Origin of the sequence: Pseudomonas sp. MG-9 (assembly GCF_018729515.1) — a bacterium.
In the GTDB taxonomy this organism is placed as follows: Bacteria; Pseudomonadota; Gammaproteobacteria; order Pseudomonadales; family Pseudomonadaceae; genus Aquipseudomonas; species Aquipseudomonas serboccidentalis.
On record NZ_JAHHZH010000005.1, the window covers coordinates 402,935 to 518,277 of the forward strand.

Genomic DNA, 115,343 nt, shown 5'->3' on the forward strand with positions numbered 1-115,343 from the left:
TGATGTGAATGGTGGCGAGCTCACCGTTTACGAAAAAAACCTCAGTGACGGCAGCGCGCCAGATTCCACCGCGTTGACCCAGAACGGTACGTTCACCATCACTGCACTGGACGGCGTCACTACCCTGACCGTTGGCGGCATTGCGGTTGTCACCAACGGCGTCGCCGCCGGTTTTCCGCAATCGGTCACCACACCGCTGGGCAGCACCCTGACCATCACCGGTTTCAATGCCACCACCGGTGTCGTCAGTTATAGCTACACCCTGGTCGACAACGAAGCCCACCCCACTGCCAACGGTGCGAACAACCTGCCTGAGCAGTTCGCCGTCACCGTGGTGGATGACAACGGCACCACCGCGAACGCAACGCTTGATGTGAACGTGATCGACGACCTGCCCAAAGCGCTCGATGACAGCAACACCGGCACAGCCTCGGAAACCACGCTCACGTTGACCGGCAACGTCCTGACCAACGACGTACAAGGCGCTGACCGCGTACCCACCGGCCCCGTGACCGCCGGCACTTTCACCGGCACCTACGGCACCCTCGAACTGCACACCGACGGCACCTACACCTACACGCTGAACACCACCGACGCCGACTTCAAAAATCTGCACGGCGGCGGCAATGGCACCGAAACTTTCGCCTATACGATTACCGATTCGGACGGCGATACCAGCACCGCGAACCTGGTGCTGCAGATCCATAACAACGACGATCAGGTCTACCTCAACGGCCTCGACGTCAACGGTGGCGAGCTGACGGTCTACGAGAAAAATCTCAGTGACGGCACCAGCCCCGATGCGCCCGCATTGACCCAGAGCGGCACCTTCACCGTCACCGCTCTCGACGGCCTGCAAACCCTCTCTGTCGGTGGCATCGCGGTGGTGACCGGTGGTGTTGCCGCCGGCTTCCCGCAATCGATCGTCACGCCGCTGGGCAGCACGCTGACCATCACCGGCTACAACCCGGCGACCGGCGTGGTCAGTTACAGCTATACCCTGGTCGATAACGAAACCCATCCGAACGCCAACGGCGCCAACAGCATCACCGAAAACTTCAACGTGGTGGCGACCGACACCGATGGCAGCACCGCCAGCGGCCAGATCAACGTCAACATCGTCGATGACCTGCCGAGTGCGCACCCCGATTCCGCCTCGGTGGCGGAGGGCGGAACCGTCAGCGGCAACGTGCTCGACAACGACATCGGTGGCGCCGACGGCCCGGCCGTGACTGGCGCGGTGGTCGGTGTGCGGGCCGGTTCCGACACCTCGACCTCGGCCATCGGTGGCCTCAACAGCAACATCAATGGCACCTACGGTTACCTGACGCTGGATGCCAACGGCAACGCGGTCTACCACAGCAATCCCAATGCCGTGAGCGGCCCCGGCGCGGTGGATGTTTTCACCTACACCGTGCGAGATTCCGATGGCGACGAAAGTACCACTACGGTCACCATCGACGTCGCCAACAGTTGCCTCAAAGCGGTCAGCGACACCGACGTCACCGTCTACGAAAAAGCCCTGGACCTGACCAGGGATGGCGCCGACCTGGCTGCCGGTACAGTCACCGGCAGCGATCCGACCAACACCGGCGAAACCGCGTCCGGCACCCTCGTCGGCTCGGTCACCGGCGCAGTCGGCGCGATCAGCTATGCGCTGGTCGGCAGTGCCACCGGCAACTATGGGCAGATCGTGCTCAACCCCAACGGCACTTACACCTACACGCTGACCGCGCCGGCGACCACCACGCCGCATGCCGACGACGGCGCCAACACCCTGAGCGAAACCTTCACCTATCAGGCCACCGATTCGCTGGGCAACATCGTCACCAGCACCATCGTCGTCAGCATTGTCGATGACGTGCCCAAAGCGATGAACGACAGCAACGCCAACACTGCGTCGGAAACCCAACTGACCCTGACCGGCAACGTGCTGACCAACGATGTGCAAGGCGCCGATGTGGTCGCGACCGGCCCGAATGCCGGGCCGATCACGCCCGCCACTATCGTCGGGACTTACGGCACCCTGGTGCTCAACGCCAACGGCACTTACACCTACACGCTGGACGCCAATGACGCCGACTTCAAAAATCTGCACGGCGGCGGCAACGGCACCGAAACCTTCGCCTATACGATTACCGATTCGGACGGCGACACCAGCACCGCCAATCTGGTGCTGAACATCCACAACAACGACGATCCGGTGGTGCTCAACGGCCTCGACGTCAATGGTGGCGAACTCACCGTTTACGAGAAAAACCTCAGCGACGGCACCAGCCCTGACACCCCGGCGCTGACCCAGAGCGGCACCTTCACGGTTACTGCCCTCGATGGTCTGCAAACCCTCACCGTCGGCGGCATCGCCGTGGTGACCAACGGCGTTGCCGCAGGCTTCCCGCAATCCGTCGTGTCGCCGCTGGGCAGCACGTTCACCATCACCGGCTACAACCCGGCGACCGGTGTGGTCAGCTACAGTTACACCCTGGTCGATAACGAAGCGCATCCGACCGCCAACGGTGCCAACAGCCTCACCGAGAACTTCAACGTGGTGGCCACCGATACCGACGGCAGCACCGCCAGTGGTCAGATCAACGTCAACATCATCGATGACCTGCCGACCGCCAAGGCCGACACCGGCTCGGTGGCGGAGGGCGGTACGGTCAATGTCAGCGTGCTGGGCAATGACGTCAGCGGTGCGGACGGCGCAGCGGCGGGCGGAGCGGTGGTCGGCGTGCGCGCCGGCGGCGACACCTCAAGCTCGGCGATCGGCGGCCTCAACAGCAACATCAACGGCACCTACGGCTACCTGACCCTGGACGCGGCGGGCAACGCCATTTACCACAGCAACCCGAACTCGGTGAGCCCACCGGGCGCCACCGACACCTTCACCTACACCATCCGCGACGGTGACGGCGACGAAAGCACCACCACCCTCACCATCAACGTTGCCGACAGCAAACTGGTCGCGTCGGTGGATCAGGACGTGACGGTCTATGAAAAAGCCCTCGACCTGACCCAGGACGGTCAGGACCTGGCCCCCGGGACGGTCACCGGCAGCGACCCGGGCAACACCGGCGAAACCGCCACCGGCACGCTGGTCGGCGCGGTTACCGGCGGCAGCGGGGCGATCACCTACACCCTGGTCGGCAGCGCCACCGGCACCTATGGTCAGATCCAGCTCAACGCTGACGGCACCTACACTTACACCTTGACGTCGGCGCCGAAAACCACGCCGAACGCCAACGACGGCGCCAACACCCTGAGTGAAAGCTTCACCTACAAAGCCACCGATGCGCTGGGCAACAGCACCACCAGTACCCTCGTGGTCAACATCGTCGACGACGTGCCAAAAGCCGTGGCGTCGGATCGCTCGGTGGCAGCGGTGGAGATCGATTCCAACCTGCTGATTGTCCTCGACATCTCCGGCAGCATGGTCGATCCGTCCGGCGTGCCGGGGCTGTCGCGCCTGGATCTGGCGAAGCAGGCCATCAGTGCCTTGCTCGACAAATACGACGACCTCGGCGACGTGAAGGTGCAGCTCGTCACCTTCAGCAGCAACGCCACTGACCGGACCTCGGTATGGGTAGATGTGGCGACGGCCAAGTCCATACTCGCCGGCCTCACCGCTGGCGGCGGTACCAACTACGACGCTGCCGTGGCGGTGATGCAGACCGCGTTCAATACCTCGGGCAAACTCACCGGGGCGCAGAACGTCGGCTACTTCTTCTCCGACGGCAAGCCCAACGAAGGCGACATCAACGCCGCGGATGAAGCAGCGCTGAAAAACTTCCTCGATGCCAACAACATCAAGAACTACGCGATTGGCCTCGGCAGTGGCGTGAGCAATGCCTACCTCGATCCGCTGGCGTACGACGGCATCAGCCACACCGACACCAACGCGGTGGTGGTCACCGATCTCAATCAACTCAACTCGGTGCTGTCGGGCACCGTGGAAGGAGCGCCGGTCACTGGCTCGTTACTGGGTGAGGGCGGTACGTTCGGCGCCGATGGCGGTTTCATCAAGTCCATCGTGATCGACGGCACCACCTACACCTACGATCCGAAAGCCCTCAGTGGCCAGGGCTCGTTGACCGCGTCCGGCGGTACCAACCACGGCACGTTCAACACGGTGAACAACACGCTGAGCATCGCCACCAACAACAGCGGCACGCTGGTGATCAACCTCGACACCGGCGACTACAGCTACACCTCGCAGAAAACCACCACCACGGTGATCACCGAGAACATCGGGTTCACCCTCAGCGACAATGACGGCGACCTCGCCAGCTCGACGCTGACGGTGAAAGTGATCCCCAACTCGCCACCGGTGGCGATGGACGATCACGTCATCACCAACGTGCTGTCGAGCAACGTCACGGTGCCGGGCGAGCTGTTGCTGGCCAACGACACCGACCCCAATGGCGACACGCTCAACGCCTCGCCAACCAGCTTCAACACCGGGTGGATAGCCAAGGGCGCGGACTTCACCGGCACAGGCGCGATCACGTTCAACGGCACCAGCAACACTGCCGCCAACCAGGCCTTGGCCGACGTGCGCAATGCGTTCGCGGCCAACACCGCGGCGATGACGGCGGTGCTGGTGGTCAGCGGTTACCTGGGGGCGGTGACCAACGCCAACGCCAATGATGAAGACCTGATCACCGTCAAACTGAAACAGGGTGAAACCCTGAACCTGGACCACAACCTGGCGGCCGGACACGTCACCCTGGAATATTCGGTCGACGGTGGCGCGTTCACCAGCATTGCCGACGGCGGCACCATCACCGCCGGCGCCGATGGCACGTACCAGATCCACGTGACCAACATCAGCAATAGCAGCGGCGGCAACCCGAATGCTGCGGAAAACTATCAATTGACCATGACGGTCAACTACGCCGGCGGCCACGACGTGACCCCGGACTTCAACGGCACCTACACCGCCAACGACAACCACGGTGGCAGCGACACGGCCAACGTCAGCATCACCTATCAGGACGGCCACACCCTCACCGGTACTGCCGGCGACGACATCCTGGTGGCCGGCACCGGCAACAACCTCCTTAACGGCGGCGACGGCAACGACGTGCTGACCGCCGGTTCCGGCAACAACGAGATGCACGGCGGCGCGGGCAACGACTTGCTCTACAGCGGCCCGGGCAACGACATTCTCGACGGCGGCACCGGCATCGACACGGTCAGCTATGCCCACGCCACGGCCGGGGTCACGGTCAACCTCGGTCTGCTCGGTGCGCAAAACACCCTCGGCGCCGGCACCGATACCCTCAGCAACATCGATAACCTCGTCGGTTCTAACTTCAACGACAGCCTGACCGGCGACAACAATAACAACGTGATCAACGGTGGTCTGGGCAACGACATCCTCAACGGGGGCGGCGGTGATGACCTGCTGATCGGCGGTATGGGCAACAACACCCTGACCGGCGGGCCGGGCGCAGACACCTTCCAGTACCTGAAGGGCAACAGCGGCCATGACGTGATCACCGACTTCACCCCCGGTACCGACAAGCTCGACCTGTCGCAACTGCTGCAAGGTGAAAACGGCACCACAGCATCACTTGATGACTATCTGCACTTCACCGTCACCGGCAGCGGCGCCTCGCTGCTCACCAGCATCGACGTCAGCGCCATGGCCGGCGCCACGCCGAACCAGACCATCGACCTTGCCGGCGTCAACCTCGCCAGCCACTACGGCGTGACCCCGGGGGCGGGCGGTGTGGTGGCCGGTGGGCACGACACGGCAACGATCATCAGCGGGATGTTGAATGATCATTCGTTGAAGGTGGATACCGTCTGACGGAGCACTGAAACGACAAAAACCGCCGTCCCGGCTGAATGGGGCGGCGGTTTTTTTCTGTCTGAAGGGATGTCTTGCCCGGGTGTCAGCCTTCGCGAGCAGTCGACCAATCCCTGGCAGGTTGACTCAATCCTTGTGGGAGCTGGCTTGCCAGCGATGGCGGCCTACCAGCCAACCGGCCTCTAACTGAGTGCACTCAATCCAACTGTGGAGCCAGCCTGCTGGCGATGGCGGCCTGGCAGACAACATCAACAGAGCGGGAGAAATATTCGGCCACTGTCTGCACATAAACGTAACCCGCGCGAACCCGTTTAAAGTACACGAACCGTTACGCCATAACGGCTACAACGCCTTGCGCCGTTACCTACGCGTGCGCCAGAATCCGCCGGCTTACAAGACCATAGCGCGGGCTATATCGTTTCCCTGCCACTGCCCATCAGTGGCCGGGTTTAGTAGCCCGCATGGTATTAGTAAGTGCATGAGTCCCATTAAGTCAGGCGTATGCCTGCACTTCGATGGTGGTTGTGCGCAGGGCGCTCTTGAGCGCGCCGGCCTTGCTAATTCCTCCGGTCTACTAACCTGCGCACAGCCGCCACCCTTCTTTTAGTAGAGAACGGTCGCGGCCCTTGATCAGGAATTAGATATTTATGTTCAAAGCCACACCTAACCCCCCAGACGCCGACCCGATCCCGTACGACCCGGCCCTCGACCCGCTGAAGATAAAAGAGGCGACCGACCGCGCCATCAAGTTTTACCTCAACCCCGGCGCCTTGAAGATTTCGATCCCTTCAATACCGTCTCGCAAGTCGAGCAGAATCTTCCTCATCGATCCCGCCGTGGACGAAGAAACATTGCTCGTCGAAGCCTGCGAATCATTAGCAGCCGCCAGCGACATGGCGCGTGATATCGGCAGCGCGCTCGACGACTCACAGCGCCGCGCCATGCTGATGCTGCATCAGGTGATCATGCTCAGTGAACTCATGGTCAACCGAGTCCTGGACGGCCGCCGCATGCCGAACTGATCACCCGGCCCCCGTGTAGGAGCTGCCGCAGGCTGCGATCTTTTGATCTTGTTTTTTAAAAGCAACATCAAAAGATCGCAGCCTGCGGCAGCTCCTACAGGTCATCATTCTTTCAAAGTGCCTCGATCGGAGTTCCATCTGATGTCCGAAACCACACCCAATCCGCCGAACACAGACGCGGTATCACCCTACGAATCACTCAATTCCAGAAAACTCCACGAAGCCGCCGAACGCGCCCTCGACCACTACCTTGCGCCCGCACACATCATGGCGACGCCGTACACCCCCAGCAGCATGTTCATGGTCAACCCGCAAACCGACACCGAATCGCTGCTGGTCAATGCCTGCGAATCCTTGGCCTCGGTCACGGTCATGCTCGGTGATTTCGCCGGAACGCTGTAGGGGACGAGTCGCAATACGGCGCTGGGCATTGCTCAGGTTGTGATGCTGGGCGAGTTGGCGGTCAATCAGGCGCTGGATAACGTCGTGCCCAAGGAATAGGCGCCAGCAGTTGTGGCCTCATCGCGAGCAGGCTTTGAACACGGCCGATTATGCGGAGAATACAAAGGGGGCGGATCATTTAATCCGCCCCCGCACGTTGTTGCGAAACAGCTTATCCAGCGTCGCTGCGAACTCGCTGAGCATCTCACTGGCCGACGCCATGGACTCGCAGGCATTGACCAGCAGCGATTCGGTATTGGCGCCCCGGCGCGACCATGAACAGGTGGCTCGGCTGGCGTGGCAAATGTGGGGCGGGTGGGGTGAGGTAATGGTCGAGCGCGCGTTCGGCGGCTTCGTGGAGTTTTTTTGAGTCGAGGGATTCGTAGGGGGAGGTGGGGTCGGATTCGGGTGGGTTGGGTGTTGGTTTGATCATGGGTAGAGCCTCTAGAGTAGTGGAGCTGCCACCGTTCGCTGCTAACGAAGGAGGTGGCGGCTGTACGGGGGGTTAGCAGACCAGGACTCTAGAACCCGGCGCACCGAAGTGCCCCACGCAAAGCCGCCATAACGGCAACGGACTTTGTGCGTCTAGAGAAAACCCGGGCTGCTAAATCCGATCACTGAACAGTCAGCGACCGACCCACAATAGAACCCGCCCCAAGGCGCACAAGCCGGCGGATTCTGGCGTAGGCGAAGGCGTAGGCAATGGCGCAAGAATGTGTAGCCTGTAAGGCGTGTCTGGAGATGTCTTTTAAACGTGTATTTTAGAAACAAAGATCGCAGCCTTCGGCAGCTCCTACAGAGATCATATTGATTCTGTATGGATTGCCGAAGTTTGTGAACTCAGATGGTCGGCGTAAAAGTTGAAATGTGTGAATCTTCAGTGCTGTGGTTTTTAGAAACTTACTCCTCTTCAATTAATATGTCATCTATGTCTATAGAAAAACGGCCGATCGGGATTCCCGTTGTAATTACTCCAGTAAAAATATTTAATTCCAGGTTCGCAGGTCTTGGGGTGGGAAAGGTTTTGTTGAATGTGTTCCATGCGCCATCCAAATTGAGAAATGCATCGTAAGCTGTTTCTGCGCCGGTAAAATAGCTTTTAACGGCTATTTGATGAATATATACATCGTCCGGATTCAGTACTCGGTATTTAAAGGAAACTTTAAGGGTGGCGGAGGTTGGTGTGTTTTGAAGGCTTTTTTTAATTGATAAAAAGACTTGTTGAGAGTTTAAGTCAAGTGCGCTGGCGCTTAAGTAAGTATTAGAGCCTTCGGTTCTCAATTGGTGAAAATAGTTGATGGCTATCGCCCAGCCATTCCAGTTATTGTCTGTGAAAGGCGTAAAGTCTCTGAATAAAGCCTTCACCGTGAATCTCCGCGCCGCCGAAGTGGCGCCAGTGCCGTACAACGCTTTGGCAGTAATGCTATGCGCCGCGACGGCCAGTCTATTGACAACAAACTCCCAAATTCCGGTGGAAATATTGGCGGTCGGTGTGCCTTTGGAGTCCGAGCCGTCGAAAATTTCGACCTTTTGACCTTTACTCGCCGTACCCGTGAGGATGACCGTTGTATCGGTCGTGGTAGCGTCATTGGCAAGCACAATGTTGCTAGGGGACGCTTTCACTTCGGTAATAGTCGGTGCCACCATCGCAGTAACGGTAAATGTCCGCGCCGCCGAAGTGGCGCCAGTGCCGTACAACGCTTTGGCGGTGAGGCTGTGCGCCGCGACGGCAAGGCCGCTGACCGGCAAGTCCCAGGTCCCGGTGGAAATATCGGCGGTCGGTGTGCCTTTGGAGTCCGAGCCGTCGAAAATTTCGACCTTTTGACCTTTACTCGCCGTACCCGTGAGGATGACCGTTGTATCGGTCGTGGTAGCGTCATTGGCAAGCACAATGTTGCTGGGGGACGCTTTCACTTCGGTAATAGTCGGTGCCACCATCGCAGTAACGGTAAATGTCCGCGCCGCCGAAGTGGCGCCAGTGCCGTACAACGCTTTGGCGGTGAGGCTGTGCGCCGCGACGGCAAGGCCGCTGACCGGCAAGTCCCAGGTCCCGGTGGAAATATCGGCGGTCGGTGTGCCTTTGGAGTCCGTGCCGTCGAAAATTTCGACCTTTTGACCTTTGCTCGCCGTACCCGTGAGGATGACCGTTGTATCTGTCGTGGTAGCGCCATTGATGAGCACAACGTTGCTGGGCAAAGCCCTCACTTCGGTAATGATCGGCGTCACCTCCTCAAACGCCTTGATCGTATAACGCTGATCAGGAAACACCACTGCATCGGCTTCTACATCTCTTTGATCCAGAGCAACCTTGAAGCTGACGCTCAATTGGCTATCGTTGGTTAGTTCCGTGAAGTAGCTTTTGGGGACAGCTCTTATCCAGTACTTCTGCGCAAACCAGGTGGTGTTGACGTAAGACTCGCCCCTGGCCCAAACCTCACAGTTATGGTCTTTCCCGTCCGCTTTCTTGCCCCGCAGCGTCATCCACACTTTTTGGTAGATCGCCATCAGCGGCCAGTCCCTGGCACAGATCGGGACGCTGCTGCCCAGCCCCGCCACATCCAGTACACCGTCTACGGCATCGGTAATGATCGGTGAATTCAGCGACGAGACCGGCAACACCCCGATACTCAGCATCAATGGCAACGACTCGGTGGTTTTCTCGCCGTGCGTAATCAGGTACGTCAGGGTGACGATTTTGCCTAAACAAAACGCCAGCACGCTGACCGGCAATTCGACGTTCAGTGTGGTGTCACTGATGGGGCTGGCCGGGGTGGTGTGGGAGCCGCCAGCGGGGGTGCCGGCGGGGGCCACCCATTTCACGCTCAGCAGATAGTCGGGCTGCAAGCCTTGCGCATCAATGACGGCCGTCAGTGCATCCACGGCGTTGATCGGCTGCAGGGTGTTGCCATCGGGGTCGGCCTGAAGGATTTTCGGCGGGATCAGGGCGAGGGCTTCACCAACATGGAATACCAACGGATTCGAATAACTGGGCTTGCCTGTTTCATAGCGCAGGATGCTGTAGCTGACGGCCAGTTGCTCGTCTCGATGGGCTTCAAAGTACTGCTGCACAAATGCCATATCGAGGGGGAAGTTGACATCTTTGCCGGCGGTCAGAGCATTGAGTGTCTTGCTGTCTTCGAAAAGCAGAGCGCCGTCGGTATCGCGCAGTTGCCAGGTGACCGCGTCATTGGGGAGCGTCGGATTGGCGACGGGGGTGGGGCAAGTGACCTTGCTGATGCCATTGAGCAAATCCCTGGGCTCCAGTACGCCATCCTTTTCTCCGAGGACGATGGGCGGCACCAATTCGAGTTTCGCTTCACCGACATTCAGCAGTGCCGCGTGCTGTGAACCGCGTTCGATGATCTGGCCGTTGTTATCTTCAAGCAGGTTGTAGGACAGATCCAGCGTCCCGCCGTCGAGAGTCTTGGCATGCTTGCCTTCCACCGTGATGACGAAACCTGCTGGATCGTTGGCCTCGGCAGCGCTCGGCAGATACCAGTCCAGAACTGGCTCGTAGGTCGTCAGGTCGGCACGGGTACCGAACCATTTGAGTTCGATGCCCATGCCTTCCTTGATGCGTTCGTCATGCAGGATGCGGATGCGCACAATGGGCAGGTCAGGATCGAGCGCGCCGTTCTGTGCGTCTTCACAGATAGGGGCCAGCAGAGGTACGGGATCGCCGACGATGTTGATGAAGCGGCCTTTGGAGCGCTGGATGATCGTGTCGTCGCGCTCCAGTTCGAAGAAAAAGAGCGCCTGGGTCTTTGCCAGGGCACGGCCGGCGCTGTTGGGCAGGAAGACCTCGACGACCATCGGCGGGTTCTTTTCAATGGATTCGCGGACCGTAACGTCGATGGCTTCACCGTCCAGGGTGGTGCCTTTGATGTGCATGATGATGATGTCGCCCTGCATATAAGCAGCCGTAGAGGCCCAGACCATCAGTTGCAGGGCGGCGCCGTTGAGCGTGTCGAGATGAAGGTTATTGCCTTCGGCTTGCTGGGCGATAGGCGCCTCCAGCCGTGAATTGCCGGTGTCGACGACAAGGCGGGTTGCCGTACACCAATCCTCAGCCTCGTTGTTCACCAGATCGTGGATGATGAAGGTCACTGCAAGTCCTTCGGGGCCGGAATCCCCTGCCTGGAGAATCGCCGCTTCCGGGACATGGACAACAATGGGATTGGCATCCGGATCGTCGATCTGCGCCTGCGTGACTGGTGCAGACGGTAAGAGCACGCCGCCCCAACTGACTATGACCATATCGCCCGGGGCAATGTTCGGGTAGGGCCGGCGGGACTCGTTGCCCGGTTTGGCTTCGATGATCACATCCACACCGGCCGCCGAGGAGTCTTTGTCGATACCGTCGGCAACCAGCGCCGGGTCGATGTATTGGTACAGCTCTGAATGTTCCCCGGGATCGGGATCCAGATCCTGACCGCCCGGCAGATCGAGCTTGATGTAGATCCGTTCGGCCGGGGTGTAGGGTTCGGGCGTCTGGAAGAGGCGTGTGACGGAATAGCCCAGCGTATGGGAACCGTTGGTGATCCGACCCGGCTCCAGCCAGAGCGTCACACGTTCGCCGATTTCGATGTCAAGCGCGATGGCGTGGTAGTCGACCCGGCCGCCATCGTAATGCAATTCGACCTCGTCCCCTTTGCTCATGTTGCTCCAGGGCGGGATGAAGACTTTCAGACCTTTGCCAGGAAAGTTGTCCTTTGCAGCGGCACGGTTGATGCCCCATTCGCCGGAGGGCAGTTGCGGCTCGGTACGACCGGGAATTTCCGGAGCGCGCAAGGCCAGAGGAGGGATGCCTCTGAGGGGTTGTTTCAACATGGTAGGGACTCCGGTCGAAAGGGGGGACGGAGTCATTTAAGGCTTGGAGGGGCAGGCTGGCTACTGTCAGAAATTACAGGTAGGAGCGTATTTGCGACGAATGGCAGAGGGGCGAGTGGAGTGAAATCCCCTCGCGTACGAACACCAATTCCGACAAGCGGTAGTAACACCTGTAATTTCTGACAGTAGGCAAGACCCTTTCAACGTCGTTAAATCAATCGCAGCGGGACCCGTAGACAGTTGGTCCTTTGCGCATGTGCTGCTTGGTTTGATGCGAGGGAGTTCGTTCAATGACACGCTCTGAACACAGGGATGAAGACCTGATCGAAGTGCCACGCGTACCTGCCATCCTCAAGGACGAAGACGGGAAGGAGGCGCCTGACGGGCTGCTACCACGTACCGCTCTGGCTGAAGATCTGACGGTCATCATCCCTGATTGGAGCGCTCCCTTTGAGGACCCCATTCCTTTCATCATCAGGGTCAGTTGGGTGGATCTGGGTGGCGCGTTCTCGGAGGTCTACCGTGAGTCGTTTGACGATACGGGAGAGAAGACCCTGATCGTCCCACGGGAAAAGTTGAAGTTGGATCATGGCACTTATTCCTTGTCTTACGAAGTCAGCTATGGCGGCAATCCTCTGCACTCCCATCCCAAACTAGTCACTGTCGACAGATCGCCGCCGAACGACAATCAGGACCCCGACCGTCTGATCATGCTGGATGTAACAGGGGATATCACTGACGACTATCTTTCCCAGTATGGCGAAGTCCGGTTTCAGGTACCGCTGTATGTCGACGTCAAGACCAAGGATCGTTCGATCTATTTCTGGACGAAAAACCCGGATCCTCCGGATTCGGAGATCGAAATTCGTGAGCAAGAATTCAGTCAGCAAGACATTGATCAGAAACGTCTGATCATTACGATGTATGAGGCAGATATTCGTCATAGCGGTGCCGGGCAGCGCTACATTTACTACCGGCTCCGTGACTGGGCCGGAAATCGCGGGCCGCGCTCCACGCTGTTACCGGTTTTTGTCAATTTGAGTCCGGCCCCTGGCACCCTCAAACCGCCGAAAGTGCCATTGTCGGCGCGTGGCTTGATTGACCGTCAACATGCTCGTGAAGGCGCGGTGAGCCAGCGGGCAGTCACCGTCGAAATCGAAACGTATGAGAACCCGGACCCTTCCGACAAGGTCCTGATCCAGTGGAACGGGCATGATCTGGCTCCGCTCGACGTCGATCCCGGCAAGCAGACGCAAGTCGCTACCGTGCCTTGGTCGACCTTGACGGCAGATGGGCTTGGGCCACAGGACGTTTGGGTGAGCTACCGCATTCAGCGCGGCGGCACACCGACCTTGCCATCTGCCGAAACGTGGGTGCTGGTGAATCTGACAGTCGCCGGCCAGGATCATGCCAACGCCCCGGCATTGTTGAATTCCACATTGACCAGGCTGGAAGTTTACGGTGCCAGATCGAAACAACGGAACAAGCTGTTAACCGTCGATTTCGGTGAGCCTGCCGAGGCACATCTGCCTCTGTATGACACTCCGGTGCCAGGTGAAAAGCTCTTCCTCTATTGGGGCGCAATCGGCACACCAGTCGCCGAGTACGAGGTTGAACTCGGTGACGTCGCCGGTAAGCCGATCAAGTTCGTTATCCCTTGGGAGGCCATCGACCAGGACAAAGTGAATCCGTCGTTGCTGACCTGGTATACCACCAGTAATGGCGTGAACCTGCAGCAGGCGGATGTGACGGCGGTTGATGTGGCGATCATCGTGATCGAGAACTTGCCGGAACCGACGTTTCCTCATGCCGACTGGAATGGAGCACTTCACTGCTGCGCCAAACCCAGGTTGTGGGAAGGTGTCTGGGTACATATCAACGGCAATGCGGCCTTTGATGAAGACGATATCGTCGAATTGTCCTGGCAGGGGTGTTTGGGGCGCAATGGAACCGATCCGATTGACGGAGCCTCCGACACATTCGAAACAAAACTCACTGCCGAACAGGCTCGTGAAGGTTTTGATGTGCATGTCAGCGACTACGAGCGCTTGATTGCGCCAATGGTAAACAATGGCTCGGCGCTGTGTAGTTATCACCTGAAGAAAGTTAACGGCGGTATCGGTAATTCAAAATCGGAGTTTGTCATTATCAATCGCACAATGCCGAGTAGTGCTGTTTGCGGGCCGGATAACGATCTTTGTGAAGAGTAAGTTGCAGGCGTACTGATACAGTATTAATCGAAGCTGGCTTCAAGTTTTATTTAAATTCTGGTTACCCATGCAGTCATTGTGCAAGAACTCTGGCAAGGAGGCTGTTTGCCCTGTGCCAGTCAATCAAGTTGCTGAGAGGATGATAAAAGATGACAAGTTTCCACTCGTTGACACCGGCGCAGAACCGCGAACGTTTCTTTGGCGTCCGTTTTCGCAGTCCGAAAGCTGCAGCTTTACCACCGACACTTCATCCGGATAATCCGTTACTGCTTGATGAACCGGATGATGCTCCGAATCAGCTGCATTCAAGCTTTCAAGGGTTTGCGCTGAAAGTGCAGATCGCGCGATTTGCCGACGCGGATCATCCAGACATTATTAATGGATATCTTGAGCTTAAATGGGACGGCACTCCCATACGTGCTACTCGAGTACTTTTCGAGACACCCATTGATCCAGCTATCACCGTGTTTGATCTTGTTTTACCACAAGGCTACACGTCGACCCCAGGACCTCATGAATTGAGTTACGTATTGAATTTTGGAGGCAACGGATCAGAGGTAACGCCACTGGTAATTAATATTGATACAACAGCACCGGTAGCTTTCGGCAAGGCGACTGTTCCTGCCGAGGTGGAAAGAGATGGCATTACCAAAAAATACTTCGATGAGAATGGTTTTGTATTGATCACCGTTCCAAACTATGGGAGTAGAAAGCTCGGCGATGAAATTGAGTGCTGGTTCGGCGTGAGTTTGACAAACCCGACGCTGGTTGGCGTGTTTACCATAACTGATCTCACCGCTCCGATCGAGTTTCGATTGACCCCTGCGCATGTGGGTACCGAGGAAGGTTTAAAATCTCTTTTTTATTACCTCAGCGACCGTAAGGGCAACCGAAATACACCACAATATTTCACAGAGCTTAATGTCACTCTGACCGATCCACCTGAAGGGCTTCTAGAGCCCAGTATTCCACTGTTTGATGACGACACCGCGCCAAAACTGGTGGATCTGGCCGACGCTCAGGCCCCACTGGGGGTCGGTATTCTGGCTGAGTACATAAACTTCCTGCCCGATATCGACGAACTGGAGGTGGAATATGACGGTATCTTGCAGCCTCCGCAGAAGATCAATACGTTCCCGTTCTACGTGAGCATTCCATACCGGGATGTATTTAACGGCAACGTGGATGTAAAAAAGGTAGACGTCAGTTATCGGATCAAACGTCATAACCTGCGTTACCCATTAGGAACTCCAGTGCCTTCAAAAGTTGTGGATGTCGATCTGCGTCGGCCGGGAGATGGTGACGGCGGGGAAAACCCGGATCCTAATCTGGCTCTGGTTACTGTGCAAGGTACAGGTGGTAATGGCCCGAATATTCTGACGGATGCCGACGCGTCTGATAATGTCGCTGTAACTGTAGCTGTTTTTGCTGGTGTCAAAGATGGAGACATCATGACGCTGATATGGAAAGGCGTCGAGGTTACAGAGGCACAAGGTGGCGTTATAGAACTGGACGGTACGGAAACCGGGATTTTGACGTTCAGTATTATTTGGGAGGTTGTGGAGGCGGGCAACAACGGTAATCCACTGCCGGTTACCTATAAAATTACTAACCCTGCTATCAATGATAATGAAGTCCACTCACGGCCCCGGGATGTTGATGTTTTGATTCGGCCCGGTGTTGTTCCTGAGGTTAAGTTTCAGCACCTTGATCCGGATTTTACTGATTGGTTCAACTGTGGCTCCCTGCAATCAGATCCGGTACTTGTCAAGTGTGCCGAAGTGCTGGTTTCTCCCGGTGAACCGCAGTTGGCCGATCAAACGTTGGAGTTTATCTATCAGGGTTATACCGATGCGGCAGGTACTTTAAAAAAACCTGGTACTGAAGAGAAAGTCACCTATATACCAACGTTACAGGAAACGATTGACGGGTTTATCGTGAAATTCCCCTATCAGAAAATTTTGGCAACAGAGAGTGCGTGGGGCGATGTAAATTACACTGCAATGATTGACGGACGCCCAGTGCAAGCTCAGCGACACCTTGTCAAGGTGCACATGAAGAAGGGTGATGGATCACTGTGTGATATCTGATCGTCGATGTCAGGGGAGGCATTAAAGGCCTCCCTTTTTCTTATAAGGATTACCGAGCGGCAGGACTTTTCTATGTGCATTGCGGACTATTCCTACATTTTTAGGGGGGAAGTAACGTTATTGTCCCCCCCCTCCCGCCAACGCTATTGAACTGCTCTGGCCTGTAATCATTTCGAGGTGAATCAATCATGAAAATGTTGGATGTATCACACGTCCGCGTAATCCCGGCAGGCAGATCTGGAATAATGCTTTGCCTGCCTGCCGTTTTTTTTTTCGCGGGTTTTGCACATTCGGCAACTATCGTCGATAACACCACGCTGGCTATCGATTCATCGGTTGAGCCTACAGACTATCTGGTGCGCAACAATGGCGTATTGAATGCTTCCGGAGCCAATACCCGATCGATCACGGCGAGGTCCGGGTCGTTGCTGAACATCAACGGTGCCACCATCGTCGGTAACGACGGTGGTGATGGCGTAACAGTGACCAGCAGTCAGGCAACCATCGATCGAACGACCGTGACCAGCGATGAAATCGGGCTGGCGGTCAACCGCTCCAGTGTTGCGGCGGGTGGATCTACTGTGACGGTGTCCAACAGTCAGATCAGTGGACAACTGATCGGGTCGCAGGTCACGGGGCTGAGCTCCCTGTCATTGATCAATACGCAAATCATGGGTGCGGGCAGCAATGGCATCGGTGTGAATATCCTTGGTGGCGAGGTGAGTACTTCCGCGCTGACGACCATCACCGGTCAGGCGACAGGTGTGCGGATGGTCAATGACGCCCTCAATGTGGGAGACCGTACTTTGTCGCTGGATAACTCAACGGTACAAGGTACCAGTGGTTCTGCGATTCTGGTGGATCGCGGGACTCAGGCCACGATAGGCGTCTCCAACGGTGCCAGCCTTCTTGCTGGCAACGGCAGATTACTGGATGTTCAAGGCTCATCGACCGCCAGCATGACCGTTGCCAACAGCACCCTGAATGGCAACATCAGCGTGGCGGATAACAGCCGGGCCAATCTCGTTTTCGACTTGGGGACCATCACGGGGGACGTGCTGGTCGATGGTAGCTCTACCGCCACCGTCACGCTGGAAAACCACTCGCAATTGACGGGGCGCCTCGACGCTGTCGACAGCGTGAACGTCAACAGCAGCTCAAACTGGACACTCACCGGCACCGATTCGATCGGTGCGCTGGGCATGAACGGTGGCACCGTCACTTTCGGCGCCTCCGACGCCCCGGGTACGTATTACCAGTTGAATGTGGGCTCGCTTTCCGGCAACGGGACATTTGTGATGAAGGGCGATTTCGCCAGCGGTGAGCGTGATTTTCTCAATGTCACCGGTGCTTCGGCGGGGGACTTCGCGCTGGCGGTTACGGCCTCTGGCCTGGACGCGACTTCGACGAAGGCGTTGACGCTGGTGCGTACCGCCACCACCGACAGTGCGAATTTTACCTTGGCCGGCAATCAGCGGGCTGATGTCGGCACCTGGTCCTACAGTCTGGCCAGTCGGGAGATTGAAGGGGGGGCGAAGGAGTGGTTTCTCGACCCGACCACCGAAGTCATCAGCCCGGGCGCACGATCGGTGCTGGCCCTGTTCAGCGCGCCGACCACGGTCATGCTGGCGGAGGGGGCGACGCTGCGCAGCCGGATGGGCGAGTTGCGCTTCAACGGCAGCCAGCCCGGCCTCTGGATGCGCACGTACGGTAATAAATACAACATCGCCGCAGGCTCGGGGGTGGCGTATCAGCAAACCCAGCGCGGCTTGTCTCTGGGCGCTGATGTGCGTCTGGGCGACAGTCAATGGCTGGCGGGCGTGATGGGCGGCTACAGCGACACCGACCTGAGCGTTGAGCAAGGCACGTCCGGTACGATCAAGAGCTACTACTTCGGGCCTTACGTGACCTGGCTGGATGCCGAGAGCGGGTACTATTTCGACGCACTGCTCAAGTTCAACCGGTTCAACAATGACGCCAAGGTCACTTTGAGTGACGGTAGTCGGGCGAAAGGCGATTATCACAACTCCGGCGTCGGCGTTTCGGCAGAGTTCGGGCGCAACATCAAACTGGACGACGGGTATTTCGTCGAGCCCTACACCCGACTGACGATGGACACCATCGAGGGCAGCCAGTACGCGCTGGACAACGGCATGCAGGCCGATGGTGACCGTGCGCGTTCGGTGCTGGGTGAAGCCGGTGCCACGCTCGGGCGCAGCTTCAACATGGGCAACGGCATGGTCGCTCAGCCTTATGTGCGGGCAGCGCTGCAGCACGAGTTCATCAACAACAACCGCGTGACGGTCAACGACAACAACCAGTTCAACAATGATCTGTCCGGCAGCCGTGGTCAGCTTGGCGCCGGTGTGGCGCTGGCGTTGTCGAAGGACCTGCAGGTGCATGCTGATTTCGACTACAGCAAGGGCAAGAACATCGAGCAGCCGTATGGGGTGAATGTCGGGTTGCGTTGGGAGTGGTAAATGCTTTGACTTGGTAGCCACGCAGTAAAAAAATGCCTCGCATCGTGCGAGGTGTTTTTTTACGTGAATGCTGTGTCTATCTCAGGCCTACTCCGTTTGCGTGTGATCCACCAGTCGTCCGTGTTGAGCTGAGGGCGCCGGATGTAATCGTGAGTGCATATTTGGCGGAGAACGGCCAGTATGCGTTGCTGTTGTCGGTTGACCAAAAATGGTGGGATCCCATCGGCCATCTTCCTCCATAGGCGGCATGTAGTTCGCGCAACTCAGCCAGGCTGGGGATTCTTGCTCCGGCCGCGCTGGCCAGCTGGTTGACTCCAGTCCAGGTATTGGTACCGGTTCCCAGGTAGACACAATGGATGACTCCCGTCACCGTCACTGAATAACTCGCCATTTGGTTGGCTGTATCTCGTACGGTAATGGCCGCGGTACCCCGCCCTCGTACAGTGACCAGCCCTGCACCATCCACTACCGCTACCCCGGCATTGCTGGACGAATAGGTGTACCCGGGCTGTCCACCGGAGGCTACGTGTTGCACGGACGTTCCCGGACCAAAGGCCGGAAGCACGTGGGGACTGGCTGGAACCAGATAAATCTTCCCGCTCAACGTCACTGGACTGGTATTGAAATACAGCGGCGGGATCGGCGCGACGACGCTGAAGCTTCGGGCAGCGGACACCTGCCCGGTCGTCACCGCTTTTGCCGTGATCGAGTGCCCGCCCACGGGCACGGCCAGGGTTGTACTCCAGCTCGTCCCGCTCGCGGTGACGGTATGTTTGGCATCGTTGTTGTCGATTATCTGAACCTGATGCCCCGAGGTGACATCGCCCGACAGGCTGACGGTGGTACTGGTGGTGCTCCCGCTATTGGGGATCTCGACGTTGGCGCCCTTGACCGAGGTGATGGTAGGGGCGATGTGGCTGGCAACTGTGAAAGTACGCTGCGAGCTCGATATCGGCGTAACGTCATACAGCGCATGGGCGGTCATTCTGTAGATGCCCAGCACCAGTCCTGTGAGGTTTAGCCTCCATTGGTTATCGCCACCGACTGTGACAGGCGAGCCAATGGTGGTCGAGCCGTTGTAGACCTGCACTTGCTCGCGTTGCGAAGCTGTGCCAATCAGGGTTACGGCGTTGCCGTAGCTGGTGCCGCCGTCGGGAATCGTGCCTGAGGAGTTGGTGGCTGCAGTGATGGTCGGAGTCACGTGCGCAGCGACAGTAAACGTTCGAGGCGGAGCGGAAATCGGTTGTGCGCCGTACAAGGCCTTCGCGGTCAGGCTGTAGGTTTTCAGTGTCAGATTTTCCAGAACGTGGGACCAGTTTTCATCGGCACCGACATTGATCGCCGCGACCAGCGTACTGCTGCCATCGCGCAGCTCGATCCGTTCACTTTTACTGGCTCTGCCGCCGACCGTGACCCGGCGGCCATAGGTCGTCCCGCCGTTGTCCAGGTTCCCTTTTGCGTCGGTTACATAGGAAATGCTGGGCGTGACGGCTTGAATCACATTGAACGGGTAGGGCGGGCTGTCGGCAGGCTGAACGTCATAGAGCGCCCTGGCGATCATGTTGTAACTTTTTACGCCGAGGTTGTCATGGCGATGACGCCACTCGCCCCGGTCATTTGTGTTCACCGTGGCGACGGATGAGGTGCTATCCATCAGCCGCACCTGTTCGTTGGGAGTGGCTTCGCCCTCGATCAAGACGCTGTTATCGAAAGTGTTTGCACCTGGATTGACCAGCCCTCTGGAGTCGGTCACCGAACGAATCTGCGGTGTGATCGAAAACTTGACCGTAAAGGTACGCGGTTGGCTGGACACCGGATCGGCGTCGTACAGGGCCTTGGCCGTGATGCTGTATTTTTTCTCCGTCAGAATTCCGATCTCCAGGCTCCACGTGCTGTCGTCACGGACTGTAGTGGTGCCCATGGATTGAGACAGTGCGTTGAACAGTTCGATGGTTTCGCCCCGGGTCGCGCTGCCGCTGATCGTGACTTTGGTGTCACGGGTCACGCCGTCCTCAATGACTTCGCCGCGACTGTCCTGTATCCGGATGATGTCGGGAGTCACATAGTCGTATCGGGTACGGACGGTCAACCGCAGCAACGGAAACTCGATAGCTCTGCTTTCCTGCGAATCACCGTCGAACGTGACGCAGCACACCACCGTCGCTGGCGTGCTGTGGCCCAGTTTCATCAGCTCGCTTCTGGGCAGGAGTTCGTCAAGCCCGTTGGCCTGGTGTGCGGGGCTGATTTCCATTGCGTTGAGCAGTTCGATGCGGTAAATGGCGCCGGTAGCGGTCGTGCCTTCCATGCGCAGCCAGGCGCGCTGCTTCAGGGCGATGAAAGGCCAGGTGGCCACGCGAACCCTGGCATCCCCGGTGATCATCATCAGGTCCAGGACACCGCCACTGGCTTGTGGAACCTGCGGCCGTGGCAGCTGGGTTTCCGGGTTCTGAAAGCGCAGCACGTTGATATCGCGGGTCTCGGAGTTGGTGGTGGTGTGGTAGCGCGAGACCTCGCAACTGACGGTGACCATCCGGCCAATATTGGGGCCGACGAATGGCGGCGGCAGATGAAACTGCACCCGGCCAGTGTCGCTGCCCGGCAGCTCGAGGTCAGTGGATGTGCCTGCCCCGGCAGAGCCCAGCCACTGCAGCCCGATGCGATCCAGCGCCGACTTCATGTTTTTGAAGCCGAACCCGATGTCCACCCCCGACAGCGCATTCATCGGGTCGAGGTTGTTGTCCGGCGCCTGGATCACGTCCGGAGGCGGCAGGTGACCGACCAACTCACCGACCAGCAGGTTGAGTGTGGCGGAATGGCTGTATCGGCCGGTGGCCGCGTGCTTGAGACTGTAGCGCACCTTCACGTATTGGCCGGCATTGAGTGTGACGAATCTGGCTGGCACGCGAAATCGTACGGGCTTGCCGACACTCAGTTCGGTGATCGGCACCCAGTCGCTGGTACTGGCCGCTGAGTTGAACCCTGTCCAGTAGAAGGTCAGGATGTCGCCCTTGAGCGTGCCCAGGTATTCGATCAACACGGTTGCGGTGTCGAATATCTTCGAGGGGTCCAGCACATCGGGCGGATCGGCCTCCACCACCTTGGGTATCGGCAAGGTGGCCTGCACCGTCCCGACCGCGACCCGCAAGTGCTCGGATTCGCTCACACCGTAGAGTTGCGGATTGTCGTTGGCCACCCGGTAAAACAGGTCGAGCGTGCCGTTTTCCAGTGGCAGTACATGCTCACCCGGTACATACACGGTGATGACGCCTCGTTGCGCATCGCCCTCGCTGACGATGTATTCGTCCTCATACACATACGGGTTGCCGTTGGCTCGGGTACCTATCCAGGCCACTTGCACGACATCACCGTTGGCCATGCCCGGATATTCAATATCCACGGTGGCGAACGGGATGTCCGGCTCCAGGGTATCGCCCAGCAATTCCCGGATGTCCGGGGCCGGTATCAACGCTACCTGGCCTACCACCGAGGCGAATGTGCGTTTGGAGGATGAGGGAGGGAGACCGTTTTTTTTGTACAGCACATAGGCCACATCAGCCTTTCCCATGGCAATCGCCCGGAACAGCGCGTACTTGATCTTGAATTCGACGACGCTGGGAAAGTTGGTTATGTCTTTCGATTGGGTATCGATCCATGGCTTGCCAGTCAACGGTGTGCCGGTGCAAGTCATGGTCAGCGTATCACCCAAGGCGAAGTCGGCGGAGGCGACCAGGATCTGCACGGTCACATCCTCATTGTTCAGATCTGCAAGGGTGATGATGCCGTTGACCGAATCCTTGAAGATGGGTGCGTCCAGACGCTCGCCGCCGGCTTCGACCTTGACGTTGGTGCTCTGGGACCAATCCACCGAGTAGTTCCAGACCTCATCGTGGATCTCGTAGTGCACCGGCACCGCATTGCCGTCGCCGCCAGCGAGAATGTCCTCCTGGACGGCCGTGATCACGATCGGCGTCGTGCCGGCCGCTTCATCGGCGGTGACCACATGGGGCGTCAGGTAGGCACGTCCCCATTTCACCTGGATAACGTCGCGCACCGCGATATTCAGGTATCGGGGGATCGTCATGGGCACCCCTCTCGCGGCCCACGCGGCGTCCACCCCGTTGTCTATGACGTCCTGCGGCAATTGCACGATATGCAGCTCGGAGTGCCCCGGTCGATGGGGGCACTTGTCGTGTCCGCCGGGCAGATCCAGCTTCACCAATAATCTGAGCGGCACAGAGATGTCATCCGGGTCGGTGTTGCCGTTACGGGTCAGCGTGTAGTGCAGGTCCTCGACCAAGCCTTCTTCGAGGAGGTTAGAGAGCAGGCGAAAAAACACCGGAAGATTGCTGTCTTCTTCTTCGGATTGCAGAACCCGGGTTGTAAGAATCTCGGTTCCCAGGCGAATTTCCAGCTTGTCACCTGCCAGCATGGGTGGGGCGTACGCACTGATGTAGCACAACAAGCCGCTGGGCGACTGGTTGTAAGTCTTGAGGTTGATACCGCCATCGGCATTGACCACCGGTTGTGTCATGCCTGAAATCCCGATTGGACGCAGCGCCAGAGGCGCAACGGGAAAAGGGCAGACGGGAAACAGAAATGAGCGGAAGTGGGTCATGACAAAAACCTCATCGAAAAGAATGCGACTCGGACTGGGATGTGTCGTTTGATTGAGCACGATGTGGCGGACACTGCCTACTGTCAGATCTGACAGGTAGGCGAGTGTTTTCGATAAATGGTCGTCGGGGCGATGGGTTATCAGGGCTGTCGACCCGAGAAACCGCCGGTCAACCAATGCCCTCACCGGTGATCGGGATGAGGGCTGTGAGCGCGACAGAGTTACAGGTCCGGTATGACCAACACACGGGCGGGCGCCCCAGGTGAGTTCTGTTCGACTGGGTTGTATGTGAAGACCTGGTTTGCCGGCGCTTCAAGATCAATCAGGACGATGGGCAAGAAGCGTCCCGTGGTCTGGAAGTAGTCACGCTGGGCGAACTGAGCCTGTGACAGCCCATCACTCGCGTAATGCGCCTTGAGGCTGTAGTAGAAAGCTTCAAGCGGGATTCGTAAGGGAATGTCTTGAGGCCATGTTTCGACCATGACCTCATTCCAGCCATCGCCATCGGGGACGCTGGGACGCACGTCGATGCTCAGCTGGAATTGTGCAGGGTCAATATTGAACGCACAGCTGCTGCGTGGCGCGTTGCCATAGCGACTCACCCAGGCTTCCACGTTGTTGACGCCCAGCTCATGACACATATCGCCGCGTACACGACAGGTGTCTGCGGGGAGGCCGGTGGCTCCGTCGAAGGGATAGGCGCACATTACGGTCAAGGGATTCGCCGCTGGTGCAAAACTCTCGCGGACGAGAAAACCCTGAGCGAAAACCGGTTTTGTCAGCCCTGCGTCTTTGCGTAGGTAGGTGAAGGAAACGCCACCGTTGGCAACTGAGCCCGGGCTTGGATTCCACATGTGAAAGGCTGTAGAGGCTTGGGTGCCTCTTAGCAATACGCCGTTGCAAAAGTAGGCAGTGTGACCTGCCAGGCAGGTGGACGCCGTTTTCTCATACCGCGCATTCAACCGCGAAGCCACTTCATACCCGGTGTACAACTGATCCTGCTGGTCAAACCCGAACACGCCGCGTGGTGCCTGGCTCAGGTCCATTCGCAGGACCGGCAGCCAGTCACCGGTGGCGTTGAAGTAGTCGCGCTGATCCTTCTGCGCCCCGAGTAATGCACCGGCTTGCGTCGTGTCATAGAACAGGGCTTGTATCGGGATTGGTTTGGGCGCAGTGGCATCCCAGTTTCTGATCTGAACCAGATTTGGCCTGGCCGCCCAGGCAGCATCGAGGCTCTGATGGGCAAGCAGGCTGGCCTTGAACGGCGCCGCCTCACGACTGCTGAACGAACATTGGTGCTCGGGTTGAAGACCTTGCTGCTGGAAGTGCGCGAGCCAGTCCTGAGCATCGGTAACGCCAAAGGCCGCGCAGGAGGAGGGATCCGGCTCGGTGCGGGCGCCTGTCATTGCGCCGCAGCCGAAGTCGGAACGCGTGCCTGCAAGGACCAGCTCAAATGGATAAGCACACAACACTTCCAGCGATTTGCCTTGCCCGATTGCGGTGAATGAATCACTGAAAACCATGCCGTTTTTTTGTGCCAGCACCCGAGTACCGAGGTCGGCGCGCAGGTAGGCGAAACTCTCGGCGCCAAGCTGTGTGGATGCCGTGCCGTGTTTCCAGAATTCGTCCGCACCGTCAGTGCCACGCACCAGCACACCGCTGCAAAAGTACGCGGGGTGATCACCGACGCATTCGGCGCTGGTGTCTTGGTAGCGGGTGTTGAGCAACTTCGCCACTTCCGGGCCGGTGGCCGCGTGGCACAGGCTACTGATCAGCCACAGGGCGATCAGCAGGGCTTTGGCGGCGAGTATGGGACTTTTCATGATGATCAGGTCACCGTGTTTGATAGGCAGGTGTTGTTCAGCCGTGCTTGATGCCGACGACCTGATGAAACGTCTCGATATCATCACCGCTGGCGTTGTCATTGACGTCGGTACCGTTCAAGTCATAAGACCACGCGGTTCCCGCCCCCAAGGCGTCCCCTGTCCACACGGGGTAGTTCAACCAGCCAAGGTAATCGGCCACCGAGCCACTGTTGGGGTAGTACAGCGACCACAGGCGTTTGATCTGAGGCAACGTGACCGACTGCAATTTGGCCTGCATGCAAAGAACAATCATGCCTTCCCAGTTGGCACCGGCAGTCAGAAAATGCAGTTCGTGAATGCCGGTGATCGTCAGCGTGTAACGCTGCGTCTGGCTCTGGCTGTCTGTGGCGATGATCGAACACGTGCCATTGCGCACGGCAGTCACTTCGCCAGAAGCGTTGTCGACGATGGCGATGCTCTCGTCGCTGCTGCTGTATTCGTACGGCCCCGCCCCCCAATTGGCCTCTCGGGTCATGCGTGCAAAAACGGGCGTTTGTCTGGGTGGTTTGTCGACGCAGGCAACATAGTTTTCAGCGCTCAAGTCCAGACGGGCTTCGCTTTGGAAGTCGGCCTTGAGCTTTAACTCCAGAATCAGCGATGGCTCCCTCGCGCCCTGATAGTGTTGCACCTCGTAGCGAATGATCACGGTGTTGTCGCTGTTGGGGACGAACTGTTTTTGATCAATGAGGAACAACACATCCTTGCCTACGGCGCTCGCGCTGACGGGGATATCGTCGGTGTAATGTTCGCCGACAAAGAGGTAGAGCCAGTCGCGATAGGTCATGTCACCGTAGGGTGTGATGCGTAGCGTGGCTCCCGTTGCAGGAATCATTTCAGGGTCCAATTCGCCGTCTGGCGCTTCATCGACCGAAGGCTCTTTGAGTGTGGAGGCGTTAACAGACATGGTTTCACTCTCTGATCCGCCGTCGGCGCTCTTCCAGGAACGCCGGGCGATATAAATGGGACGGTTTCCGGGCGGCTTTACCGGAAGGCTCTGAGCCTTGCCATGTGACTGGCTGTCAGTGCGACCCCCCGGGAAACCGGATTGGAGAGGTACGAGACCTTGCCCCTCAGGCGATCTTGGGCTGCGCTGCTGTCGCCGCCGCCCACGGCGTGCCCCCAGGTAACGACACGTGCGTCTGACGTCAGGGCTGTGAACCCGTGAGAGTTGCTGTAAAGCGCTTGAACATTGGTCAATTGATCGACGACAGGCGCGGTATCGCCCCCTAATTCAGCATTGCCCCAGGCAACCACCGTTCCGTTCTTGCGCAAGGCGGCGAAGGCCTGGGAAGAGCCACACACTTGCACGATGTCATTCAACATGGCGATGTGTTCAGGTACGGATCCGCCCTCCAGCGATCGGCCCCATGCCACGACGTGTCCGTTGTGTCGCCGGGCAGCGAAGGCACGCCAGGTTGAGCAGATTTCGACGATGTCTGTCAGTCCTTCGATCAACGGGTCAATGGTTCCGCCATACTCCGGCGTCCCCCAGGCCACCAGTTGCCCTGAGGCGCGGCGTGCAACAAACGCCTGCGCGTTGGCACTGCTGAGCTCAATGATGTCCGTCAGCAAGGCAATAGCCTCGGGGACTTCACCGCCGTAACCGGGGTTGCCCCAGCCGATAATCCTGCCGTTGCCCCGATGGGCGGCGAAGGCTCCGAAACTGCCGATCAAGGTCTTGATATCGGTGAACCCGGCAATGTCGTCGGGGATGCTTCCGCCGTTTTCCGCCAAGCCCCAGGCCACCAGGTGGCCTGTTATTCGCTGCGCTGCAAAGGCTTGTCCGGCCGCGATCACCTGCGTGATGTCGGTGAGGTTGCTGATAGGCGCTGGTACGGTGCCGCCATGATCTGCGGCGCCCCATGCCACGAGTTGCCCCGCCAGCTTCAAGCCAGCAAAGGCGACAGAGTTGCCTACCACTTGTTTGAAGTTCAGAGGTGAAACGCCGGTCATGTTCCCCCCCTCTGTCGCGTTGCCCCAGACCACAACCGCATTGTTGGCACGGCGGGCGGCGAATGCACTGCGCGTGCTGCTCACCTCGACAATGTCATCCATGGTGATGATGGTGGAGGGGATCCTGGCTCCATACTCGCTATTGCCCCAGCCAGCCATATCACCGAGATCGCGATGTGCGACGAACGCCGCTTCGCCGTTGACGGCCAGGTCGTTACCGTTGCCGAGGATGTTCGCCCTGTTCAGGGTCAGGGCATCATCAGCCGTACGCACCTGCAGCAGTTGTTCGGGGTGGGTGTCATACCAGGTATTGCCCGTCGTCCACTGGCTGTCTTCGGAATATTTCCATTCCGCCGGCAAGGGTTGGCCGGTCGTCGCATTGAACGCGCTGATGACATGCGAACCACCGGAGGATCGATAGGTGCCGCGGGTGTAGCGAGCTCCCATGACTTTCAACAAGCCGGTTCCGATCACCCTGCGAACGTCATAGACGGTCGACGCAGACGGGCCATCGGTACCTCCGGCGTTGCGGGTAATCGTATAGGCCAGGGAGATGCGCTCATCGACATGGTTGGCGATGAATGTATGTTCAATCTTGATCACTGCCAGTTCGCTGTCCTGCTCGTCTGCAAGAACCGAGTGTGAAGTTCTGTACGTGGTTTTGCCCACGACTTCGACGTGGACTAGATCATCGGTTTTAAGCCCGGCACTGGCTTCGATGACCACGGTGGCGCCGGTGGGGAAGACGTCATCGGGGTTGAGCTGGTCTTTCTGCGGGCCGCTGGCTTCCTTGAAGGTCGCCACAGGCAGTCTGATGCCGGGGCCACCTTCCACGCGCAATGTGTAATTTTCGCCCTGGGCAGTGCCGCCCTCGAACAACTCGACGTAGTACTCGATGATGACCTCGTGGTTCTCGCTTGCCAGTACAACTGACCGCGGAACGGGAAACTCCACCTCCTTGCCCTTGTTGTTGCCGGAGATGGTTTTGTCATACTCCTCGGCAACGCTGCCGTCTGCGGTGCGCCATTTCATGAAGAAGTGATCGCCAGCATTCTCCGAGCGGTTAGCTTCCATCCATACGGTGGCACCGCTGGGTGCATTGGCCGGGTCGAGTACGTCATCTACGGCTTCGCGTACTTTCGCCGGGTTCAGCAGTTGTTCCGGGGCCTCGCCCACGTAGAACACCCGCGGATTCGAATAGCTGGTCTTGCCCGATTCAAAGCGCAAGATACGATAGCTGGCAGTGACTTTATTGCGGTGGTTCGGAACGATGTGTGTGGCGACGAAGGCGGCATTCAGGTTGAAATTCACGTCTCTGTTGGCAGAAAGTGCATTGAGGGTGACCGAGTCTTCCACCTTGCCGGTGATTTCGCCAAACCAAGTGAAGATCACAACGTCCTTATTCTCGCTCGGCGTCCCGGTTGGCCGGGGGGCGGTCAGTCTGCTGGTGCCGTTGGACAAGTCTTCGGGCTTAAGCACGCCGTCCTGTTCGCCCAGGATATCCGGCTTGATCAGCTCGAATTGCGGTTCGCCCACCTGGAATGCGTTGGTGTGCCGTGATTCACGAGAGACGGTGTCGTCACCTTCGACCGTCAGCAGGTAGTAGGCGATAGTCAGCGTTCCGCCCTCCAGGGTTTTGAGATGATTGTCCTCAATGGTGGCTACGGTGATGACGAACCCTTCGGGGTCACTGGCTTCCTGATTGTCTGGGAAATACCAGTCCAGTTCGGGATTGTGAGTGCTGCCATCGGGCCTCCTGCCGAACCAGATGATATCGAGCGCCGAACCTTGCACGATGAGTGGGTTATGCGGAATGTGCAGGCGTACGTAGTGCAGATCAGGATTGATAGCACCTTGGTGTTCATCGATGACACGCGGAGCGGCCAGGCGTTGTGCCTCGCCAATGACCTGGACAAACTGGCCTTTGGAACGTAAAGGTTCCGGGGTGTCGGCACGTACCACCGTATACAGGAAAGTGACCTGGGTATTGGTCAGTTTGCGCACATCGACGTTGTCGAAATAAAACTCATAGGTATGCGGCAGGTTGTCGACGGTCTGCGGCTCAGCAGCTACCTCGATGGTTTCGCCGCTCTCGGTCGTCCCGCGCATCTTCAGGTGAATAACATCGTTTTTCTGCAGCGTAGAATCTGTAGCCCAGACCTGAGCCGTCAGTTGGTCATCGCCCAACTCATCAAGGTCAATGACATTGTTGATGGCCTCCTTGACGATAGGGGCGAGCAGCAGGCTGATGCCGATGTTGACCACAATGCGTATGGCGTCGCTCCAGTCCGTAGACTCATTGCCAACAATGTCGCGCAGCTTGTAGGTGACGGCCAGCCCGGAGCTGTCACTGTCTCCGGAGCGCTCAATGACTTCTTTGGTGACATGGATGATGAGAGGATGGTTGACCGGGTCGCTGATCTGTAAATCGGTGACCGGATCGGAAAACATAAAGATGCCGCCCCAGCTCAGAATGACGCAATCGCCTTCCGCGATATTCGGATAGGGCAAACCGGTCCCGCTGGCGGAGCGGATGGTAATGGGCACACCTGCTTCAGCCACCTCTTTGTCCACGCCACCGCTGATGATTTCAGGGGGGATGTGCATGAAAAGATTCGAGTGGCCTGGCTCAGGGTTGGTGTCCTGGCCTCCGGGAAGTTCGAGTTTGACGTATAGCCTGAGAGGCGGGGTCTGGGTTTCCGGGGTCTGGTTGAGCCGCGTGACGCGATAGGACAATGAGTACGAGCCGCTCGGAATGTGCCGCTCTGCCACCCACAATGTCGTGCGTTGCGTTAGTTCGGCAGGGTCTTCAATGTACTTTTGGTCGACGACTTTCTCATGGAGTAGCAATTCGACAAGGTCTCCCAGGCCTTTGTGAAGCCAGACGGGGATCTGCACCAATAAACCATCTTCCGGAAAGTTGAGCTTCGCGGCGGCCAGGTTTATACCCCATTCACCGGAGTCCATTATGGGCCGGGTACGCCCGGGAATATCGGGTTCGAGAAGCGCCAAAGGGGTAAGACTTTGCTTGCGCTGATTGAGCATGATCGGAACTCCAGTCCAGCTTCTGGTAAAGACTGACGATGGAGTTATTTAGGTGTGAATATGCCTCGGATGGCTACTGTCAGAAATAACAGGTGCGCAGCTTTTTCGGATGAAAGGTCATTTCAGAATGTGCTTGTTCAACGTTTGCCAAGGGTCTTCTGCCGCAAAATATAAACCGTCACCAGCACCGCACTGGTCAGCATGAACCCTCGCGCCCACGGCAGTGGCACCAGGAAGCAGGAGAACAGAATGCTCGCCCACATCAGCCCGATCGCGTAGACCTTGCCCTTGAGCGGAATGCCGTTGCCATCGAGGTAGTTGCGGATCCATGGCCCGAGCTTTGGGTGCCCGACCAGCCAGTGATAGAAACGCGGAGAGCTGCGCGCGAAGCAGGCCGCTGCGAGCAGAAGGAAGGGGGTGGTGGGCAGAACAGGCAGGAAAATCCCGATCACCCCCAATGCCACGCTGAGCCAGCCGATGGCCAGCAGGATGTAGCGCAACATCAGGGGGCGGTTGCCTATGGGGTTGTCCATAGGCAGGGTCTTAGTGGTGACGTGGCTTGAGGATCGCCGGTTTTTCGTCTGGCGCCTGGCACAGCAGGTACAGTGCGGTCAGGGCTTCCGGGATCTGCACGATCATGTCGTCCATCAGGTTGGCGTCCTTGGCGATGTCTTCGAACTCTGGCTGTTCGTCGAACAGGCCGGAACCGACCATGATCGGCAGGAGCATTTCGCTGACTTCCTCTTCGGCGGTCTCGAACCAGGCGGCTTCACGCAGGAACACGCCTTCCATGAAACCGATGCACCAGCCGCGCAGTTCGGAATCGTCCGGGTCGTCGCCCAGGTCGAGATCGCACGGCAGCTCGAACTCTTCGTCGGACGCCAGTTGGCGGGCGATGTGGGCCTTGAGGCCGATCAGGGTGGCTTCGATCTCTGCGCGCTGCGCGTCGCTGCTGTAATGCGGCTCTTCGGCGAACAGGGCGTCGATCCACTCACGATCCGGCACGATGTCCGAGCAGATCGACAGCGCGGTCAGGTAACCGTGGGCGGCCACGTAATCCAGCGCCTCTTCGTGCAGCTCGTCGGCGTCGAGAAAGACTTGCAGGCGGGTTAGTTGCTCAGCGAAGGACATTACGGGGCTACCTTGGGGGAATAAACAATGCGGGAATTCTAGGCCTTCTTGAGCGCTCAAGCCAGCCGCACGGCAGATTTGCCCTGCCACAGCCTGCATATCCACCGCTCATCCCTGTAGGAGCTGCCGAAGGCTGCGATCTTTTGATTTTGTTTTTCAAGATCAACATCAAAAGATCGTCCGAACGCGGCCCGAGCCTTCGGCAGTTCCTACAGGGGAAAGCGAGACCGTGTGACGGATTGAGTCTTCTCAGCGGCACCCCCTGCCGGGAAGGGCTCGGGTATACTGCCGCGTTTTGCGCTCCCTGCTCGTATTGCGGTGGTCTGGCAATGCGCTCTTACGTTTTGTTTAAGCAGCTGTGGCTGTCCTGAACCAGCCTGTGCAGGGATGTTTCGGTAGATTTTTGGAGTTTTTATGCTCGAACAGGCTCAACGCGTCCTCAAGGACATCTTCGGCTACGACAGTTTCCGTGGCCGTCAGGGTGCAATCATTGAGCGCGTGGCCAGCGGCGGTGATGCGCTGGTGCTGATGCCTACCGGTGGCGGCAAATCCTTGTGCTTCCAGGTGCCGGCGCTTTTGCGCGAGGGCCTGGCGGTGGTGGTGTCGCCGTTGATCGCCTTGATGGACGATCAGGTCGCCACCCTCGAAGAGCTGGGCGTGGCCGCCGCTGCGCTGAACTCCACCTTGAGTGCCGAACAACAGCGCGACCTCGCCGCGCGAATCAAACGTGGCGAAGTGAAGATGCTCTATCTGGCGCCCGAGCGTCTGGTGCAGCCGCGCATGCTGTCGTTCCTGCAGGGGCTGAACATCGCCCTGTTCGCCATCGACGAGGCGCATTGCGTGTCGCAATGGGGCCACGATTTCCGTCCGGAATACCTGCAACTGGGTCAGTTGGCGGAAATGTTCCCCGACGTGCCGCGCATCGCTCTGACCGCCACCGCCGACAAGCGCACCCGCGAAGAAATCGTCACCCGTCTGCACCTGCAGAACGCCGAGCGCTTCCTGTCGAGCTTCGACCGGCCGAACATCTTCTACCGCATCGTGCCCAAGGAACAGCCGCGCAAGCAGTTGCTGGCGTTCCTCGCCGAGCGGCGCAGCGATGCCGGCATCGTCTATTGCCTGTCGCGCAAGAAGGTTGAAGAAGTCGCCGCATTCCTCAGCGAGCAAGGCTTCCCGGCGCTGCCGTATCACGCCGGTCTGCCTAACGACCTGCGCGCCTATCACCAGAAGCGCTTTCTCAACGAGGAAGGCCTGATCATGGTGGCCACCGTGGCGTTCGGCATGGGCATCGACAAGCCCAACGTGCGGTTCGTCGCGCACCTCGATCTGCCGAAATCCCTTGAGGCCTATTACCAGGAAACCGGTCGTGGCGGCCGTGACGGCCTGCCGGCGGATGCGTGGATGGCCTACGGTCTGCAAGACGTGGTGATGCTCAAGCAGATGCTGCAGAACTCCGAAGGTGACGAGCGCCACAAGCGTCTGGAACAGCACAAGCTCGACGCCATGCTCTCGCTCTGTGAAGAGACCCGCTGCCGCCGTCAGACCCTGCTCGCGTACTTCGACGAAGACATGCCCGAGCCGTGCGGCCACTGCGACAACTGCGTTGACGGCGTACAGACCTGGGATGCCACCGAGCCTGCGCGTCAGGCGCTGTCGGCGATCTATCGCACCGGCCAGCGTTATGGTGTCGGTCATCTGGTCGACGTGCTGCTGGGCAAGGACAACGAAAAGGTCCGCAGCTTCGGCCATCAGCACCTGTCGGTGTACGGCGTCGGCAAGGCGCTGAGCGAGAGCGAATGGCGCTCGCTGTTCCGCCAGTTGGTGGCTCGCGGCCTGGCTGATGTCGACCACGAAGGCTATGGCGGTCTGCGTCTCAGCGATACCTGCCGGCCATTGCTCAAGGGCGAAGTGACCCTGGAATTGCGCCGCGACCTCAAGCCACAAGTCACCGCCAAAACCGCCAGCAAGAGCCCGGCCAGCCAACTGGTGCGCGGCGAGGAGCGCGAACAGTGGGAAGCCCTGCGCGCCCTGCGGCGCAAACTGGCCGAAGAGCATGGCGTGCCGCCGTACGTCATCTTCCCCGACTCGACGCTGCTGGAAATGCTCCGCAGCCAGCCGACCTCGCTGGCCGACATGGCCCGGGTCAGCGGGGTCGGTGCGCGCAAGCTGGAGCGCTACGGCGAGGCCTTCCTCGAGGTGCTCGGCGGCGAGGCCGAGGCGCCGAAAGTGGTGGCCGACGTGCGTCACGAGCTGATTACCCTGGCCCGCGCCGGCATGACCCCGATGCAGATCGCCGGGCAGTTGCAGTGCTCGGAAAAGAATGTCTACAGCATGCTCGCCGAGGCTATCGGCAAGCAGCAGTTGTCGCTGGAACAGGCGCTGGATTTGCCGGAAGAGCTGATGGGTGAAGTGCAGGACGCGTTCCTCGACGGCGAGGGCGAGTTGCCGTCGGTCGCCGAAGTGGCCGAGCTGTTCGCCGGTCGCGTTCCGGAAGGCGTGCTTTATTGCGTAAGGGCTGCGCTGCAATCTGAATTCGAAATGTAAGACGGCGTTTGCGCCAACCGTCAGGCAGTTGTAACGATTCAGTACCGGTCGGCTCTTGCCTATAGCCAAATGTCATGCTTAGCTGACTAATAATTAGTTTTTCTCTATTTGTCAGTCTACTCATGAGTGTTTTATGCCGTTAACCGATCAACACCGCTTTGGCATGCAACTGGCCCAGATGTCCCGTGGCTGGCGTGCCGAACTGGATCGCCGGCTGGCTGGCCTGGGTCTGTCCCAGGCACGCTGGCTGGTGCTGCTGCATCTGGCGCGTTTCGAAGACGCGCCGACTCAACGCGAGCTGGCGCAAAGCGTCGGCGTCGAAGGCCCGACCCTCGCGCGTCTGCTCGATAGCCTGGAAAGCCAGGGCCTGGTGCAACGCCAGTCCGTGATGGAAGACCGCCGGGCGAAAAAAATCGTTCTCTGCGCCCCGGCGCTGCCGCTGATCGAACAAATCGAAACCATTGCCACGCAACTGCGCAGCGAGTTGTTCGTCGGTATCGACGAGGCGGATATGAAGGTGTGCATGCGCGTTCACGGGCACATTCTGGCCAACCTGGAAAAATCTTGAGGCATAACCGTGCAGCGGTTTTTTGAGGGATCGCGCTGAGCAGACTATAAGAACTACTGGGCAATATCGTGTTCGTACCGGATGTGCGAACGCATAGAAACCGGTTTTGCTTATTTAAGGGATGCTCATGCTCGCAAGTCGGCACGTAGTACTGCGCGGTGGCGCCAAATGGCTGCTGGTCGCTGGTGTATTCAGCTATTCGACCTGGTCGATGGCCCTGGGCCTGGGGGACATTACTGTTCACTCGGGCCTCAATCAGCCGCTCAAGGCCGACATCGCATTGGTCGATGCCGCAGGCCTCAGCGCCAGTGACCTCTCGGTGAGCCTGGCCACGGCGGATGAGTTCGGCCGGGCCGGGGTCGAGCGGGTGTTCTTCCTCAACGACCTGCGGTTCACCCCGATCCTGCAGGGCAATCGCCAGATGATCCGGGTGACCTCGCGTAAACCGGTCAAAGAACCGTTTCTGAATTTTCTGCTGCAGCTCAACCAGCCCAATGGCCGCTTGCTGCGCGAGTACACGGTGCTGATCGATCCGCCCGGTTCGCCGAACATCGTGCCGGCCACGGATGAGCCCGAGCCGCGCGGGCAATCCTCTGAATTCCCCTCCGTCGAACCCGCCAAGACGGCGCCTGCGGCTGCCCAGGGCAAACGTGACGCCGCACCTTCAGCGCCAGTGCCACCCGCGCCTGCAGCGGCCAACGCGGCACTGACCGAGCAATTGGCGGCCAGCGTGCTGCAGAACCAGCAACTGCAAAAGACCGTCGATGAGCTGAACGCGAAACTGCAGGCGCAGGATGTCCAGATGGCTGACGGCAAAAAGCAGGTCAGCGATCTGCAAACGCGTTTGACCGAGCTGCAAAAGCCAGCGGCGCCTGTCATCACGCCGGCGGCACCGGCGCCTGCATCAACCGCAGCGCCGCCAGCCGAAGACGATGGCCTCAATTGGCCGCTGCTGGGTGGCTTGCTGCTGTTGTTGGGACTGTTGGGCGGCGGGCTGTTCCTGCGCCGTCGACGGCAACTGGCCCGGGATGCTGCGCCAGTGGGTTTTGTCCCGACAGGCCCTCAACCGGACTTTGATGACACCCCCACCGCACCCTCGACCAGCATCAGCGCTGCCTCCGAGCAGCGTGAAGAACCATCGGCGGGCGATGTGCTGGAGGCGGTGGGGATCTACCTGGCCTACGGACGCCTGAACGAGGCCGTCGGGCTGTTACGCAATGCGCTGGACAAGGAGCCGGAACGCAACGATCTGGGCCTGCAGTTACTTGAAGTGCTGGGTCGCCAGGGCGACAGCGCGGCGTATGAGCAACAGGAAAGCCAGTTGCGCGGGGCAGGGGTTGATCCGCAACAACTGGAGGCGATCCGTGCGCGTCATCCAAAGCTCAACAGTGTTGCACCGCTGACGCCGGTGTTGCCTGTCATCGCTGCGGCACCGGTCGCTGCTGCGCAACCCACGTCTGAAGATGATTTCGAATTGAACCTGGGCGAGTTGTCGATGGACTCCAGTTGGGATCTGGAGGATAGCCGTGCGGCAACGGACAAGTCGTCAGCAGACGCCGCCGCGTCGGGTTCGGGCCTTGAGGTGATGCCGGCAGACTTCGAGTTGCCCGAAACCGCAGAGAACGACGAGGCGGAACTGGAATGGGTCCCTGAGCCGGACGCACAGCCGCTGGACGATGACTTTCTCAATCAATTCGGCGGTCCGCCGCCATCACTGGCGCTGGAGCCGCTGGTATTGCAAGAGCCGGAGCTTGTAACCGGGTCGGGGAAACTCGAACAGGCGCAGACCTGCATCGATGACGGCGACATCGACAGCGCGATTGCGTTGCTCAATGAGTTGCTCAGGGAAGGGGATGAACCCCTTAAACAAACCGCCAGAACCTTGCTGGCGGGTATTCGTTGATCTGAGTGTCATTGGCTGATGCGGTGCCTGTTCTGACGCCTTCGCGAGCAAGCTCGCGAAGGCGGATTGTCAGGCGACATCAAATCAGGACAGTGCCTAGAACGTCTGCCCCAGATTCAGATAAACCGCCTGCTCATTCGCATCATTCAAGCCATACGTGAAATTCAACGGCCCCAATGGCGTATCGAAACCGATGAACACGCTGGCGGCATTGATGTAGCCACTGTCGAATTCATTATCGTTGTTCCACGCCCGGCCACGTTCCAGTGAGGCGCCGGCGTATAGCGGGAAGTCCAGCGGCAGGTACGACCGTGGTGTCAACCGGCGGTAATACACCGCGCGCATCAGGCTGACGTTCTGCCCGGAGATCGAATCCTCGCGGAACCCCGACAACTGCCGCGCACCGCCCAGCAGGAAGCTCGATGTCACCACATTGGCGTCGTCCAGGGTACGGCCGTAGCGCCCGCCGAGAATCAGCGTGTCGGGGCCATGGCTCATGGCTTTGTCGAGTTTGAACTCCCACTGTCGGTAGCGCGTGTCCGAGCCCAGGCCCGGTTCGAATTGCATCAGGGTCAGGCTGACGTCCTTGCCTTCGTGGGGGAAGTAGACGTTGTCCAGCGAGTCGAACGAGTACTTCAACGAATAGAACCCTTCGGTGAAGTTTTCGCTCGGCAGGTCCTGATCGCCGATCCGCACATCCGCCTTGCCCCAGGCCTCGCCGACCCCGAAGCGGATTTCGCCGTTATTGCCGATCTGCCGGCCAACGTTGAGGCCGAATCCATAGCGTTCGACGCGGTATTGAGCGATCGGGTCGTTGTCGAGCACGGCGTCGACGTTCTGCGCCTCAAAGGCGGCATACGGGGCGACGAAGTAGCGTGAGCCGACGTCCAGCGGCTGATAGAACTCGGTGTAGAGCTCCTGTTTGTCGCCGATTTGCGCCCGGGTCAGCCATTCGGCGCCGAGGCGATTGATGCCATTGATGCGATAGCTGGCGCCAAGGTTGAAAGCGCTGTCGCCGCGCATGTCGTCCGACAGGTTCAGGCCGACGCGCAGGTAATCGGTGCCGCTGCGTTTGCCCCGGGCGCTGATCACCAACGTGTGATCCTGGCCCTTATGCACCACGCGGTACTGCACCTGTTCGAAGTAGTCCAGACCGTACAGCGTACCCATGTCCGAGTGCAGCCGGCCGAGGTCCAGCGGTTCACCGATGGGCTGGCGGATGTAATAGCGGATCACCTCGTCACCGACTTTCGAGTCGTTCTCGACCTTGATCGCAGTGATGATCGGGGTGCGCTGCCCCGGGGCGCGGGCGGCATTGAGTTCGGCGTCCTGGGATTGCCGGGGCTTGAGCTGTGCGAGTCGGGCGTCGAGAATCCGTGTGGCGCGGTAACCGGCGTCGATCATCTCCTGGGCCTTGCCGAAATCGGTGACGCCGAACGCCGCCAGCGCCGGCTGGATCAGCACATCGGAGGACTTGAGGGCGGCCAGTTGCTCTTCGGAGTTGCGCCGGGTCATCAGGGTGATCGACTGGTTCAGCACGTCGACCACGGTGGTCAGTTGCTTGCGGTTGCGCAGCGGGGTGCCGATGTCGACGACGATCGCCACATCGACGCCCATTTCCCGCGCGACGTCGAGGGGGATGTTGTCGGTCATGCCGCCGTCCACCAGCAGTCGTCCGTCCAGCTCGACCGGGGCGAACACCGCCGGGATCGACATGCTGGCGCGGATCACCTGGGGCAGGTGGCCTTTGCGGAACACCACTTTTTCGCCATTGGCGATGTCGGTGGCGACGGCGCGGAACGGGATCGGCAGTTTGTCGAAGTCCCGGGTATCACTGGTGTGCGCCAGCAGGCTTTCCAGCATCAGCGCCAGGTTCTGGCCCTGAATCACCCCCAGCGGCAGGCCGAGGCTGCCGTCATCGCGAAAACTCAGTTGCTGTTTCACCAGAAAATCGCGGTCGTCCTGCTTGCGTCGAAACGGCACGTCTTCCCGTGGCGGGGAATCGGACAGCGCCTGCTGCCAGTCGATATTCAGCGCAAGCTTTTCCAGTTCATCGATCTTGTAGCCCGAGGCATACAGGCCACCGACCACCGCGCCCATGCTGGTGCCGGCGATCGCATCGATCTTGATGCCTTGTTCCTCGAGTGCCTTGAGCACGCCGATGTGCGCCAGGCCACGGGCGGCACCGCCGGACAGCACCAGACCGACTTTTGGGCGTGGCGCTTCGGCAGCATGAACGCTGACATCAACAAAAAACGGCAGGAAGCCAAGCAGCAGGCAGAACAGCAAACGGCGCATGGTGAGTCTCGGGGCAAGCGATAAAGCCGGCTATTATAGCGGCGCCCTCTGTCTCAGGAGTTTCAGTGAACATGACCGTCGCCAAAGCGGAAATCGTCATCACCTATTGCACCCAATGCCAGTGGCTGTTGCGCGCCGCGTGGCTGGCGCAGGAGCTGCTCAGCACCTTCGGCGATGACCTCGGCAAGGTCTCGCTGGTGCCCGGCACCGGCGGGGTGTTCCACATCAGCTGCGACGACGTGCAGATCTGGGAGCGCAAGGCGGACGGTGGTTTTCCCGAGGCCAAGGTGCTCAAGCAGCGGGTGCGCGATCAGATCGACCCTGACCGCGACCTCGGCCACAACGACCGTACTCAGTGAGACGCGGCTTCGGCAGCGACGGTTTTCTTGTCGGCACTGCCTGACATCCGCGCCGAGACCACGATGGCGACGATGATCAGTGCGCCGCCGATCAGCATGCGCACGGTCGGGTTTTCGTCGAACAGCAGCCAGGCGATGGTGATGCCGTAGACCGGTTCCATGGCGAACACCACGGCGGCGGTACGTGCCTTGATCACCGCCAGGCTGGCGACGAACAGGCTGTGCGCGACGCCGGTGCAGAACACCCCGAGCAGACCGATCCACAACCAGTCCAGGGCCCGTACTTCGCTCAGTTGCGGGGCGGCGACCGGCAGCAGACACAGCGTCACTACCACGTTCTGACACAGCGCCGCCTGCACCGCCGGGATGCGCCCGGAGCTGGCGCGGTTGGTCAGCGAGAGCAGGGCGAACAGCAGGCCCGACAGCACCGCCCAGAGCAGCCCGGTGGTGGCGCCGCTGGCGAGGTCGAACGCCGGGGTGACCAGCACCAGGCCGACGCTGACCAGCACCACCAGCACGATTTCATTGGTGCGGATGCGTTCGCGGAAGATCAACCCTTCGAGAATCACCGTGAAGGCCGGGAAACTGGTAAAGCCCAGCGTCGCGATCGCCACCCCGGCCACCTTCACCGCGATGAAAAAACTCACCCAGTGCCCGGCCAGCAATACGCCGCTGAGCGCCAGGCGCCGCCAATCGACCGCCTGCAGTTTCTGCCAGCCGTTCTGGCTGGCGAAGCGGGCGAAAAAGGCCAGGGCGAGCACGGCGAACGCGGCGCGGCCGAAGACGATGACCGCCGGCGAGGCGGCAGCGAGTTTGCCGAACACACCGGTCAGGCCGAACATCAGAGCGCCGATATGCAGGGCGCCGAGGGCGGTACGCGGAGTCATTGCAATCCTTCTTGAGTCTGTCGATACACAACACCATCACTGTAGGAGCTGCCGCAGGCTGCGATCTTTTGATCTTGAAAAGTCAAAATCAAAAGATCGCAGCCTGCGGCAGCTCCTACAGGGGAACATGGGAGACATTGAAGCGTGTTGCGGCGCAGAAGTCTGTCGGCGAACTAGCGTTTTTTGTCGCAGGAATCGCGGCGCAACCGGCCGGGCGAGGCACCGAACTCACGCAGCACTGCTGCGCAGAAAGCACTTTGCGAGCTGTAACCGACCCGGCTGGCGACCTCGCCGATCGGCAACGCGGTCTCGCGCAACAGGCCGATCGCCTTGTGCAGGCGCCGGCTGCGAATGTAGTCCATCGGCGTCTGCCCGCATTCGGCCATGAAGCGTGCATGCAGACGTGCGCTGGACAGCCCGGCGATCTGCGCCAGGTCGGCCACTTGCAGCGGATAGGCGGCGTATTGCTCGATGTGCGCATCGAGGGCCGCGTAGGGCAGACGGCGGGCGCTGAGTTCAGCGGGGCGGGTGTGATTCAGGCTGGCCAGCAACAGCACCGCGCCCTGGCGGGCGATCAACGGATCGCTGACCGGGCTGTTCGCCAGCCAACTGACCAGCTGACTTTGTCCGGCGTCCAGCGCCAACCGGGCCGGGCGGTCGAGCAACTGGCGACTGGCCTCGGCATGCTCGCCCAGCGAATCCGTCAGCCATTGCTCGTCGGGGATGTCCAGCACCAGGCAACGGCTGCCTTGCGGGCTGCCGCAGGCGTGATGGGCGCCGGACGGGACGACCACGAAACTCTGCTGGCGCACCTGACTGCCACGGCCCTCGACTTCGAAATCCAGCGCGCCGGACAAGCCGAACACCAGTTGCGCGTGGTCGTGGCTGTGGACGATCAGGTCGTGGGTGTATTGGCGCAGGGTCAGGATCGGGCGCATGGCAGAAGTCTCCGAAGTGAGCGCCAGTCTACACCGGGGCCACCGGCCTGCGCGCTGTCACACGATTGACGCATGCCTGTCATGGTCGATTAACCCGGCGGGCGCACTCTTGCGAAAACATCGCAGAGGGTTGCCCATGACCAGCGCCGAGCTCGCCAGACCCAGCCGTAAACAACGGGTGCGTACCCTGTGGATTTCCGACGTGCACCTGGGCACGCGGGATTGCCAGGCCGAGCACTTGTCGCAATTTCTCAAGGGCTACCACGCCGACAAGATCTACCTGGTGGGTGACATCATCGACGGCTGGAAGCTGCGCGGCGGCATGTACTGGCCGCAGGCGCACACCAACGTGATCCGCCGCCTGCTGACCATGAGCAAGCGCGGCACCGAGGTGATCTACGTCACTGGCAACCATGACGAATTTTTGCGCCGTTATTCGAAGCTGATCCTCGGCAACATCCAGTTGGTCGACGAAGCAGTACACGTCACGGCCGATGGCCGGCACCTGCTGGTGATTCACGGCGATCAGTTCGATGTGATCACCCGTTATCACCGCTGGCTGGCCTTTCTCGGCGACTCGGCCTACGAATTCACCCTGACCCTCAATCGCTGGCTCAACCACTGGCGGGCCCGCTATGGTTACGGTTACTGGTCGTTGTCGGCGTACCTCAAGCACAAGGTCAAGACCGCGGTGAGCTTCATCAGCGACTTCGAAGAAGCCATCGCCCACGAGTGCGTCAAACGCGAGTTGCACGGCGTGGTCTGCGGGCACATTCACCATGCCGAGATTCGCAAGGTCGGCGAGGTGGACTACCTCAATTGCGGCGACTGGGTGGAGTCGTGCACGGCGTTGATCGAGCACTGGGACGGCACGATCGAGTTGTATCGACTGGCGGATGCGCAGGCGCGGGAGGCGCAGCTCAAGGCGGCCAAGGTCGCTGAACTTGCCTGAGTCTTCGGTTGTCAGGGAGGGCCTCATCGCGAGCAGGCTCACTCCTACATCTATGGAATGCGGTCAACTGTAGGAGTGAGCCTGCTCGCGATGAACCGCGTAGCGGTTCGCCTTACGCCGGGCTGTGTTCTTCCATCGCTGCTTTGTAGATCGAGTGCTTCGGCTGGGCAAACAGCCGCTCCATCATCGGTTCGAAAAAGCTCAGCGGCAGGCTGTCATACGCCGGATCGAACGCCGCCGCATCGTACTTCGCACAGAATTCGGCGGTTGCCTGAAACTGCGGATGCTCCTTGAATTGCTCGCGCAGATGCCGGTCCATGCCCAAGTGATGGAAGAAGTAGTAGCCCTGAAAGATGCCGTGCTTTTCGACCATCCACAGGTTCTCGGCGCTGACGAACGGCTTGAGAATCGCCGCCGCGATGTCCGGGTGATTGTAGGACCCGAGGGTGTCGCCGATATCGTGCAGCAGCGCACAGACCACGTATTCCTCGTCACGCCCGTCGCGAAAGGCGCGGGTCGCGGTTTGCAGCGAGTGGGTCAGGCGATCCACCGGGAAGCCGCCGAAATCGCCCTCTAACAACTTCAGGTGCGCGACGATTCGTGACGGCAGTTGCCGGGCATAGGCGCTGAAGTCTGCGGCGATGATCGCCCAGTCTTCCTGTGTGCCGTCCTTCATGTGGGTGAAACGGGCATTGGCGTTCATCGGCAAGCCTCCTTGGTGTGTCGGGGTTCAGAACGCCACGCGGCCGAGGATCATGTCGCGGTACATGACGAAGTCGCCGAGCAGGCTGTACAGCGGATGCTGGAAGGTCGCCGGGCGGTTCTTTTCAAAGAAGAAATGCCCGACCCAGGCAAAGCTGTAACCGGCCAGCGGCAAGGCGAGCAACAGCAGCCAGGCGCCCTTGGCGATGGTCATGGCCAGAATGAAAATCACCAGCGTGGTACCGACGAAATGCAACCGGCGGCAGGTACTGTTGCTGTGTTCGCTGAGGTAGTACGGATAGAACTCAGCGAACGTATTGAATTGTTTGATGTTTTCCACGACTGCGATCTCTGTGGTTATTGTTCTGACGGCAAGTTGTTCGGCGGGTAGCTTATTTGAGTCTAGAGTGAACAGTGGCATCAGCCAGTGACAATGGGCGCCACTTTAGTATCCTTCGCAAATCGGGTCGTAGCATGCGATCCATCATGTAAAAGAATAACGCCATGAGCGAACGAACGACTTCTGCAAGCTGGGCGATGGGGATTGTCAAAGCATTGGAGATGGACGGCCTGGATTGCCGGGCACTGTTCAAGCAACTGGGGCTCGATTACGCCGCCCTGGATGATCCGGATGCACGCTTCCCGCAAGATTCCATGACCCGACTCTGGCAACGGGCGGTCGAGCTGTCCGGCAACCCGGCGATCGGTCTGAACATGGGCAAGGTGGTGCGACCGGCCTCGTTCCATGTCGCCGGCTACGCCTTGATGTCGAGCAATACCCTGGCCGAAGGCTTTCAACGGCTGGTGCGTTATCAGCGGATCATCGCCGAAAGCGCCGACCTGAGTTTTCGTCTGCTCGAAGAGGGTTATGCACTGATTCTGACGGTACATGGCGATCACCTGCCACCGACCCGACAGAGCGCCGAAGCCTCGCTGGCCTGCGCACTGAGCCTGTGCGGCTGGCTGACCGGGCGCGCGCTGCACCCGGTCAAAGTGTTGTTTCAGGGCGACGAGCCCCAAGACCTGCAACCCTACAGACACGCCTTCCATGCGCCGCTGATGTTCAACGCGCCGTACGATGCGTTGATTTTCGAACGGGCCGACATGGAGGCACCACTGCCCACCGCCAACGAAGCCATGGCGCTGTTGCACGACCGGTTTGCCGGGGAATACCTGGCGCGTTTTTCCGAAAGCCGCGTGACCCACAAGGCGCGGCAGGTGCTCTGTCGTTTGCTGCCCCAGGGCGAGCCCAAGCGCGATACGGTGGCGCAGACCCTGCATCTGTCGCAGCGCACCTTGCAACGGCGCTTGCAGGAGGAGGGCACGAGTTTCCAGCAGTTGCTCGATGACACCCGGCGTGAACTGGCCGAGCAATACCTGGCGCAGCCAACCATGACCCTGCTGGAGATTGCCTATCTGTTGGGGTTTGCCGATCCGAGCAACTTCTTCCGCGCGTTCCGTCGCTGGTTCGACACCACGCCCGGCGATTACCGGGCGCGGCTGCTGCAGGCGCCGATCAGTGACGCCAAAAGGCCGGAATACACAGCACAAACACCGTAATGATCTCCAGTCGGCCGAGCAGCATGCCGAACGACAGGATCCACTTGGCTGCATCCGGCAGGGTGGCGAAGTTGCCCGCCGGACCGATGGTCTCGCCCAGGCCCGGGCCGACGCCGGACACGGTGCTGGCAGCGCCGGTCAGTGCGGTCATCCAGTCGACGCCGAGCAGCGACAGCAGCAGGGCGATCACGCAGATGGTGATGGCGAAGAAGAACGAAAAGGTCAGAATCGAACGCACGATCTCTTCGTCGAGACGGTGGCCGTTGTACTTCTGCTTGATCACCGCGCGCGGGTGAATCAACTGGTTAAGGTTGGCCTTGAGCAGGATGTAGGCGACCTGGAAACGGAAGATCTTGATCCCGCCCGCCGTCGAGCCCGAGCATCCACCCACAAAGCCCAGATAGAAGAACAGCATCAGCGAGAAGTTGCCCCACAGGCTGTAGTCGCCGAGGGCGAAACCGGTGGTGGTGACCACCGAGGTCACGTTCAGCGCCACATGCCGCAGCGCTTCCAGCCAATGCAGCTTGGTGGTCCACCAGTACCAGGTGCCGAGCACCAGCCAGGTCACCAGCAACATGCCGAGCAACCCCTGTACTTGCTGATCCTTGATCAGCGCGCGCCGGTTACCGCGCATGGTCGCGACGTACAGGGTGAACGGCAGGCTGCCGAGGATCATGATCACCACCGCGACCCAGTGCACCGCCGGTTGCGTCCACTTCGCCAGCGATTGGTCGGAGGTCGAGAAACCGCCGGTGGAAATCGCCGACATTGCGTGGTTGACCGCATCGAACGGGCTCATCCCGGCCCACCAGAACGCCAGGCTGCCGAGGATGGTGATGCCGACGTACGCCGCCACGATCAGCCGCGCCACCATGTGCGAGCGCGGCATGACCTTTTCCGAACGGTCGGACGATTCGGTCTGGAACAGGCGCATGCCGCCGATGCGCAGCAGCGGCAGAATCGCCACCGCCATGCCGATGAAGCCGATGCCGCCGAGCCAGTGCAGCAGCGAGCGCCACATCAGGATCCCCGGCGACATGGTGTCCAGCCCGCTGAGCACGGTCGAGCCGGTGGCCGTGATGCCAGACATGCTTTCGAAAAACGAGTCGGTGTAGCTGATGTGCTGGGTCAGCAGGAACGGCAGCGCGGCGAAAATGCACACCACCAGCCAGCTGCTGACGGTCAGCAGGTACATGTCACGCGGGCGCAGGTGGATGTGTTCGGGGCGCCCGGGGATCACCAGCGCGAGGCCGGCGACGAAGGTGATCATGCTCGCCCAGAGGAACGACGGCAGGTCGCTGGTGCGTTCGAAAATCACCAGGGTGGCCATGGGCACGACCATGGCGACGGCCAGGGTGATCAGGAAGATGCCGATGATGAAACCAATGATCCGTAAGGTCGGCAACGCCATGAAGTCCGCTCGGGCTGAAGTGGGAAGGGCGCCATTCTACCCATGAGGCAGGCCATGTAAACCGGCATCCCGTTGGCAGATGAAGCTAGAATAGCCGCACATTTTTCTCAGGAGGTGGCCGATGCAGGCTCTCGACGCTTTGCTCAACCGTGTTTCCGTTCCCCGACTGGTCGAACCGGCCCCCACCGCGCAGCAGCGCGAAGCCCTGTTCGGTGCAGCCTTGCGCGCACCGGATCACGGCCACTTGCAGCCGTATCGTTTCCTGACCGTCGAAGGCGCGGCACGCGAGCAAATGGGCGAGCTGCTGGCCGAAGCGGCGCAGATGCAGGACGGTGAAGTCACCGAAGCGATGATCGACAAGGCCCGCAACGGCCCGCTGCGGGCGCCGCTGGTGGTCGTGGTGATCGCGAAACTGCAGGAGCACGCCAAGTATCCGAAGGCCGAGCAATTGCTGGCGGCTGGCTGTGCAGCCCACGGGATTCTGCTGGCGGCGTACGCGCAGGGGATCGGCGCGGTGTGGCGCACCGGTGATCTGGCGTATTCGGCGCACGTGGCCAAGGGGCTGGGCCTGAACGAAGGTGAGCAGGTGATTGCGTTCCTGTACCTCGGCACGCCGCAGAAAGAGCCGCGTGTGGCCGAGAAGGCTGATCTGGCCGAATTCGTCAGCGCCTGGCCGGGTGAAGCCTGACGCCACCGATCCAATGTAGGAGTGAGCCTGCTCGCGATTGCGGTGGGTCAGGCACCTTTTGTTCCGACTGATACGCCGCAATCGCGAGCAGGCTCACTCCTACAGGTTTTGCTCAGGGTTGGACAACGGCACCCGGCACTAACGGTAACTCCAGGCTGGCCACAAACCCGCCGTCAGGATGATTGGCCAGGGTCAGGCTCCCGCCATGCCGCTCCGCCGCGCGCCTGGCAATCGCCAATCCCAGGCCATGTCCTGCCGCCGTCTGCCCCGGCGCCCGATAAAACGGCTCGCCCAACTGGCTCAGATGCTCGGCCTGCACACCCGGCCCGTGGTCGCGCACGCTCACCACGATCCGTTCGCCCTGGCGCGAAGCCTGCATTTCAATCGGCTGATCCACCGGGTTGAAGCGCTGGGCGTTGCGCAGCAGGTTATCGACGGCGCGTTCGATCATGGTCGGCCAGCCGGTCATGCTCAATTGCGGTTCCGCATCCAGCCGCACGGTCTGCTCCGGCGAGCCAAGCTGCGCGTCCTTCAGCAGTGTGCCGAGCAGCGCATTCAGATCCACTTCTTCAGCACTGGCGTTATCGGCATCGACCCGCGCCAGCACGAGGATTTCACTGATCAACGCTTCCAGCCGATCGCACTCGCGGGTCAGGCGCGGCCAGAGTTTCTCGCGTTCTTCGGGGCTGGCGCGCTCGGCCAGTGCCAGCGCAATGCGCAGCCGCGCCAGCGGTGAGCGCAGTTCGTGGGACACATCGCGCAGCAACTGACGCTGACTGCCGATCAGACTTTGCAGACGCGCGCCCATGCGGTTGAAGTCGGTCGCGAGCACGCCGAACTCATCACGGCGGTTGGCCAGTTTGGCCAGGCTGTTCTGTTGATAGGTGGTTTGCCCCAGATCGTGCACCGCACTGCGCAAACGACTGAGCGGGCGGGTGATGGAGAAGGTCACCAGCAGACTGAACAGGGTCAGCACCACCAACGCGATGCCCAGCGCACTCAACGGCCACAGCAGGCTTTCGCGGTGCCAGGCGTCGAGTTCCGGGTGCGGGATGCGGAAGATGAACAGGTAGGTGTCGCCGGTTTTGTCACTGGTGAATTCGTCGGTCAGACGGCGCCATGGCAGACGCCGGTCATCGTTGTTCTGCCGGGCTTCGAACGCGGCGGCACGACGCGGGAAGGTGCCGCGAACCACCGGGTCGCCGCTTTCGTTCAGCACCTGGACGTCGATGTGGTATTGGCGCTTGCGCTGTTGAAGGATTTCCTGCGCGGCGTCTTCGCCCTGGGCTTCGTAGGTTTGCGTCCATTCGGCGGCCAGGGTGTTGAGTCCCGGATGGCGGCTGAGGATCCACGCGTCCTGGTTGAGCATGTGCCCGAGCAGAATGGACAGCCCGGCCACCAGGGCAATGGCCAGCCAGAAGCTCGCGAGAATACGCCAGAACAATGAACGCACAGAAAATCCTCAATCAAACGCGTAACCCCTGTAGGAGCTGCGGCACGCTGCGATCTTTTGATCTTATTTTTCAGAAGCAAAATCAAAAGATCGCAGCGTGCCGCAGCTCCTACAGAGGGCGGATGTGAACAGGCCCGACGGTGTCAGCCGTCGGGCCTGTGGTTAAAACATTATTGCGCTTTTTGCGGCTGTTGCGCCTTCCACGCCTTGAACTCGGCCCATTCGGCGCGGCGTTCAGCCTGTTTTTTCTGGATCTCGTCGAATTTCTTCTGTTGATCCGGTTTCAGCAGGTTGCGCACGTCAGCTTCGGCTTTCTTGTGGTTGGCCGCCATCTCGTCCTTCATGGCTTTCTGGTCAGCCGGCGAGAGTTTTTCCAGGTACTTCTCGACCACCTGGCGACGTTCGTGCATCTGCTCGCCCATGATCTTGCGGATCTGATCGCGCTGTTCGCGGGTCAGGTCGAGTTGGCTGTACGGGCCTTTGCCGTGCATGCCGTGCATCTGACCGCCGTGGCGTGCACCGTCCATCGGGCCATCCATCGGACCGCCATCCTGTGGCATGGCCATGGCGACGGTTGGCAGAGCGGCAGCGAACATCAGAGCGATAAGAGTCTTGCGCATGGTGTATCTCCTTGTCTCGTTCCCGGTACGTTCCGGATGAGTACAGATTACGGAGATCAAGGTCAGCGGCGGTCAGCGCTGCGTAAAGCTTGGGTAAAGACGTTTTGCGCCCGACCTGACAAATACTGACGCGATCGACCCGCTATCCAATGCAGGAGCTGCCGAAGGCTGCGATCTTTTGATCTTTAACAGCAAAGATCGCAGCCTTCGGCAGCTCCTACAGAGGGGCGGCGATTTTATCGTCATGCCCGTGTGGGAGGCCGTGCAGATTTACAGGCTGTAGTAGTAGCCGCGGCTGCGCAGGGCGACGATCCGTGGGCGGCCATCGGGGTGCGGGCCGATTTTTTTGCGCAGGTTGCTCACGTGCATGTCGAGGCTGCGGTCGTACAGGGTCAGCTTGCGGCCGAGGGCCAGTTGCGCCAGTTCCTGTTTGTCCAGCGGCTCGCCGGGCTGCTTGAGCAGGGCTTCGAGCAAACGGCTTTCGGAAACGGTGAGGGTCAGTTCTTTCTCGTCGATGCTGACCACGCCGCGCACCGGGCTGAAGCTCAGGTCGCCCAGTTCGAGCTGGGTCGACACGGCAGCCGGATGACTGCGACGCAGCACGGCGCGCAGGCGGGCGGTGAGCTCACGCGGATCACAGGGCTTGGCCAGGTAATCGTCAGCGCCCAGCTCCAGACCGAGGATGCGATCCAGCGGTTCGCCACGGGCCGAGAGCATCAGCACCGGCAGATCGGCGTGTTCGCTGCGCAGTTGCTTGAGCAGTTCCAGACCGCTGCCGTCGGGCAGCATCACGTCCAGCACCACCGCTGCCGGGGCCGATTCGGCCAAGGCCTTGCGGGCGCTCTGGCCATCGTGGCAGGCACGTACCTGAAAGCCTTCCTGGCTCAGCCAACTGCTCAGGAGTTCGCACAACTCCTGGTCATCATCAATCAGTAACAGCTCGCTCATGACTCACTCAATTTAGCCATTGCCGACGTTTTCGGCTTGCTCCACTGGCAAAGATACCGCAGAGCAGCGCCAATAGCGCTACCCCGGCGCCCGTGACGAACCATTGCTGCTGTTCAGTCAACAGACGCGGCAACGGGCTGGCCTGGGCTTCCTTGAGTTGCAGCTTCAGGCGCTGGTTCTCCTGGCGCAACCGGGCGAGCTGGGCGCTTTCGCGTGCGTTGTCGGCATTTTGCAGTTGTTTGTTCAGTTCTTCCCGCTGCTGCTCGCTGACCTTCAGGCGCTGCTGCAACTCGGTAATCTGGCTGCCGGCACTCAAAGACAATGGCGTGGAGCTGCCGCTTTCGGTGGTTTCCTCACCATGGGCGGGTGCCATGATCGACAACGTGACCCACATCAGACACAACGGACCTTTGCGCATTGCGACTCCTGCTAGCAAATGGATATTGGGCAGGTTGTCGGCAGGCAAACGAGAATAATGAGCGATTGAGAATGCGATGAACCGGGAAGGTTCAGCGTGAGAAAAAGACGTGTATGGGGCAGAGGTGCTTTTGTGGCGAGGGGGGCTTGCCCCCGTTCGGCTGCGCAGCAGTCGCAGATGATGGCGCGCGGTGCGTAAGGCACACCGCGTTGAATGGTTCTGGGGTTGCTTCGCAGCCCAACGGGGGCAAGCCCCCTCGCCACAAGGGAGCGATAGCCTTATGGCAGAACTTGCTTGAACGGCTTGACGATCACGTTGGCGTACACACCGGCGGCGACGTACGGATCGGCGTCGGCCCAGGCCTGGGCGGCGCTCAGGGAGTCGAACTCGGCGACGATCAGGCTGCCGGTGAAACCCGCAGCGCCCGGATCATTGCTGTCGACCGCCGGGTGCGGGCCGGCCAGCACGATGCGGCCCTCACCCTTGAGCACTTGCAGGCGTTCCAGGTGGGCCGGGCGCGCGGCGAGGCGGGCTTCGAGCGAGTTGGCGACGTCGGTGGCAATGATTGCGTAGAGCATGTCAGTCCTCGGTTTTTGGCGTTGTGGTATCGGCGTCGTGCAGGTGACGGGACAGGTAGATGCCCTGACCGACCAGGAACAGCACGGTCATGCCCAGGCTGCCGAATACCTTGAAATCGACCCAGATGCTCTGGAAGGTGAACGCCACGAACAGGTTGGCGGCCCCGCAGAACAGGAAGAAGGCGATCCAGGCGATGTTCAGGCGGGTCCAGACCGGATCCGGCAGGGTCAGCGCGTGGCCCATGATGCGTTTGATCAGCAGGCGGTCACCGATGAAGTGGCTGCCGATGAAGGCCAGGGCGAACAGCCAGTTGACCACCGGGGCTTTCCATTTCAGGAAGGTCTCGCTGTGGAAGGCCAGGGTCAGGCTGCCGAACACCAGGCAGGCGATCAGGGTCAGCCATTGGCTCTTTTCCAGCTTGCGTTGCTTGATGAACAGTGCGCCGTAGACCACCAGGGAGCTGATGATCAGCATCGCGGTGGCGCTGTAAATACCGCCTACAGTCAACTCATGGCCGGCAATGTCGACGACCCGTGGATCAAGTTTGTAAACGATGAAAAACAGCAGAAGCGGGATGAAATCGATGAATTGTTTCACAGTGAGAGCCAGAAGCTGGATGTGGCGGCATAATAACAAACATATGGGCGCGCGATAGCGCCAGCTGATTTGAGGTTACAACTCCCCGTGAATGTTGATTTGCACTGCCACAGCACGGCCTCCGATGGCGCCCTGGCGCCGGCGGTTCTGGTTGCGCGTGCGTTCGAAAACGGCGTGCAAGTCCTGGCGTTGACCGACCATGACACCCTCGAAGGCCTCGCCGAAGCGCGCACCGCCGCCGAAGAACTGGGCATGCAACTGGTCAATGGCGTCGAACTGTCCTGCACCTGGGGCGGCGCGACCATCCACGTGCTGGGCTACGGTTTCGATGTCAACGCCGCGCCACTGGTCGAGGCGATCGCCCGATTGCACGATGGTCGCTGGCTGCGGTCCGAAGAAATAAGCCGCAAACTCGGCCTCAAAGGTATGCCCGGTGCCCTCGACGGCGCCCGGCAGATCCAGCAGGAACTGGGTGACAGCGGCAACGCCCCGGCCCGTCCGCATTTTGCCGACTGGATGGTGCGTGAAGGTTTTGTAAAGGATCGCGCCGAGGCATTCCGCAAATGGCTCGGCGCCGGCAAGCTCGGTGACGTCAAACAGCACTGGCCGACCCTGGAAGACACCGTCGGCACCCTGCGCTCCGCCGGGGCGTGGGTCAGCCTGGCGCATCCGTGGCACTACGATTTCACCCGCAGCAAGCGCCGAAAGCTGATTGCCGACTATATTCAAGCGGGCGGGCATGCGATTGAAGTGGTCAATGGCTTTCAGCCCGCAGAACAGGTGGGCAGCCTGGCAATCCTTGCCCGTGAGTTCGGTCTGCTGGTCAGCGCTGGCAGTGATTTCCATGGCCCTGGAGGCTGGTCCGAGATCGGCCAGTACCGGCCGGTTCCCGAGGACCTTCCACCCCTGTGGTGTCGGTTCAAACATGACACAGTTATTGCCGCCGTCTGAACAGGTAGAAAACGTGAGTCAATTTTTCCAGATACATCCGGAAAACCCGCAAGCGCGCCTGATCAAACAGGCAGTCGAGATCATCCGCAAGGGCGGGGTGGTGATTTATCCCACGGACTCGTCCTACGCCATCGGTTGCCAGATTGGCGACAAGACCGCCATCGAGCGGGTGCGACGCCTGCGTCAGCTGGATGAAAAGCACAACTTTGCGCTGATCTGCAGCGACCTGTCGCAACTGGGCAACTACGCCAAGATCGACACCGGCACCTTCCGCATTCTCAAGGCGCATTTGCCCGGGCCATACACCTTTATTCTCAACGCCACCCGCGAAGTGCCGCGCCTGCTGCTGCATCCGAAGAAACGCACCATCGGTCTGCGGGTGCCGAGCCATCCGATTGCCCTGGCCTTGCTGGCCGAACTCGGCGAGCCGCTGATGAGCGTGACCCTGATCATGCCCGGCGACGAAGACCCGTTGAGCGATCCGTACGAAATGCGTCAATTGCTTGAACACCAGGTGGACCTGATCATCGACGGCGGTTTCGGCGGGATCAAGGCGTCCACCGTGATCGACCTGACCGGCGACGACCCGGAAGTGATCCGCGTCGGTTGCGGCGACCCCGCGCCGTTCATGGTCGAGGCCTGAATGTCCGCAGTGGAAACCGTTGTCGATCCCCAGGCCGGCGCCCAGCAGGAACTGCCGTTTGCCATGGTCTATGGCCAGGCGGTCACGGAAATGCCGCTGGACCTGTACATCCCGCCGGATGCGCTGGAAGTCTTTCTCGAAGCTTTTGAAGGCCCGCTCGACCTGCTGCTGTACCTGATCCGCAAACAGAACATCAACATCCTCGACATCCCGGTAGCGGAAATCACCCGTCAGTACATGGGCTATGTCGAGTTGATGCAGTCGGTGCGTCTGGAACTGGCCGCCGAGTACCTGGTGATGGCCGCGATGCTCGCCGAGATCAAGTCGCGCATGCTCCTGCCTCGGGCCGAAACCGTCGAAGACGAAGAAGACGACCCGCGCGCCGAGCTGATCCGCCGCTTGCAGGAATACGAGCGCTTCAAGGCCGCTGCCGAAGGCATCGACGGCCTGAGCCGGGTCGGCCGCGATGTGGTCGTGCCCAAGCTCGACGCCCCCGAAGCTCGGGCGCGCAAGCTATTGCCGGATGTCGCGCTGGAAGAGATTTTGATGTCCATGGCCGAGGTGCTGCGCCGTGGCGACATGTTCGAGAGCCACCAGGTCAGCCGCGAGGCACTGTCGACCCGCGAGCGCATGAGTGATGTGCTGGAACGATTGAAGGGCGGCGGCTTTGTGCCGTTCGTCGAGCTGTTCACCGCCGAGGAAGGCCGCCTCGGCGTGGTGGTGACCTTTATGGCGATCCTTGAACTGGTCAAGGAATCCTTGGTCGAGCTGGTGCAGAATGAGCCGTTCGCCGCGATCCACGTGCGAGCCCGAGCCGAATAACGAGTCGAAACATGAACCTGACTGAACCCCGCGAGCTGGCGCCCCTGCTTGAAGCCTTTCTGTTGGCCTCGGGAAAGCCGCAATCGCTTGAACGCCTTTTCGAACTGTTCGAGGAGGGCGAACGGCCCGAACCGCCGGTCTTCAAGAAAGCCCTGAGCCTGCTGGCCAAGTCCTGCGAGGGGCGGGCGTTCGAACTCAAGGAAGTCGCCTCGGGCTACCGCTTGCAGATCCGCGAGAAGTTTTCGCCATGGGTCGGGCGTTTGTGGGAAGAACGCCCGCAACGCTATTCCCGTGCGCTGCTGGAAACCATGGCGCTGATTGCCTATCGCCAGCCGATCACCCGCGGCGAGATCGAAGACGTGCGGGGTGTGGCGGTCAACACCAACATCGTCAAGACGCTGATCGAGCGTGAGTGGATCCGCATCGTCGGCTACCGCGACGTACCGGGCAAACCGGCGATGTTCGCCACCACCAAGGCGTTTCTCGATCACTTCAACCTGAAGAATCTCGAAGACCTGCCACCGCTGGCCGAACTGCGCGAGATGGAAACCGAGCCGGTGCTCGATTTCGACGACGCACCGGTGCCCGCCGGCCTGCAAGAGTTGGCCGACGCCAGCGCCGAACCGGAAGAGCCGAAAGAGGAAACCAGCTTCCACACCTTGCTGCTGGAGCTGGACAGCATGGAGGAGGGGATCAAGACCGACTTCGATGATTTGCTGCGTGATGCGGCCGATGGTGAGGCACCGACGACTGAGCCTGAAACCGAGATCGCCGAGCTGGCGACTGAAGTTGAAGTTGAACTTGAGCCTGAGCCTGAGCCTGAGCCTGAAGCCGAACCAGAAGACGACGTGCTTGGCGTCGCCGAGGCCCGGGAAAAACTCCTGGCCGCCGTCGCTGCCCTCGAACAACCGGCCCCAGAGCCCGAACTGAGCGAAGAAGAAGCCGAAGCCCGCGCGCTGGCCGAAGCGATCGAAGCCGAACGTCGCGAGTTCGACGACTGAGCCCGATCGCCTGAACACTGCCGCCCCCCTGTAGGAGTGAGCCTGCTCGCGATGGCGGTGTATCTGGCAAGAAAGTGTTGACTGACACACCGCTATCGCGAGCAGGCTCACTCCTACAAAGGATTGTGTACTTCTGGAGTAGGTATGAGTTCCACCAAAGACCCCTGCATCAGCCTCTGCAAATTCACCGACGACATCTGCCTGGGCTGTGGCCGCAGCAAGCGCGAGATTCGCGCCTGGAAGAAGCTCGACAAGGACGACAAGCGCACGGTACTGGCCGAAGCCGCGCTGCGCCTGATCAAACTCGGTGGCGCCGGTCGGCGGAAAAAGAAATAACTGTCGATCGATCAGCTAGTCTCTGATGCGCGACGGCGCACATCCGCGTATGATTCGCGACCCTTCGGCGATCCCTTCGCCCGAATACCCGTTTTCAAAGCTTCAGGCGCCGCCTGAACAGACCACACCGGGAGGTGCCCAGATGAGTGACATCAATCAGAAAGACGACCAGGAAATCGGCCCAGCAGGCGAAAAGCTGCAGAAAGTCCTCGCCCGTATCGGCGTCGGCTCGCGCCGTGACGTCGAAGCCTGGATCAGCCAGGGCCGGATCAAGGTCAATGGCAAAGACGCCACCCTCGGCCTGCGTGTCGACATGCACGACGCCATCACCATCGATGGCAAGGTGATCAAGCGCGAAGAGGCTGCCGAGTCGGTTCGCCGCGTGATCATGTACAACAAGCCTGATGGCGAAATCTGCACCCGTGACGACCCGGAAGGCCGTCCGACCGTGTTCGACAAACTGCCGCGTCCGAAAGAAGGTCGCTGGATCAACATCGGTCGCCTCGACATCAACACCACCGGTCTGCTGATGTTCACCACCGACGGTGAACTGGCCAATCGCCTGATGCACCCGTCCTACGAGATGGACCGTGAGTACGCCGTGCGTGTACGCGGTGAAGTCGACGATGAAATGATCGAGCGCCTGAAGGCGGGCGTGGTGCTGGAAGACGGCCCTGCGCGTTTCACCGACATTCAACAGGCACCGGGCGGCGAAGGCTTCAACCACTGGTACCACTGCGTGGTGATGGAAGGCCGTAACCGTGAGGTTCGTCGTCTGTGGGAATCCCAGGGGCTGGTGGTCAGCCGTCTGAAGCGCGTGCGTTTCGGTCCGGTATTCCTCAACTCCGACCTGCCGATGGGCCGCTGGCGCGAAATGAGCCAGTACGAAGTCGACGTGCTGAGCGCCGAAGTCGGCCTGACGCCGGTGGCGATGCCGCAACTGAACGCCAAGAGCAAAGACAAGCTGGAGCGTATGCAGCGCAAATCGTCGCGGCCGATGGCCAAGACCGAGCGCGTACGCACGCTGCGTCCTGCTGCTGGCGCGCCGACCGGCCCGCGTCAGAGCCGTGAGCCGCAGATCGAAGGTGAGCGTCCAGGGCGCAAGCCAGTGGCCCGTGACGGCGAGCGCGCACCGCGTCCGGCCAACGGTCGCACTGAGCGTGGCGAGCGTGGCGCTCCTGCCGGTCGCGGTACGCCAGTGGCGGATCGTCCGGCGGACACCACCAACAAGCGTCCGGCCAAACCGGCGCCGAAGCGTCCAGGGATCAAACTGGTCGACGGTGACAAGCCATCGGGCAAGCGCCGTGGTGCGCCCGCCGGCTCCGGTCAGCGTCCGGGTTTCGGTCGCAAGAAGCCGGAGTGAAGCAGCCGTGAGCTTTGAGCGGCAAGCTTCAAGCTAAAGCAGAAACGCCAACCGCAGGGTTGGCGTTTTTTTCGTCTGGATTATTGGTTGGGTTGCGCGCTATTCATGTCCGAGCTGCGGCACGCTGCGATCTTTTGATCTTGCTCTTGATCTTCAAAAGCAAGATCAAAAGATCGCAGCCTCGTTTCACTCGACAGCTCCTACAGGGAGCAGTGGCCTCAACACAAAACTTCAGTTCAGAACACAAACCGCCCATCAAACACCGGCTTGTCATCCAGCGCCAACACCCCACCGGAGAAAATCAGGTCCAGGTGATGGCTGCCCTTGGCCCCACCGCCGAGGCCCAGATGCAAGCCGCAGTGCCGTTCTTCGAAACCGGCATTGCGCGCATACAGATCCTTCACCCCTTCGTTGGTGCCAATCCCCAGTTCCTCGATGCGCCGGTTCGACGGGTTGGCGTCCAGGTACTTGTTGAAGTCGTGCTCCAGGCCCGGCACGTTGGTGGCGATGCGGCTGATGGTCGAGTTCTCGATCCACAATTCCAGCGGCGATTCGAGCACACCGTACTTGCGCGCAAACGGGATGGTGCTGAGGAAGGTGCCCTTGAATTTCACATGACCATTGATGGCTTCGCTGTGGGTGGCGATTTCGCCAGGGGCCAGGTCGAAGTTGCCGACGCCGTTGATGTCGGTCCACTTCTTGATGCTGCTCAGCGGCGTTTCGAACCAGGAACCGTGGTCGTCCTTGAAGCTCAGCGTCGTGGCCTGGGACATGCGCTGGATCAAGTGGCTGTTGAGCCCCGCAATGCGCTGCGGGGTGACGCTGAAGGTGTCGTAGAAATAGTCGCCGTAATCCTTGAACAGCAGCGACTTCTTCCAGTTTTCCGCCATCACGCCTTGCAGCGCACGGACAAATTCCGGGCCGTCGGGGCGCGGGTTGGGCAGGGTGGAAGAGTCGTAGAAGAAAATGTACAGATCGCTGTCGGCAATCGCCGCGGTCAGCGCTGCGGTGCTTTCCAGATCCAGCCGTCGGGCGCTGAAGGTGAAACGCGGATGAGCGCCGGCCTGTTCGGCAATGGCGCCGGTCAGGGCTTCGTAATCGGCGGTGTGGCCGAGCAATACCTTCGCCGAGTCGAGGCCGGCAAGGGCAGGGTGATGTTCGAGGTAGTAAAGGAAATGCGAGATCGCGCGGGGCTTATCCATGTGTCCTCCCTGACTGACCGTGAAGAAGCGGCAGGCACGACCGGCCGGATCGTGCCTGCCCGGGATGTCTTACAGAGGCCACATCGCCGTGCCGAACGGAACCACCGCGTCGGCTTGCATCATTTCCACGGCGGCCTCATGGGTCGGTGCTTCAAACCATTCGTCCAGCTGCAGTTCGGTATCCAAGTCTTTTTCCAGTGCTTGCATGGTCGATCTCCTAGATGACTTTCACGGTTGTGACTGGCCGGTCGAGGTGGCCGGCAAGACGTGAAGAACCTAGTTCAGGGTGTTTTGTAATGCAAAAAATTATTTATTTAAAATTTAAATAAACTTTTTATTCTGTTTTTTGCCGAGGATTTTCTTATTTGAAAACAAAAAACTAAGCCGTCACTTTCATTAGCTAGCTTGCTACCGTCAATTTGCAGACGTCCTACGGATTTTTCTGAAATGGAAAATCTGCGTTACGCATCGTAAAGAAATGTTTACGAAAAGCGCGAGAAAACCCAGTGGAATGACCTGCCTCCCCAGGCTGTAAGGAAAATCTGCCGAAGCCCGGCCGCGCCTGCGCCGTGCAAGGCTCTGGCGCGCTTGTTTCAGCAACGTTTGAAGGGTGAGATGCGCCTCATGCCTGTCGTGCAGGTGCATAACAAGAAGGAGGCGCAATGAACGCCGTGATCGATCTTCACTTCTCTTTGTGGGACGGTTTTTCGCTCGTCCTCGTCGATGGTCTGCAAAGGCCTGACTCAATTTTTGCAGCCGCCCGGGCATTTCGAGGCGGACTCACGCAATCCCGGCAAGCGCCACGCTGATCCAGCGGGGTCTGGCAGCAGGGGGTTAGCGGTGTACAATGCGCCGCGTTTTACTGTGACTCCCTGCGTAATCGCGCAAACCTCGAGGCTATCCGCCTTGTTCACTCCGCCGCGTCACAAGCGTGTCGGGTTCGATTTCGTCACAGACAAAAACAAACAGGTGACGCATGACCGTTGTAAAAACGCTGAACTCCTGGTGCCTGCGCTGGGGTTTGATCGGGGCTGCCTGAAATCGCAACCTTGCAGCAACGTCTACTGAACATCATCAAACCTTGCGTGAGACCTTTTTCATGAGTGGACAAAACTCGCAATCAGGCGAGCTGAAACGCGGCCTGAAAAATCGCCATATTCAACTGATCGCCCTCGGTGGCGCGATCGGTACCGGATTGTTCCTGGGATCCGCCGGGGTGCTGAAATCCGCCGGCCCGTCGATGATCCTCGGCTACGCCATCTGCGGCTTCATCGCCTTCATGATCATGCGCCAGCTCGGCGAGATGATCGTCGAAGAGCCGGTGGCCGGTTCCTTCAGCCATTTCGCGCACAAGTACTGGGGCGGCTTCGCTGGCTTCCTGTCGGGCTGGAACTGCTGGATTCTGTACATTCTGGTGGGCATGTCGGAGCTGACCGCAGTCGGCAAGTACATCCACTACTGGGCGCCGGACATCCCGACCTGGGTCACCGCCGCCGCATTCTTCGTGCTGATCAACGCGATCAACCTGGCCAACGTCAAAGTCTTCGGTGAAGCCGAATTCTGGTTCGCGATCATCAAGGTCGTGGCGATCGTCGGCATGATCGCGCTGGGCAGCTACCTGCTGGTCAGCGGTCATGGCGGCCCGCAAGCCTCGGTCAGCAACCTGTGGTCGCACGGTGGGTTCTTCCCCAATGGCGTCAGCGGTCTGGTGATGGCGATGGCGATCATCATGTTCTCCTTCGGCGGTCTGGAAATGCTCGGTTTCACCGCCGCTGAAGCCGACAAACCGAAGACCGTGATCCCGAAAGCGATCAACCAGGTGATCTACCGGATCCTGATTTTCTACATCGGCGCCCTGGTGATCCTGCTGTCGCTGACCCCATGGGACAGCCTGCTGGAAACCATCAACGCCTCTGGCGACTCGTACAGCGGCAGCCCGTTTGTGCAGGTGTTCTCGATGCTTGGCAGCAACACGGCTGCGCACATCCTCAACTTCGTGGTGCTGACCGCAGCACTGTCGGTGTACAACAGCGGCACCTACTGCAACAGCCGCATGCTGCTGGGCATGGCCGAGCAGGGCGATGCGCCGAAAGGTCTGGCGAAAATCGACAAGCGCGGCGTGCCGGTGCGTTCGATCCTGGCGTCGGCGGCGGTGACATTGGTGGCTGTATTGCTCAACTACCTGATCCCGCAGCACGCGCTGGAACTGCTGATGTCGTTGGTGGTGGCGACCCTGGTGATCAACTGGGCGATGATCAGCTTCTCGCACTTCAAGTTTCGTCAGCACATGAACAAGACCCAACAGACGCCGCTGTTCAAGGCCCTGTGGTACCCGTACGGCAACTACGTCTGCCTGGCGTTCGTGGCGTTCATCCTGGGCGTGATGCTGCTGATCCCGGGCATCCAGATCTCGGTGTACGCGATTCCGGTCTGGGTCGTGTTCATGTGGGTCTGCTACGTGATCAAGAACAAGCGCGGCGCACAGCAGGCGCTGCACGCGGCAAGTGCTTCGAAGTAGGCGCTGACGCAAAAACAACAAACCCGGCCAATGTGCCGGGTTTTTTATTGCCCCTGTAAGAGCTGCCGAAGGCTCGGGGCGGGTTCGGACAAAAGATCAAAAGATCGCAGCCTTCGGCAGCTCCTACAGGATTGATGGCGTATCCTGCACACTCTGATTACGGACGCTTTTCCATGCTGGTGATTTCCAACAATGTGCATCTGCCGGATGCCGAGATCGAATTGACGGCCATCCGCGCGCAAGGCGCCGGTGGGCAGAACGTCAACAAAGTCTCCAGCGCCGTGCACCTGCGCTTCGACATTCCGGCCTCGTCCTTGCCCGAGTTCTACAAGGAGCGGCTGCTTGCGCTGCGTGACAGCCGCATCACCAGCGATGGCGTGTTGATCATCAAGGCCCAGCAATACCGCACGCAGGAAGCCAACCGTGCCGATGCGCTGGAGCGTCTGGTCGAGCTGATCCTCAGCGCCACCAAGGTCGAAAAGAAGCGCCGTCCGACCAAGCCGACTCTCGGCTCGAAGAAGCGCCGGCTCGAATCCAAGACCAAGCGCGGCAGTATCAAGGCCGGGCGCGGCAAAGTGGACTTCTAGTCTTCGCGGTACTTGGCCGTGTGCTTGTACAGATAAGCGCTCAAGGCCAACCCGCTCAATGCAGCGAGAGCGGCGAACAGGAAGATCGAAGCAAAGCCAAAGCCTGCCGCAATCGCCCCAGCCAATGGCCCGGTGATCCCCAGCGACAAGTCGATGAACAGCGAATAGGCGCCGACTGCCGCGCCACGGCTGGAGGCCGGCACCAGATTCACCGCCTCCACACCCAGCGCCGGGAACACCAGGGAGAAGCCGAAACCGCTCAACGCCGCACCGGCCAGCGCCCAATGCGCGTCCGGTGCCAGCCACAACAGCAACAGGCCGAGGGTTTCCACCGACAGGCAGGCGATCGCCACGCGGAAGCCGCCGAGACGGTTGATCAGGTTGCCGAACAACAGCCGCGCGCCGATGAAGCTGGCACCGAACAGGCTCAGGCACAGCACCGCGTTGTCCCAATGCTGCGTGGCGTAATACAGGGTGATGAAAGTGGCGATAGTGCCGAAACCGATCGAGCCCAACGCCAGGCCGCAACCGTGTGGGAACACGCGGCCGAGCACATGCATGAACGGCAAGCGCTCGCCGGCGACAATCGGCGCGGCGGTTTTCGGCCACGCCAGCAGCAAGCCCAGCGCCGCCAGCAGGATGATGCTGACGCCCATGCTCCACAGCCCCAACTGGCCGACCAGCCACACCCCGAACGGCGCGCCGACCGCCAGTGCGCCGTAACTGGCGATGCCGTTCCACGAGATCACCTTGGCGGTGTTCGCCGCGCCGACCCGGCCGATGCCCCAGCCGATCGAACCGGAACCGACCAGGCTTTCCGCGCTGCCCAGCACCAGGCGACCGATCAACAGGCTGATCAGGCTGAGCATCGGCAGATTCGGTGTCCACGCCGAAATCAGCATGAACACACCGCTCAAGCCACAACCGGCCAGACCGATCATCACCGCGCGTTTGCTGCCCTGGTTGTCGATGATCTTGCCGGCGTACGGACGGCTGAGCAGGGTGGCGAGGTATTGCACGCTGATCACCAGCCCCGCGATCACCGCACCGAAGCCCAGGTCGCTGTGGACATAGCCCGGCAGCACCGCGAGGGGAATGCCGATGTTCAGATAGCCGATGAAGGTGAAGAGAACGATGGAGACGACTTGCAGCGTGACCGCCAGGGGACGCTGCGGTTCTGACATAGAGGACGACATGGGAAACGATCCACGGCAAAGCAGGATTAGATAGGCTGCTTATGATACCGGCGCGAACGAGTCAGAGGCGGGGAAAAGTAAAACTATTTGCCAGGTGGTGAAATCAGGGTTGGGCCGGGGCGACCAGTTGCGTGGTGACGAGGGCGGCGAGGGCGTTTTCTTCGCTGCCGAAACGGGCGAGCAGGGCGGCCTGTTTTTCCGGGGAGAGGCGGTTCCAGATCTCGATCATTTTCTCGGTCGCGCCGATCAGGACGGCGGCTTGGCTTTCAGAAAATTCGTCGGTCATGGCGGGCTCGGTTTCAGGCAGTGTGGAAAGCGCATCTTAGCGCTTTCCACACGGTCTGTACGGCGGGGTTTTACTCTTCGCTGTCGGCCTTGCGGCTCTCAACGGCTTCTTTCGGCTCGGGCTGCTGTGCGCCGGCTTGTTGCGTGGTCGTCTGCTCAGGTACGTGCAGGCTTGGGAAGGGGAGATTAGGAATCTCGTGCATGGTTGCGCTCCTCGCTAAGTCTGTTGATAGATCTGGTAGATCCGCGCTTCTTGAAAGCCTGCGCAGGATACAGCAGGAAAAATGACAATCAGACTTTTAATTCAAATTAATGCGACAGAAGGCCGCAGGGGAGGAGGATCACCGCGAAACAAATGTAGGAGCTGCCGCAGGCTGCGATCTTTTGACTTTGATTTTAAGAACAAAGATCAAAAGATCGCAGCCTGCGGCAGCTCCTACAGGGTATTGCGGTGTAGATCGTTCATTCGCGTGGGCGCGATCAATTGTGGTGGCGGTGTTACTTGCAGACGTCGGCGATGGCGTCGGCCAGTAGCGCCAGGCGCGTGGCATCGATCCCGGCGACGTTCGCCCGGCCCGAGTTGACCATGTACACGCTGTGATGCTCTCGCAGTTGTTTGACCTGCTCCGGCGACAGGCCGGTGTAGGAGAACATCCCGCGTTGCACGCCAATGTGCGCAAAGCGCTCGCGCAAGCCGTGCGGCTCCAGCGCTTCGACCAGACCACTGCGTAACTGCGCGATACGCAAACGCATGGCTTCCACTTCGTCGGCCCAGCGGCTTTTCAGCTCCGGGTCGGCGAGGATGGTCGCGACCACCGCCGCGCCGTGATCCGGTGGCGTGGACCACAGGTTGCGGGCGATGTTGGCCAGTTGGCTGCGGATGTCGATCAGCTTGTCAGCGGTTTTCGCGCAGACGATCAGTGCACCGGTGCGGTCGCGATACAGGCCGAAGTTTTTCGAGCAGGAACTGGTGATCAGCAACTCAGGCACTTCAGCGGCAAACAGGCGGGTCGACCACGCGTCCTGCTCCAGTCCGTCGCCGAAGCCTTGGTAGGCAAAGTCGATCAGCGGCAGCAGGTCACGGCGGCGTACCACGTCGAGTACACGCTGCCAGTCATCGTGATTGAGGTCGAAGCCGGTCGGGTTGTGGCAGCACGCATGCAGCAACACCACATCGCCTTTCGGCACTTCGTTGAGCACCGCGAGCATGGCGTCGACGTCGAGGCGGTTGTCGCTGCCCACGTACGGGTAGTGACTGACCTTGACCCCGGCCGCAGCGAAAATCGTTTCGTGGATCGGCCAGGTCGGGTTGCTCAGCCACACGCCTTTGCCCGGCAGGCATTGGGCGATGAAATCAGCGGCCAGGCGCAGGGCACCGGTACCCCCCGGGGTCTGGGTGGCGCCGGCACGCTGCTCGGCGATCAGCTTCGAGTCGGCGCCAAGCACCAGCTCATTGATGACCTTGCCGAACAGCGGGTTGCCGTGACCACCGATGTAGGTCTTGGTGTCCTGGCTCTCGACCAGTCGCGCCTCGGCGATTTTCACCGCCTCGGGGATCGGTGTCAGGCCCTGGGCATCCTTGTAGACGCCAACGCCGAGGTCGAACTTGCGCGGGTTACTGTCCTGCGCATAGGCCTCCATCAAACCGAGGATCGGGTCGCCGGGTACCCGGCCGATGGCGTCGAAGTGCATTACTTGCGTCCTTCTGCAGTCTTGGCCACTTCGTCAGTGCGCGCGGCCATGATGAAGTCGTTGCGGTGCAGGCCCTTGATCGAGTGGCTCCACCAGGTCACGGTGACTTTGCCCCACTCGGTCAGCAGGCCCGGGTGGTGACCTTCGGCCTCGGAGATTTCACCGACGGCGTTGGTGAACGCCAGCGCATGCTTGAAGTTCTTGAACAGGAAGACTTTCTCCAGCTGCATGATGCTGTCGCGCACTTCGATGTTCCAGTCGGGGATCTGCTTGATCAGGATCGGCAGTTCTTCGTCGCTGACTTGTGGCGCATCGGCACGGCAGGCTTCGCAGTGGGCTTGGTTCAAAGTGGGCATGGTGTGATTCCTGAAATCGAGGGTGTTTTTTTTATTAAAGCGTTTGGGCCGTCAATGCCGTCACGCTAAACCAAAGTGACGGCGACTGACAGACTCAATTGTCAGCAAAAGTCGCGGATCACGCGGCTTTCGGTTTTGGCGGAAACTTCGGAGCGTGCAACCCCAGCTGCATGCCTTGCTTGACCATGCCCATGATGTCTTCGTGAGCGAGATCGAACAGGCGCTTGAGGTTTGGCAGGACAAAGTACAACGGCTGCAGGATGTCGATGCGATACGGCGTGCGCATGGCTTCCAGCGGATCGAAGGCCTGATGCTCGGGCTCTTCCGACAGCGAATAAACGGTTTCCTTCGGCGAGGACAGGATGCCGCCACCGTAGATGCGTTGGCCTTGCGGGGTATCGACCAGGCCAAACTCGATGGTCATCCAGTACAGGCGCGCCAGGTACACGCGCTCTTCTTTGGTGGCCTGCAGGCCGAGCTTGCCGTAGGTGTGGGTGAATTCGGCGAACCATGGGTTGGTCAGCAGCGGGCAGTGACCGAAGATCTCGTGGAAAATGTCCGGCTCTTGCAGGTAGTCCAGTTCTTCGCGGGTACGAATGAACGTGGCCACCGGAAACTGTTTGCTGGCGAGCAATTCGAAGAAGGTCTGGAAGGGGATCAGCGCCGGGACACGGGCAACCTGCCAACCGGTGGTCTCACCGAGCACCTTGTTGATCTCGCCCAGTTGCGGGATGCGGTCGTGGGGCAGACCGAGTTTTTCGATACCGTCCAGGTATTCCTGGCACGCCCGACCCTCGATCACTTTCAACTGGCGGGTGATGAGCGTGTTCCACACCGCGTGTTCTTCGGCGGGGTAGTCGATAAAACCTTGCGCATCGGGCTCGCGGGCCACGTATTGCGTCTGCTTCATACTGCTCTCCTGCTAGGGAATTCGTTCTTGTTATGTCCAGCGATGGCTTCAGGATTACCCGAGAGCGGGGCGGGATGCAGCAGGTTGATGGCGGTGCTTGTAGGAAAAATCGCCGGATTTCGTAAAAAAATCGTTACGCTTTGGCCGATATCTCGCGTTTGCGGTGATTTGCAGGTTTGAAAAGGCCCGTCGCTGTCACATAATCTTGACAACTATCTGCGCGCCTCGACAGAAAATTCGTGGCGCTAACCTCTGTAGGAGTGAGCCTGCTCGCGATGGCGGCGTATCAGTCAATGAAGGCGCTGACTGGCCTGGCCTCATCGCGAGCAGGCTCACTCCTACAGGTTAATCATCGTTTTCTCAGGCCTTTTATATGCGTATCAAAGTCCACTGTCAGAACCGCATCGGCATCCTGCGCGACATCCTCAACCTGCTGGTGGAGTACGGGATCAACGTCGCGCGTGGCGAGGTCGGTGGCGAGCATGGCAATGCGATCTACCTGCACTGCCCCAACCTGATCAACATTCAGTTCCAGGCACTGCGGCCGAAGTTCGAGGCGATTGCCGGGGTGTTTGGCGTCAAGCGCGTCGGGCTGATGCCCAGCGAGCGCCGGCACATGGAGTTGAACGCGTTGCTCGGCGCGCTGGAATTCCCGGTGCTGTCGATCGACATGGGTGGCTCGATCGTCGCCGCCAACCGTGCTGCCGCGCAGTTGCTCGGGGTGCGGGTGGACGAGGTGCCGGGGATTCCGCTGTCACGCTATGCCGAGGATTTCGACCTGCCGGAGCTGGTGCGCGCCAACAAGTCGCGGATCAACGGCATGCGCGTCAAGGTCAAGGGTGACATCTTTCTCGCCGACATCGCGCCGCTGCAATCGGAGCATGACGACAGCGAAGCCATGGCCGGTGCGGTACTCACCTTGCACCGCGCCGATCGCGTCGGCGAGCGCATCTATAACGTGCGCAAACAGGAACTGCGCGGCTTCGACAGCATCTTCCAGAGTTCGAAGGTCATGGCGGCGGTGGTGCGCGAAGCACGGCGCATGGCGCCGCTGGATGCGCCGTTGTTGATCGAGGGCGAAACCGGCACCGGCAAAGAGTTGCTGGCGCGCGCCTGCCACCTCGCCAGTCCGCGTGGGCAGTCGCCGTTGATGGCGCTCAACTGCGCAGGGCTGCCGGAGTCGATGGCCGAGACCGAGCTGTTCGGCTACGGCCCCGGTGCGTTCGAAGGCGCGCGGGCCGAAGGCAAACTTGGCCTGCTGGAGCTGACGGCGGGCGGCACGCTGTTCCTCGATGGTGTTGGTGAAATGAGTCCGCGTTTGCAGGTGAAGCTGCTGCGTTTTCTGCAGGACGGTTGCTTCCGCCGGGTCGGCAGCGACGAAGAGGTGTATCTGGATGTGCGGGTGATCTGCGCGACCCAGGTCGACTTGTCCGAGCTGTGCGCCCGCGGTGAGTTTCGTCAGGACTTGTATCACCGCTTGAACGTGCTGTCGCTGCACATCCCGCCGCTGCGCGAATGCCTCGACGGTTTGACGCCACTGGTCGAACACTTCCTCGATCAGGCCAGCCGCCAGATCGGTTGTTCGCTGCCGAAACTGGCGCCGGCGGCGATGGAGCGTCTCAGTCACTATCACTGGCCGGGCAACGTGCGGCAGCTGGAGAACGTGCTGTTTCAGGCGGTTTCCCTGTGTGACGGCGGCACGGTCAAGGCCGAGCATATTCGCTTGCCGGACTATGGCGTGCGTCAGCCGCTTGGCGATTTCTCGTTGGAGGGTGGGCTGGACGAGATCGTCGGACGCTTCGAGAAAGCGGTGCTGGAGCGACTGTATTCCGAGCACCCGAGCAGTCGACAGTTGGGCAAACGGCTGGGGGTTTCGCATACGACGATTGCCAATAAGCTGCGTGAGTACGAAGTCGGTAAAGACCCGGAAGCTTAAGTTCAAAAGATCGCGGCCTTCGGCAGCTCCTGCAGGAGCAGGCATTTCAATGTAGGAGCTGCCGAAGGCTGTGATCTTTTGATCCTTTGCCGCCAAGCGGCATAACACCGCCGGTTTTTCGACTTCGATACATTTCAAAATTCCCCTCACTTGCCCTCAAGTCCTTTGTTTACCGGGCCGCAAGCCGCCAGAAAAAAGTTGGTCTGCAAATTGCTTATGGCTCAGCAGTACAGCGGTGGGCGGCAAACGTCCGGCATGCAGAGGAAAGAGTGTGGACAAGTACCTTTATGTGGCAATGACCGGCGCCAGTCAGAACGCACTGGCGCAAAAGGCGCATGCCAACAACCTGGCGAACATCTCCACCAATGGTTTTCAGCGCGACCTGGAGCAGGCGCGTTCGATGCCGGTGTTCGGTGACAGCTTTCCGGCGCGTGCGTTTGCCATGAGCGAACGGCCCGCAACCGACTTCACCGCCGGTTCCCTGGTGCAGACCGGTCGCGACCTCGACGTGGCCGTGACCGGCAACGGCTTTATTGCCGTGCAGAACCCTAACGGTGGCGAAAGCTACGTGCGCACCGGCAGCCTCAACATCGACGCCCTCGGCGTACTGCGCGCCGGCAACGGCATGCCGGTACTCGGCAATGGCGGTCCGATCGCCGTGCCGCCCGAGCAGCAGGTCGAAGTCGGTGAAGACGGCACCATCAGTATTCGTGCGATGGGCGAAGGCCCGCGCGTCATGGCGGAAGTCGACCGGATCAAACTGGTCAACCCGGACATCAAGAACCTCAACAAAGGCCTCGACGGCTCGATCTACACCAAGGACGGCCAGCCTGCGCCGGCCGATGCCAACGTCAAACTGGTGTCGGGTTTCCTTGAGTCGAGCAACGTCAATGCCGTGGAAGAAATGACGTCGGTGCTGGCCCTGGCCAAGCAGTTCGAGTTGCACGTCAAGATGATGAACACCGCCAAAGACGACGACCAGGCCATGGCTCGGGTCTTGCAGATCAGCTAATTATCAGAACGTCGCGCCGTAAAACAGGCGCACGAGGAGAATCGAATGCTTCCGGCTCTATGGGTTGCCAAAACCGGTCTGTCCGCCCAGGACACCAACCTGACCACCATTTCCAACAACCTGGCGAACGTCTCGACCACGGGTTTCAAACGTGACCGTGCCGAGTTCCAGGACCTGCTCTATCAGATCAAGCGTCAGCCAGGCGCCCAGTCGACCCAGGACAGCGAACTGCCGTCGGGTCTGCAACTGGGTACCGGTGTGCGCATCGTCGGCACGCAGAAAAACTTCACCGCCGGCAGCCTGCAAACCACCGAGCAGCCGCTGGACATGGCCATCGACGGTCGCGGTTTCTTCCAGATCCTGCAGCCGGACGGCACCACGTCCTACACCCGTGACGGCACCTTCCACCTCGATTCCAATGGCCAGATCGTCAACGCCAGCGGTTTCGCCCTGGAGCCGGCCATCGTCATTCCGAACAACGCGCAGAGCTTCACCGTCGGCACCGACGGCACCGTGTCGATCACTGTGCCAGGCAACCCGGCCGCTCAGGTGATCGGTAACCTGCAAACCGCCGACTTCATCAACCCGGCCGGTCTGCAAGCGGTGGGTAACAACCTGTTCCTGGAAACCGCTGCTTCCGGCGCGCCGCAAATCGGCACCCCGGGCCTGAACGGTTTCGGTACCACGCTGCAGAACACCCTGGAAGGTTCCAACGTCAGCACCGTTGAAGAGATGGTCAACATGATCACCACTCAGCGCGCCTACGAGATGAACTCCAAGGTGATCTCCACCGCCGACCAGATGCTCTCGTTCGTAACGCAGAATCTGTAATCAAGTCTATGGGGCGGCCATGAGGTCGCCAGCAACACCGTGAGGTAGGGTCATGAAACGCTTCGTATCTGTTCTGGCATTGGGTGGGGTCGTCTCGCTCGCGGGCTGCGTCGCACCGACGCCCAAGCCCAATGACCCTTACTACGCCCCGGTGTTGCCGCGCACGCCATTGCCGGCTGCGGCCAACAACGGCTCGATCTATCAGGCCGGCTTCGAGCAGAACCTGTACAGCGACCGCAAGGCGTTCCGGGTCGGTGACATCATCACCATCACCCTGAACGAGAAGACGCAGGCGAGCAAGAACGCCAACTCGCAAGTGGCCAAGAACAGCAAGACCGGCATTGGCCTGACGTCGTTGTTCGGCGGCAGCGGTACCACCAACAACCCGTTGGGCGGTAACGATCTGAGCCTGGACGTCGGCTACAGCGGCGACCGTGCGACCAAGGGCGACAGCAAGGCCGCACAGGGCAACACCCTGACCGGCTCGATCACCGTGACCGTGGCCGACGTGTTGCCCAACGGCATCATCGCCGTGCGCGGCGAGAAGTGGATGACCCTCAACACCGGCGACGAGCTGGTGCGGATCGCAGGTCTGGTGCGTGCCGATGACATCGCGACCGACAACACCGTGTCGTCGACCCGTGTCGCCGATGCGCGCATCACCTACTCGGGCACCGGTTCGTTTGCCGATGCGAGTCAGCCAGGCTGGTTCGACCGTTTCTTCCTCAGCCCGCTGTTCCCTTTCTAGGTGGCTACGTTGAATCTGAAAAGCTTCATGCTGGCAGCGGCCATGATGTCCGCTGCCTTTGGTGCTCACGCCGAGCGGCTGAAAGATATCGCCAGTATTTCCGGCGTGCGTTCCAACCAGTTGATCGGTTACGGCCTGGTGGTCGGGCTTAACGGCACCGGCGACCAGACGACGCAAACCCCGTTCACCCTGCAGACCTTCAACAACATGCTCTCGCAATTCGGCATCAAGGTGCCGCCGGGATCGGGCAACGTGCAGTTGAAAAACGTCGCGGCGGTGTCGGTGAGTGCCGATCTGCCGGCGTTCGCCAAACCGGGTCAGCAGGTCGACATCACCGTGTCTTCGATCGGTAACTCCAAGAGCCTGCGCGGCGGCACCCTGTTGCTGACCCCGCTCAAGGGGATCGACGGCAACGTCTACGCCATCGCTCAGGGCAACCTGGTGGTCGGTGGTTTCGATGCCGAAGGGCGCGACGGTTCGAAGATCACCGTCAACGTTCCGTCGGCCGGTCGTATCCCGGGCGGTGCGTCGGTCGAGCGTTCGGTGCCGAGCGGTTTCAACCAGGGCAACAGCCTGACGCTGAACCTCAACCGTTCCGACTTCACCACCGCCAAGCGCATCGTCGACAAGATCAACGACATGCTCGGCCCTGGCGTGGCGCAAGCCATCGACGGCGGCTCGATCCGTGTGACTGCGCCGCTCGATCCGAGCCAGCGCGTCGACTATCTGTCGATCCTGGAAAACCTCGAAGTCGACCCGGGCCAGGCGGTGGCGAAAGTCATCATCAACTCGCGCACCGGCACTATCGTCATCGGCCAGAACGTGAAAGTCTCGCCCGCCGCCGTGACCCACGGCAGCCTGACCGTGACCATCACCGAAGACCCGATCGTCAGCCAGCCGGGCCCATTGTCCAACGGCCAGACCGCGGTCGTGCCGCGTTCGCGTGTGAATGCCGAGCAGGAAGCCAAGCCGATGTTCAAGTTCGGCCCGGGCACCACCCTCGACGAGATCGTGCGGGCGGTGAACCAGGTCGGCGCGGCACCGGGTGACCTGATGGCCATTCTCGAAGCACTGAAGCAGGCCGGCGCGTTGCAAGCCGACCTGATCGTGATCTGAGGACGGCGACCATGGATATGCGCAAAGGCAGTCTGGTGGGCACGGGCGATTCGGGTTCGTACTCCGACCTCAATCGTCTGAACCAGCTCAAGGTCGGTGACAAGAACAGCGATGCGAACATGCGCAAGGTGGCGCAGGAATTCGAATCGCTGTTCCTGGGCGAAATGCTCAAGTCGATGCGTTCGGCCACCGAGGCATTGGGTAAAGACAACCCGATGAACACCCCGGCGGCCAAGCAGTATCAGGAAATGTACGACCAGCAACTGGCGGTGTCGCTGTCCCGCGAGGGCGGGGGTATCGGCCTGGCCGACGTGCTGATGAAGCAGATGTCGAAGAACAAGCCAATGGCCCCGGGTGAGGCAGCAGCCGCATCCGCCGCCAAGCAGGAAGCCGCGAAAGCCGCTGCGGTGCAGACGCCGATCGCTGCTGGCACCACGGGCACCGGACCGCTGTCGCGGCTCAATGGCGAGCGTCCGTTGTGGGCCTCGCGTTCGCTGCATGCGCCGAACACACAGCTGGCGCACACCAACGACATGGAGATGATCAACAAGCGTCGTCTGGCGCTGCCGCCGAAACTGGCTGATCGTCTGCTCGCCGGTCTGGTGCCGTCGGCCACGCCGACCGCTGCCAATGCCTTGCCACAACGTGCTGCGACCACTGCTGCCACTGGCGCTGGCCCGCTGTACAACGGCGACTGGCTGAGTCGTGCCGAAGACGCGAAAGCGTCCGGCGGGCAGATGCAGATCTACGGCCGGGCGATGGCGCAGATTCCGCTGGCACCGGCCAAGCGCGCCTTCAGCTCCGCCGACGAATTCGTCAACACCATGCTGCCGATGGCCAAAGAGGCCGCCGCGCGCATTGGCGTCGATCCGCGTTATCTGGTGGCGCAAGCCGCGCTGGAAACCGGCTGGGGCAAATCGGTCATGCGCGCCCAGGATGGCAGCAGCAGCCACAACCTGTTCGGCATCAAGGCCAGCAGCAACTGGACCGGCGATTCGGCTCGGGCGATCACCAGCGAATTCCGCAACGGGCAGATGGTCAAGGAGACGGCGCAGTTCCGTTCCTATGCCTCGTACAAAGACAGTTTCCACGATCTGGTGACTTTGCTGCAGACCAACAATCGCTATCAAGATGTTGTGAAGTCGGCCGATAACCCAGAACAGTTTGTACGCGAGTTGCAGAAGGCCGGTTACGCAACCGACCCGAACTACGCGACCAAGATTTCGCAGATTGCCAAGCAGATGAACAGTTTCGAAAACTACGCTGCGGCCGGCGTTACAACGACGCCTCTATAAACACACGGTAAGGTTTGAATCATGAGTTTGCTCAATATCGGTATGTCGGGGTTGGCCGCGAGTTCTTCCTCTCTGGCGACGACAGGTAACAACATTGCCAACGTCGACACCGCCGGTTATTCACGCCAGCAAACCGTGCAGGGCACCAAGGCCTCGCAGCAGTTCGGCAATGTTTTCATCGGTACGGGTACCACCCTGGCCGACGTGCGCCGGGTCTACAACTCCTACCTCGAAAACCAACTGCACACCGCCACCTCGCTCAACAGCGAAGCGGCTGCATACGGTGGCCAGGCGACTGCGCTGGACGCCTCGCTGTCCGATACCAATACCGGCCTGACCGGCGTGCTGCAGAAGTTCTTCACCTCGATGCAAGGTGTGGCGACGTCGGCGACCGACGACACGTCCCGTCAGTCGGTGCTGACCGGTGCGCAGGCGCTGACCAGCCGTTTCAATGCCCTGGCCAAACAGCTGAACGATCAGAACACCACGATCAACGGCAACCTGGGTGACATGACGTCCCAGGTCAACAAGCTGGCCACTTCGATTGCCAATCTCAATCAGAAGATCGGCGAGATTTCCACCAGTGGCGGCCAGCCGAACGATCTGCTCGACAGCCGCAACGAAGCCGTGCGTCAGCTTTCCGAGCTGACCGGTGCGCAAGTCGTCGAGCGTGGTACCAGTTTTGACGTGTATATCGGCACCGGCCAGCCGCTGGTGATCGGCAACACCACCAACACCCTGAGCACCGTCCCGAGCAAAGACGACCCGTCGCGCGTGGCCATTCAGATGGACCGCGGCTCAAGCGTCATCGACATCACGTCGGCCATGAGCGGTGGCGAAATCGGTGGCCTGCTGACCTATCGCAAAGAGGTGCTCGATCCTGCGCTCAATGAGCTGGGGCGTGTTGCGCTGGTGGTGGCCGATCAGGTCAACAGCCAGCAAGCCCAGGGCATCGACAAGAACGGTGACTTCGGCGCGGCGATCTTCAACAACATCAACAGTGCAGCGCTGATCAGCCAGCGCAGCATCGCGCAGGCGGGCAACAGTGCAGGTTCGGGCAATCTCGATGTCACCATCAAGGACACCGGCAAGCTGACCACCAGCGATTATCAGGTCACTTTCACCAGCGCCACCAACTATTCGGTCAAGCGTTCCGATGGCACCGATATGGGGTCGTTCAGCACCACGACCACGCCACCGCCGGTGATCGACGGCTTCACCCTGGCCCTCAACGGCGGCGCACTGAGCGCTGGCGACACCTTCAAGGTGACCCCGACCCGTAACGCGGCAACCGCCATTCAGACCGTATTGACCGACCCGAAGAAAGTCGCGGCGGCAGCACCGTTGACCGGCGTCGCCAGTGCCAACAATTCCGGCACCTACACGCAGCCGACGCTGACCGACTCGATCAACATCTACAACCCGGCGTCTCAGGCCGAGCTGCAGAATGCGCTCAAATATTCGACGCCGGTCAAACTGGTGTTCGGGGCGGTCGCCAGCGGCAGTCAGTCGTACAACATGGTCGATGCCAAGGGCAACACCATCGGCTCGGGCACCATCGTGCCGGGGCAGGCCAACACCTTGAACCTCAAGGTCGGCATGGTCGACTCCACCGGCGCTCCGGTGATGGATACCAGCGTCACGCCGAACGTACAGAAGACCTTCACCGTGCAGACCACTGTGGGTGCGACGCCAAAGTCTGGCGAAACCTTCACGATCAACCTGACCGGCGCGGCGTCTTCGGACAACCGCAACGCACAGGCACTGGTTGGCCTGCAGACCAAGCAGACCGTGGACACCGGCACCGGCAGCAAGGGCATCAGCCTGACCGACGCCTACAACAAGCTGGTGACCAACGTTGGCACCAAGGCGGCGCAGAGCAAATCCGACAACAACGCCACCTCGGTGATCCTGGATCAGGCCAAGGGCGCGCGCGATTCGTTGTCCCAGGTCAACCTCGATGAAGAGACCGGCAACCTGGTCAAGTATCAGCAGTACTACACAGCGTCTTCGCAGATCATCAAGGCTGCGCAGGAAACCTTCGCCACGCTGATCAACAGTCTTTAAGGAGTCGTAATTCATGCGCATTTCCACCGCCCAGTATTACGCGACACAAGCTGCTCAATATCAGCGCAACTACAGCAAGACGGTCGCGACCGCCAACGAAGCGAGCAGCCTGCAACGCATCAACACGGCTGCCGACGATCCGATTGGCGCCGGTCGCCTGCTCAAGCTGGGTCAGCAGGCGGCGATGCTGGATCAGTACAACACCAACATCAACAGCACCAAGAGCGCGTTGAACGTCCAGGAATCCACACTGGATGCCATCACGACGGCGCTGGCACGCGCCAAGGATCTGTCCCTGGCTGCCAACAACGGTACGGCGACCGACAAGGATCGCCAGGCTTACGCGGCAGAACTGGGGCAGATCCAGCAACAAGTGCTGGGTCTGATGAACTCCAAGGATGCCGACGGCAACTATCTGTTCTCCGGTTCGAAAACCGATACCGCACCGTATTCGCAGAACGCCGACGGTACCTACACTTACAACGGTGACCAGACCACCATCAACCTGGGCATTGGCGATGGCATGACGGTCGGTACCAACACCACCGGTTGGGATGCCTTCCAGCAGACCATCAACACCGGTCGGACCTCCACTCAGATGACTGCGCCAGCGGTGGATGACGGCCGAGTGGTGCTGTCCAACGGTACGGTTGGCACGGCCGCCACCTACAATTCCCGATTCTCCGGTGGTCAGCCGTACACCGTCAGTTTCGTCAGCAGCACTCAGTTGAAAATCACTGATGCGCTGGGCAACGACGTGACTTCTGAAGCCAGCCAGAACGGCGCGATCGTCAACACCACCGGGACCAACCAGTCGGTCAGTTTCCGTGGTGTCGACCTGAAGCTGAACATCAACCTGAAGGCCGGTGACACCAACCCGGACGCGGTCATTGCCGGGCACAGCTTCCAGTTGTCGACCACGCCTGACACGTTCACCACCGCGCGCAGCCCGGGTAACCCGTCGACTGCCGTGATCACCGGTTCCAGCATCACCAACCAGGCGGCCTATACGGCGGCATTCCCGCAGGGCGGTGCGGTGCTCAAGTTCACCAGCGCCACGGCTTTCGATCTGTACGCAGCACCCGTCACTGCAGACAGCAAGCCGGTGTCGTCGGGCACCGTCGCTGGCGGCAACGCCACCGCTGCCGGCGTGACCTTCGCGCTGGGCAACACTCCGGCTGCTGGCGATCAGTTCTCGATTCAGCCGAACAATCACCAGACCCAGAACGTGCTCGACACCCTGGGCCAGATGATTACGGCCATGAATACGCCGATCGACGGTGATCCGGTTGCCAAACAGAAGTTTCAGGGCGTGATGGAGGCAGGTCTCGGCAACATCGACGCCGCCACCAACCAGATCGGTGCCTCTGTCACCGCCATTGGTGCCCGTGGCCAGTCGCTGGACATGCAGAACGTCACTAACCAGAGCCTGAGTACGGCGAACACCACGACCCAGGGCTCGATCCGTGATTCGGATCCGGCCGAAGTCATGACTCGCCTGACCCTGCAACAGACCATGCTGCAGGCCTCGCAGCTGGCTTTCAGCAAGATCAGTCAGTTGGGTCTGTTCAACAAGATCTGACGGTAAGCGGGCGCGCAAGCGCCCGTTTGTCCAGTCCCTCAGTTAATGTTTTTCGCGGTTTCCAGGGCTCGCTTTACCGAGCGGGCTCGTACCGCCTGTGAGCCCGCCGTGAATTCACTCCCTCTCGTCAGCCTTGTCATTCCCGCCTTCAATCCACGTTTTTTCGAGCGAGCACTGCGCAGTGCCGTCGGCCAAGGCTATGGCCATCTCGAAATCATCGTTTGTGATGACAGCCGTGGCGGCGAGATCGAAAACATCGTCTCCAAGGTCGTCGAGGACACGGGCGTTGCGGTTCGTTATGTGCGCAATCCGCGTACCTTGGGCCTGGTCGGTAACCTGAAAGCCTGCCTGGATCAGGCGCAGGGCGAGTTCATCAAGTTTCTGTGTGACGATGATCTGCTCTATTCCGCCTGTATCGAGCAGCAGGCGCACGAGATGCGCCGTGATGAGGTCAGCCTGGTGCTGGCTCAGCGACTGCTCTGGGATGCGAACGACATCATCCTGCCTGCGCGACTGGAAAACACCTCGCTGTCACCGGTCAGTGGCCTGTTCAAGGGTGACGATCTGCTGGCGATATTTGAAAAATTCCCGGTCAACGTTCTCGGCGGATTCAGCAATGCGCTGTTTCGGCGCGCGGACGTCGCCGAACTGTTGCCAGCATTGACCGAGGAGGGTTGCTGCTTCGTCGCCAGCCTGGATTTCGCCTTGTACATCTGCCTGCTGCGCCGCGGCAATCTGGCGGTGTCCAACAATGTGCTGAGTGCCGAGCGTCTGTACCCGGAGCGACTGAGCGCGCAGCAACCGATGAAGGACGCGATGGAAGTCGAGCGCGAGTGGCTTTCGCAAATGCTCAAAGTCCGCAGCGGTGAATCGGCGCCTGCGCCAGGCTGGGTTCGCTACATCCCGTTGACCAAGGCTGACGAGTCGCCGAGGGTGTGGGAAGAGCTGCCGTTGAGCCGTACCCTTGGCACCCGGCAGAGCCGTCAGGAGTGTGGCGTCGGGGTCGACAGCCTGAGTTTCGGCGAGCTCTACGCGCAATGGCTGGAGTGCCGGGTGCTGACCGAAGGACAGCGCAAGTTGCTGCCGGAAACCATCGCCGGCTGGTCGCACCAACCGCGGATCGTGCCGATCATCATCGACGGCAAAGGCAGTCGTGATGGTGTGGAGCGGACGCTGGAGGCCCTCGCCAATCAGGATTACCCGCCGGAACTGGTGCTGGTGCTGTCCGCCTCCTGCTCCGAAGCTGAATTGGATGGGCGGGTGTTCCGTCTTCCGCTGCAGGATGACGGGCTGGAACAGGTCAACGCCTTGTTGCCGCAGCTGGAAGGTGCCGACTGGTTCTATATGCTGCAGCCCGGCGATCGTCCGGTGACCACGGCGTTGCTGATCATGGCCGATCGCATCGTGCACTCGCGGTCGTTCACCTGCCTGTACAGCGACGAAGGCAGCCTGCGCGATGGCGAGTCGGCAGAGCCTGCGTTCAAGCCGGATTTCAACCTTGACCTGATGCGCAGCTATCCCTATGTCGGCCGCGCTCTGGCGTTCAAGCGCGAGCGAGTTCTTGCGCTGGGTGGCTTTGATTCGGACTTCGCACAACTGGCGCCTCACGACCTGCTGTGGCGCATGGTCGAGAGCGACGGCATTCAGGTGATTGGCCATGTTGCCGAGGTGCTGCTGGAATCGAAGTTCGATCTGTCGCAGTGGCTCACCGACCCGGGTGTCCTTGAGCAGAATCCGCGGGTGCTCAATGCGCATCTGCAGCGCCTGGGCATCGCCTGCGAGACCCGACGAGAGGGCCACGAGCTGCTCAATCGGGTCGATTATCGGCATGCCCGACGCCCGTTGGTGTCGGTGATCATCGTCGCTCAGGATCAGACGGCTGCCCTGCAACGCTGCGTCGAAACGCTGCTGGAAAAGACCGCTTACACCGAGTACGAAATCCTGCTGGTCGACAGCGGCAGCGAAAGCGCCGAGGCGCAGGCATGGCTCGGCGGCATGGCGCAATTGGGCAGCGACCGGATCCGCGTGTTGAGCTGCCCGCAAAAGAACAACCCCGCCGCCATTCACAACTTTGCCGTTGGCCAGGCGCGCGGCGAGTATGTGTTGCTGCTCAATGCCTTTGCGGTGATCACTCAAGCCGACTGGCTCGACGAATTGCTCAATCATGCGCAGCGTCCGGAAGTCGGGGTCGTTGGCGCCAAGTTGTTCGACCCGGACGGCGGCGTTCTGCATGCCGGCCTGATTCTCGGCTTGCAGGGGCCGGCCGGGCTGCCGTTCTATGGTCAGCCCATGCAGTCGGAAGGCTATATGTTCCGGCTGCAGGCCGTGCAGGACCTGAGCGCCGTCGGCGGTGACTGCCTGATGGTGCGCAAGTCGGTTTTCGAGGAGGTCGCGGGGCTCGACGAACAGGACTTGAAGGTCGCGTACAACGTCGTGGATCTATGCCTGCGTGTCGGCCGCGAAGGCTACCTGGTGGTGTGGAATCCGCATGCCCGGCTGGCCGTGGGCGCTCGCCCGAGCACCGTGGCAACGAGCGAAGAGCAACAACAGCACGAGCGTGAGCAGGATGCGTTTTACCAGCGCTGGTTGCCGCTGATAGCCCGCGATCCGGCGTACAACGTCAATCTCGCGCTGCAGGGCGTCGGCGCCACAAATTTCAGCCTCGAACCGGGTCTGCTGACCGGCTGGAGTGCGTTTTCCAAGTCGCATCTACCCAATGTACTCGCGGTGCCGATCAATGCTTCCGCGATCGGCCATTACCGCATGAGCCAGCCGATGATTGAGCTGGTGGCGGCCAACCGGGTCGAAGGACGCATCTGCTACGGGTTGCCGTCGATCGTTGAAATCGAGCGTCAGGCGCCCGACGTGATCGTGCTGCAAGGACGCTACTCGGAGCACGCTATCGATGAAATTCCGCCACTGAAGAAATACTTCAGTGCCCGGCGGATTTTCGAGCTGGATGACTATGTCATTGACGTACCTCATCGCAACGCGCACATCCGCAACATGCCGAGCAAGCAGGACATGGAGCGCATGGTACGTCGGGCGATCGGTCTGTGTGATCGGGTAGTCGTGTCGACCCAGCCGCTGGCCAATGTTCTGTCGGACATGCACCACGACATTCGTGTCGTCCCGAACATGCTCGCCAAGGACCTCTGGAGCCATCTGCGCAGCCGCCGGCGCACGTCGAAGAAACCACGGGTCGGTTGGGGCGGTGGCACCAGCCACCACGGCGACCTGGCGGTGATCGCCGATGTCGTGCGCGAGTTGGCCAGTGAAGTCGACTGGGTGTTTTTCGGCATGTGCCCGGACGACCTGCGTCCGTACATGCATGAGTTCCACGGTGTGATCGGGCTGGACGTGTATCCGGCGAAACTGGCCAGCCTCAATCTGGATCTGGCCCTCGCACCGCTGGAGTTCCACATCTTCAACGACTGCAAGAGCAACCTGCGTCTGCTGGAGTACGGCGCCTGTGGCTACCCGGTGATCTGCACTGACACCGAGGCCTATCGCGGCTACCTGCCGTGCACGCGGGTCAAGACCAACACCACTGATGAGTGGCTGCAGGCGATCCGCATGCACCTGGCCGATCCGGATGCCAGCTACCGCATGGGCGACGAGTTGCGTGAGATGGTGCTACGCGATTACGTGCTGCGCGGCGATAACCTGCGTTATTGGGAAAATGGCTGGCTGGCGGACTGACCGATTCGCGCAATCCCCCTTCCAAAAAAACAGGCGACCTTGCAGTCGCCTGTTTTTTTTCTGAAATTCGTCTTTGCATCAATTTCGATACAGTTTTTGTCCGATGGCTCAAGACACCGTCAGTTCCTGTCGATATCAACACATTCGTAAGTGTTTTAGCGGTCGCGGCGATGACGTGTGAGCGCCTGGCGAGCCGGTACTGGTTCTTAACAAGGCAAGGAAGAAGTAATCGCAGTTATCAACGGGACAAATGGCGCGGACACGCTGAACGGTACCAGTGACGATGACCAGATCAATGGTCTGGACGGTAACGACCTGATCAAGGGCAGTGCCGGTGCGGACAAGATCGACGGTGGCGCTGGCGCTGACAAACTGAATCTGCAGAACGCCGGCTCGGCATTTGGTGGTGAGGGTGATGACACCTACACCGTCACCAGCGGGAGATTGGTGACCATTCAGGATGATGGCACCAGTCAAGGTGACACGTTGGTCCTGACCAACATCAACGCTCAGCAACTGCTGTTCGATCGCGTCGGCAATGACCTTTACGTACACCAGTACAGTGTTTTCGAAGGTCAGACTCCCGATGACGACGTGCGTCTGAAGGACTGGTTCGCCGGCTCCGCCACTATGGATGTTATCAAGACGGCTGACGGCCAGTACATCGGCCTGCCAACCAGCAATGATGCGTTCGCCATGTTCGGCTGATCGTTGAATAAGGCACCTTTGCGCCTGCAAGAAACGTGAAGGCGTTCGTTTGACGTTCGGGGAGGGGCTGATCCGGTTTGCATGAGCCGGATCAGCCCCTTTTTTCTGCGCCCGCCGATTGGCTCTGCGAGCTGGCGCGTTTCCTGCAAGTCCCCCTCAAATCGCCATAAAACGAGCGCTCGCGGCCATTGCCCCTGCGCCCGAATCGGCAGAAAGGTTTAGCCAGAAGGCCGCGGCGCACAAGAAAGCGACGCGCAGCCCTGTGACGAACGAGAGGGGAGAGGATGAAGGCAGTTATTTTGGCGGGTGGTCTGGGCACGCGCATCAGTGAAGAGTCGCACCTCAAGCCCAAGCCGATGATCGAGATTGGCGGCAAGCCAATTCTCTGGCACATCATGAAGCAGTACTCCGCCCACGGGATTCACGACTTCGTGATTTGCCTGGGCTACAAGGGGTACGCGATCAAGGACTTCTTCGCCAACTACTTCCTGCATACCTCCGACGTGACCTTCGACATGCGTGAAAACCGCATGGACGTACACCAGAACTACAGCGAGCCATGGCGTGTGACGCTGATCGACACCGGCGAAGAGACCATGACCGGTGGCCGCCTGGGGCGCGCCGCGCGCTATCTGGAGGATGAAGAAGCCTTCTGCTTCACCTACGGCGACGGCGTTTCCGATTTGAACATCAGCGCGCTGGTCGACTTCCACCTGACCCACGGCAAACTCGCCACCGTCACCGCCGTACAACCGCCGGGACGCTACGGTGCACTGGATCGCGAAGGTGATCGAGTACTGGGGTTCACCGAGAAGCCGCGTGGTGACGGTGGCTGGATCAATGGCGGTTTCTTCGTGCTGTCGCCCAAGGTCCTGCCGCTGATCGAAGGCGATTCGACGTCGTGGGAGTCAGGGCCGCTTGACGGTCTGGCCGCCCGCGGTGAGCTGATGGCGTTTCAGCACGACGGTTTCTGGCAGCCAATGGACACCCTGCGCGACAAGAACCACCTCGAAGCACTGTGGCAGAGCGGGGAGGCCCCATGGAAGCAATGGGACTGAGTGCGGATTTCTGGCGCGGCAAGCGTGTACTGGTCACCGGTCACACCGGTTTCAAAGGCAGTTGGCTGACCCTGTGGCTGCAAAGCCTCGGTGCGCAAGTCAGTGGTTTTGCCCTTGATCCGTCGACCGAACCGAGCCTGTATGAGCTGGCGCGGGTTCACGAAGGCATCAACGACCAACGCGGTGATCTGCGTGATCTCGGCGCGCTGCTGGAGATCATCGCTGACACCGAGCCGGAGATCGTTCTGCACCTGGCCGCCCAGCCGCTGGTGCGCGAAGGTTATCGCGATCCGCTGGGCACTTACTCCAGCAACGTCATGGGCACGCTGAACCTGCTTGAAGCGATTCGTCAGGTCGGTGGCGTGCGCGCCTGCGTGCTGGTGACCACCGACAAGGTTTACGCCAACAAGGAATGGCTGTGGCCGTACCGCGAAGACGAAGCCCTCGGCGGCCACGATCCTTACAGCAGCAGCAAGGCCTGTTGCGAATTGTTGGCACAGTCTTATGCGGCGTCGTTCTTCCCGGCTGACAAGTACGCCGAGCACGGTTTGGCCCTGGCCACCGCGCGCGCCGGCAACGTGCTGGGTGGCGGCGACTTCGCCCCGGAGCGCCTGATTCCCGACGTGCTCAGGGCCTGGACTGCCGACGAGCCGGTGACCCTGCGTTACCCGCAAGCCGTGCGCCCGTGGCAACACGCGCTGGAGCCGCTGGCCGGTTACCTGCAACTGGCTGCCGGCCTCTATGAACAAGGCCCGGAATACGCCGGGGCGTGGAACTTCGGCCCGGGTGAGGCGGACATGTGCAGCGTCGGCGAAGTGGTCGAACTGCTCGCCAATCGCTGGCCACAGGCACGCGGTCTGCGCATCGAAAAAAGCGAACTGCACGAGGCCGGCCTGTTGCGTCTGGACAGCAGCCGCGCCCGCCAAGTCCTTGGCTGGCAGCCGCGCTGGACTTTGCAGCAATGCCTGACTCAGACCCTCGACTGGCACCTGGCGTGGCAGAACGGCGACGACATGCGCGCCGTGACCCTCGGCCAACTGAACCTGTACCGAGGCGCGCTGTGAGCGAGTTTTCCTTGAAACAGTTGCCGCTGACCGGATTGTTCAGCGTCCAGCACAAGCGTTTCGAAGACCAGCGCGGGCACTTCGCCCGGCTGTTCTGCGAAGGCAGTCTGAGTGCGTTCGGCAACGAATTTCACATCCGTCAGATCAACCATTCCTGCACCCGCGAGAAGGGCAGTGTGCGCGGTTTGCATTATCAGAACGCCAACGCGCCGGAAGCCAAGCTGATCACCTGCCTGCGCGGTGAAGTGTGGGATGTGGCGGTGGATCTGCGTCCTGACTCCGAGACCTTTCTGCACTGGCACGCCGAGCACCTCAAGGCTGGCGACGGTCGCAGTCTGTTGATTCCCGCCGGGTTCGCCCACGGCTTCCAGACCCTGACCGACGACGCCGAACTGCTTTACCTGCACAGCGCCGATTACGCGCCGGAGCACGAGAGCGGCTTGTCGGTGAACGATCCACGGTTGGCGATTGCCTGGCCGTTGCCTGTCAATAATTTGTCAGCGCGTGATTCCAGCCATCCCGTGCTCGATCAACACTTTGCTGGAGTGCGTCTATGAACTGCCGTGGGTGCGCCGCACCGCTGAGCCTGCCGCTGATCGACCTCGGCACCTCGCCACCGTCCAACGCCTACGTGCACGCCGATCGCCTGGAACAGGCCGAGCAATGGGTGCCGTTGAAGGTCGCCGTGTGTCAGCAATGCTGGCTGGTGCAGACCGAGGATTACACCCGCGCCGACAGCCTGTTCGACGCCGAGTACGCCTACTTCAGTTCGTTCTCCAGTACCTGGCTGGCCCACGCGGAGCGCTATGTCGCCGAGATGGTCGAGCGCTTTGGCTTGAACGCCGACAGCCGTGTGGTCGAAGTCGCCGCCAACGACGGTTACCTGTTGCAGTACGTCGCCGCTCGCGGCATCCCGTGCCTGGGCGTCGAGCCGACCCGCAGCACCGCGCAAGCGGCGCGAGAAAAAGGCCTGCAGATTCGTGAAGTGTTTTTCGGTCGCGACAGCGCTGCGCAGCTGCACAGCGAAGGCTGGGGCGCCGACCTGATGGCCGCCAACAACGTGCTCGCGCATGTGCCCGACATCAACGACTTCCTCGGCGGTTTCGCCACGCTGCTCAAGCCGACCGGTGTCGCTACCTTCGAATTTCCGCAACTGCTGACGCTGATGGCCGGCGCGCAGTTCGACACCCTGTATCACGAACACTATTCGTACCTGTCGCTGACCGCCGTGCAGGCCCTGTGCGAGCGCAATGGCCTGGAAGTGTTCGACGTCAGCCAATTGAGCACCCACGGCGGTTCGCTGCGGGTATTCGTGCAACGTAAAGACGGCCAGCGTCGTGCGGTGCAACCAGCGGTGCAGCAACAGCTGCAGGCCGAACTGGATGCCGGGGTGAAAACGCCCGAGTACTACGCGACCCTGGCGCCGGCGGCCGAACGCATCAAGCACGAACTGCTGCGCTTCCTGTTGCAGGCCAAGGCCGACGGCAAGCGTGTGGTCGGCTACGGCGCGGCAGCCAAGGGCAATACCTTGCTCAACTACGCCGGGGTCAAACCCGATTTGCTGGCGTGGGTGGCCGATGCCAACCCGCACAAGCAGGGCAAGTTCCTGCCGGGTAGTCGCGTCCCGATCGTTGCACCTGAGCGTATTGCCCAGGAGCAGCCTGACTACATTCTGGTCTTGCCGTGGAATCTGTTGAGCGAAGTGACGCAGCAGCTGTCTTCGGCCAAGGCATGGGGCGCACGCTTTGTCGTCGCCGTTCCGGAGTTGAGCATCCAATGAGCAGAATTCATTACACCAAACCCAGCGTTGGCGAACTCGAAGCGCAATATGCCCTGGACGCCGTGCAGAACGGTTGGGGCGCACGTTGCTACGAATACCTGACGCGTTTCGAGCACGGCTTTGCCGAGCATCTGGGTGCAACCTACGCCATCGCCACCTCCAGCTGCACCGGTGCGCTGCACATGGGCATGGCGGCGCTGGGCGTTGGCGCCGGCGATGAAGTGATCCTGGCCAACACCAACTGGATTGCCTCGGCGGCGCCGATCACTTACCTGGGCGCCACGCCGGTGTTTGTCGACGTGCTGGCCGACAGCTGGTGCCTGGATCCGCAACGTGTCAGAAACGCGATTACCCCGCGCACCAAGGCGATTCTCGCGGTGCACCTGTACGGCAACCTGTGTGACATGGACGCGCTGCTCGCCATCGGTCGCGAGTTCGGCATCCCGGTGATCGAGGACGCGGCAGAGGCCATCGGCTCGCAATGGCGCGGCAAGGCTGCGGGTTCGCTGGGGGCTTTCGGCGCCTTTTCGTTTCATGGCACCAAGACCATGACCACCGGCGAGGGCGGCATGTTCGTCACCTCCGACAAGGCTTTGTATGAGCGGGTCCTGACCCTGTCCAACCATGGTCGTGTGGCCGGTTGCACCAAGCAGTTCTGGCCGGAGTTTGTCGGTTTCAAATACAAGATGAGCAACCTGCAGGCGGCGGTCGGCTGCGCTCAGGTCGAGCGAATCGACGAGTTGATCGAACGTAAACGCGCGATTTTTGCCAACTACGCGCGAGCGCTCGAGGGTGTGCCTGGCGTGTCGCTGAACCCGGAACCGGCGCATGGCCGCAATGGTTACTGGATGCCGACCGTGGTGTTCGATGCCGACGCCGGCATCCACCGCGAACAAATGATCGCCGCGTTCCAGGCCGCCGACATCGACGCCCGGGTGTTTTTCTGGCCGTTGTCGTCGCTGCCGATGTTCAGCCAATACGTGGTCGACACGCCGCTGGCGTTTGCGTTGCCAGAGCGTGCCTTCAACCTGCCCAGCTATCACGACATGACCGACGCCGACCAGCAGCGAGTGGTGCAAGTGGTGCTGGATCTACTGGCTCGCAGGCACGCACTGTGAAGATGTATCTGCTGGGAGCCGCCAACCCGGAAGCGGTGCGCATGCTGCACGCCGTCAAGCGCAGCACGCCGAACATCGAATTCGCCTTTCTGGACAACGACCCGCGCAAGCACGGCACGCTATTTTACGGGGTGCCGGTGCTCGGTGGTTGCGAACGTGTCGGTGAACTCAATGGCGAGGACGTGCGCTTCGTCAATCTGATCACCGGCAGTACCCGGTTACGCTACGAAACTACCTGTCAGTTGGTCGATGCCGGTGCGCGCCTCGGTCAGTTCGTTCATCCGGGTATTGACCTGAGCATGATCCGCATGGGGCAGGGCAGTTATCTGCAGGAAGGCGTGCTGATGCAGGCCGAAGTGACCTTGGGCGACAACACCAGCATCAGCGCCGGCAGTGTCGTGGGGCATGAAGGGCGGATCGGTCACTCGGTGTTCATGGCGCCGGGCGTGTGTATCGCAGGTTGCGTGGAAATCGGTGACGGGACCTTTATCGGGACCAATGCCACGATCCTGCCGCGCCTGCGCATCGGTCGCTGGGTAACCATCGGTGCCGGTGCCGTAGTGACCAAGGATGTTCCGGATTTTTCGGTCGTGGTGGGTAATCCCGCCAGGATCATCAAGACCAACGCAGTGCCTTACCCGGACGCCAGGGTGTTCAAGTAAGCCGTTTCCCGAATTTTTGGAGAGTTGCAATGAATCCGCATGAGCAGTTTCGCGAAGAAGTGAAAGCCAACATCGAAGGCCTGCAGCAAGACAAGGCACTGCAGGCCGAGTCCCTGGACTGGGTCGGCACCACGGCCAGACACAAGTACACCTACAACTTCAGCTGGATGGGCCGGCCGATCATTCAGTTCCCGCAGGACATGGTTGCGATGCAGGAAATCATCTGGAACCTGCGTCCGGACGTGATCGTCGAGACCGGCATCGCCCACGGCGGTTCGCTGGTGTTCTACGCCTCGATCCTGGAGCTGATCGGCCATGGCGAAGTCCTGGGCGTCGACATCGATATCCGCCAGCACAACCGCGAAGCCATCGAAGCGCACCCGATGTTCAAACGCATCAGCATGATCCAGGGTTCGAGCATCGACACCGCCATCGTCGACCAGGTGCGCGAGCGTGTGCAGGGCAAGAAAGTGCTGGTGGTGCTGGACTCCAACCATACCCACGAGCACGTCCTCGAAGAACTGCGCCTGTATGCACCGCTGGTGTCGGTGGGCAGCTACTGCGTGGTCATGGACACCGTGGTCGAAGACATGCCCGCCGATGCTTTCCCGGATCGTCCGTGGGGCAAGGGTGACAACCCGAAAACCGCGGTATGGGCTTACCTGGAAGAAAACCGCGATTTCGAAATCGATCAGGCGATTCACAGCAAATTGCTGATCACTGTCGCGCCGGATGGCTATCTGCGTCGCGTGCGCTAATCGACAAACAACGATGAGTTTTCGGCGACTCGCCGCGTGTGGGGAATATATGCAAGGCAAGAACACTTCTGGAACCGGTCTGGCACTCAACGAACAGTTGACTGTTGTGCTGATCTCTCACGAACGTCCGGCATTTCTGCGTAGAGCCATTCGCTTCTACAGCAGCCTGCCGTGCAGGATTCTGGTGCTGGACTCGTCGGCGGTGGCGCTGGCGGGCATCCCTGCCGAATTCACCCACGTGGATTATCAGCACTTGCCACAGTTCGGCTACTGGGGCATTCGCGCCAAGCTGGCCTACGGTGTCGAGCAGTTGCAGACGCCTTACATGGTGTTCGCCGCCGACGATGACTTCCTTGTGCATGAAGCCCTGCATGAAGCTGTGGCATTCATGGAGGCCAACCCCGATTACAGCCTGTGCCATGGCTACAGCCTGATGTATCTGGCGTTGGCCAACAGCGTCAATTACTACCGACGTGACAAGAAAGTCTGCGAGGACTACTCGGCCGACCAGGCTGAAGATCGTCTGCTCGATTACATGCATCAGTACCTGCCGCCGTTCTATGCCGTGCAGCGTACGGCGATCTTGCGCGACTGGTACGACGCGATGCCGCAGGACACAATCTTCCAGTGGCAGGAAGTCGGTCACACCTATTACATGCTGGCCCGGGGCAAGGCGCGGATTCTGCCGATTCCGTATGTCGTGCGCGAAATCAACTACGTGCAGTCCGATCACAACACCGAGATCTATCACTCTCTGGCCTATATGGATGCCAAGAGCGTGGCCGGTCGCGAAGCCTTTGCCGAATTCCTCGCCGGGTTGCCGACCCAGATCCAGCATCAGGATCCACAGCAGGGCAAACAGTTTGTTCTGAAAAGTTTTGCTTCGCTGGCCGACAGCCTGCTGACCAATCGCGCACTCACCGCCGAGCTGATCTTCGAATCGACATGGATCGATATCGAGACCGGCCCGCAGCGCCGGTTCGGTCCGAAGCAATACGTTGAAATGCCTTTCTACAACCAGGTGTTTTTCGATCAGCTGACTCAATTCGAGTTTTTGTTGCACGCGATGCCTGCCGGGCGCGTTCAGCTCAAGGAGCTGGAAGGTATCTGGGCTCGCCAGCAGAGCCTGATGCTGGCGCGCAACAACGACACCCCGGAAAGTGTGCTCGACCGCCTGTGGCAAGCGCATGACAGCAACGTGTTCAATCGCGCGGTGATCAAGCGGCTGATCGCGCAATTGCAACCGTTGGACGAAGAAGACGACGCGCCGAAATTGCGTGAGTGGGTGGCTCGTCTGGACGCGGTATTGCTGGAAGGGTATCAGCCGACATTCGACAAGATGTTGACCGGCCGCCTGCTCCAGTGGCTCGCTGCGCGCGCGCCGGATGCCGAGCAGGCCGAGACGATTGCCCGTTACCTGGCCGATAATGCCGGTGGTCCGCAGTTCGGGATTTTCCTGCTCGATCTGGACAACGACATCGACAAGTTGCAGGTCACTCTGGACAGCTTGCTCGAAGGTCACAGCAAAGCCTTCAAGGTTGTGGTCTTCACCACGGGTGAACCGCCGGCCGCAACCACTGCGCAAAATACCCTGCACTTTGTGCGAGTGACCCAAAGCAATTTCGTCGACAAGCTCAACCAGAGCGTCAATCAGTCGACTTGCGACTGGCTGCTGCTGGCTGAGGCGGGTGACGAGTTCACCGCTGCCGGCCTGCTGCGTGCCAGCCTGGAACTGATGGCGGCGCCTGGTGTAAGGGCGGTGGCCACGGATGAAATCCTGCGCCAGGAAAACGGTGCGCTGGTGGATATGTTCCGTCCGGGCTTCAATCTGGATCTGCTGCAAAGCGTTCCGTCATTGATGGCGCGGCACTGGTTGATCTGTCGCGAAGTGCTGACCGGTCTCGGTGGTTACCAGGCAGATTTCAGCAAGGCGCTGGAACTCGATGTGTTGCTGCGCATCATTGAACAGGGTGGCCTCGACGGTCTGGCTCATCTCGACGAGCCGCTGCTGATCACCCGGGCACCCGTGCTGGCAGAAAATGCTCATGAGCGTCAGGCGCTGCTGCGTCACCTGGGCAATCGCGGTTACAAGGCTCAAGTCACCTCGACGCTGCCTGGCACCTGGCAGATCGACTATCGCCATATCGAGCGGCCGCTGGTGTCGGTGATCGTGCCCGCTGGCGACGATCTTGGCGCATTGCAACGTTGCCTGGATGGCGTGCTGCTCAGAACACGTTACACCCGCTATGAAGTGTTGATTGCGGCCAACCCGAACCAGTTGGCCGAGGTCAACGACTGGCTGGGAACCCTGCACAATGCCAAAGTGCGGGTGCTGCATGCTGATCGTCCGCTTGATCAAGTGGCGTTGTACAACGCGGCCAGCCAGCAGGCGCAGGGCGAATATCTGGTGTTGCTGGCGACCGACAGTGAGGTGGTCAACCCGAACTGGATCGAGTCGTTGCTCAATCATGCCCAGCGTCCCGAAGTCGGCATCGTTGGTGCCAAACTGGTGGACCGCGACGGCAAGATCTCCCAGGCAGGTTTGATTCTTGGATTCAACGATGGGGTGGCTTCAGCCTTCATCGGTGAGAAACATGCTGCCGAGGGCTACATGCAGCGCCTGTCGGTCGAGCAGAACTATTCGGCCGTGTCGAAGGTGTGCCTGATGGTGCGTAAAGAGCTGTTCGACGCGCTCGGTGGCCTGGACGAAGTGACCTTCGCCGATGGCTTCAGTGATGTTGATCTGTGTCTGAAGGCCGGTCAGGTCGGTTACCTCAGCGTGTGGACGCCGCTGGTGCAGGTATTGCACACCGGCGAGCTGCCGCAAGCCCCTGAAGCATTGGCGGCATTGCGTGAAAAATGGAGCGCGGCCTTTGCACAGGACCCGGCCTATAACGCCAACCTGGCCCTGACCGGCAAAGGTTTCACTTTGGGTGAAAGTGCCCCGATCAATTGGGCGCAGTTGCTCGCCTGAGCTGCCGACAGGAATCAGCACATGTTCAACGGTAAATCGATCTTCATCTCCGGCGGCACCGGCTCGTTCGGGCGCAAATTCATCGCCCGTCTGCTTGAGCAATACCAGCCCAAGCGCGTGGTGGTGTTCTCCCGCGATGAACTCAAACAGTACGAAATGCAGCAGACGTTCAACGCGCCGTGCATGCGTTACTTCCTCGGCGACGTGCGCGATGCCGATCGTCTGCGTCAGGCCATGCGCGGCATCGATTACGTGGTGCACGCGGCGGCGCTCAAGCAGGTGCCGGCGGCGGAGTACAACCCGACCGAATGCATTCGCACCAACGTCAATGGCGCGGAGAACATCATCGCCGCCGCCATCGACAACGGCGTGAAGAAAGTCGTCGCGCTGTCCACCGACAAGGCGGCGAGCCCGATCAATCTGTACGGCGCAACCAAGTTGCTCTCGGACAAATTGTTCGTCGCCGCCAACAACATCGCCGGCGAACAGCAGACCCGTTTTGCCGTGGTGCGCTACGGCAATGTGGCCGGTTCCCGTGGGTCGGTGGTGCCGTTCTTCAGCAAGTTGATTGCCGATGGCGCGACGGAGCTGCCGATCACCGACGAGCGCATGACCCGTTTCTGGATCACCCTCGATCACGGCGTGCAGTTTGTCCTCGACAGCTTCGCGCGGATGCACGGCGGCGAAGTGTTCGTGCCGAAGATCCCGTCGATCCGTATCGTCGATCTGGCGCGGGGCATGGCCGAGCAACTGCCGCACAAGAACGTCGGTATCCGTCCCGGGGAAAAACTCCATGAATTGATGGTGCCGCTGGACGATGCGCGGATGACGCTGGAGTTCGAAGACCACTACACCATTCAGCCGTCGATCCGCTTTACCAGCGTCGATGTCGATTTTGCCGTCGACAAGCTTGGCGAATGCGGCCGGCCGGTGGGTGAGGACTTCGAGTACCGCTCCGACACCAATCCGCACTTCCTCTCGGTCGGGCAGATCGCCGACCTGCACGCGAAACTCTCGGTATGATTCCCTACGGTCGGCAGAGCGTCGATCAGGCGGACATCGATGCGGTGGTCGAAGTCCTGCAATCGGACTGGCTGACTCAGGGGCCGAGCATCGAGCGCTTCGAACAGGCGATGGCCGAACGTTGTCAGGCCGACTTCGCGGTCGCGGTGTGCAACGCCACGGCGGCACTGCACATTGCCTGCCTTGCGGCCGGCCTTGGCCCGGGCGATCGTTTGTGGACTACGCCAAACACCTTTCTGGCCTCGGCCAACTGCGGGCGCTATTGCGGCGCCGAGGTGGACTTCGTCGACATCGATCCGCTGACCTGGAACCTCGATGCCTTCGCCCTCGCCGCGAAACTCGATCAGGCCGAACAGGACGGTACGTTGCCGAAAGTGCTGGTGGCGGTGGCGTTCTCCGGGCAGAGCTGCGACATGCGCAAGATTGCCGAACTGGCCGAGCGCTACAACTTCACCGTGATCGAAGATGCCTCGCACGCGGTGGGCGCGAGCTACGCCGGGCGCCCGGTGGGTTGCGGTGAATTTGCGGCGATGACCGTGTTCAGTTTTCACCCGGTGAAGATCATCACCAGTGGCGAAGGCGGCATGGTGCTGACCAATCGTCCGCAGCTGGCCGAGCGCTTGCAACGCCTGCGCAGCCACGGCATGACCCGTGACCCGCAACAGATGACCGAGCCCAGTCACGGCCCGTGGTATTACCAGCAGATCGAGCTGGGCTTCAATTACCGGATCACCGATTTGCAGGCAGCGCTGGGCCTGTCGCAACTGGGCAGGCTGGATGACTTCATCGCCCGCCGTCGCGAGCTGGCGGCGCGCTACGATCACTTGCTGGCGTACCTGCCGCTGACCTTGCCCAGCGCGCAGCCAGAGGCGGAGTCGGCGTGGCATCTGTACGTGGTGCGCCTGCAGACCGAGCGTATCGGCCTGACCCACCGTCAGGTGTTCGAAGGCTTGCGGGCAGCCGGCATCGGCGTGAACCTGCACTATATTCCCGTGCATTTGCAGCCGTACTATCGTGACTTGGGTTTTGCCGAAGGCGACTTCCCCGAAGCCGAGCGTTATTACGCTCAAGCGATCAGTCTGCCGCTGTTCCCGTTGCTCAGCGATGAGCAGCAGGATCATGTGGTCGAGCAATTGCGGCGATTGACCGAATAGAGACCGCTGCGGCGGTGGGTGGGAATCTGCGATGCGTGATTTGAGCGAACAGGAACAATTCTGGCAGGGCGATTTCGGCAACCGCTACGTTGAGCGCAACGTCGGTCAACCACTGGTGGCGGGCAATCTGGCGTTGTTCGCCAAAGCATTGACCCGCACCAGCCGGATCGACAGCCTGCTGGAGCTGGGGACCAATGCCGGCAACAATCTGCAAGCGTTGCGTCAGTTGTTGCCGCACTGCGAACTGTTCGGCGTCGAGATCAATCAGCTCGCCTGTGCTCAGGCAAAGGCGTTGGGCATAGCGCAGATCTGGCATGGCTCACTGTTCGATTTTCCTCGTGATCGCGGTTATGACCTGACGGTGAGCAAAGGCGTACTGATCCATCTGGCGCCCACGCTGCTGGCGACCGCCTATGCGCAGTTGTACGCGTTGAGCCAGCGCTACATCCTGATCGCCGAGTATTACAACCCGACGCCCGTCGAGGTGTCCTATCGCGGCACCAGCGGCAAGCTGTTCAAACGCGATTTCGCCGGTGAAATGCTTGATCGCTATCCCGATCTGCACTTGCTCGATTACGGCTTTGGTTATCACCGTGATCCGCAATTCCCGGTAGACGACATCACCTGGTTCCTGCTGGAAAAACGTCCTTGAACAGTGTCGCGATCATCCCGGCCCGTGGCGGCAGCAAGCGCATCCCGCGCAAGAATCTGTTGCCGTTCGACGGCGTGCCGATGATTGTCCGCTCGATCCGCACGGCGCAGGATTGCGGCCTGTTCGACCAGGTTGTGGTCAGCACCGACGACGCCGAGATTGCCGAGCTGGCGCTGGCCCATGGTGCACAAGTGCCGTTCCTGCGCCCGGCTGAACTGGCGGATGATTTCACCGGCACAGCAGCGGTGATCGTGCACGCCTTGCAACAGCTGCCGGCCTTCGATTACGCCTGCTGCGTGTACGCCACGGCGCCATTGTTGCAGGCGCGATTCCTGCGAGAAGGCTTTGAGCTGCTGGCGCAGCACCCGGACAAAGCCTTTGCATTCTCCGTGTGCAGCTTCGGTTTTCCGGTGCAGCGCGCGCTGACGCTGGACGGGCAGGGCGCGCTCACCGCGTTGTACCCCGAATTTCGCAACACCCGTTCGCAGGACTTGCCCGAAGCTTTTCAGGACGCTGGTCAGTTCTACTGGGGCCGCAGCGAAGCCTGGCTATGCGGTGAGGTGCTGTATTCACCCGCCAGTCTGCCGGTGATTCTGCCGCGGCATCTGGTGCAGGACATTGATACGCTTGAAGACTGGAAGCGCGCCGAATACCTTTACGCCGCACTGAAGGCTGGCGGAGAACTGTAATGAGAGTGTTGATCCGCGCTGACGCCTCGCCGACCATCGGCAGCGGCCACATTGCCCGTTGCCTGACCTTGGCGCGGGTGCTGCGCAAGCAGGGCAGTCATGTTGCGTTTGCCTGCCGACTGTTGCCGGGGCATCGGCTCGATGCGCTAAGCGATGAGGGTTTCGAAACCTTCGCGTTACCGGGCTTTTACCCCGACGAAGACCCGCAGCAGGCCATTGAATCGATGCTGCCGTGGCAGGCCGATATCGACGCATTGGCGTCGTTGCTGGAGGGGCATGCCGGGTTCGACTGGATCATCGCCGACCATTACGGCCTCGACCATCACTGGCAAACCGCCGCCCGGCGTTGGGCGCCACGGATTGCGGCGGTCGACGATCTTGGCACTCGGCATTACAACGTCGATCTGCTGCTCAATCAGAACCTGTCCGGCCTCAGCGAAAACTACGCGCCGTTGCTGCCTGACGGCTGCCGCACCTTGCTCGGCCCGCGTTACGCCATGCTGCGCGAAGAATTCGAGTGCCCGGCCATCGAGATCAAACCGAAGGCCCGCCGCGTGCTGGTGAATTTCGGTGGTTTCGACGCGGCGATGCAGACTCATCACGCGATGCTCGCGCTGCAGGATTTCACAGCGCTGGAAGTGGATTTCGTCGCCGGTGCAGACAACCCGGCGTGGACGCAAATGCAAGCCTTGGCCGAGACGCGGCCGCACTGGCGCCTGCACAGTTTCGTCAGCGATTTCCAGCAACGCATGACCGCCGCCGATCTGTTCATCGGCGCCGGTGGCGGTACCAGTTGGGAGCGTGCGGCCCTGGGTCTGCCAACCCTGTGCATCGCGGTATCGAACAATCAGCAGGCCAACGGCGAAGTCATGGCCGCGGCCGGGGCGCATGTGTTTTTGGGCGCCCGTGAACAGGTCAGCGTCGAGCAACTGCGCGACGCTATCGGCTTTGTCGTCGACAATGTCTATCTGCGCCAAAGCCTGGCCAAACGTTCGCGGCAACTGGTGGATGGCCGTGGTGCATTGCGGGTGGCGGCAGCGCTGGCCGGTGCGGTGCTCAAGCTGCGCCCGGCGACACTCGACGATGCGCAATTGCTGTTCGAGGGGCGCAACGCCGAGGCCGTAAGGCGCTGGTCGCTGGACAGCGGCGCGATCGAGTGGCCGCAGCATCTGCACTGGCTGAATGCGAGCCTGCGCCATCCGCAGCGCCTGCTGTTGATCGCCGAGGCCGATGACGGCCCGGTGGGCGTCTTGCGCTATGACCTGCGCGGCTTTGAGGCCGAAGTGTCGCTCTATCTGTTGGCAGGACGGTTCGGTCTTGGTTGGGGCAGGGCGTTGCTGGCGCGAGGTGAAGCGTTCGTGCGCACTCACTGGCCGCAATTGACTGCCATTACTGCGCAGGTCCTGCCGGGCAATCGCCCCTCTTTGAATGTGTTTCGTGACGCCGGATTCACCCAGAGTGCCTGCGCGTTCACCCAGGTTTTGAAGGATCACCGCGATGAGTAGTTTCAAGATTGGCGAACGTCTGATCGGTGCCGAGGCGCCACCGTTCATCATTGCCGAAATGAGCGGCAACCATAACCAGTCGCTGGAGGTGGCCCTGCAGATCGTCGAGGCCGCCGCGAAGGCGGGGGCGCATGCCTTGAAATTGCAGACCTACACCGCCCAGACCATGACCCTGGATCTGGCCGAAGGCGAGTTTTTCATCAAGGACCCGAACAGCCTGTGGGCCGGGACTTCGCTGTACGACTTGTACGAGAAGGCCCACACTCCATGGGAATGGCATGCGCCGATTTTCGCTCGGGCAAAAGCGTTGGGCATGCTCGCGTTCTCGACGCCGTTCGATGACACGGCGGTGGATTTTCTCGAAAGCCTCGACGTCCCGGCGTACAAGATCGCCAGTTTCGAAAACACCGATCTGCCGCTGATCCGCCGTGTGGCGGCGACCGGCAAACCGCTGATCATTTCCACCGGCATGGCCAGCATCGCTGAACTCGACGAAACCGTACGCGCCGCCCGCGAGGCCGGGTGCAAGGATCTGGTATTGCTCAAATGCACCAGTACTTACCCGGCAACGCCGCTCAACAGCAACGTGCGCACGATCCCGCACCTGCGTGAGCTGTTCGGTTGCGAAGTCGGGCTGTCCGATCACTCCATGGGGGTTGGCGTATCGGTGGCCGCCGTGGCACTCGGGGCCACGGTGGTGGAAAAGCACTTCACCCTCGACCGTTCGGCGGGTGGCGTGGATGCCAGTTTCTCGCTGGAGCCTGCGGAACTGGCCAGTCTGGTGGTCGAAACCGAACGCGCCTGGCAGGCCATGGGCCAGGTGCATTACGGCGTAACGGAGGCCGAGCGCAAGTCGCTGGTCTATCGCCGCTCGCTGTACATCACCGCCGACATGGCCGCCGGTGAGCCCTTCACCGCAGCCAATCTGCGCGCCATTCGCCCAGGTCTCGGTCTGCCGCCCAAGCACACTGACGCGGTCCTCGGTCGCCGCGCTCGCCAGGCGATCAAACGCGGCACGCCGCTGGACTGGTCGTTGGTCGAATAACCCGATCTGCACCCGATTCGGCAAAATAGCGTGACCTGCGAGTCATAACGCGCATCTTCACTGTATTGTATTGACCGGGGAGATGGCGCCTGGCCGTTGATCGGTTCCAGTGATAGCCCTTTGCGCTCCCCGTGGCTGCCCGTTGTGGCGGCCGTTTTCTGTTTGTCGGCGCCCCTCGAATCCTTGCGAGCGGTGGTTTTGGGCTGTTTTTTATTGGGAAGCCGTAATGATTGGCATAAAAAGCATTGCGAGCTACGTTCCTGTAGCCGGCGTGGACAATTACGCACAAGGTGCAAAATTCGAGAAGGATGAAGAATTCATCCTCGGTAAAATCGGTTCGGCCTTCCTGCCGCGCAAAGACGCTGAACAGGAAACCTCCGATCTGTGCGTGGAAGCGGCCAATGCGCTGTTTGCCAGCAACCCTGAACTGAAACGTGAATCGATCGACGCGCTGATCGTCGTCACCCAGAACGGTGACGAAGAAGGTTTGCCGCACACCGCGGCGATCGTCCAGGACAAACTCGGTCTGCCGACCCATGTCGCTGCGTTCGATATTTCCCTGGGCTGTTCCGGTTACGTCTACGGCATCTACGCGATCAAGGGCTTCATGGAAGCCGCCGGCCTGAAGAACGGCCTGCTGATCACCGCTGACCCGTATTCGAAAATCGTCGACCCGGAAGACCGCAACACCACCATGCTGTTCGGCGATGCCGCCACGGCTACCTGGATGGGCGAAGACCCGTCCTGGGTGCTGGGCAAGGCCAAGTTCGGCACTGATGGTTCTGGCGCTCCACACCTGAAGGTCACCGATGGCGTGTTCTTCATGAATGGGCGTCAGGTGTTCAACTTCGCGTTGCTCAAAGTCCCGGCGCACTTGCATGAGCTGCTCGACGATTCTGGTCTCAAGGCTGACGACATCGACGCCTTCTGCATTCACCAGGGCAGTGCGGCGATCGTCGATGCTGTGGCGCGACGTTTCGAAGGCGAGCCGGAGAAGTTCATCAAGGACATGGTCGAGACCGGCAACACCGTGTCGTCGAGCATTCCGTTGCTGCTGGAAAAACACGTACTCGATTCCGACTGGCAGCGCATTGCGCTGAGCGGTTTTGGTGTCGGTCTGTCGTGGGGCTCGGCGATCATCTATCGTCCTTGATCGAAGCAAAAACGGCGAATACAAAAATAGCGTTCAAGGTTACCCTTGAACGCTATTTTTTTTGCCTGAAAGGAGCGCGAGCCGGCATGAGCGAGTTTTTCCAAGCCAACGCCGAGGTGATCCAGCAGCGCTGGCCGGCGCTGTCTGCACGATTGGAGGCTGAAGACAGTTCGGCCATTCAAGCCAGGCTGGTGCAAGGCCTGGGTTCGACGCTGAGTGTGGACGGAATTCAACTCACCAGTCGCCACGACCGGGTTCATGAGGCCCGCGTTCAGGCAGCCAGCCTGCCGGAAAAACCTCGGTTGCACGTCTACGGCACCGGCCTTGGGGATTTGCCGTCGGTGTTGCTGGAGCGAGCCGGGCTTGAGCGGTTGTACGTGCATGTCCTCAACGGCGCCCTGTTTGCGTTGGTGCTGCAATTGCTCGATCAGCGGCAATGGCTGGCCGACCCTAGAGTGGAGCTGATGTACGCCGGCGATCATGCCGATATCTTCACGCCGTTTTTTGCGCTCCCTGCCGAAATGCTCCTGGCCGATGACTTCAATGCGAAGGTTCGCGATCGGCTGGTCAATGAAGTCCACCTGAGCTTCAACAATCGCGAGTTCGATCCGCAATTGCCGGCGATTCAACAGCGCTTGCAGGAAAGCCTGGAGGTGCTGCTGGCGGATGATGATGTGGCGCAACTGTTTGGTACTTGCATCGGCCGCGAAATCTACGTGATCGGCACCGGGCCGAGCCTGGAAGAACATTTCGAACGGCTGGCGGCAGTGCGTGGGCAGGCCGAGCGGCCGTTGTTCATCTGCGTCGACACCGCTTATCGGCCGTTGCGCCAACACGGGATCATCCCCGATCTGGTGGTGACGATCGACAAGCTGATCGGCTTTCGACACTTGCCTTTCGAGGAGTCCGACGGCATCCCGCTGGTGTACCTGCCCATGAGCGCTCCGGATGTATTGAAAGCCTGGAAGGGCAAGCGCTATGGCGCGTACACCGCCAGTCCCATCTACGCCACCTTGCGTCAGCAGCATCCTCGGGCCGAACTGCATGCCGGCGGCAGCGTGATTCACCCCGCCGTGGACCTGGCCGTGAAAATGGGCGCCACACGCATCACCCTTTTCGGCGCCGACTTTGCCTTCCCTATGAACAGGACTCATGCCGGATGGGATGACGGTGATCTGGGGCCTCCCGTCGAGCAGGCTCGGCACTGGGTCCGTGACGGGTTTGGTGAACGGGTCAGGACGCAGTTGAATTTCCGTGGCTACCTGTGTGTGTTGGAGCGTTATATCGCCCTGCATCCGCAGGTGCAGTTCTTCAACAGCAGTCGCGCGGGCGCGCGGATTGCCGGGACGCAGTTCAATCAGGAGTTTGTGCAATGACGGCGATCGAGCAATGCGTCGACGAATGCCGTCAGTGCGCCGGGCTGTTTCGTCTGGGGCGCGATGTCGAGGCGGCGCTGAACATGGTCGATGTGTTCGAGGGCGCGCAGCAGTTGCTGATATCCGCGCCGATGGCCATCGCGCAGGACTGGGCCTTGGTGCTTACGCAGATGCTCGACTGTCAGGAGCGTCAGGACTGGCTGGGGTTGGCTGACTGGATGGAGTTCGAGTTGGTCGAACTGTTGCAAAAAGCACGATTGGCACATTGACCGACCGCACTGGCCCGCGGCTTTGCGCGAAGGTCGGTTTTGTGGCGTCATTTTTTCGTGAGCGGGAGGGCGCTAAGCCCTTGTTTTCTCTGGGGTGGCAGGGTGATGGCATTTTTTTTTCAAAAAGCCCTCAAGCAACCTGCCAACCCGACGATAACTATTACGAAGGTTCTCTAGGCCATTCCAGGCGGTTGCCAGGGCCGGAAGCCGCAGTACCCAACCAACGAGGAATTCGTCATGGCTTTAACAGTAAACACCAACACCACGTCGCTGAACGTTCAAAAGAACCTGAACCGCGCTTCCGACGCCCTGTCGACTTCGATGCAGCGCCTGTCTTCCGGCCTGAAAATCAACAGCGCTAAAGACGACGCTGCCGGCCTGCAAATCGCTACCCGCATGACTTCCCAGATCCGTGGTGGCAACCAGGCTATCCAGAACGCCAACGACGGTATCTCCGTTGCTCAGACCGCTGAAGGCGCTCTGCAAGCTTCGACCGACATTCTGCAGCGTATGCGTGAACTGGCTGTTAAAGCCCGTACCGGTACCAACGGCAGCATCGACCAGGCCGCAACCAACTCTGAATTCGCTCAGATGTCGGACGAACTGACCCGTATCGCTGCTTCCACCAACCTGAACGGCAAAAACCTGCTGGACGGTTCGGCTGGTACTGTGACCCTGCAAGTGGGCGCGAACACTGGTTCGGCTAACCACATCGACCTGGTACTGAGCTCCAAGTTCGACGCCGTCAGCCTGTCCGTAGGTAGCGGTACTGTCGTTCTGACCGGTGCAAGCGTATCGGGCGCTGCTACCAACATCGACAACGCAATCACCGCGATCGACGCTGCAATTGCCGCGATCAACAGCACTCGTTCGAGCCTGGGTGCTTCGCAAAACCGTCTGACCAGCACCATCTCCAACCTGCAGAACATCGTGGAAAACACCACTGCAGCACAGGGTCGTGTACAAGACACCGACTTCGCCGCAGAAACTGCTAACCTGACCAAGCAGCAAACTCTGCAGCAGGCTTCGACCTCCGTTCTGGCTCAAGCCAACCAACTGCCTTCCGCTGTACTGAAGCTGCTTCAGTAATTTCGGAAAGAGTTAGGGCGGGGGAGTGCGCTGGTCGCGCTCTCTCGCTTTTTTACGTTAGGAGGTGATGAGCATGGACATGAGCGTCAAGCTTAACGTGTCTTATCCGGCTCCAAAGCCAGCAACGCCAGTTGCTGAAAAGCCGCCAGAGACGCCTAAAGTTTCCAGTGTCGATACGCCGGTTGCTGATAAAAATCAGGATTCGGATGATACGAAGTTGAAACTGGCAGTGCAGGAGATCGAGAAGTTTGTACAGTCGATCAAGCGCAACCTGGAATTCTCGATCGACGAGCATTCAGGAAAAGTCATCGTCAAGGTGATTGCAAGCGAGACGGGTGAGGTCGTTCGACAAATCCCTTCCGCAGAAGCTCTCAAGCTGGCAGACAGCCTCGCCAATGCGAGTCACGTATTGTTCGACGCCAAAGTCTGATAGCTGGCATGAATAGTGTTTATAAGATTTTTCAGAAGCTGGTACAGGTCAAAAGTCTGGCAGTAACCTGAAGGGAGATTCAGCATGGCAAGTCCAATTTTACCGGGTTCGGGACTGGGTTCCGGCCTGGATATCGGTGCGATCGTGACGGCACTGGTCAACGCCGACAAGGCGCCGAAACAGACGCAAATCGATAATCAGACGAAAACCAACTCGCTGAAGATTTCCGGTGTCGGTTCGTTGAAAAGCGCACTGGCAGCCTTCCAGAAGTCGATGAATGACCTGAACAATGCGACGTCCCCCGCATTTGCTGGCTATACCGCCACTTCGGACTCGCCGTCGGTTATCGGTGCGACCTCCAACAGTACCGCTGTTCCGGGTACTTACAACGTGGTCGTCAAGAACCTGGCCACCGGCTCGAAAGTAGCCAGTGCCGCATTTGCCGGTGGTGCCGCCAGTGCCATTCCGAGTGGTACTCTGAAAATCAGTCAGAATGGCACTGATTACAACGTCACGATCCCGGCCAATGCCACGTTGCAGAGCACTCGCGATGCGATCAACACCGCGCAGGCAAGCAACGGTATTTCCGCCAACATCGTGACAGACAGCTCCGGCGCTTCACGTCTGGTGCTCAGTTCGAGCAAGACCGGCGCGGGCATGGACCTGAAGGTCAGCGGCATTGCCGGTCTGGAAATCGATGGCACCCAGAAAATGGGCACAAATCCTGCGGCGGGTACTGCCGGTGCAGTGGGTGAATTGGCCATGGATGCGTTGCTCACCATCGACGGGCTGCCTGTTACCAGCAAGACCAACACGGTGACGGGTGCAATCAGCGGCATGACGCTGAACCTGACTGCCGCCAGCCCTACTGTGAACGGCGCGCAAACCGCATCGGTCATCTCCGTGGCGACCAACACTACAGGGATCCAGACGTCGCTGCAGACGTTCGTCGACTCCTACAACACCCTGAAGAAAACCATCGACACGCTGTCCAAGGCCACGCCGGACGCCGATGGCAAGCTGACGGTTTCCGCGGCGTTCACCGGTGACTCGCTGCCGCGTTCGCTGATGGCGGATATCCGTGAACAGCTGACGGACACAGGTGCTGGCGGTCAACTGGCCGTGTTGTCGCAGCTGGGTGTCATGACCGACAGCCAGACCGGTTTGCTGACGATCAACAGCTCGACGCTCAATCAGCGTCTGGCGACGCCAGGCATGGCGGGTCAGGTTCAACAGATGTTCAGCGGTACCGATGCCAAGAATGGCTTGTTGGCGCGCATGAACGCTGCGGTCGATCCTTATGTGAAGACCGGTGGCTTGCTCGATCAGCGCAGTTCCAACCTGACGAACCTGGCCTCGAACGTGCAGAAGCAACAGGCTGCACTGGACCTGCACGTCACCAACCTGACGGCTACCCTGACCGCCAAATACAACGCGATGGACCTGCTGGTCGGGCAAATGAAGGCCACGGCGAGCAACATTACGTCGTTCTTCAGCTCGCTGAACGCTCAGCAGTCCGCGAAGTAACAGGCTAGAGCGACAAAAACCCGGCTACGCTTTATCGGCGTGCGCCGGGTTTTTGTCTTTAGATCTAAAGTTTTGTCATTCGTTGGCGATACACTGGCTATACGAGTCATTGTTGCAATGAGGTAGAACATGAACCCAATGTTAGCCCTTCGGCAGTACCAGAAAGTGGGTGCGCACGCGCAAACGTCCGAAGCAAGCCCGCACCGTCTGGTGCAAATGTTGATGGAAGGTGGTCTGGACCGCATCGCTCAGGCCAAAGGCGCCATCGCGCGCAAGGATATTCCGGGCAAGTGCACATCGATCAGCAAGGCTATCGGCATCATCAGTGGCTTGCGCGAAGGTCTGGATCTGGATAACTGCGCCGATACGGTGGGTGAACTCGATCAGTTGTACATCTACATGATGAAGCGTCTGGCTGAGGCCAACATCAGCAGCGACCCGAAGATTCTCGATGAAGTGGCAGGTCTGCTGCGCACCGTGAAGGAAGGCTGGGACGGCATTGCTCCGCCGGGTCCTCAGTTTTAAAGGAGATCACCATGAATCTTGTATTGCAGCGAATCGCAGATACCCGTGAAGCGTTGGTCGGCGCGCTGGCCGAACGCAATTGGGAAGCCATTGGCGAGTTGGATCTGGCTTGCCGTTCCTGCATGGAAGACGTCATGGCCGAGGCTTCGCTGGACGAAGCTGCGTTGCGCGAAAACCTCGAGGAGTTGCTGCACGTCTACAAGCAATTGCTGGAGGCGGCCATGGGTGAGCGGCAGGCGATAGCCAACGAGATGTCGCAGATCACCCAAGCGCAAAAGGCGGCAAAGGTTTACCATCTGTTTGGTTAATTAACCCGAAGTTAATCCAGATATGTGCGCCATAAATTTGACTGTGCACGGTTTTTTGACTTAACTAGTGGCTGTTTTCAGATTTCAGGCGTCTACAGGCACAAGGTGTCCTGCAAGCGTCTCGCTTGCCCCATTTTTCGGGCATTGAGTTGACTAGGGAAGTTGCTATTGCATGTGGCGTGAAACCAAAATTCTGCTGATCGATGACGATAGCGTCCGCCGCCGCGACCTGGCGGTGATTTTAAATTTTCTCGGCGAAGAAAATTTACCCTGCGGCAGCCATGACTGGCAGCAGGCTGTCGGCTCTTTGTCATCAAGTCGTGAAGTCATTTGTGTACTAATCGGGACGGTCAATGCTCCGGGTGCACTTTTGGGCTTGTTAAAGACACTCTCAACCTGGGATGAGTTCCTTCCGGTTTTGTTGATGGGCGATAATTCTTCCGTTGACTTGCCTGAAGACCAGCGTCGTCGAGTGCTTTCGACCCTCGAAATGCCGCCCAGCTACAGCAAATTGCTCGATTCCCTGCACCGTGCCCAGGTCTATCGCGAGATGTACGACCAGGCCCGCGAGCGCGGCCGTCATCGCGAACCCAATCTGTTCCGCAGTCTTGTCGGCACCAGCCGGGCGATTCAGCACGTTCGGCAGATGATGCAGCAGGTAGCCGACACCGACGCCAGTGTGTTGATCCTCGGCGAGTCCGGTACCGGTAAGGAGGTGGTTGCGCGCAACCTGCATTACCACTCCAAGCGTCGCGATGCGCCATTCGTTCCTGTCAATTGCGGAGCGATCCCGGCGGAGCTGCTGGAAAGCGAGCTGTTCGGTCACGAGAAGGGTGCCTTCACTGGCGCGATCACCAGCCGTGCCGGACGGTTCGAACTGGCCAACGGCGGTACGCTGTTCCTCGACGAAATCGGCGACATGCCACTGCCGATGCAGGTCAAGCTGCTGCGCGTGTTGCAGGAGCGCACCTTCGAGCGCGTGGGCAGCAACAAGACCCAGAGCGTCGACGTGCGCATCATTGCCGCGACCCACAAGAATCTCGAAAGCATGATCGAGATCGGCACCTTCCGCGAAGACCTCTACTATCGCCTGAACGTGTTCCCGATCGAGATGGCACCGCTGCGTGAGCGTGTCGAAGATATTCCGCTGCTGATGAATGAACTGATCTCGCGCATGGAGCACGAAAAGCGCGGCTCTATCCGTTTCAACTCGGCGGCGATCATGTCGCTGTGCCGTCACGGCTGGCCGGGCAACGTCCGCGAACTGGCCAACCTGGTGGAGCGCATGGCGATCATGCACCCGTACGGGGTGATCGGCGTGGTCGAGTTGCCGAAGAAATTCCGCTACGTCGACGACGAAGACGAGCAGATGGTCGACAACCTGCGCAGTGATCTCGAAGAGCGTGTGGCGATCAATGGTCATACGCCGGACTTCACCGCCAACGCCATGCTGCCGCCCGAAGGCCTGGACCTGAAGGACTATCTCGGTGGTCTGGAGCAGGGCCTGATTCAGCAGGCGCTGGACGATGCCAATGGCATTGTGGCGCGTGCCGCCGAACGCCTGCGTATCCGTCGCACCACGCTGGTGGAAAAGATGCGCAAGTACGGCATGAGCCGGCGCGAAGGAGACGAACAGGCGGATGATTGACGCCTGTTTTTCAACCTCTTCATTTATAAGCAGTTTTTTTTAGGCACGGGTATTGCTACATCCCTCGCAACGTTCCGTTTAACTGACGGTCAGCCAAGCGAGAGAACACAATGCCCCACGCCCAGATGTCTTCTGCCTCCAATGCCGAGGGGCAACCAGCGTCCATCGAGCAGGCGAGCCGTCAGGGTCTTGAGCACGCGTTCGCGTTGTTCAATCAGATGTCCAGCCAGTTGACCGACTCCTACAGCATGCTTGAAGCCCGGGTCACCGAGCTCAAGGGCGAACTGGCGGTGGTCAGTGCCCAGCGCATGCAGGAGCTGGCCGAGAAGGAGCGTCTGGCCAACCGTTTGCAAAACCTTCTGGACCTGTTGCCCGGTGGCGTCATCGTGATTGACGGTCACGGCATCGTCCATGAAGCCAACCCGGCGGCGATCGAATTGCTCGGTCTGCCACTCGAAGGCGAGTTGTGGCGCCATGTCATCGCCCGTTGCTTTGCCCCGCGTGAAGACGACGGCCACGAAATTTCCCTGAAGAACGGTCGGCGCCTGTCGATTGCCACCCGCTCGCTGGACGCCGAGCCGGGGCAGTTGGTGTTGCTCAACGACCTGACAGAAACCCGTCATCTGCAAGATCAACTGGCGCGCCACGAGCGTCTGTCTTCGCTGGGGCGCATGGTTGCCTCGCTGGCCCATCAGATCCGCACGCCGTTGTCCGCCGCCTTGCTCTACGCCAGTCATTTGACTGAGCAGGCTCTGCCGGTCGCCACCCAGCAGCGCTTTGCCGGGCGCCTCAAGGAGCGCCTGCATGAACTGGAGCATCAGGTGCGCGACATGCTGGTGTTCGCCCGTGGCGAACTGCCACTGACCGATCGCATCACCCCCAGTGCCCTGATGCAGTCGCTGCAAGCCGCCGCGTTGACCCATGTGCAGGACCTGCCCATCCGCTGGCAGTGCGACAGTCATGCCGGCGAGTTGCTGTGCAATCGCGACACCCTGGTCGGGGCGATCTTGAATCTGATTGAAAACGCGATTCAGGCCAGTGACGGCAACGTGCGCCTGAAAGTGCATTGCTACACCCGCGACAACAGCCTGCGCCTGTGCGTCAGCGACAGCGGCAGCGGCATTGATCCGGTGGTGCTCGAGCGTCTCGGCGAGCCGTTTTTTACCACCAAAGTCACCGGCACCGGACTTGGCCTGACCGTGGTCAAGGCAGTGGCGCGGGCACATCAGGGAGAGTTGCAGCTGCGTTCGCGAGTCGGGCGCGGCACGTGCGCGCAGGTGATCCTGCCGTTGTTTTCCGCTGTTCAGGGAGCTGAGTGAACGTCATGGGCATCAAGGTGTTGCTGGTCGAGGATGACCGCTCGTTGCGCGAAGCGCTGGCCGATACGCTGTTGCTGGCGGGCCACGACTACCAGGCGGTCGGCAGCGCCGAAGAGGCGTTGAAGGCGGTCGAGCACGAAGCGTTCAGTCTGGTGGTCAGCGACGTCAACATGCCCGGCATGGATGGCCATCAACTGCTTGGATTGTTGCGTGCGCGGCAGCCGCAATTGCCGGTGCTGCTGATGACCGCCCATGGCGCGGTGGAGCGCGCGGTGGATGCGATGCGTCAGGGCGCGGCGGATTATCTGGTCAAACCGTTCGAGCCGAAGGCGCTGCTGGATCTGGTCTCGCGCCATGCCCTGGGGGGTGTCAGCCTTGCTGACAGTGAAGGCCCGGTGGCGGTCGAGCCCGCCAGTGCGCAGTTGCTGGAGCTGGCAGCGCGGGTCGCACGCAGCGATTCCACGGTACTGATTTCCGGCGAGTCCGGCACCGGCAAGGAAGTGCTGGCGCGCTACATCCACCAGCATTCCCATCGCGCCAGTCAGCCGTTCATCGCGATCAACTGCGCGGCGATCCCCGACAACATGCTCGAAGCCACGTTGTTCGGTCACGAGAAGGGCTCGTTCACCGGCGCCATCGCGGCGCAGGCCGGCAAGTTCGAGCAGGCCGATGGCGGCACCATTCTGCTCGACGAAATTTCCGAGATGCCGCTGGGCCTGCAGGCCAAGTTGCTGCGGGTGCTGCAGGAGCGCGAAGTCGAGCGTGTCGGCGCACGCAAGCCGATCATTCTGGACATCCGCGTGGTCGCTACCACCAACCGTGATCTGGCGGGCGAAGTGGCGGCGGGGCGCTTCCGTGAAGACCTTTTCTACCGGCTGTCGGTTTTCCCTCTGGCGTGGCGTCCACTTCGCGAGCGCACCGCCGATATCCTGCCGCTGGCGCAGCGGTTGCTGAACAAACACGTCAATAAAATGAAGCATGCGGCGGCGAAACTCTCGCCAGAGGCTCAGGCGTGTCTGACTGGTTACCCGTGGCCGGGCAATGTGCGCGAGCTGGATAACGCGATTCAACGTGCACTGATTCTGCAGCAGGGCGGGTTGATCCAGCCGCAGGATTTCTGTCTGACGGGCGTGGTGACATACACCGCAGCGCCCGCCGTTGCTCCGGTTCTACCGTCGGTGCGCGAGATCGAAGTCGAGGCCGAATCCGCCGGTGCGCTGGGCGATGACCTGCGGCGTCGGGAGTTTCAGATGATTATCGACACCCTGCGTACCGAGCGTGGCCGGCGTAAAGAAGCCGCGCAAAAGCTCGGGATCAGCCCGCGTACCCTGCGCTACAAACTGGCGCAAATGCGTGATGCCGGGATGGATGTCGAAGGGTATCTGTTCGCCACCTGAGCCGCGCCAGACGTTTGAACACGCTTTTCTGAAAAGGCTGCCCATGAGCTGGCACCCTTGTTGCTAACACCTGTGTACCCGCCGAGTGAGTGTCAAAAAATTGCGGGCCGCCCAAGAGAGTAGACCATGAGCCAAGGTATTGAATTTAATCGGTTGATGATGGACATGAAGGCCATGAAAATGGACGCCATGGCCACGCCGAAATCGACTGCCGCCGTCCCGGAACTGGCAGGCAGCAGCTTTTCCGACATGCTCGGTCAGGCCATCAACAAAGTCAGCGATACCCAGCAGGCGTCGACTCAGTTGGCCAACGCATTTGAAATCGGCAAGAGCGGCGTCGATCTGACCGACGTGATGATTGCCTCGCAAAAAGCCAGCGTGTCGTTCCAGGCTCTGACCCAGGTGCGCAACAAACTGGTTCAGGCTTATCAAGACATCATGCAGATGCCGGTTTAAGGACGAGATTGAGTCATGGCAGAAGCAGTCGCCGATAACGTTCCGGCCAAGGCCACCCCGATAGACGGCAAACCGCCGCTGTTCGGCCTGTCCTTCCTGGAAAACCTCTCCGAGATGACCATGCTGCGTCAGGTGGGCCTGTTGGTCGGCCTGGCTGCGAGCGTGGCGATTGGCTTTGCCGTGGTGCTGTGGTCGCAGCAGCCGGATTACCGTCCGTTGTACGGCAGCCTTGCCGGCATGGACGCCAAGCAGGTCATGGACACTCTGGCCTCCGCCGACATTCCCTACACCGTTGAACCGAACTCCGGCGCCCTGCTGGTCAAGGCCGACGATCTGTCCCGTGCACGGATGAAACTCGCGGCCGCTGGTGTCACTCCCAGCGATGGCAACATCGGTTTCGAAATCCTCGACAAGGAACAGGGTCTGGGCACCAGCCAGTTCATGGAAGCGACGCGCTACCGTCGTGGTCTGGAAGGCGAGCTGGCACGCACCATCTCCAGCCTGAACAACGTCAAGGGCGCCCGCGTGCACCTGGCGATTCCGAAGAGTTCGGTGTTCGTGCGTGATGAGCGCAAGCCAAGCGCCTCGGTGCTGGTCGAGTTGTACTCCGGGCGTTCGCTGGAGCCGGGGCAGGTGGTTGCGATCATCAACCTGGTGGCGACCTCCGTGCCTGAGTTGAGCAAATCGCAGATCACCGTCGTCGATCAGAAGGGCAACCTGCTCTCCGATCAGGCGGAGAACTCCGAAATGACCATGGCCGGCAAGCAGTTCGATTACAGCCGCCGCATGGAAAGCATGCTCACCCAGCGCGTGCACAACATTCTGCAGCCGGTACTGGGCAATGATCGCTACAAGGCTGAAGTTTCGGCCGACATCGATTTCAGTGCCGTCGAATCGACCGCCGAGCAGTTCAACCCGGATCAACCGGCGTTGCGCAGCGAGCAGTCGGTCAACGAACAACGCACCGCCAGCAATGGTCCGCAAGGTGTGCCGGGTGCCCTGAGCAACCAGCCGCCGGCGCCGGCTTCGGCACCGCAAACCACGGGTGGCGCGCAGGCTGCTGCCGGCATGATTCAGCCCGGTCAGCCCCTGGTGGACGCCAACGGTCAGCAGATCATGGACCCGGCCACCGGCCAGCCAATGCTCGCGCCGTACCCGGCGGACAAGCGTCAACAATCCACCAAGAACTTCGAACTCGACCGTTCCATCAGCCACACCAAACAGCAGCAGGGTCGCCTGAATCGTCTGTCGGTGTCGGTGGTGGTCGACGATCAGGTCAAGGTCAATGCTGCCAACGGTGAAACCACCCGTGCGCCGTGGAGTGCCGATGAACTGGCGCGCTTCACCCGTCTGGTGCAGGACGCCGTCGGCTTCGACGCCAGCCGTGGCGACAGCGTCAGCGTGATCAACATGCCGTTCTCCGCCGAGCGCGGTGAAGTGGTCGCCGATATTCCGTTCTACTCCCAGCCATGGTTCTGGGACATCGTCAAACAAGTGCTGGGTGTGTTGTTCATCCTGGTGCTGGTGTTTGGTGTGCTGCGTCCGGTGTTGAACAACATCACCGGTGGCGGCAAAGGCAAGGAGCTGGCCGGTCTGGGCAGCGACGTGGAACTCGGTGGCATGGGCGGCCTGGACGGCGAACTGGCCAACGATCGCGTAAGCCTCGGTGGTCCGCAGAGCATTCTGTTGCCTAGCCCGAGCGAGGGTTATGACGCACAGCTGAATGCAATCAAGAGCTTGGTGGCCGAAGATCCGGGTCGCGTGGCTCAGGTCGTGAAAGAGTGGATTAACGCAGATGAGTGATAACCGAGCCGCAACCGTCAAACTGAACAAGGTCGACAAAGCCGCGATTCTGCTGCTGTCCCTGGGTTCGACCGATGCCGCGCAAGTGCTGCGCCACATGGGCCCCAAAGAGGTTCAGCGTGTCGGTGTGGCCATGGCCCAGATGGGCAACGTCCATCGCGAGCAGGTCGAGCAGGTCATGAGCGAGTTCGTCGATATCGTCGGCGACCAGACCAGCCTTGGCGTCGGCTCCGACGACTACGTGCGCAAAATGCTCACCCAGGCCCTGGGCGAAGACAAGGCCAACGGCCTGATCGACCGCATCCTGCTCGGTGGCAACACCAGCGGCCTCGACAGCCTGAAGTGGATGGAGCCACGTGCCGTTGCCGACGTGATCCGTTACGAACACCCGCAGATCCAGGCAATCGTGGTCGCGTACCTCGACCCGGATCAGGCCGGTGAAGTGCTCGGCAACTTCGACCACAAGGTGCGTTTGGACATCATCCTGCGCGTCTCGTCGTTGAACACCGTGCAGCCAGCCGCACTGAAAGAACTCAACCAGATTCTCGAGAAGCAGTTCTCCGGCAACTCGAATGCCTCGCGCACCACCCTGGGTGGCATCAAGCGCGCGGCGGACATCATGAACTTCCTCGACAGCTCGATCGAAGGCCAGCTCATGGATTCGATCCGCGAAGTCGACGAAGACCTGTCCGGTCAGATCGAAGACCTCATGTTTGTGTTCAACAACCTCGCCGATGTCGACGACCGCGGCATCCAGGCGCTGTTGCGCGAAGTGTCCTCCGACGTGCTGGTACTGGCCCTCAAGGGTTCGGACGAAGGCGTCAAGGAGAAGATCTTCAAGAACATGTCCAAGCGTGCGGCCGAACTGTTGCGCGACGACCTCGAGGCCAAGGGCCCGGTGCGCGTCAGCGACGTGGAAACCGCGCAGAAAGAAATCCTCACCATTGCCCGTCGCATGGCCGAAGCCGGCGAAATCGTGCTCGGTGGCAAGGGTGGCGAGGAAATGATCTAAGCCCATGGACAAGCATGACGAGTCAGTGACGGATCTGATCCGCGCCCGGGATGTCCGTGGTTTCGAGTCCTGGGCACTGCCCAGCTTCGATCCGCCGAAACCGGAACCCGAGCCGGAACCGGAGCCCGAACCGCCGGAAATGGAAGAAGTGCCGCTGGAGGAAGTCCAGCCACTGACCCTGGAAGAACTCGAAAGCATCCGTCAGGAGGCTTACAACGAGGGCTTTGGCATCGGCGAGAAAGAAGGTTTTCACAGCGCTACGCTCAAGGTGCGTCAGGAAGCCGAAGTCGCGCTGGCGGCAAAACTGGCCAGCCTCGAGCAACTGATGACGCACTTGTTCGAGCCGATTGCCGAGCAGGACACACAGATCGAAAAGTCGCTGGTCGACCTCGTGCAGCACATCACCAAACAGGTGATCAAGCGCGAACTGGCCATCGATTCCAGCCAGATCGAACACGTCATGCGTGACGCCATCAAGCTGTTGCCGCTGGGTGTGGACAACGTGCGTCTGTACGTCAATCCGCAGGACTTCGAGCAGGCCAAGGCCCTGCGCGAGCGTCACGAGGAATCCTGGCGGATCGTCGAGGATGAATCGCTGATGCCCGGTGGTTGCCGGGTTGAAACCGCGCACAGCCGCATCGACGCGAGCATTGAAACCCGCATCACTCAGGTCATGGACAAGCTGTTCGACCAGTTGCACGAACAGGTTTTGCACCCGGCCGCGCCGGATCTGAGTCTGGACTTGCCGCAAGAACCGAAATCCGCCGCCACCCCTGACGAGCCGCTCGCGGACGCCCCCGATGCGCCTTGAACGCACCAGCTTCGCCAAGCGTCTGAGCAGTTATGCCGAGGCCGTCGAGATTGCCGGTGCGCCGATTCTCGAAGGCCGCCTGCTGCGCATGGTCGGCCTGACCCTCGAAGCCGAAGGCCTGCGCGCCGCCATGGGCACGCGCTGCCTGGTGATCAACGACGACAGCTATCACCCGTCCCAGGTGGAAGCGGAAGTCATGGGTTTTTCCGGCAGCAAAGTATTTCTGATGCCGGTCGGCAGCGTCGCCGGCATCGCCCCGGGCGCCCGCGTGGTGCCACTGGCCGAAACCGGTCGGCTGCCGATGGGCATGAGCATGCTCGGTCGCGTGCTCGACGGCGCCGGACGTGCGCTGGACGGCAAGGGCGGGATGAAAGCCGAAGACTGGGTGCCGATGGACGGCCCGACGATCAACCCGCTCAACCGCGACCCGATCCACGTCCCGCTGGACGTCGGCATCCGTTGCATCAACGGCCTGCTCACGGTCGGGCGCGGTCAGCGTCTGGGCCTGTTCGCCGGTACCGGTGTCGGTAAATCGGTGCTGCTGGGCATGATGACTCGCTTCACCGAGGCCGACATCATCGTCGTCGGCCTGATCGGTGAGCGGGGTCGTGAAGTTAAAGAGTTCATCGAGCACATTCTCGGTGAAGAAGGCCTCAAGCGTTCGGTGGTGGTGGCCTCGCCGGCGGACGATGCGCCGTTGATGCGTTTGCGCGCGGCCATGTACTGCACGCGGATTGCCGAGTATTTCCGCGACAAGGGCAAGAACGTCCTGTTGCTCATGGATTCGCTGACCCGTTTTGCCCAGGCTCAGCGGGAAATCGCCCTGGCCATTGGCGAGCCGCCAGCGACCAAGGGTTACCCGCCGTCGGTGTTCGCCAAGCTGCCGAAACTGGTGGAGCGCGCCGGTAATGCGGAGAAGGGCGGGGGTTCGATCACCGCGTTCTACACCGTGTTGTCCGAGGGTGATGACCAGCAGGATCCGATTGCCGACTCGGCACGGGGCGTGCTCGACGGCCACATCGTGTTGTCCCGGCGTCTGGCCGAGGAAGGTCATTATCCGGCCATCGATATCGAAGCCTCGATCAGCCGGGTGATGCCGGCCGTGGTTTCGGCGGAGCACATGCAGCGTGCGCAGTACTTCAAGCAACTGTGGTCGCGCTATCAGCAGAGCCGCGATCTGATCAGCGTCGGTGCCTATGTGGCCGGTGGCGATCGCGAGACCGATCTGGCGATCTCGCTGCAGCCGCAACTGACCCGCTACCAGCGCCAGGGGCTGAACGACAAGATCAACATGGGCGAAAGCCAGGCTTATCTGGAAACCCTGTTCGCGCCTGCGGCAGGCGGGTAACCGGCCATGGCCGTGAGTCGCGCCGCACGCCTGGCGCCAGTGGTGGAAATGGCCGAGCAGGCCGAAAAAACTGCCGTGCAGCGTTTGGGTTACTTCCAGGGCCAGGTCAAAGTCGCCGAAAGCAAACTCGCCGACCTCGACGCCTTTCGTCTGGATTATCAGGAACAGTGGATCGTGCGTGGCAGCGACGGGGTTTCCGGGCAATGGCTGCTGGGTTATCACGGTTTTCTGGCGCAGCTGGACACGGCCATCGACCAGCAGCGCCAGAGTCTGGTCTGGCACCAGAACAACCTGATCAAGGCGCGGGACGCCTGGCAACAGGCGTTCGCCAAGGTCGAGGGCCTGCGCAAGCTGGTGCAGCGCTATCGCGAAGAGGCGCAACGCCTCGAAGACAAGCGCGAACAGAAGCTGCTGGACGAGTTGTCGCAGCGCTTGCCGCGCCATGATCCTCTCTAAATCGCGCCACTAAACACTGTGGGAGCGAGCTTGCTTGCGAATGCAATCGCTCGGTTGACTGAAATGTTGACTGGCATGACGCCTTCGCGAGCAAGCTCGCTCCCACATTCGATCTGGCGTTGCACCTTGCCGCAACCCTGTGCAAGTGCTAAACCTTGTACACGTTCGTCAATGACAAGGAAGCCAGTCAATGTCAGTCGTTACAGAAGTCTCTCCGGATGGTCAAAAGCTGACGATTTCGGTCAAGGGGCGGTTCGATTTTGGTCGCCATCAGGAGTTTCGCGAGTCCTATGAGCAGCTTAAACCGACGCCCGACTCCATCGTGGTCGACCTGAAAGACGCCACCTATCTCGACAGCTCCGCGCTGGGCATGTTGCTCCTGCTGCGCGATCACGCCGGCGGTGACAATTCGGACGTGCGGGTGGTCAACAGCAACTCCGACGTGCGCAAGATCCTCGCCATCTCCAACTTCGACAAGCTCTTCGACATCAGTTGACGGCCATGCAGGCGCAAGAGCCGCTGACGATCCTGATCGCCGAAGACAGCGCCGCCGATCGGCTGCTGTTGTCGACCATCGTCCGCCGGCAGGGGCATGAGGTGCTGACGGCGGCCAATGGCGCCGAAGCGCTGGAGGTGTTCCGGCGTCAGCCGCCGCATCTGGTGCTGATGGACGCGATGATGCCGGTGATGGACGGCTTCGAAGCGGCGCGGCAGATCAAGGCGCTGGCGGGGGAAACCCTGGTGCCGATCATCTTCCTGACCTCGCTGACCGAAAGCGAAGCGCTGGCTCGCTGCCTTGAGGCCGGTGGTGACGACTTTCTGGCGAAGCCCTACAACCAGGTGATCCTCGCCGCCAAAATCAAGGCAATGGATCGCTTGCGCCGTCTGCAGGCCACGGTGCTGCAACAGCGCGACCTGATCGCCAGACATCACGATTACCTGCTCAACGAACAGCGCGTGGCCAAAGCGGTGTTCGACAAGGTCGCGCACTCGGGTTGCCTCAGTGCGCCGAACATTCGCTACCTGCAATCGCCCTATGCGTTGTTCAACGGTGATCTGCTGCTGGCGGCATACACCCCGGCCGGCGACATGCATGTGCTGCTCGGCGATTTTACCGGTCACGGCTTGCCGGCGGCGGTGGGCGCGATGCCGCTGGCCGAAGTGTTCTACGGCATGACCGCCAAGGGCTACGGCCTGGCCGAGACCCTGCGCGAGATGAACGCCAAGCTCAAGCGCATCCTGCCAGTGGACATGTTCTGCTGCGCGACCATGCTCTGCCTGAGTTTTCAGCGCCGTTCGGTGGAGGTATGGAACGGCGGCATGCCCGACGGTTATCTGCACCGGATTGCCACGGGCGAGCGCGTACCGCTGCCGGCGCGGCATTTGCCGCTGGGAGTGCTCAGCCCGCAAGCGTTTGATGACCGCACGCAAGTGCAGACCCTGGCCGTGGGTGACCGGGTGTTCCTGCTGTCGGACGGGGTGATCGACACCACTGACGCCGATGACCGGTTGTTCGGTGTCGAGCGTTTGCAGCAACTGTTTGCCGCCAACCATGAGCCGGACAACCTGTTTGCCGAGATCGAGCAGGCCTTGCACGAATTTCGCGGCGAGCCCCGTGACGATGTGAGCATGGTCGAGATCAGCCTGCTGGAGGCCGCGCAGGTGGTGCCGTCGGCGCCGGTCTATTCCGACAGCGGCCAATCGTGTCCGCTGGACTGGTCGGTGAGCTTCGAGTTTCGCGGCGCCACACTCAAGCGCTTCAATCCCTTGCCTTACCTCCTGCAATTGTTGCTGGAAGTGCATGGGTTGCGCAGCCAGAGCGGCGCGATCTACAGCGTGCTTGCCGAGCTGTACTCCAACGCGCTGGAGCACGGGGTGCTGGGCCTGGATTCCAGTCTCAAGCGCGATGCAGCGGGATTCGCCCGCTACTACGAACAGCGCAACGAGCGGCTGGAGGCGTTGCAGGACGGTTACGTGCGCGTGCATCTGCAGGTGCGGCCGCAAGGGGCGGGTGGCTGTCTGGTCATCCGCGTCGAGGACAGCGGCAAGGGTTTTGACGTGGCGCGGGTGATGGGGCGACCGCTTGATGGTGTCCGTCTGTCGGGGCGTGGCGTCAGTTTGGTCCGGCAACTGGGGCGTAACGCCAGTTGGTCGGACGAAGGTCGCAGTGCTTGCGTGGAGTTTTTCTGGGAGGTTAAGGCATAATTCACGAATTCTTGATCAAGGAGTGAACAAGTGGCTGACACACATATTGATCGCGAGGCGCTGAGCGTACTGCGCGAAGTGATGGAGGAGGGCTATCCGGAGCTTCTGGATACCTTTCTGGCGGATTCCGAAAGTCGCTTGCATCAGTTGCAAGAGACCGCCGATGCCGAGCAGTTGTCCGGGGTTGCGCATAGCTTCAAGGGTAGCGCCAGCAACATGGGCGCTGTTCGACTGGCGAAGCTCTGTCAGGAGCTTGAGGCAGGCGCCAAAAACAGTAGTCCGGCGGAAATCGTCAAACTGGTGGCCGATATCGGTAGCGAATTTGCCGAAGTGCGTCCGGTCTACGAAGACGAACGCCAGCACGCACTGACTCATTAAATCCTGCCGTCCGGCGCTTTTCTCAGGCGCCGGACAAATCTGGCCCGACACTTGCAATAATCCCCTTCAACTGTACCTACGATTCCAGTGCAGCGGAGACCGTGTCATGCCTGCGACCCCCAATGTTCTTCTTCAATCTGCCGCCCAGGCCAAGGCGCAAGCCGCGGCTGCCAAAACCTCGGCAGTGGCCGCAGATGCTGGGGACAAGGCCTCAAGCTTCGCTCAGGTGTTTGCCGATCAAGGCCCGAAAAAGACCCTCGCCAGCACTGACACCGCAACGAAGTCGGCAGGCGACAAGGTCGCCGATAGCAGCGATAAAAAGGATGTCGGCAAGTCGCAGTCTGCCGCCGCACAACCGACCGTTGCCGATAGCGGCAATGCTTTGCCTGCCGACAAGACAGCCTCGACCGCATCCAATGATCAGGCCGCCAGCGATGAAGCTGCCGCGGACACAACGCAGACTCCAGTGGCTGACACCACGCCGGTTGATCCGACGCTGGATCCGGCCCTGGCGCAAACCGTACAACCGCTGGTGACGACGCCCGTGGTGCCAGCCCCGGTCGCTGAAAC

At 60.4% G+C, this 115,343-nt stretch carries 93 protein-coding genes and 2 pseudogenes (1 of these 95 cut by a window edge); 67 read left to right on the forward strand and 28 right to left on the reverse strand.

Annotation, left to right across the window (positions count from 1 at the left end):
* The 3 genes and pseudogenes from KKQ10_RS15705 to KKQ10_RS15715 all read left to right on the forward strand — a co-directional run.
* Positions 1 to 5,815, forward strand: a 5,815-nt coding sequence (locus tag KKQ10_RS15705) for a cadherin-like domain-containing protein (protein WP_215501615.1), incomplete at its 5' end; no start/stop codon positions are given.
* Positions 5,816 to 6,462: 647 nt separating this feature from the next.
* Entirely contained in the window at positions 6,463 to 6,837 is a 375-nt protein-coding gene (locus tag KKQ10_RS15710) for a DUF6124 family protein (RefSeq protein ID WP_215501616.1), read from the forward strand.
* Between the two features lie 141 nt (positions 6,838 to 6,978).
* Positions 6,979 to 7,338 (forward strand): annotated as a pseudogene (locus tag KKQ10_RS15715) (DUF6124 family protein).
* 87 nt (positions 7,339 to 7,425) lie between these two features.
* Here KKQ10_RS15715 and KKQ10_RS28425 read toward each other — a convergent pair.
* Both KKQ10_RS28425 and KKQ10_RS15725 read right to left on the reverse strand, forming a co-directional pair.
* A pseudogene (locus KKQ10_RS28425) lies at positions 7,426 to 7,711 on the reverse strand (DUF6124 family protein); the annotation flags it as partial.
* Positions 7,712 to 8,178: 467 nt separating this feature from the next.
* Complete coding sequence (locus KKQ10_RS15725) at positions 8,179 to 12,108, reverse strand: Ig-like domain-containing protein (RefSeq protein ID WP_215501618.1); 3,930 nt, start codon at positions 12,106 to 12,108, stop codon at positions 8,179 to 8,181.
* Positions 12,109 to 12,398: 290 nt separating this feature from the next.
* Here KKQ10_RS15725 and KKQ10_RS15730 point away from each other — a divergent pair, with 290 nt between their 5' ends.
* The 3 genes from KKQ10_RS15730 to KKQ10_RS15740 all read left to right on the forward strand — a co-directional run bounded on the left by KKQ10_RS15730 (position 12,399) and on the right by KKQ10_RS15740 (position 18,888).
* On the forward strand, positions 12,399 to 14,318 hold the full coding sequence (locus KKQ10_RS15730) for a hypothetical protein (protein WP_215501619.1): 1,920 nt from the start codon (positions 12,399 to 12,401) through the stop codon (positions 14,316 to 14,318).
* 149 nt (positions 14,319 to 14,467) lie between these two features.
* Positions 14,468 to 16,408: a hypothetical protein gene (locus KKQ10_RS15735; protein WP_252191625.1), complete on the forward strand. Its 1,941-nt coding sequence runs from the start codon at positions 14,468 to 14,470 to the stop codon at positions 16,406 to 16,408.
* Between the two features lie 425 nt (positions 16,409 to 16,833).
* Positions 16,834 to 18,888, forward strand: a complete 2,055-nt coding sequence (locus KKQ10_RS15740) for an autotransporter outer membrane beta-barrel domain-containing protein (RefSeq protein ID WP_252191626.1) — start codon at positions 16,834 to 16,836, stop codon at positions 18,886 to 18,888.
* Between the two features lie 76 nt (positions 18,889 to 18,964).
* Here KKQ10_RS15740 and KKQ10_RS15745 read toward each other — a convergent pair whose 3' ends face one another.
* From KKQ10_RS15745 to KKQ10_RS15770, 6 genes are all read right to left on the reverse strand, one after another.
* A complete protein-coding gene (locus KKQ10_RS15745) occupies positions 18,965 to 23,680 on the reverse strand; it encodes an Ig-like domain-containing protein (RefSeq protein WP_215501621.1) in 4,716 nt (1,571 codons plus the stop codon).
* A 44-nt stretch (positions 23,681 to 23,724) separates the two neighbouring features.
* Complete coding sequence (locus KKQ10_RS15750; RefSeq protein WP_215501622.1) at positions 23,725 to 25,326, reverse strand: hypothetical protein; 1,602 nt, start codon at positions 25,324 to 25,326, stop codon at positions 23,725 to 23,727.
* 37 nt (positions 25,327 to 25,363) lie between these two features.
* Positions 25,364 to 26,272: an Ig-like domain-containing protein gene (locus KKQ10_RS15755; protein WP_215501623.1), complete on the reverse strand. Its 909-nt coding sequence runs from the start codon at positions 26,270 to 26,272 to the stop codon at positions 25,364 to 25,366.
* A gap of 77 nt (positions 26,273 to 26,349) precedes the next feature.
* Positions 26,350 to 30,366 carry an RCC1 domain-containing protein gene (locus tag KKQ10_RS15760; RefSeq protein ID WP_215501624.1) on the reverse strand — a complete coding sequence of 1,339 codons (4,017 nt, stop codon included), beginning with the start codon at positions 30,364 to 30,366 and terminating at the stop codon, positions 26,350 to 26,352.
* A 137-nt stretch (positions 30,367 to 30,503) separates the two neighbouring features.
* Positions 30,504 to 30,899: a YbaN family protein gene (locus tag KKQ10_RS15765; RefSeq protein ID WP_215501625.1), complete on the reverse strand. Its 396-nt coding sequence runs from the start codon at positions 30,897 to 30,899 to the stop codon at positions 30,504 to 30,506.
* A 10-nt stretch (positions 30,900 to 30,909) separates the two neighbouring features.
* Positions 30,910 to 31,497 (reverse strand): UPF0149 family protein, encoded by a 588-nt coding sequence (locus KKQ10_RS15770; RefSeq protein ID WP_127652356.1) that lies wholly within the window; start codon positions 31,495 to 31,497, stop codon positions 30,910 to 30,912.
* A 414-nt stretch (positions 31,498 to 31,911) separates the two neighbouring features.
* Between KKQ10_RS15770 and recQ the strand changes: the two genes are divergently transcribed.
* The 3 genes from recQ (at position 31,912) to KKQ10_RS15785 (ending at position 36,512) form a co-directional block, all read left to right on the forward strand.
* Positions 31,912 to 34,041, forward strand: a complete 2,130-nt coding sequence (gene recQ / locus KKQ10_RS15775) for a DNA helicase RecQ (protein WP_127652355.1) — start codon at positions 31,912 to 31,914, stop codon at positions 34,039 to 34,041.
* Positions 34,042 to 34,174: 133 nt separating this feature from the next.
* Positions 34,175 to 34,609 (forward strand): MarR family transcriptional regulator, encoded by a 435-nt coding sequence (locus tag KKQ10_RS15780; RefSeq protein WP_064586519.1) that lies wholly within the window; start codon positions 34,175 to 34,177, stop codon positions 34,607 to 34,609.
* A gap of 127 nt (positions 34,610 to 34,736) precedes the next feature.
* A complete protein-coding gene (locus KKQ10_RS15785; protein ID WP_215501626.1) occupies positions 34,737 to 36,512 on the forward strand; it encodes a motility hub landmark protein FimV in 1,776 nt (591 codons plus the stop codon).
* 96 nt (positions 36,513 to 36,608) lie between these two features.
* Here the strand turns inward: KKQ10_RS15785 and KKQ10_RS15790 are convergent, their stop codons facing one another.
* The gene (locus KKQ10_RS15790) at positions 36,609 to 38,810 is read right to left on the reverse strand and encodes a patatin-like phospholipase family protein (protein ID WP_215501627.1); all 2,202 of its coding nucleotides are present in this window, start codon (positions 38,808 to 38,810) and stop codon (positions 36,609 to 36,611) included.
* A gap of 71 nt (positions 38,811 to 38,881) precedes the next feature.
* Between KKQ10_RS15790 and KKQ10_RS15795 the strand changes: the two genes are divergently transcribed.
* Positions 38,882 to 39,169 carry an Rdx family protein gene (locus KKQ10_RS15795; RefSeq protein WP_064586521.1) on the forward strand — a complete coding sequence of 96 codons (288 nt, stop codon included), beginning with the start codon at positions 38,882 to 38,884 and terminating at the stop codon, positions 39,167 to 39,169.
* Here the strand turns inward: KKQ10_RS15795 and KKQ10_RS15800 are convergent.
* Both KKQ10_RS15800 and KKQ10_RS15805 read right to left on the reverse strand, forming a co-directional pair.
* Positions 39,163 to 40,056, reverse strand: a complete 894-nt coding sequence (locus tag KKQ10_RS15800) for a DMT family transporter (RefSeq protein WP_215501628.1) — start codon at positions 40,054 to 40,056, stop codon at positions 39,163 to 39,165. The genes KKQ10_RS15795 and KKQ10_RS15800 overlap by 7 nt on opposite strands.
* Positions 40,057 to 40,229: 173 nt before the next feature.
* Positions 40,230 to 40,994, reverse strand: coding sequence for an AraC family transcriptional regulator (locus tag KKQ10_RS15805; protein ID WP_215501629.1), 765 nt, complete (start codon positions 40,992 to 40,994; stop codon positions 40,230 to 40,232).
* Positions 40,995 to 41,130: 136 nt separating this feature from the next.
* Here KKQ10_RS15805 and KKQ10_RS15810 point away from each other — a divergent pair, with 136 nt between their 5' ends.
* Positions 41,131 to 41,946: a UDP-2,3-diacylglucosamine diphosphatase gene (locus KKQ10_RS15810; RefSeq protein ID WP_047292436.1), complete on the forward strand. Its 816-nt coding sequence runs from the start codon at positions 41,131 to 41,133 to the stop codon at positions 41,944 to 41,946.
* Between the two features lie 112 nt (positions 41,947 to 42,058).
* On the opposite strand, the gene KKQ10_RS15815 is transcribed toward KKQ10_RS15810, so the two are convergent.
* Positions 42,059 to 42,649 (reverse strand): HD domain-containing protein, encoded by a 591-nt coding sequence (locus tag KKQ10_RS15815; protein ID WP_215501630.1) that lies wholly within the window; start codon positions 42,647 to 42,649, stop codon positions 42,059 to 42,061.
* Between the two features lie 27 nt (positions 42,650 to 42,676).
* Positions 42,677 to 42,988, reverse strand: a complete 312-nt coding sequence (locus KKQ10_RS15820) for an Mpo1-like protein (RefSeq protein ID WP_064586526.1) — start codon at positions 42,986 to 42,988, stop codon at positions 42,677 to 42,679.
* A gap of 164 nt (positions 42,989 to 43,152) precedes the next feature.
* Here KKQ10_RS15820 and KKQ10_RS15825 point away from each other — a divergent pair, with 164 nt between their 5' ends.
* Entirely contained in the window at positions 43,153 to 44,208 is a 1,056-nt protein-coding gene (locus tag KKQ10_RS15825; protein ID WP_215501631.1) for an AraC family transcriptional regulator, read from the forward strand.
* On the opposite strand, the gene KKQ10_RS15830 is transcribed toward KKQ10_RS15825, so the two are convergent.
* The gene (locus KKQ10_RS15830; RefSeq protein WP_215501632.1) at positions 44,165 to 45,619 is read right to left on the reverse strand and encodes a TrkH family potassium uptake protein; all 1,455 of its coding nucleotides are present in this window, start codon (positions 45,617 to 45,619) and stop codon (positions 44,165 to 44,167) included. The two genes, KKQ10_RS15825 and KKQ10_RS15830, sit on opposite strands and share 44 nt — an antisense overlap.
* A gap of 121 nt (positions 45,620 to 45,740) precedes the next feature.
* Between KKQ10_RS15830 and KKQ10_RS15835 the strand changes: the two genes are divergently transcribed.
* Positions 45,741 to 46,307, forward strand: coding sequence for a nitroreductase family protein (locus KKQ10_RS15835; protein ID WP_215501633.1), 567 nt, complete (start codon positions 45,741 to 45,743; stop codon positions 46,305 to 46,307).
* Between the two features lie 112 nt (positions 46,308 to 46,419).
* On the opposite strand, the gene KKQ10_RS15840 is transcribed toward KKQ10_RS15835, so the two are convergent.
* The 6 genes from KKQ10_RS15840 to KKQ10_RS15865 all read right to left on the reverse strand — a co-directional run bounded on the left by KKQ10_RS15840 (position 46,420) and on the right by KKQ10_RS15865 (position 50,922).
* Positions 46,420 to 47,760: a HAMP domain-containing sensor histidine kinase gene (locus KKQ10_RS15840; protein WP_215501634.1), complete on the reverse strand. Its 1,341-nt coding sequence runs from the start codon at positions 47,758 to 47,760 to the stop codon at positions 46,420 to 46,422.
* Between the two features lie 170 nt (positions 47,761 to 47,930).
* On the reverse strand, positions 47,931 to 48,380 hold the full coding sequence (locus KKQ10_RS15845) for a Spy/CpxP family protein refolding chaperone (protein ID WP_127652344.1): 450 nt from the start codon (positions 48,378 to 48,380) through the stop codon (positions 47,931 to 47,933).
* Positions 48,381 to 48,650: 270 nt separating this feature from the next.
* Positions 48,651 to 49,328 (reverse strand): response regulator transcription factor, encoded by a 678-nt coding sequence (locus tag KKQ10_RS15850; protein WP_007966021.1) that lies wholly within the window; start codon positions 49,326 to 49,328, stop codon positions 48,651 to 48,653.
* Positions 49,329 to 49,335: 7 nt separating this feature from the next.
* The gene (locus KKQ10_RS15855) at positions 49,336 to 49,746 is read right to left on the reverse strand and encodes an SH3 domain-containing protein (RefSeq protein WP_215501635.1); all 411 of its coding nucleotides are present in this window, start codon (positions 49,744 to 49,746) and stop codon (positions 49,336 to 49,338) included.
* A 278-nt stretch (positions 49,747 to 50,024) separates the two neighbouring features.
* Positions 50,025 to 50,324, reverse strand: a complete 300-nt coding sequence (locus tag KKQ10_RS15860) for a YciI family protein (RefSeq protein WP_127652342.1) — start codon at positions 50,322 to 50,324, stop codon at positions 50,025 to 50,027.
* A 1-nt stretch (position 50,325) separates the two neighbouring features.
* Entirely contained in the window at positions 50,326 to 50,922 is a 597-nt protein-coding gene (locus tag KKQ10_RS15865; protein ID WP_215501636.1) for a septation protein A, read from the reverse strand.
* Between the two features lie 87 nt (positions 50,923 to 51,009).
* On the opposite strand from KKQ10_RS15865, the gene KKQ10_RS15870 reads away from it, so the two are divergent.
* From KKQ10_RS15870 to rluB, 6 genes are all read left to right on the forward strand, one after another.
* Positions 51,010 to 51,873 carry a PHP domain-containing protein gene (locus tag KKQ10_RS15870; RefSeq protein ID WP_215501637.1) on the forward strand — a complete coding sequence of 288 codons (864 nt, stop codon included), beginning with the start codon at positions 51,010 to 51,012 and terminating at the stop codon, positions 51,871 to 51,873.
* A 13-nt stretch (positions 51,874 to 51,886) separates the two neighbouring features.
* Positions 51,887 to 52,516, forward strand: a complete 630-nt coding sequence (locus tag KKQ10_RS15875) for an L-threonylcarbamoyladenylate synthase (protein ID WP_007966016.1) — start codon at positions 51,887 to 51,889, stop codon at positions 52,514 to 52,516.
* On the forward strand, positions 52,517 to 53,338 hold the full coding sequence (locus KKQ10_RS15880) for a segregation and condensation protein A (protein WP_007966015.1): 822 nt from the start codon (positions 52,517 to 52,519) through the stop codon (positions 53,336 to 53,338).
* A gap of 11 nt (positions 53,339 to 53,349) precedes the next feature.
* Positions 53,350 to 54,339 (forward strand): SMC-Scp complex subunit ScpB, encoded by a 990-nt coding sequence (gene scpB, locus KKQ10_RS15885; protein WP_215501638.1) that lies wholly within the window; start codon positions 53,350 to 53,352, stop codon positions 54,337 to 54,339.
* Between the two features lie 144 nt (positions 54,340 to 54,483).
* Positions 54,484 to 54,675 carry a DUF1289 domain-containing protein gene (locus KKQ10_RS15890; RefSeq protein WP_003222773.1) on the forward strand — a complete coding sequence of 64 codons (192 nt, stop codon included), beginning with the start codon at positions 54,484 to 54,486 and terminating at the stop codon, positions 54,673 to 54,675.
* Between the two features lie 142 nt (positions 54,676 to 54,817).
* Positions 54,818 to 56,038, forward strand: coding sequence for a 23S rRNA pseudouridine(2605) synthase RluB (gene rluB / locus KKQ10_RS15895; protein WP_127652339.1), 1,221 nt, complete (start codon positions 54,818 to 54,820; stop codon positions 56,036 to 56,038).
* Positions 56,039 to 56,274: 236 nt separating this feature from the next.
* Here rluB and KKQ10_RS15900 read toward each other — a convergent pair whose 3' ends face one another.
* A complete protein-coding gene (locus tag KKQ10_RS15900; RefSeq protein ID WP_215501639.1) occupies positions 56,275 to 57,240 on the reverse strand; it encodes a M29 family metallopeptidase in 966 nt (321 codons plus the stop codon).
* 69 nt (positions 57,241 to 57,309) lie between these two features.
* The gene (locus KKQ10_RS15905) at positions 57,310 to 57,447 is read right to left on the reverse strand and encodes a hypothetical protein (protein WP_003222780.1); all 138 of its coding nucleotides are present in this window, start codon (positions 57,445 to 57,447) and stop codon (positions 57,310 to 57,312) included.
* A gap of 455 nt (positions 57,448 to 57,902) precedes the next feature.
* Between KKQ10_RS15905 and KKQ10_RS15910 the strand changes: the two genes are divergently transcribed.
* The 3 genes from KKQ10_RS15910 (at position 57,903) to arfB (ending at position 60,345) form a co-directional block, all read left to right on the forward strand.
* Positions 57,903 to 58,049: a hypothetical protein gene (locus tag KKQ10_RS15910; protein ID WP_164747920.1), complete on the forward strand. Its 147-nt coding sequence runs from the start codon at positions 57,903 to 57,905 to the stop codon at positions 58,047 to 58,049.
* Between the two features lie 290 nt (positions 58,050 to 58,339).
* Positions 58,340 to 59,758, forward strand: a complete 1,419-nt coding sequence (locus KKQ10_RS15915) for an amino acid permease (RefSeq protein ID WP_127652337.1) — start codon at positions 58,340 to 58,342, stop codon at positions 59,756 to 59,758.
* A gap of 173 nt (positions 59,759 to 59,931) precedes the next feature.
* A complete protein-coding gene (gene arfB, locus KKQ10_RS15920; protein WP_095050152.1) occupies positions 59,932 to 60,345 on the forward strand; it encodes an alternative ribosome rescue aminoacyl-tRNA hydrolase ArfB in 414 nt (137 codons plus the stop codon).
* Here arfB and KKQ10_RS15925 read toward each other — a convergent pair.
* From KKQ10_RS15925 to phhA, 6 genes are all read right to left on the reverse strand, one after another.
* Entirely contained in the window at positions 60,342 to 61,529 is a 1,188-nt protein-coding gene (locus KKQ10_RS15925; RefSeq protein ID WP_215501704.1) for an MFS transporter, read from the reverse strand. The two genes, arfB and KKQ10_RS15925, sit on opposite strands and share 4 nt — an antisense overlap.
* A gap of 115 nt (positions 61,530 to 61,644) precedes the next feature.
* Positions 61,645 to 61,827 (reverse strand): hypothetical protein, encoded by a 183-nt coding sequence (locus tag KKQ10_RS15930; protein WP_127652334.1) that lies wholly within the window; start codon positions 61,825 to 61,827, stop codon positions 61,645 to 61,647.
* Between the two features lie 70 nt (positions 61,828 to 61,897).
* On the reverse strand, positions 61,898 to 62,029 hold the full coding sequence (locus KKQ10_RS28575; protein WP_256214777.1) for a hypothetical protein: 132 nt from the start codon (positions 62,027 to 62,029) through the stop codon (positions 61,898 to 61,900).
* 295 nt (positions 62,030 to 62,324) lie between these two features.
* Complete coding sequence (locus KKQ10_RS15935; protein WP_215501640.1) at positions 62,325 to 63,518, reverse strand: amino acid aminotransferase; 1,194 nt, start codon at positions 63,516 to 63,518, stop codon at positions 62,325 to 62,327.
* Positions 63,518 to 63,874 (reverse strand): 4a-hydroxytetrahydrobiopterin dehydratase, encoded by a 357-nt coding sequence (locus KKQ10_RS15940; protein ID WP_215501641.1) that lies wholly within the window; start codon positions 63,872 to 63,874, stop codon positions 63,518 to 63,520. Before KKQ10_RS15940 ends, KKQ10_RS15935 begins: the two co-directional genes overlap by 1 nt.
* A gap of 118 nt (positions 63,875 to 63,992) precedes the next feature.
* Positions 63,993 to 64,784, reverse strand: coding sequence for a phenylalanine 4-monooxygenase (gene phhA / locus KKQ10_RS15945; RefSeq protein ID WP_215501642.1), 792 nt, complete (start codon positions 64,782 to 64,784; stop codon positions 63,993 to 63,995).
* A gap of 373 nt (positions 64,785 to 65,157) precedes the next feature.
* On the opposite strand from phhA, the gene KKQ10_RS15950 reads away from it, so the two are divergent.
* The 45 genes from KKQ10_RS15950 to KKQ10_RS16170 all read left to right on the forward strand — a co-directional run.
* Positions 65,158 to 66,720 (forward strand): sigma-54-dependent transcriptional regulator, encoded by a 1,563-nt coding sequence (locus KKQ10_RS15950; protein WP_127652330.1) that lies wholly within the window; start codon positions 65,158 to 65,160, stop codon positions 66,718 to 66,720.
* A gap of 271 nt (positions 66,721 to 66,991) precedes the next feature.
* Positions 66,992 to 67,732: a flagellar basal body rod protein FlgF gene (locus KKQ10_RS15955; RefSeq protein ID WP_007965507.1), complete on the forward strand. Its 741-nt coding sequence runs from the start codon at positions 66,992 to 66,994 to the stop codon at positions 67,730 to 67,732.
* Positions 67,733 to 67,777: 45 nt separating this feature from the next.
* The gene (gene flgG, locus KKQ10_RS15960; RefSeq protein ID WP_003222804.1) at positions 67,778 to 68,563 is read left to right on the forward strand and encodes a flagellar basal-body rod protein FlgG; all 786 of its coding nucleotides are present in this window, start codon (positions 67,778 to 67,780) and stop codon (positions 68,561 to 68,563) included.
* Between the two features lie 52 nt (positions 68,564 to 68,615).
* Positions 68,616 to 69,311: a flagellar basal body L-ring protein FlgH gene (gene flgH, locus KKQ10_RS15965; RefSeq protein ID WP_007965503.1), complete on the forward strand. Its 696-nt coding sequence runs from the start codon at positions 68,616 to 68,618 to the stop codon at positions 69,309 to 69,311.
* Positions 69,312 to 69,338: 27 nt separating this feature from the next.
* On the forward strand, positions 69,339 to 70,427 hold the full coding sequence (locus tag KKQ10_RS15970; RefSeq protein WP_164747921.1) for a flagellar basal body P-ring protein FlgI: 1,089 nt from the start codon (positions 69,339 to 69,341) through the stop codon (positions 70,425 to 70,427).
* 11 nt (positions 70,428 to 70,438) lie between these two features.
* Entirely contained in the window at positions 70,439 to 71,722 is a 1,284-nt protein-coding gene (gene flgJ, locus KKQ10_RS15975) for a flagellar assembly peptidoglycan hydrolase FlgJ (RefSeq protein ID WP_127652329.1), read from the forward strand.
* Positions 71,723 to 71,743: 21 nt separating this feature from the next.
* On the forward strand, positions 71,744 to 73,789 hold the full coding sequence (flgK, locus tag KKQ10_RS15980) for a flagellar hook-associated protein FlgK (RefSeq protein ID WP_215501643.1): 2,046 nt from the start codon (positions 71,744 to 71,746) through the stop codon (positions 73,787 to 73,789).
* Positions 73,790 to 73,802: 13 nt separating this feature from the next.
* Complete coding sequence (locus KKQ10_RS15985; protein ID WP_215501644.1) at positions 73,803 to 75,371, forward strand: flagellar hook-associated protein 3; 1,569 nt, start codon at positions 73,803 to 73,805, stop codon at positions 75,369 to 75,371.
* Positions 75,372 to 75,479: 108 nt separating this feature from the next.
* Complete coding sequence (locus KKQ10_RS15990; RefSeq protein ID WP_215501645.1) at positions 75,480 to 79,073, forward strand: glycosyltransferase; 3,594 nt, start codon at positions 75,480 to 75,482, stop codon at positions 79,071 to 79,073.
* Positions 79,074 to 79,337: 264 nt separating this feature from the next.
* Positions 79,338 to 79,781 carry a hypothetical protein gene (locus tag KKQ10_RS28785; protein ID WP_502941611.1) on the forward strand — a complete coding sequence of 148 codons (444 nt, stop codon included), beginning with the start codon at positions 79,338 to 79,340 and terminating at the stop codon, positions 79,779 to 79,781.
* Positions 79,782 to 80,065: 284 nt separating this feature from the next.
* Positions 80,066 to 80,839, forward strand: a complete 774-nt coding sequence (gene rfbF, locus KKQ10_RS16000) for a glucose-1-phosphate cytidylyltransferase (protein ID WP_077571633.1) — start codon at positions 80,066 to 80,068, stop codon at positions 80,837 to 80,839.
* Positions 80,821 to 81,903 carry a CDP-glucose 4,6-dehydratase gene (gene rfbG / locus KKQ10_RS16005; RefSeq protein WP_215501646.1) on the forward strand — a complete coding sequence of 361 codons (1,083 nt, stop codon included), beginning with the start codon at positions 80,821 to 80,823 and terminating at the stop codon, positions 81,901 to 81,903. The genes rfbF and rfbG overlap by 19 nt, the downstream gene beginning before the upstream one ends.
* Positions 81,900 to 82,460, forward strand: coding sequence for a dTDP-4-dehydrorhamnose 3,5-epimerase (gene rfbC, locus KKQ10_RS16010; protein ID WP_215501647.1), 561 nt, complete (start codon positions 81,900 to 81,902; stop codon positions 82,458 to 82,460). The genes rfbG and rfbC overlap by 4 nt, the downstream gene beginning before the upstream one ends.
* Entirely contained in the window at positions 82,457 to 83,683 is a 1,227-nt protein-coding gene (locus KKQ10_RS16015; protein WP_215501648.1) for a class I SAM-dependent methyltransferase, read from the forward strand. The genes rfbC and KKQ10_RS16015 overlap by 4 nt, the downstream gene beginning before the upstream one ends.
* A complete protein-coding gene (locus KKQ10_RS16020) occupies positions 83,680 to 84,801 on the forward strand; it encodes a DegT/DnrJ/EryC1/StrS family aminotransferase (RefSeq protein ID WP_215501649.1) in 1,122 nt (373 codons plus the stop codon). Before KKQ10_RS16015 ends, KKQ10_RS16020 begins: the two co-directional genes overlap by 4 nt.
* Complete coding sequence (locus KKQ10_RS16025; protein WP_064586556.1) at positions 84,798 to 85,463, forward strand: acetyltransferase; 666 nt, start codon at positions 84,798 to 84,800, stop codon at positions 85,461 to 85,463. Before KKQ10_RS16020 ends, KKQ10_RS16025 begins: the two co-directional genes overlap by 4 nt.
* A 29-nt stretch (positions 85,464 to 85,492) precedes the next feature.
* Positions 85,493 to 86,221 carry a cephalosporin hydroxylase family protein gene (locus KKQ10_RS16030; RefSeq protein WP_215501650.1) on the forward strand — a complete coding sequence of 243 codons (729 nt, stop codon included), beginning with the start codon at positions 85,493 to 85,495 and terminating at the stop codon, positions 86,219 to 86,221.
* Positions 86,222 to 86,270: 49 nt separating this feature from the next.
* The gene (locus tag KKQ10_RS16035) at positions 86,271 to 89,195 is read left to right on the forward strand and encodes a TIGR00180 family glycosyltransferase (RefSeq protein ID WP_215501651.1); all 2,925 of its coding nucleotides are present in this window, start codon (positions 86,271 to 86,273) and stop codon (positions 89,193 to 89,195) included.
* A gap of 21 nt (positions 89,196 to 89,216) precedes the next feature.
* Positions 89,217 to 90,218, forward strand: a complete 1,002-nt coding sequence (pseB, locus tag KKQ10_RS16040) for a UDP-N-acetylglucosamine 4,6-dehydratase (inverting) (RefSeq protein ID WP_215501652.1) — start codon at positions 89,217 to 89,219, stop codon at positions 90,216 to 90,218.
* Positions 90,215 to 91,372, forward strand: a complete 1,158-nt coding sequence (pseC, locus tag KKQ10_RS16045) for a UDP-4-amino-4,6-dideoxy-N-acetyl-beta-L-altrosamine transaminase (protein WP_215501653.1) — start codon at positions 90,215 to 90,217, stop codon at positions 91,370 to 91,372. Before pseB ends, pseC begins: the two co-directional genes overlap by 4 nt.
* A gap of 31 nt (positions 91,373 to 91,403) precedes the next feature.
* Positions 91,404 to 92,024 carry a pseudaminic acid biosynthesis-associated methylase gene (locus KKQ10_RS16050; RefSeq protein ID WP_215501654.1) on the forward strand — a complete coding sequence of 207 codons (621 nt, stop codon included), beginning with the start codon at positions 91,404 to 91,406 and terminating at the stop codon, positions 92,022 to 92,024.
* Positions 92,021 to 92,713 carry a pseudaminic acid cytidylyltransferase gene (pseF, locus tag KKQ10_RS16055; protein WP_215501655.1) on the forward strand — a complete coding sequence of 231 codons (693 nt, stop codon included), beginning with the start codon at positions 92,021 to 92,023 and terminating at the stop codon, positions 92,711 to 92,713. Before KKQ10_RS16050 ends, pseF begins: the two co-directional genes overlap by 4 nt.
* On the forward strand, positions 92,713 to 94,218 hold the full coding sequence (gene pseG, locus KKQ10_RS16060) for a UDP-2,4-diacetamido-2,4,6-trideoxy-beta-L-altropyranose hydrolase (protein ID WP_215501656.1): 1,506 nt from the start codon (positions 92,713 to 92,715) through the stop codon (positions 94,216 to 94,218). The genes pseF and pseG overlap by 1 nt, the downstream gene beginning before the upstream one ends.
* Complete coding sequence (gene pseI, locus KKQ10_RS16065) at positions 94,211 to 95,263, forward strand: pseudaminic acid synthase (RefSeq protein ID WP_215501657.1); 1,053 nt, start codon at positions 94,211 to 94,213, stop codon at positions 95,261 to 95,263. Before pseG ends, pseI begins: the two co-directional genes overlap by 8 nt.
* A 226-nt stretch (positions 95,264 to 95,489) precedes the next feature.
* Positions 95,490 to 96,416, forward strand: coding sequence for a ketoacyl-ACP synthase III (locus KKQ10_RS16070; RefSeq protein WP_215501658.1), 927 nt, complete (start codon positions 95,490 to 95,492; stop codon positions 96,414 to 96,416).
* Positions 96,417 to 96,502: 86 nt separating this feature from the next.
* Positions 96,503 to 97,792, forward strand: a complete 1,290-nt coding sequence (locus KKQ10_RS16075; RefSeq protein WP_215501659.1) for a motility associated factor glycosyltransferase family protein — start codon at positions 96,503 to 96,505, stop codon at positions 97,790 to 97,792.
* Entirely contained in the window at positions 97,789 to 98,061 is a 273-nt protein-coding gene (locus KKQ10_RS16080) for a hypothetical protein (protein WP_215501660.1), read from the forward strand. Before KKQ10_RS16075 ends, KKQ10_RS16080 begins: the two co-directional genes overlap by 4 nt.
* A 237-nt stretch (positions 98,062 to 98,298) precedes the next feature.
* A complete protein-coding gene (locus KKQ10_RS16085; protein ID WP_003222852.1) occupies positions 98,299 to 99,150 on the forward strand; it encodes a flagellin domain-containing protein in 852 nt (283 codons plus the stop codon).
* Between the two features lie 73 nt (positions 99,151 to 99,223).
* Complete coding sequence (locus tag KKQ10_RS16090) at positions 99,224 to 99,580, forward strand: flagellar protein FlaG (protein ID WP_215501661.1); 357 nt, start codon at positions 99,224 to 99,226, stop codon at positions 99,578 to 99,580.
* Positions 99,581 to 99,664: 84 nt separating this feature from the next.
* On the forward strand, positions 99,665 to 101,107 hold the full coding sequence (gene fliD / locus KKQ10_RS16095) for a flagellar filament capping protein FliD (protein WP_215501662.1): 1,443 nt from the start codon (positions 99,665 to 99,667) through the stop codon (positions 101,105 to 101,107).
* Between the two features lie 129 nt (positions 101,108 to 101,236).
* Entirely contained in the window at positions 101,237 to 101,632 is a 396-nt protein-coding gene (fliS, locus tag KKQ10_RS16100; protein ID WP_215501663.1) for a flagellar export chaperone FliS, read from the forward strand.
* Positions 101,633 to 101,643: 11 nt separating this feature from the next.
* Positions 101,644 to 101,940: a flagellar protein FliT gene (gene fliT / locus KKQ10_RS16105; RefSeq protein WP_215501664.1), complete on the forward strand. Its 297-nt coding sequence runs from the start codon at positions 101,644 to 101,646 to the stop codon at positions 101,938 to 101,940.
* 172 nt (positions 101,941 to 102,112) lie between these two features.
* Positions 102,113 to 103,588, forward strand: a complete 1,476-nt coding sequence (locus KKQ10_RS16110; protein ID WP_215501665.1) for a sigma-54 dependent transcriptional regulator — start codon at positions 102,113 to 102,115, stop codon at positions 103,586 to 103,588.
* Between the two features lie 125 nt (positions 103,589 to 103,713).
* Complete coding sequence (locus tag KKQ10_RS16115) at positions 103,714 to 104,907, forward strand: sensor histidine kinase (RefSeq protein WP_215501706.1); 1,194 nt, start codon at positions 103,714 to 103,716, stop codon at positions 104,905 to 104,907.
* Between the two features lie 5 nt (positions 104,908 to 104,912).
* Positions 104,913 to 106,304, forward strand: coding sequence for a sigma-54-dependent transcriptional regulator (locus tag KKQ10_RS16120; RefSeq protein ID WP_215501707.1), 1,392 nt, complete (start codon positions 104,913 to 104,915; stop codon positions 106,302 to 106,304).
* 126 nt (positions 106,305 to 106,430) lie between these two features.
* Complete coding sequence (fliE, locus tag KKQ10_RS16125) at positions 106,431 to 106,760, forward strand: flagellar hook-basal body complex protein FliE (protein ID WP_003222869.1); 330 nt, start codon at positions 106,431 to 106,433, stop codon at positions 106,758 to 106,760.
* A gap of 15 nt (positions 106,761 to 106,775) precedes the next feature.
* On the forward strand, positions 106,776 to 108,563 hold the full coding sequence (gene fliF / locus KKQ10_RS16130) for a flagellar basal-body MS-ring/collar protein FliF (protein WP_127651613.1): 1,788 nt from the start codon (positions 106,776 to 106,778) through the stop codon (positions 108,561 to 108,563).
* A complete protein-coding gene (fliG, locus tag KKQ10_RS16135) occupies positions 108,556 to 109,575 on the forward strand; it encodes a flagellar motor switch protein FliG (protein ID WP_007920042.1) in 1,020 nt (339 codons plus the stop codon). The genes fliF and fliG overlap by 8 nt, the downstream gene beginning before the upstream one ends.
* Positions 109,576 to 109,579: 4 nt before the next feature.
* On the forward strand, positions 109,580 to 110,386 hold the full coding sequence (gene fliH, locus KKQ10_RS16140; RefSeq protein ID WP_127651612.1) for a flagellar assembly protein FliH: 807 nt from the start codon (positions 109,580 to 109,582) through the stop codon (positions 110,384 to 110,386).
* A complete protein-coding gene (gene fliI / locus KKQ10_RS16145; RefSeq protein ID WP_127651611.1) occupies positions 110,376 to 111,734 on the forward strand; it encodes a flagellar protein export ATPase FliI in 1,359 nt (452 codons plus the stop codon). The genes fliH and fliI overlap by 11 nt, the downstream gene beginning before the upstream one ends.
* A gap of 6 nt (positions 111,735 to 111,740) precedes the next feature.
* Positions 111,741 to 112,190: a flagellar export protein FliJ gene (gene fliJ, locus KKQ10_RS16150; RefSeq protein ID WP_127651610.1), complete on the forward strand. Its 450-nt coding sequence runs from the start codon at positions 111,741 to 111,743 to the stop codon at positions 112,188 to 112,190.
* A 190-nt stretch (positions 112,191 to 112,380) separates the two neighbouring features.
* A complete protein-coding gene (locus tag KKQ10_RS16155; RefSeq protein ID WP_127651609.1) occupies positions 112,381 to 112,686 on the forward strand; it encodes an STAS domain-containing protein in 306 nt (101 codons plus the stop codon).
* 5 nt (positions 112,687 to 112,691) lie between these two features.
* Positions 112,692 to 114,395 carry an ATP-binding SpoIIE family protein phosphatase gene (locus KKQ10_RS16160; RefSeq protein WP_215501666.1) on the forward strand — a complete coding sequence of 568 codons (1,704 nt, stop codon included), beginning with the start codon at positions 112,692 to 112,694 and terminating at the stop codon, positions 114,393 to 114,395.
* A 30-nt stretch (positions 114,396 to 114,425) separates the two neighbouring features.
* On the forward strand, positions 114,426 to 114,773 hold the full coding sequence (locus KKQ10_RS16165; protein ID WP_127651607.1) for an Hpt domain-containing protein: 348 nt from the start codon (positions 114,426 to 114,428) through the stop codon (positions 114,771 to 114,773).
* A 106-nt stretch (positions 114,774 to 114,879) separates the two neighbouring features.
* Positions 114,880 to 115,343, forward strand: partial view of a flagellar hook-length control protein FliK gene (locus tag KKQ10_RS16170; RefSeq protein ID WP_215501667.1) — the start only. 925 nt of this gene lie beyond the right edge of the window; 464 of the gene's 1,389 nt are visible here — the first part of the coding sequence; the start codon lies at positions 114,880 to 114,882; the stop codon falls past the right edge of the window.

Coding starts and splice junctions, on each gene's coding strand:
- KKQ10_RS15710 (WP_215501616.1), top strand. CDS start 6,463: ATGTTCAAAGCCACACCTAACCCCCCAGACGCCGACCCGATCCCGTAC.
- KKQ10_RS15725 (WP_215501618.1), bottom strand. CDS start 12,108: ATGTTGAAACAACCCCTCAGAGGCATCCCTCCTCTGGCCTTGCGCGCT.
- KKQ10_RS15730 (WP_215501619.1), top strand. CDS start 12,399: ATGACACGCTCTGAACACAGGGATGAAGACCTGATCGAAGTGCCACGC.
- KKQ10_RS15735 (WP_252191625.1), top strand. CDS start 14,468: ATGACAAGTTTCCACTCGTTGACACCGGCGCAGAACCGCGAACGTTTC.
- KKQ10_RS15750 (WP_215501622.1), bottom strand. CDS start 25,326: ATGAAAAGTCCCATACTCGCCGCCAAAGCCCTGCTGATCGCCCTGTGG.
- KKQ10_RS15755 (WP_215501623.1), bottom strand. CDS start 26,272: ATGTCTGTTAACGCCTCCACACTCAAAGAGCCTTCGGTCGATGAAGCG.
- KKQ10_RS15760 (WP_215501624.1), bottom strand. CDS start 30,366: ATGCTCAATCAGCGCAAGCAAAGTCTTACCCCTTTGGCGCTTCTCGAA.
- KKQ10_RS15765 (WP_215501625.1), bottom strand. CDS start 30,899: ATGGACAACCCCATAGGCAACCGCCCCCTGATGTTGCGCTACATCCTG.
- KKQ10_RS15770 (WP_127652356.1), bottom strand. CDS start 31,497: ATGTCCTTCGCTGAGCAACTAACCCGCCTGCAAGTCTTTCTCGACGCC.
- recQ (WP_127652355.1), top strand. CDS start 31,912: ATGCTCGAACAGGCTCAACGCGTCCTCAAGGACATCTTCGGCTACGAC.
- KKQ10_RS15780 (WP_064586519.1), top strand. CDS start 34,175: ATGCCGTTAACCGATCAACACCGCTTTGGCATGCAACTGGCCCAGATG.
- KKQ10_RS15785 (WP_215501626.1), top strand. CDS start 34,737: ATGCTCGCAAGTCGGCACGTAGTACTGCGCGGTGGCGCCAAATGGCTG.
- KKQ10_RS15790 (WP_215501627.1), bottom strand. CDS start 38,810: ATGCGCCGTTTGCTGTTCTGCCTGCTGCTTGGCTTCCTGCCGTTTTTT.
- KKQ10_RS15795 (WP_064586521.1), top strand. CDS start 38,882: ATGACCGTCGCCAAAGCGGAAATCGTCATCACCTATTGCACCCAATGC.
- KKQ10_RS15800 (WP_215501628.1), bottom strand. CDS start 40,056: ATGACTCCGCGTACCGCCCTCGGCGCCCTGCATATCGGCGCTCTGATG.
- KKQ10_RS15805 (WP_215501629.1), bottom strand. CDS start 40,994: ATGCGCCCGATCCTGACCCTGCGCCAATACACCCACGACCTGATCGTC.
- KKQ10_RS15810 (WP_047292436.1), top strand. CDS start 41,131: ATGACCAGCGCCGAGCTCGCCAGACCCAGCCGTAAACAACGGGTGCGT.
- KKQ10_RS15815 (WP_215501630.1), bottom strand. CDS start 42,649: ATGAACGCCAATGCCCGTTTCACCCACATGAAGGACGGCACACAGGAA.
- KKQ10_RS15825 (WP_215501631.1), top strand. CDS start 43,153: ATGAGCGAACGAACGACTTCTGCAAGCTGGGCGATGGGGATTGTCAAA.
- KKQ10_RS15830 (WP_215501632.1), bottom strand. CDS start 45,619: ATGGCGTTGCCGACCTTACGGATCATTGGTTTCATCATCGGCATCTTC.
- KKQ10_RS15835 (WP_215501633.1), top strand. CDS start 45,741: ATGCAGGCTCTCGACGCTTTGCTCAACCGTGTTTCCGTTCCCCGACTG.
- KKQ10_RS15845 (WP_127652344.1), bottom strand. CDS start 48,380: ATGCGCAAGACTCTTATCGCTCTGATGTTCGCTGCCGCTCTGCCAACC.
- KKQ10_RS15850 (WP_007966021.1), bottom strand. CDS start 49,328: ATGAGCGAGCTGTTACTGATTGATGATGACCAGGAGTTGTGCGAACTC.
- KKQ10_RS15855 (WP_215501635.1), bottom strand. CDS start 49,746: ATGCGCAAAGGTCCGTTGTGTCTGATGTGGGTCACGTTGTCGATCATG.
- KKQ10_RS15860 (WP_127652342.1), bottom strand. CDS start 50,324: ATGCTCTACGCAATCATTGCCACCGACGTCGCCAACTCGCTCGAAGCC.
- KKQ10_RS15880 (WP_007966015.1), top strand. CDS start 52,517: ATGTCCGCAGTGGAAACCGTTGTCGATCCCCAGGCCGGCGCCCAGCAG.
- scpB (WP_215501638.1), top strand. CDS start 53,350: ATGAACCTGACTGAACCCCGCGAGCTGGCGCCCCTGCTTGAAGCCTTT.
- KKQ10_RS15890 (WP_003222773.1), top strand. CDS start 54,484: ATGAGTTCCACCAAAGACCCCTGCATCAGCCTCTGCAAATTCACCGAC.
- rluB (WP_127652339.1), top strand. CDS start 54,818: ATGAGTGACATCAATCAGAAAGACGACCAGGAAATCGGCCCAGCAGGC.
- KKQ10_RS15900 (WP_215501639.1), bottom strand. CDS start 57,240: ATGGATAAGCCCCGCGCGATCTCGCATTTCCTTTACTACCTCGAACAT.
- KKQ10_RS15905 (WP_003222780.1), bottom strand. CDS start 57,447: ATGCAAGCACTGGAAAAAGACTTGGATACCGAACTGCAGCTGGACGAA.
- KKQ10_RS15910 (WP_164747920.1), top strand. CDS start 57,903: ATGAACGCCGTGATCGATCTTCACTTCTCTTTGTGGGACGGTTTTTCG.
- KKQ10_RS15915 (WP_127652337.1), top strand. CDS start 58,340: ATGAGTGGACAAAACTCGCAATCAGGCGAGCTGAAACGCGGCCTGAAA.
- arfB (WP_095050152.1), top strand. CDS start 59,932: ATGCTGGTGATTTCCAACAATGTGCATCTGCCGGATGCCGAGATCGAA.
- KKQ10_RS15925 (WP_215501704.1), bottom strand. CDS start 61,529: ATGTCAGAACCGCAGCGTCCCCTGGCGGTCACGCTGCAAGTCGTCTCC.
- KKQ10_RS15930 (WP_127652334.1), bottom strand. CDS start 61,827: ATGACCGACGAATTTTCTGAAAGCCAAGCCGCCGTCCTGATCGGCGCG.
- KKQ10_RS28575 (WP_256214777.1), bottom strand. CDS start 62,029: ATGCACGAGATTCCTAATCTCCCCTTCCCAAGCCTGCACGTACCTGAG.
- KKQ10_RS15935 (WP_215501640.1), bottom strand. CDS start 63,518: ATGCACTTCGACGCCATCGGCCGGGTACCCGGCGACCCGATCCTCGGT.
- KKQ10_RS15940 (WP_215501641.1), bottom strand. CDS start 63,874: ATGCCCACTTTGAACCAAGCCCACTGCGAAGCCTGCCGTGCCGATGCG.
- phhA (WP_215501642.1), bottom strand. CDS start 64,784: ATGAAGCAGACGCAATACGTGGCCCGCGAGCCCGATGCGCAAGGTTTT.
- KKQ10_RS15950 (WP_127652330.1), top strand. CDS start 65,158: ATGCGTATCAAAGTCCACTGTCAGAACCGCATCGGCATCCTGCGCGAC.
- flgG (WP_003222804.1), top strand. CDS start 67,778: ATGCTTCCGGCTCTATGGGTTGCCAAAACCGGTCTGTCCGCCCAGGAC.
- flgH (WP_007965503.1), top strand. CDS start 68,616: ATGAAACGCTTCGTATCTGTTCTGGCATTGGGTGGGGTCGTCTCGCTC.
- KKQ10_RS15970 (WP_164747921.1), top strand. CDS start 69,339: ATGCTGGCAGCGGCCATGATGTCCGCTGCCTTTGGTGCTCACGCCGAG.
- flgJ (WP_127652329.1), top strand. CDS start 70,439: ATGGATATGCGCAAAGGCAGTCTGGTGGGCACGGGCGATTCGGGTTCG.
- flgK (WP_215501643.1), top strand. CDS start 71,744: ATGAGTTTGCTCAATATCGGTATGTCGGGGTTGGCCGCGAGTTCTTCC.
- KKQ10_RS15985 (WP_215501644.1), top strand. CDS start 73,803: ATGCGCATTTCCACCGCCCAGTATTACGCGACACAAGCTGCTCAATAT.
- rfbF (WP_077571633.1), top strand. CDS start 80,066: ATGAAGGCAGTTATTTTGGCGGGTGGTCTGGGCACGCGCATCAGTGAA.
- rfbG (WP_215501646.1), top strand. CDS start 80,821: ATGGAAGCAATGGGACTGAGTGCGGATTTCTGGCGCGGCAAGCGTGTA.
- KKQ10_RS16015 (WP_215501648.1), top strand. CDS start 82,457: ATGAACTGCCGTGGGTGCGCCGCACCGCTGAGCCTGCCGCTGATCGAC.
- KKQ10_RS16020 (WP_215501649.1), top strand. CDS start 83,680: ATGAGCAGAATTCATTACACCAAACCCAGCGTTGGCGAACTCGAAGCG.
- KKQ10_RS16030 (WP_215501650.1), top strand. CDS start 85,493: ATGAATCCGCATGAGCAGTTTCGCGAAGAAGTGAAAGCCAACATCGAA.
- KKQ10_RS16035 (WP_215501651.1), top strand. CDS start 86,271: ATGCAAGGCAAGAACACTTCTGGAACCGGTCTGGCACTCAACGAACAG.
- pseB (WP_215501652.1), top strand. CDS start 89,217: ATGTTCAACGGTAAATCGATCTTCATCTCCGGCGGCACCGGCTCGTTC.
- pseC (WP_215501653.1), top strand. CDS start 90,215: ATGATTCCCTACGGTCGGCAGAGCGTCGATCAGGCGGACATCGATGCG.
- KKQ10_RS16050 (WP_215501654.1), top strand. CDS start 91,404: ATGCGTGATTTGAGCGAACAGGAACAATTCTGGCAGGGCGATTTCGGC.
- pseG (WP_215501656.1), top strand. CDS start 92,713: ATGAGAGTGTTGATCCGCGCTGACGCCTCGCCGACCATCGGCAGCGGC.
- pseI (WP_215501657.1), top strand. CDS start 94,211: ATGAGTAGTTTCAAGATTGGCGAACGTCTGATCGGTGCCGAGGCGCCA.
- KKQ10_RS16070 (WP_215501658.1), top strand. CDS start 95,490: ATGATTGGCATAAAAAGCATTGCGAGCTACGTTCCTGTAGCCGGCGTG.
- KKQ10_RS16075 (WP_215501659.1), top strand. CDS start 96,503: ATGAGCGAGTTTTTCCAAGCCAACGCCGAGGTGATCCAGCAGCGCTGG.
- KKQ10_RS16080 (WP_215501660.1), top strand. CDS start 97,789: ATGACGGCGATCGAGCAATGCGTCGACGAATGCCGTCAGTGCGCCGGG.
- KKQ10_RS16085 (WP_003222852.1), top strand. CDS start 98,299: ATGGCTTTAACAGTAAACACCAACACCACGTCGCTGAACGTTCAAAAG.
- KKQ10_RS16090 (WP_215501661.1), top strand. CDS start 99,224: ATGGACATGAGCGTCAAGCTTAACGTGTCTTATCCGGCTCCAAAGCCA.
- fliD (WP_215501662.1), top strand. CDS start 99,665: ATGGCAAGTCCAATTTTACCGGGTTCGGGACTGGGTTCCGGCCTGGAT.
- fliS (WP_215501663.1), top strand. CDS start 101,237: ATGAACCCAATGTTAGCCCTTCGGCAGTACCAGAAAGTGGGTGCGCAC.
- fliT (WP_215501664.1), top strand. CDS start 101,644: ATGAATCTTGTATTGCAGCGAATCGCAGATACCCGTGAAGCGTTGGTC.
- KKQ10_RS16110 (WP_215501665.1), top strand. CDS start 102,113: ATGTGGCGTGAAACCAAAATTCTGCTGATCGATGACGATAGCGTCCGC.
- KKQ10_RS16115 (WP_215501706.1), top strand. CDS start 103,714: ATGTCTTCTGCCTCCAATGCCGAGGGGCAACCAGCGTCCATCGAGCAG.
- KKQ10_RS16120 (WP_215501707.1), top strand. CDS start 104,913: ATGGGCATCAAGGTGTTGCTGGTCGAGGATGACCGCTCGTTGCGCGAA.
- fliE (WP_003222869.1), top strand. CDS start 106,431: ATGAGCCAAGGTATTGAATTTAATCGGTTGATGATGGACATGAAGGCC.
- fliF (WP_127651613.1), top strand. CDS start 106,776: ATGGCAGAAGCAGTCGCCGATAACGTTCCGGCCAAGGCCACCCCGATA.
- fliG (WP_007920042.1), top strand. CDS start 108,556: ATGAGTGATAACCGAGCCGCAACCGTCAAACTGAACAAGGTCGACAAA.
- fliH (WP_127651612.1), top strand. CDS start 109,580: ATGGACAAGCATGACGAGTCAGTGACGGATCTGATCCGCGCCCGGGAT.
- fliI (WP_127651611.1), top strand. CDS start 110,376: ATGCGCCTTGAACGCACCAGCTTCGCCAAGCGTCTGAGCAGTTATGCC.
- fliJ (WP_127651610.1), top strand. CDS start 111,741: ATGGCCGTGAGTCGCGCCGCACGCCTGGCGCCAGTGGTGGAAATGGCC.
- KKQ10_RS16155 (WP_127651609.1), top strand. CDS start 112,381: ATGTCAGTCGTTACAGAAGTCTCTCCGGATGGTCAAAAGCTGACGATT.
- KKQ10_RS16160 (WP_215501666.1), top strand. CDS start 112,692: ATGCAGGCGCAAGAGCCGCTGACGATCCTGATCGCCGAAGACAGCGCC.